Origin of the sequence: Kribbella sp. NPDC056951, assembly GCF_042674205.1 — a bacterium.
Classification (GTDB): Bacteria; Actinomycetota; Actinomycetes; order Propionibacteriales; family Kribbellaceae; genus Kribbella; species Kribbella yunnanensis.
This window is the reverse complement of record NZ_JBHUQZ010000002.1, coordinates 507,975-623,317: the sequence shown is the minus strand read 5'-3', so window position 1 is coordinate 623,317 and position 115,343 is coordinate 507,975. Positions and strand designations below refer to the sequence as shown.

General features: G+C 67.1%; 103 protein-coding genes and 2 pseudogenes (2 of these 105 cut by a window edge). 58 read left to right on the top strand and 47 right to left on the bottom strand.

The window, feature by feature from the left end; translation table 11 throughout:
- The 8 genes from uvrA to ACFTSF_RS10475 all read left to right on the top strand — a co-directional run.
- Nucleotides 1-1,590 carry the 3' portion of an excinuclease ABC subunit UvrA gene (gene uvrA, locus ACFTSF_RS10510; protein WP_380153575.1) on the top strand. It extends 1,539 nt beyond the left edge of the window, so the window shows 1,590 of its 3,129 coding nt (coding positions 1,540-3,129); its start codon lies off the left edge, out of view; it ends in the stop codon at nt 1,588-1,590.
- Between the two features lie 230 nt (nt 1,591-1,820).
- A complete protein-coding gene (locus ACFTSF_RS10505; RefSeq protein ID WP_380153574.1) occupies nt 1,821-2,159 on the top strand; it encodes a hypothetical protein in 339 nt (112 codons plus the stop codon).
- A gap of 13 nt (nt 2,160-2,172) precedes the next feature.
- Entirely contained in the window at nt 2,173-2,478 is a 306-nt protein-coding gene (locus tag ACFTSF_RS10500) for a hypothetical protein (RefSeq protein WP_380153573.1), read from the top strand.
- A 99-nt stretch (nt 2,479-2,577) separates the two neighbouring features.
- On the top strand, nt 2,578-2,940 hold the full coding sequence (locus ACFTSF_RS10495) for a DUF6507 family protein (protein ID WP_344164065.1): 363 nt from the start codon (nt 2,578-2,580) through the stop codon (nt 2,938-2,940).
- The gene (locus tag ACFTSF_RS10490; RefSeq protein ID WP_344164062.1) at nt 2,937-3,218 is read left to right on the top strand and encodes a hypothetical protein; all 282 of its coding nucleotides are present in this window, start codon (nt 2,937-2,939) and stop codon (nt 3,216-3,218) included. The genes ACFTSF_RS10495 and ACFTSF_RS10490 overlap by 4 nt, the downstream gene beginning before the upstream one ends.
- A gap of 70 nt (nt 3,219-3,288) precedes the next feature.
- Nucleotides 3,289-11,244, top strand: coding sequence for a toxin glutamine deamidase domain-containing protein (locus ACFTSF_RS10485; RefSeq protein WP_380153572.1), 7,956 nt, complete (start codon nt 3,289-3,291; stop codon nt 11,242-11,244).
- Entirely contained in the window at nt 11,238-11,765 is a 528-nt protein-coding gene (locus ACFTSF_RS10480; RefSeq protein ID WP_380153571.1) for a hypothetical protein, read from the top strand. The genes ACFTSF_RS10485 and ACFTSF_RS10480 overlap by 7 nt, the downstream gene beginning before the upstream one ends.
- Complete coding sequence (locus ACFTSF_RS10475) at nt 11,766-12,032, top strand: hypothetical protein (protein ID WP_344164053.1); 267 nt, start codon at nt 11,766-11,768, stop codon at nt 12,030-12,032.
- Here ACFTSF_RS10475 and ACFTSF_RS10470 read toward each other — a convergent pair whose 3' ends face one another.
- A complete protein-coding gene (locus ACFTSF_RS10470) occupies nt 12,033-12,914 on the bottom strand; it encodes a hypothetical protein (protein ID WP_344164050.1) in 882 nt (293 codons plus the stop codon).
- Nucleotides 12,915-13,083: 169 nt separating this feature from the next.
- On the opposite strand from ACFTSF_RS10470, the gene eccCa reads away from it, so the two are divergent.
- The 6 genes from eccCa to ACFTSF_RS10440 all read left to right on the top strand — a co-directional run bounded on the left by eccCa (nt 13,084) and on the right by ACFTSF_RS10440 (nt 22,047).
- A complete protein-coding gene (eccCa, locus tag ACFTSF_RS10465; RefSeq protein WP_380153570.1) occupies nt 13,084-17,052 on the top strand; it encodes a type VII secretion protein EccCa in 3,969 nt (1,322 codons plus the stop codon).
- Nucleotides 17,049-17,438 carry a hypothetical protein gene (locus tag ACFTSF_RS10460; protein WP_380153569.1) on the top strand — a complete coding sequence of 130 codons (390 nt, stop codon included), beginning with the start codon at nt 17,049-17,051 and terminating at the stop codon, nt 17,436-17,438. The genes eccCa and ACFTSF_RS10460 overlap by 4 nt, the downstream gene beginning before the upstream one ends.
- Nucleotide 17,439: 1 nt before the next feature.
- On the top strand, nt 17,440-18,504 hold the full coding sequence (locus ACFTSF_RS10455; RefSeq protein WP_344164041.1) for a DUF6177 family protein: 1,065 nt from the start codon (nt 17,440-17,442) through the stop codon (nt 18,502-18,504).
- The gene (locus tag ACFTSF_RS10450) at nt 18,501-19,823 is read left to right on the top strand and encodes an EsaB/YukD family protein (protein WP_380153568.1); all 1,323 of its coding nucleotides are present in this window, start codon (nt 18,501-18,503) and stop codon (nt 19,821-19,823) included. The genes ACFTSF_RS10455 and ACFTSF_RS10450 overlap by 4 nt, the downstream gene beginning before the upstream one ends.
- Nucleotides 19,824-19,835: 12 nt before the next feature.
- Nucleotides 19,836-21,407, top strand: a complete 1,572-nt coding sequence (locus ACFTSF_RS10445) for a hypothetical protein (RefSeq protein WP_380153567.1) — start codon at nt 19,836-19,838, stop codon at nt 21,405-21,407.
- 109 nt (nt 21,408-21,516) lie between these two features.
- Nucleotides 21,517-22,047 carry a Rieske (2Fe-2S) protein gene (locus ACFTSF_RS10440; protein WP_380153566.1) on the top strand — a complete coding sequence of 177 codons (531 nt, stop codon included), beginning with the start codon at nt 21,517-21,519 and terminating at the stop codon, nt 22,045-22,047.
- A 53-nt stretch (nt 22,048-22,100) separates the two neighbouring features.
- Here ACFTSF_RS10440 and ACFTSF_RS10435 read toward each other — a convergent pair whose 3' ends face one another.
- Nucleotides 22,101-23,333, bottom strand: a complete 1,233-nt coding sequence (locus ACFTSF_RS10435) for a S8 family serine peptidase (protein WP_380153565.1) — start codon at nt 23,331-23,333, stop codon at nt 22,101-22,103.
- Between the two features lie 150 nt (nt 23,334-23,483).
- On the bottom strand, nt 23,484-23,939 hold the full coding sequence (locus ACFTSF_RS10430) for a DUF6194 family protein (RefSeq protein WP_380153564.1): 456 nt from the start codon (nt 23,937-23,939) through the stop codon (nt 23,484-23,486).
- A gap of 82 nt (nt 23,940-24,021) precedes the next feature.
- Between ACFTSF_RS10430 and uvrC the strand changes: the two genes are divergently transcribed.
- From uvrC to yvcK, 3 genes are read left to right on the top strand one after another with little or no spacing between them, the layout of a single operon-like run.
- The gene (gene uvrC / locus ACFTSF_RS10425) at nt 24,022-26,052 is read left to right on the top strand and encodes an excinuclease ABC subunit UvrC (RefSeq protein ID WP_344164023.1); all 2,031 of its coding nucleotides are present in this window, start codon (nt 24,022-24,024) and stop codon (nt 26,050-26,052) included.
- Nucleotides 26,052-26,918 carry an RNase adapter RapZ gene (gene rapZ, locus ACFTSF_RS10420; RefSeq protein ID WP_344164020.1) on the top strand — a complete coding sequence of 289 codons (867 nt, stop codon included), beginning with the start codon at nt 26,052-26,054 and terminating at the stop codon, nt 26,916-26,918. Before uvrC ends, rapZ begins: the two co-directional genes overlap by 1 nt.
- On the top strand, nt 26,915-27,856 hold the full coding sequence (gene yvcK / locus ACFTSF_RS10415; protein ID WP_380153563.1) for a uridine diphosphate-N-acetylglucosamine-binding protein YvcK: 942 nt from the start codon (nt 26,915-26,917) through the stop codon (nt 27,854-27,856). The genes rapZ and yvcK overlap by 4 nt, the downstream gene beginning before the upstream one ends.
- Here yvcK and ACFTSF_RS10410 read toward each other — a convergent pair.
- Nucleotides 27,853-29,340, bottom strand: coding sequence for a hypothetical protein (locus ACFTSF_RS10410; RefSeq protein ID WP_380153562.1), 1,488 nt, complete (start codon nt 29,338-29,340; stop codon nt 27,853-27,855). The two genes, yvcK and ACFTSF_RS10410, sit on opposite strands and share 4 nt — an antisense overlap.
- The gene (locus ACFTSF_RS10405; RefSeq protein ID WP_380153561.1) at nt 29,337-29,843 is read right to left on the bottom strand and encodes a SigE family RNA polymerase sigma factor; all 507 of its coding nucleotides are present in this window, start codon (nt 29,841-29,843) and stop codon (nt 29,337-29,339) included. The genes ACFTSF_RS10410 and ACFTSF_RS10405 overlap by 4 nt, the downstream gene beginning before the upstream one ends.
- Before the next feature lie 137 nt (nt 29,844-29,980).
- On the opposite strand from ACFTSF_RS10405, the gene whiA reads away from it, so the two are divergent.
- From whiA to ACFTSF_RS10370, 7 genes are all read left to right on the top strand, one after another.
- Nucleotides 29,981-30,964 (top strand): DNA-binding protein WhiA, encoded by a 984-nt coding sequence (whiA, locus tag ACFTSF_RS10400; RefSeq protein ID WP_380153560.1) that lies wholly within the window; start codon nt 29,981-29,983, stop codon nt 30,962-30,964.
- A gap of 214 nt (nt 30,965-31,178) precedes the next feature.
- The gene (locus ACFTSF_RS10395) at nt 31,179-32,708 is read left to right on the top strand and encodes a M4 family metallopeptidase (RefSeq protein WP_380153559.1); all 1,530 of its coding nucleotides are present in this window, start codon (nt 31,179-31,181) and stop codon (nt 32,706-32,708) included.
- Between the two features lie 195 nt (nt 32,709-32,903).
- Entirely contained in the window at nt 32,904-33,908 is a 1,005-nt protein-coding gene (gene gap / locus ACFTSF_RS10390; protein WP_344164004.1) for a type I glyceraldehyde-3-phosphate dehydrogenase, read from the top strand.
- An 85-nt stretch (nt 33,909-33,993) separates the two neighbouring features.
- A complete protein-coding gene (locus tag ACFTSF_RS10385) occupies nt 33,994-35,187 on the top strand; it encodes a phosphoglycerate kinase (RefSeq protein WP_380153558.1) in 1,194 nt (397 codons plus the stop codon).
- Nucleotides 35,188-35,192: 5 nt separating this feature from the next.
- Nucleotides 35,193-35,999: a triose-phosphate isomerase gene (tpiA, locus tag ACFTSF_RS10380; RefSeq protein ID WP_380153557.1), complete on the top strand. Its 807-nt coding sequence runs from the start codon at nt 35,193-35,195 to the stop codon at nt 35,997-35,999.
- Nucleotides 35,996-36,229: a preprotein translocase subunit SecG gene (secG, locus tag ACFTSF_RS10375; RefSeq protein ID WP_132403979.1), complete on the top strand. Its 234-nt coding sequence runs from the start codon at nt 35,996-35,998 to the stop codon at nt 36,227-36,229. Before tpiA ends, secG begins: the two co-directional genes overlap by 4 nt.
- Before the next feature lie 15 nt (nt 36,230-36,244).
- A complete protein-coding gene (locus ACFTSF_RS10370) occupies nt 36,245-36,604 on the top strand; it encodes an RNA polymerase-binding protein RbpA (protein WP_344163993.1) in 360 nt (119 codons plus the stop codon).
- Here ACFTSF_RS10370 and ACFTSF_RS10365 read toward each other — a convergent pair.
- Nucleotides 36,594-37,193, bottom strand: coding sequence for a phosphatase PAP2 family protein (locus ACFTSF_RS10365; RefSeq protein ID WP_380153556.1), 600 nt, complete (start codon nt 37,191-37,193; stop codon nt 36,594-36,596). The two genes, ACFTSF_RS10370 and ACFTSF_RS10365, sit on opposite strands and share 11 nt — an antisense overlap.
- Nucleotides 37,194-37,272: 79 nt before the next feature.
- Here ACFTSF_RS10365 and ACFTSF_RS10360 point away from each other — a divergent pair, with 79 nt between their 5' ends.
- Complete coding sequence (locus ACFTSF_RS10360) at nt 37,273-38,253, top strand: SMP-30/gluconolactonase/LRE family protein (RefSeq protein ID WP_380153555.1); 981 nt, start codon at nt 37,273-37,275, stop codon at nt 38,251-38,253.
- A 118-nt stretch (nt 38,254-38,371) separates the two neighbouring features.
- Here ACFTSF_RS10360 and ACFTSF_RS10355 read toward each other — a convergent pair whose 3' ends face one another.
- A complete protein-coding gene (locus tag ACFTSF_RS10355; RefSeq protein WP_380153554.1) occupies nt 38,372-39,148 on the bottom strand; it encodes a dioxygenase in 777 nt (258 codons plus the stop codon).
- 56 nt (nt 39,149-39,204) lie between these two features.
- On the opposite strand from ACFTSF_RS10355, the gene ACFTSF_RS10350 reads away from it, so the two are divergent.
- A complete protein-coding gene (locus ACFTSF_RS10350) occupies nt 39,205-40,062 on the top strand; it encodes an LLM class flavin-dependent oxidoreductase (protein WP_380153553.1) in 858 nt (285 codons plus the stop codon).
- Here the strand turns inward: ACFTSF_RS10350 and ACFTSF_RS10345 are convergent.
- Nucleotides 40,043-40,537 carry a DUF6328 family protein gene (locus ACFTSF_RS10345; protein WP_380153552.1) on the bottom strand — a complete coding sequence of 165 codons (495 nt, stop codon included), beginning with the start codon at nt 40,535-40,537 and terminating at the stop codon, nt 40,043-40,045. The genes ACFTSF_RS10350 and ACFTSF_RS10345 overlap by 20 nt on opposite strands.
- A gap of 93 nt (nt 40,538-40,630) precedes the next feature.
- The gene (locus ACFTSF_RS10340; RefSeq protein WP_012921273.1) at nt 40,631-40,834 is read right to left on the bottom strand and encodes a cold-shock protein; all 204 of its coding nucleotides are present in this window, start codon (nt 40,832-40,834) and stop codon (nt 40,631-40,633) included.
- Nucleotides 40,835-41,294: 460 nt separating this feature from the next.
- Here ACFTSF_RS10340 and ACFTSF_RS10335 point away from each other — a divergent pair, with 460 nt between their 5' ends.
- Nucleotides 41,295-41,567: a protealysin inhibitor emfourin gene (locus tag ACFTSF_RS10335; protein ID WP_344163972.1), complete on the top strand. Its 273-nt coding sequence runs from the start codon at nt 41,295-41,297 to the stop codon at nt 41,565-41,567.
- Here ACFTSF_RS10335 and ACFTSF_RS10330 read toward each other — a convergent pair.
- Complete coding sequence (locus ACFTSF_RS10330; protein WP_380153551.1) at nt 41,564-43,147, bottom strand: beta-N-acetylhexosaminidase; 1,584 nt, start codon at nt 43,145-43,147, stop codon at nt 41,564-41,566. The genes ACFTSF_RS10335 and ACFTSF_RS10330 overlap by 4 nt on opposite strands.
- 207 nt (nt 43,148-43,354) lie before the next feature.
- Between ACFTSF_RS10330 and ACFTSF_RS10325 the strand changes: the two genes are divergently transcribed.
- The gene (locus ACFTSF_RS10325; protein WP_171673160.1) at nt 43,355-43,771 is read left to right on the top strand and encodes a VOC family protein; all 417 of its coding nucleotides are present in this window, start codon (nt 43,355-43,357) and stop codon (nt 43,769-43,771) included.
- Nucleotides 43,772-43,825: 54 nt separating this feature from the next.
- Here the strand turns inward: ACFTSF_RS10325 and ACFTSF_RS10320 are convergent, their stop codons facing one another.
- Nucleotides 43,826-44,572, bottom strand: coding sequence for a phytanoyl-CoA dioxygenase family protein (locus ACFTSF_RS10320; RefSeq protein ID WP_380153550.1), 747 nt, complete (start codon nt 44,570-44,572; stop codon nt 43,826-43,828).
- Between the two features lie 69 nt (nt 44,573-44,641).
- Here ACFTSF_RS10320 and ACFTSF_RS10315 point away from each other — a divergent pair, with 69 nt between their 5' ends.
- Nucleotides 44,642-45,442, top strand: a complete 801-nt coding sequence (locus ACFTSF_RS10315; protein WP_380153549.1) for a helix-turn-helix domain-containing protein — start codon at nt 44,642-44,644, stop codon at nt 45,440-45,442.
- Here the strand turns inward: ACFTSF_RS10315 and ACFTSF_RS10310 are convergent.
- Nucleotides 45,421-46,296, bottom strand: coding sequence for a DinB family protein (locus tag ACFTSF_RS10310; protein ID WP_380153548.1), 876 nt, complete (start codon nt 46,294-46,296; stop codon nt 45,421-45,423). The genes ACFTSF_RS10315 and ACFTSF_RS10310 overlap by 22 nt on opposite strands.
- 43 nt (nt 46,297-46,339) lie before the next feature.
- Here ACFTSF_RS10310 and ACFTSF_RS10305 point away from each other — a divergent pair, with 43 nt between their 5' ends.
- A complete protein-coding gene (locus ACFTSF_RS10305) occupies nt 46,340-47,302 on the top strand; it encodes a helix-turn-helix transcriptional regulator (RefSeq protein ID WP_380153547.1) in 963 nt (320 codons plus the stop codon).
- A 101-nt stretch (nt 47,303-47,403) separates the two neighbouring features.
- On the opposite strand, the gene hrpA is transcribed toward ACFTSF_RS10305, so the two are convergent.
- From hrpA to ACFTSF_RS10280, 5 genes are all read right to left on the bottom strand, one after another.
- Nucleotides 47,404-51,336: an ATP-dependent RNA helicase HrpA gene (hrpA, locus tag ACFTSF_RS10300; RefSeq protein ID WP_380153981.1), complete on the bottom strand. Its 3,933-nt coding sequence runs from the start codon at nt 51,334-51,336 to the stop codon at nt 47,404-47,406.
- Between the two features lie 352 nt (nt 51,337-51,688).
- Nucleotides 51,689-52,096, bottom strand: a complete 408-nt coding sequence (locus tag ACFTSF_RS10295) for a universal stress protein (RefSeq protein ID WP_344163957.1) — start codon at nt 52,094-52,096, stop codon at nt 51,689-51,691.
- 34 nt (nt 52,097-52,130) lie between these two features.
- Nucleotides 52,131-53,693 carry a tripartite tricarboxylate transporter permease gene (locus ACFTSF_RS10290; RefSeq protein WP_344163954.1) on the bottom strand — a complete coding sequence of 521 codons (1,563 nt, stop codon included), beginning with the start codon at nt 53,691-53,693 and terminating at the stop codon, nt 52,131-52,133.
- Complete coding sequence (locus ACFTSF_RS10285; protein WP_380153546.1) at nt 53,690-54,193, bottom strand: tripartite tricarboxylate transporter TctB family protein; 504 nt, start codon at nt 54,191-54,193, stop codon at nt 53,690-53,692. Before ACFTSF_RS10285 ends, ACFTSF_RS10290 begins: the two co-directional genes overlap by 4 nt.
- Nucleotides 54,190-55,203, bottom strand: a complete 1,014-nt coding sequence (locus ACFTSF_RS10280; protein ID WP_380153545.1) for a Bug family tripartite tricarboxylate transporter substrate binding protein — start codon at nt 55,201-55,203, stop codon at nt 54,190-54,192. Before ACFTSF_RS10280 ends, ACFTSF_RS10285 begins: the two co-directional genes overlap by 4 nt.
- Nucleotides 55,204-55,334: 131 nt before the next feature.
- Between ACFTSF_RS10280 and ACFTSF_RS10275 the strand changes: the two genes are divergently transcribed.
- The 3 genes from ACFTSF_RS10275 (at nt 55,335) to ACFTSF_RS10265 (ending at nt 58,373) form a co-directional block, all read left to right on the top strand.
- On the top strand, nt 55,335-56,105 hold the full coding sequence (locus tag ACFTSF_RS10275) for an IclR family transcriptional regulator (protein ID WP_380153544.1): 771 nt from the start codon (nt 55,335-55,337) through the stop codon (nt 56,103-56,105).
- Nucleotides 56,106-56,280: 175 nt separating this feature from the next.
- Nucleotides 56,281-57,486 (top strand): CaiB/BaiF CoA transferase family protein, encoded by a 1,206-nt coding sequence (locus tag ACFTSF_RS10270; RefSeq protein ID WP_380153543.1) that lies wholly within the window; start codon nt 56,281-56,283, stop codon nt 57,484-57,486.
- Entirely contained in the window at nt 57,483-58,373 is an 891-nt protein-coding gene (locus ACFTSF_RS10265) for a citryl-CoA lyase (protein ID WP_380153542.1), read from the top strand. The genes ACFTSF_RS10270 and ACFTSF_RS10265 overlap by 4 nt, the downstream gene beginning before the upstream one ends.
- On the opposite strand, the gene ACFTSF_RS10260 is transcribed toward ACFTSF_RS10265, so the two are convergent.
- From ACFTSF_RS10260 to ACFTSF_RS10245, 4 genes are all read right to left on the bottom strand, one after another.
- Nucleotides 58,347-58,631 (bottom strand): DUF6882 domain-containing protein, encoded by a 285-nt coding sequence (locus ACFTSF_RS10260; RefSeq protein ID WP_380153541.1) that lies wholly within the window; start codon nt 58,629-58,631, stop codon nt 58,347-58,349. The two genes, ACFTSF_RS10265 and ACFTSF_RS10260, sit on opposite strands and share 27 nt — an antisense overlap.
- A gap of 83 nt (nt 58,632-58,714) precedes the next feature.
- Entirely contained in the window at nt 58,715-59,035 is a 321-nt protein-coding gene (locus ACFTSF_RS10255) for a DUF6980 family protein (protein WP_380153540.1), read from the bottom strand.
- Nucleotides 59,032-60,237 carry an RNA polymerase sigma factor gene (locus ACFTSF_RS10250; protein ID WP_380153980.1) on the bottom strand — a complete coding sequence of 402 codons (1,206 nt, stop codon included), beginning with the start codon at nt 60,235-60,237 and terminating at the stop codon, nt 59,032-59,034. Before ACFTSF_RS10250 ends, ACFTSF_RS10255 begins: the two co-directional genes overlap by 4 nt.
- A gap of 32 nt (nt 60,238-60,269) precedes the next feature.
- Entirely contained in the window at nt 60,270-60,635 is a 366-nt protein-coding gene (locus tag ACFTSF_RS10245; RefSeq protein ID WP_344163938.1) for a YciI family protein, read from the bottom strand.
- Nucleotides 60,636-60,778: 143 nt separating this feature from the next.
- On the opposite strand from ACFTSF_RS10245, the gene ACFTSF_RS10240 reads away from it, so the two are divergent.
- On the top strand, nt 60,779-62,149 hold the full coding sequence (locus ACFTSF_RS10240; protein ID WP_380153539.1) for an alpha/beta hydrolase family protein: 1,371 nt from the start codon (nt 60,779-60,781) through the stop codon (nt 62,147-62,149).
- Between the two features lies 1 nt (nt 62,150).
- On the opposite strand, the gene ACFTSF_RS10235 is transcribed toward ACFTSF_RS10240, so the two are convergent.
- The 5 genes from ACFTSF_RS10235 to ACFTSF_RS10215 form a co-directional block, all read right to left on the bottom strand.
- Nucleotides 62,151-63,626 (bottom strand): AMP-binding protein, encoded by a 1,476-nt coding sequence (locus ACFTSF_RS10235; RefSeq protein ID WP_380153538.1) that lies wholly within the window; start codon nt 63,624-63,626, stop codon nt 62,151-62,153.
- 77 nt (nt 63,627-63,703) lie between these two features.
- Nucleotides 63,704-64,594: an SDR family NAD(P)-dependent oxidoreductase gene (locus tag ACFTSF_RS10230; protein ID WP_380153537.1), complete on the bottom strand. Its 891-nt coding sequence runs from the start codon at nt 64,592-64,594 to the stop codon at nt 63,704-63,706.
- A gap of 130 nt (nt 64,595-64,724) precedes the next feature.
- On the bottom strand, nt 64,725-65,252 hold the full coding sequence (locus ACFTSF_RS10225; RefSeq protein ID WP_380153536.1) for a ferritin: 528 nt from the start codon (nt 65,250-65,252) through the stop codon (nt 64,725-64,727).
- Nucleotides 65,253-65,303: 51 nt separating this feature from the next.
- Complete coding sequence (locus ACFTSF_RS10220; protein ID WP_380153535.1) at nt 65,304-67,196, bottom strand: DUF2264 domain-containing protein; 1,893 nt, start codon at nt 67,194-67,196, stop codon at nt 65,304-65,306.
- 157 nt (nt 67,197-67,353) lie between these two features.
- Nucleotides 67,354-68,370: a hydroxyacid dehydrogenase gene (locus ACFTSF_RS10215; protein ID WP_380153534.1), complete on the bottom strand. Its 1,017-nt coding sequence runs from the start codon at nt 68,368-68,370 to the stop codon at nt 67,354-67,356.
- A 169-nt stretch (nt 68,371-68,539) separates the two neighbouring features.
- Between ACFTSF_RS10215 and ACFTSF_RS10210 the strand changes: the two genes are divergently transcribed.
- On the top strand, nt 68,540-69,478 hold the full coding sequence (locus ACFTSF_RS10210) for a proteasome assembly chaperone family protein (protein WP_380153533.1): 939 nt from the start codon (nt 68,540-68,542) through the stop codon (nt 69,476-69,478).
- 248 nt (nt 69,479-69,726) lie between these two features.
- Here ACFTSF_RS10210 and ACFTSF_RS10205 read toward each other — a convergent pair whose 3' ends face one another.
- Nucleotides 69,727-70,161, bottom strand: coding sequence for a DoxX family protein (locus tag ACFTSF_RS10205; RefSeq protein WP_380153532.1), 435 nt, complete (start codon nt 70,159-70,161; stop codon nt 69,727-69,729).
- A 169-nt stretch (nt 70,162-70,330) separates the two neighbouring features.
- Here ACFTSF_RS10205 and ACFTSF_RS10200 point away from each other — a divergent pair, with 169 nt between their 5' ends.
- Together ACFTSF_RS10200 and thrS are read left to right on the top strand one after the other, a co-directional pair.
- Nucleotides 70,331-71,170 (top strand): acyl-CoA thioesterase, encoded by an 840-nt coding sequence (locus ACFTSF_RS10200; RefSeq protein ID WP_380153531.1) that lies wholly within the window; start codon nt 70,331-70,333, stop codon nt 71,168-71,170.
- A 167-nt stretch (nt 71,171-71,337) separates the two neighbouring features.
- Nucleotides 71,338-72,585, top strand: coding sequence for a threonine--tRNA ligase (gene thrS / locus ACFTSF_RS10195; RefSeq protein ID WP_380153530.1), 1,248 nt, complete (start codon nt 71,338-71,340; stop codon nt 72,583-72,585).
- Nucleotides 72,586-72,629: 44 nt separating this feature from the next.
- Here the strand turns inward: thrS and ACFTSF_RS10190 are convergent, their stop codons facing one another.
- From ACFTSF_RS10190 to ACFTSF_RS10175, 4 genes are read right to left on the bottom strand one after another with little or no spacing between them, the layout of a single operon-like run.
- Complete coding sequence (locus tag ACFTSF_RS10190; protein WP_380153529.1) at nt 72,630-73,484, bottom strand: MaoC/PaaZ C-terminal domain-containing protein; 855 nt, start codon at nt 73,482-73,484, stop codon at nt 72,630-72,632.
- Nucleotide 73,485: 1 nt separating this feature from the next.
- Nucleotides 73,486-74,832: a 3-oxoacyl-ACP reductase gene (locus ACFTSF_RS10185; RefSeq protein WP_380153528.1), complete on the bottom strand. Its 1,347-nt coding sequence runs from the start codon at nt 74,830-74,832 to the stop codon at nt 73,486-73,488.
- An 11-nt stretch (nt 74,833-74,843) separates the two neighbouring features.
- Complete coding sequence (locus ACFTSF_RS10180) at nt 74,844-76,121, bottom strand: acetyl-CoA C-acetyltransferase (protein WP_344163893.1); 1,278 nt, start codon at nt 76,119-76,121, stop codon at nt 74,844-74,846.
- Complete coding sequence (locus ACFTSF_RS10175) at nt 76,118-76,849, bottom strand: TetR/AcrR family transcriptional regulator (RefSeq protein WP_380153527.1); 732 nt, start codon at nt 76,847-76,849, stop codon at nt 76,118-76,120. Before ACFTSF_RS10175 ends, ACFTSF_RS10180 begins: the two co-directional genes overlap by 4 nt.
- Before the next feature lie 112 nt (nt 76,850-76,961).
- Between ACFTSF_RS10175 and ACFTSF_RS10170 the strand changes: the two genes are divergently transcribed.
- Nucleotides 76,962-78,296, top strand: coding sequence for an acyl-CoA dehydrogenase family protein (locus ACFTSF_RS10170; RefSeq protein WP_380153526.1), 1,335 nt, complete (start codon nt 76,962-76,964; stop codon nt 78,294-78,296).
- Between the two features lie 531 nt (nt 78,297-78,827).
- Here the strand turns inward: ACFTSF_RS10170 and ACFTSF_RS10165 are convergent.
- The 3 genes and pseudogenes from ACFTSF_RS10165 to ACFTSF_RS10155 all read right to left on the bottom strand — a co-directional run.
- The gene (locus ACFTSF_RS10165; protein ID WP_380153525.1) at nt 78,828-79,352 is read right to left on the bottom strand and encodes an NUDIX domain-containing protein; all 525 of its coding nucleotides are present in this window, start codon (nt 79,350-79,352) and stop codon (nt 78,828-78,830) included.
- Nucleotides 79,349-80,215, bottom strand: coding sequence for a hypothetical protein (locus ACFTSF_RS10160; protein WP_380153989.1), 867 nt, complete (start codon nt 80,213-80,215; stop codon nt 79,349-79,351). The genes ACFTSF_RS10165 and ACFTSF_RS10160 overlap by 4 nt, the downstream gene beginning before the upstream one ends.
- 258 nt (nt 80,216-80,473) lie before the next feature.
- A pseudogene (locus ACFTSF_RS10155) lies at nt 80,474-80,605 on the bottom strand (helix-turn-helix domain-containing protein); the annotation flags it as partial.
- Between the two features lie 162 nt (nt 80,606-80,767).
- Between ACFTSF_RS10155 and ACFTSF_RS10150 the strand changes: the two are divergent.
- A complete protein-coding gene (locus ACFTSF_RS10150) occupies nt 80,768-81,094 on the top strand; it encodes a hypothetical protein (RefSeq protein WP_380153524.1) in 327 nt (108 codons plus the stop codon).
- Nucleotides 81,095-82,008: 914 nt separating this feature from the next.
- On the opposite strand, the gene ACFTSF_RS10145 is transcribed toward ACFTSF_RS10150, so the two are convergent.
- The gene (locus tag ACFTSF_RS10145; RefSeq protein ID WP_380153523.1) at nt 82,009-82,248 is read right to left on the bottom strand and encodes a hypothetical protein; all 240 of its coding nucleotides are present in this window, start codon (nt 82,246-82,248) and stop codon (nt 82,009-82,011) included.
- A gap of 125 nt (nt 82,249-82,373) precedes the next feature.
- On the opposite strand from ACFTSF_RS10145, the gene ACFTSF_RS10140 reads away from it, so the two are divergent.
- The gene (locus ACFTSF_RS10140; protein ID WP_380153522.1) at nt 82,374-88,238 is read left to right on the top strand and encodes an NACHT domain-containing protein; all 5,865 of its coding nucleotides are present in this window, start codon (nt 82,374-82,376) and stop codon (nt 88,236-88,238) included.
- A gap of 1,052 nt (nt 88,239-89,290) precedes the next feature.
- Nucleotides 89,291-90,721 carry a hypothetical protein gene (locus ACFTSF_RS10135; RefSeq protein WP_380153521.1) on the top strand — a complete coding sequence of 477 codons (1,431 nt, stop codon included), beginning with the start codon at nt 89,291-89,293 and terminating at the stop codon, nt 90,719-90,721.
- A 154-nt stretch (nt 90,722-90,875) separates the two neighbouring features.
- Here ACFTSF_RS10135 and ACFTSF_RS10130 read toward each other — a convergent pair whose 3' ends face one another.
- The 3 genes and pseudogenes from ACFTSF_RS10130 to ACFTSF_RS10120 form a co-directional block, all read right to left on the bottom strand.
- A complete protein-coding gene (locus ACFTSF_RS10130) occupies nt 90,876-91,406 on the bottom strand; it encodes an NUDIX hydrolase (protein WP_380153520.1) in 531 nt (176 codons plus the stop codon).
- A 48-nt stretch (nt 91,407-91,454) separates the two neighbouring features.
- Entirely contained in the window at nt 91,455-92,300 is an 846-nt protein-coding gene (locus ACFTSF_RS10125) for a hypothetical protein (RefSeq protein WP_380153988.1), read from the bottom strand.
- 147 nt (nt 92,301-92,447) lie between these two features.
- A pseudogene (locus tag ACFTSF_RS10120) lies at nt 92,448-92,624 on the bottom strand (helix-turn-helix transcriptional regulator); the annotation flags it as partial.
- Between the two features lie 176 nt (nt 92,625-92,800).
- Here ACFTSF_RS10120 and ACFTSF_RS10115 point away from each other — a divergent pair.
- From ACFTSF_RS10115 to ACFTSF_RS10095, 5 genes are all read left to right on the top strand, one after another.
- Entirely contained in the window at nt 92,801-93,079 is a 279-nt protein-coding gene (locus ACFTSF_RS10115) for a hypothetical protein (protein ID WP_380153519.1), read from the top strand.
- Nucleotides 93,076-94,059 (top strand): ATP-grasp ribosomal peptide maturase, encoded by a 984-nt coding sequence (gene tgmB / locus ACFTSF_RS10110; RefSeq protein ID WP_380153518.1) that lies wholly within the window; start codon nt 93,076-93,078, stop codon nt 94,057-94,059. The genes ACFTSF_RS10115 and tgmB overlap by 4 nt, the downstream gene beginning before the upstream one ends.
- Nucleotides 94,056-95,153 (top strand): protein-L-isoaspartate(D-aspartate) O-methyltransferase, encoded by a 1,098-nt coding sequence (locus tag ACFTSF_RS10105; RefSeq protein ID WP_380153517.1) that lies wholly within the window; start codon nt 94,056-94,058, stop codon nt 95,151-95,153. Before tgmB ends, ACFTSF_RS10105 begins: the two co-directional genes overlap by 4 nt.
- Before the next feature lie 165 nt (nt 95,154-95,318).
- Nucleotides 95,319-96,119, top strand: a complete 801-nt coding sequence (locus ACFTSF_RS10100) for an alpha/beta fold hydrolase (protein ID WP_380153516.1) — start codon at nt 95,319-95,321, stop codon at nt 96,117-96,119.
- A complete protein-coding gene (locus ACFTSF_RS10095; RefSeq protein WP_380153515.1) occupies nt 96,116-96,628 on the top strand; it encodes a DUF6879 family protein in 513 nt (170 codons plus the stop codon). The genes ACFTSF_RS10100 and ACFTSF_RS10095 overlap by 4 nt, the downstream gene beginning before the upstream one ends.
- 62 nt (nt 96,629-96,690) lie before the next feature.
- On the opposite strand, the gene ACFTSF_RS10090 is transcribed toward ACFTSF_RS10095, so the two are convergent.
- The 6 genes from ACFTSF_RS10090 to ACFTSF_RS10065 form a co-directional block, all read right to left on the bottom strand.
- Nucleotides 96,691-97,170, bottom strand: coding sequence for a DUF6326 family protein (locus ACFTSF_RS10090; protein WP_380153514.1), 480 nt, complete (start codon nt 97,168-97,170; stop codon nt 96,691-96,693).
- Between the two features lie 212 nt (nt 97,171-97,382).
- Entirely contained in the window at nt 97,383-97,943 is a 561-nt protein-coding gene (locus ACFTSF_RS10085; protein WP_380153513.1) for a hypothetical protein, read from the bottom strand.
- 37 nt (nt 97,944-97,980) lie between these two features.
- Nucleotides 97,981-99,525, bottom strand: coding sequence for a glycoside hydrolase family 88 protein (locus ACFTSF_RS10080; protein ID WP_380153512.1), 1,545 nt, complete (start codon nt 99,523-99,525; stop codon nt 97,981-97,983).
- 557 nt (nt 99,526-100,082) lie between these two features.
- On the bottom strand, nt 100,083-101,363 hold the full coding sequence (locus ACFTSF_RS10075; protein ID WP_380153511.1) for a glycosyltransferase: 1,281 nt from the start codon (nt 101,361-101,363) through the stop codon (nt 100,083-100,085).
- On the bottom strand, nt 101,360-103,567 hold the full coding sequence (locus ACFTSF_RS10070; protein ID WP_380153510.1) for a glycoside hydrolase domain-containing protein: 2,208 nt from the start codon (nt 103,565-103,567) through the stop codon (nt 101,360-101,362). The genes ACFTSF_RS10075 and ACFTSF_RS10070 overlap by 4 nt, the downstream gene beginning before the upstream one ends.
- A 79-nt stretch (nt 103,568-103,646) precedes the next feature.
- Nucleotides 103,647-104,243: a TetR/AcrR family transcriptional regulator gene (locus tag ACFTSF_RS10065; protein ID WP_380153509.1), complete on the bottom strand. Its 597-nt coding sequence runs from the start codon at nt 104,241-104,243 to the stop codon at nt 103,647-103,649.
- A gap of 85 nt (nt 104,244-104,328) precedes the next feature.
- Between ACFTSF_RS10065 and ACFTSF_RS10060 the strand changes: the two genes are divergently transcribed.
- From ACFTSF_RS10060 to ACFTSF_RS10050, 3 genes are all read left to right on the top strand, one after another.
- A complete protein-coding gene (locus ACFTSF_RS10060; protein WP_380153508.1) occupies nt 104,329-105,741 on the top strand; it encodes an MFS transporter in 1,413 nt (470 codons plus the stop codon).
- Between the two features lie 14 nt (nt 105,742-105,755).
- On the top strand, nt 105,756-106,169 hold the full coding sequence (locus ACFTSF_RS10055) for a DUF6153 family protein (protein WP_380153507.1): 414 nt from the start codon (nt 105,756-105,758) through the stop codon (nt 106,167-106,169).
- Nucleotides 106,170-106,230: 61 nt separating this feature from the next.
- Nucleotides 106,231-106,836, top strand: a complete 606-nt coding sequence (locus ACFTSF_RS10050) for a DUF305 domain-containing protein (protein WP_380153506.1) — start codon at nt 106,231-106,233, stop codon at nt 106,834-106,836.
- Nucleotides 106,837-106,879: 43 nt separating this feature from the next.
- On the opposite strand, the gene ACFTSF_RS10045 is transcribed toward ACFTSF_RS10050, so the two are convergent.
- A complete protein-coding gene (locus ACFTSF_RS10045; protein WP_380153505.1) occupies nt 106,880-107,467 on the bottom strand; it encodes a TetR family transcriptional regulator in 588 nt (195 codons plus the stop codon).
- 53 nt (nt 107,468-107,520) lie between these two features.
- On the opposite strand from ACFTSF_RS10045, the gene ACFTSF_RS10040 reads away from it, so the two are divergent.
- From ACFTSF_RS10040 to ACFTSF_RS10025, 4 genes are read left to right on the top strand one after another with little or no spacing between them, the layout of a single operon-like run.
- Nucleotides 107,521-108,936 carry an MFS transporter gene (locus ACFTSF_RS10040; protein ID WP_380153504.1) on the top strand — a complete coding sequence of 472 codons (1,416 nt, stop codon included), beginning with the start codon at nt 107,521-107,523 and terminating at the stop codon, nt 108,934-108,936.
- 1 nt (nt 108,937) lies between these two features.
- Nucleotides 108,938-110,122 (top strand): MFS transporter, encoded by a 1,185-nt coding sequence (locus ACFTSF_RS10035; RefSeq protein ID WP_380153503.1) that lies wholly within the window; start codon nt 108,938-108,940, stop codon nt 110,120-110,122.
- A complete protein-coding gene (locus tag ACFTSF_RS10030) occupies nt 110,123-110,521 on the top strand; it encodes a nuclear transport factor 2 family protein (RefSeq protein WP_380153502.1) in 399 nt (132 codons plus the stop codon).
- A gap of 46 nt (nt 110,522-110,567) precedes the next feature.
- Complete coding sequence (locus ACFTSF_RS10025; protein WP_380153501.1) at nt 110,568-110,927, top strand: VOC family protein; 360 nt, start codon at nt 110,568-110,570, stop codon at nt 110,925-110,927.
- Here ACFTSF_RS10025 and ACFTSF_RS10020 read toward each other — a convergent pair.
- Nucleotides 110,920-111,048 (bottom strand): hypothetical protein, encoded by a 129-nt coding sequence (locus ACFTSF_RS10020; RefSeq protein WP_344163784.1) that lies wholly within the window; start codon nt 111,046-111,048, stop codon nt 110,920-110,922. The genes ACFTSF_RS10025 and ACFTSF_RS10020 overlap by 8 nt on opposite strands.
- A 128-nt stretch (nt 111,049-111,176) precedes the next feature.
- The gene (locus ACFTSF_RS10015) at nt 111,177-112,373 is read right to left on the bottom strand and encodes a helix-turn-helix domain-containing protein (RefSeq protein WP_380153500.1); all 1,197 of its coding nucleotides are present in this window, start codon (nt 112,371-112,373) and stop codon (nt 111,177-111,179) included.
- Nucleotides 112,374-112,445: 72 nt separating this feature from the next.
- On the opposite strand from ACFTSF_RS10015, the gene ACFTSF_RS10010 reads away from it, so the two are divergent.
- The 5 genes from ACFTSF_RS10010 to ACFTSF_RS09990 form a co-directional block, all read left to right on the top strand.
- The gene (locus ACFTSF_RS10010; RefSeq protein ID WP_344163778.1) at nt 112,446-112,628 is read left to right on the top strand and encodes a hypothetical protein; all 183 of its coding nucleotides are present in this window, start codon (nt 112,446-112,448) and stop codon (nt 112,626-112,628) included.
- Nucleotides 112,629-112,646: 18 nt separating this feature from the next.
- Nucleotides 112,647-112,955, top strand: a complete 309-nt coding sequence (locus ACFTSF_RS10005; RefSeq protein WP_380153499.1) for a hypothetical protein — start codon at nt 112,647-112,649, stop codon at nt 112,953-112,955.
- A 219-nt stretch (nt 112,956-113,174) separates the two neighbouring features.
- Nucleotides 113,175-114,167: a radical SAM protein gene (locus ACFTSF_RS10000; RefSeq protein WP_380153498.1), complete on the top strand. Its 993-nt coding sequence runs from the start codon at nt 113,175-113,177 to the stop codon at nt 114,165-114,167.
- Nucleotides 114,168-114,186: 19 nt separating this feature from the next.
- Nucleotides 114,187-115,044, top strand: a complete 858-nt coding sequence (locus ACFTSF_RS09995) for a hypothetical protein (protein ID WP_380153497.1) — start codon at nt 114,187-114,189, stop codon at nt 115,042-115,044.
- Nucleotides 115,041-115,343: the 5' portion of an AAA family ATPase gene (locus ACFTSF_RS09990; protein ID WP_380153496.1), read on the top strand. Its footprint extends 441 nt past the window's final position; 303 of the gene's 744 nt are visible here — the first part of the coding sequence; its start codon is at nt 115,041-115,043; its stop codon lies off the right edge, out of view. Before ACFTSF_RS09995 ends, ACFTSF_RS09990 begins: the two co-directional genes overlap by 4 nt.

Here is a 115,343-nt window from a genome sequence, read left to right as displayed (position 1 = left end):
GTGCTGTACGTGCTGGACGAGCCGTCGATCGGTCTGCACCAGCGCGACAACCGGCGGCTGATCGACACCCTGGTCCGGCTCAAGGACCTCGGCAACACGCTGATCGTGGTCGAGCACGACGAGGACACCATCGACCACGCCGACTGGGTGGTCGACATCGGCCCGGGCGCGGGGGAGCACGGCGGCCAGGTCGTCGTCTCCGGCACAGTCGAGGACCTGCGCAACCACCCGGACTCCATCACCGGCGCCTACGTCTCCGGCCGCAAGGAGATCCCGATCCCGGCGATCCGCCGGCCGCTCACCGAAGGCCGCGAGCTGACGGTGTACGGCGCTCGTCAGAACAACCTCCAGGACATCGACGTGACCATCCCGCTCGGGGTGTTCGTCGCGGTCACCGGGGTGTCGGGCTCGGGCAAGTCGACGCTGGTCAACGACATCCTCTACACGTCACTCGCGCGGCAGATCTACGGCGCCCGCGCGGTCCCCGGCCGGCACACCAAGATCTCCGGCATGGACCAGGTCGACAAGGTCATCCACGTCGACCAGTCACCGATCGGGCGGACCCCGCGGTCGAACCCGGCGACGTACACAGGGGTTTGGGACCACGTCCGCAAGCTGTTCGCGGAGACGCCCGAGGCGAAGGTCCGCGGATACCTGCAGGGCCGGTTCTCGTTCAACGTCAAGGGCGGCCGCTGCGAGGCGTGCTCCGGTGACGGCACGCTGAAGATCGAGATGAACTTCCTGCCGGATGTCTACGTCCCGTGCGAGGTCTGCCACGGCGCGCGGTACAACCGCGAGACGCTCGAGGTGCACTACAAGGGCAAGACGGTGGCCGACGTACTGGACATGCCGATCGAGGAGGCCGCGGAGTTCTTCGCCGCGATCCCGGCGATCTCGCGGCACCTGACCACCCTGGTCGAGGTCGGCCTCGGGTATGTCCGGCTCGGGCAGCCGGCCCCGACGCTGTCCGGTGGTGAGGCGCAGCGCGTCAAGCTGGCCTCCGAACTGCAGCGACGCTCGACCGGCCGCACGGTCTACGTGCTGGACGAGCCGACCACCGGTTTGCACTTCGAGGACATCCGCAAGTTGCTCGGGGTTCTCGGCGGGCTTGTCGACAAGGGCAACTCGGTGCTGGTCATCGAGCACAACCTCGACGTGATCAAGACCGCCGACTGGATCATCGACCTCGGCCCCGACGGCGGTCGTCGCGGTGGCACGCTCGTGGGGGAGGGGACACCGGAGGAGATCGCGGCGAACCCTGCGTCGTACACCGGTGAGTTCCTCCGCGAGATCCTGGCCGGCCGCGCCGCGAAGCCGAGCGCCAAGGTCCTCGCCGCCGAAGCCAAGTCGCTCCCCGCCAAGAAGACCGCCACCAAGAAGGCTCCGGCCAAGGCCGCCGCCAGCAAGACTGCCGGTGCTAAGACCGCCGGCGCCAAGACCGCCGCGACCAAGGCTGCGCCGGCCAAGAAGGCGGCTGCGACCAAGACGGCTGCGACCAGGACAACTGCCGCCAAGACCGCTGCGACCAAGGTCACCGCAAGTAAAGCGGTGGCCAAGAAGGCACCGGCGCGGAAGCGCGCGGCCGGCTGAGGCCTGCTGGGGTGGAAAGCGGTCGCCCGACAGGCGGCCGCTGCCCGAAACCGGGTGCCGGAGCGGGCGGCCAAGAACTTGTTGTGGGCAACCAGTTTCGGGAGTGCCGTCCGGGCGAAGGTTTGCGTCGGGATGGAAAGGTGCAGCTGAGCGCCTGGCGGTGCCGAGGTGACCCGTAGGTCGGACTAAGGTTGCGCTCGCGGAGCAACCAGAACTTCGGAGGAGACATCGTGGGACAGCGCTGGAATATGGGCCAGGACACCCTGAGCCAGTTGGCGAAGAAGACCGGGACCGGGACCCAGGACCTTGGTGGCCTGGTGAAGCAGCTGGTCGCTGCCGCGCAGCCGCTGGAGGGCAAGATGAGCGGCGCCGGTAAGCAGATGTTCGACGGGTTCAAGGCGCAGGTCGACGGTATCGCGGGCGACCTGAACGCCGGCCTCGCGGCGATCAACCAAGGCCAGTCCGGGATGGACGCCGCGTTCCGCGGTGGTGACAGCGAGATGGCCGACCAGGCGAAGAAGGCCCAGGGTTCGGCCGACTTCAATGCCGCCAAGTTCGGTAAGCGCTGAGAGAGGAACTGACATGGCAAACCGCAACGCCTACGACACCGCCGCCTCCGGTGAGGTGCAGTCGACGATCAACAACCTCGCTGGTCAGATCTCCGCGCTGATCGCCACCCACAAGCAGAACGTGACGGCCGCACTGTCCGACGCGTCCGCCAGTGGCGTGACCGAGAACTACCGTGGCGTCGAGGACCGCTTCAACAAGGCGGCCGACCAGACGCTCGCGATCATCAAGACGCTCAAGGACACGATGGCGCAGAACGACGCGACCGCCGCCGCGACCCTGAAGAAGGCGTCGTCCGCGGTCGACGGCATCGGCGGCTGACCGTACGCACAGCTTCCCCCGGCTCTGGGCACCTCGGCACGAGGTGTCCAGGCCTGTTGTCGCCCGGGCCAGGTCCCGGCAGACCTGAGGAGTGACTGAGTGGACTGGGATATCAATGTCGAGGCCGTGAGCAAGGTCCTCCAAGACACCAGCACCGCGGCGACGCCGTTCGATCAGCTGGCCAAGGACTACGGCACCAAGCTGCAGACCGTCGCGGACGGCCTGAACTACAGCACCTTCACGGTCGTCGCGGGTGCGCTCGGCGAGTACGCCACGCACTGGTCGCCGACCCTCGAGGCCGCGGCGAAGCAGATCGGTGCGTCCTTGACCGGCGCCCAGAACGCTGTGAAGGCGTACATGGAGGGCCAGAACGAGATGGCTCTCAACGCGCAGCGCGCAGCCGGACGCGGCGAGATGCCGCAGGTGCCCGGCGTGAACAGAGGGGCGAACAGAGCCGTATGAGCGAACAAGAATCCGCGCTGGCGCCGGACGACGTCGCGCAGGCCGGGCGGGTGCGGCTGGCCGAGTGGCTGACCGCCGAGGCGGGGAACCCCGAGCTCGCGACGGCCGTCGAAGACCTGGCGGCCTGGCCCGCGTACCAGGCCGAGGAGTTCCTGGTGTTCGTACCGCCCGGTTTCGCCAACCGGATCTACCTGCTCGCCGAGCACGGCATCACATCGTTCGCGCCGAGTGAGCAGACGCTGGACCAGGCGATGACGGCGGCCCGGCCGCAGTCCTGACGCTGCCCCGCACGACCGCCGTACCTGAACTTGATCGTCGACCCCCGTGTGACCCGAGGACTGAGCTGACATGATCCAACCCGAAGGCATCCCGATCGCGGACCTGGACAAGGTGGTCTCTGCCCTCGACCGCAACGTGTTCGGGCTGGGTCCGCTCGGGCAGGGGTTCACCGACGTCGGCAACAACGTCCACAACACGTTCCAGCGGCTGAACGACCACTACCACGCGCCTGAGCGCGAGATCCTGGTCAACTCGACGCGGAAGGTTCAGAAGAACCTCACCGAGTTCGGGCCCAGCCTGCCGAAGATGTCGGTGCACCTGGAGACCCTCGCCAACGAGGTCCGCGGCAAGCTCGGCACGCTGAAGAACATCCGGGACGAAGCGCACACCTGGCACAAGCGCAAGAACGGCAACCCGGAGTGGCAGAACGACCAGGACATGATCGACGACAACAACCGGATGGTTGCTGACGTCACCCGGATCGTCAACGAGGAACTGCCGAAGCTCTGCTTCGACACGGCCAACGCGATCGTCAGGCTGCACGGCGGCAAGCCCTGGGACCCGAAGACCGGTCTCAAGGAAGGCGAGAAGCCGAAGGAGCAGCCGAAGCAGGAGGGCGACCCGCCACCGCCGGCCTGGGGTACGCCGGAGGAGCGTGACCGCCCGCTCTGGCAGGACGTCCTGATGGCGCCGGTCGACTTCGTCGTCGGTGTCGCGACGGTGGTCGGCGAGACCATCGAGGGCATCCTGACCCTGATCCCGGTGCTGCCGCTGCTCGGCATGATCCCCGGGCTCAAGGACTGGGCCAAGGAGAACCTCGGCTACGACATTCCGACCTGGGAGGACGCCGGGGCCGCCTGGGTGGGGCTCGGCACGATGGTCGGGCAGATAGTCACAGCGCCGTACCAGCTCGCCTGGTGGGGCTTCGACAAGCTCACCGGCCAGGACACCCGGCCCGACTGGGTCAAGGAGTGGGGCGAGACCGGCCTCACCATGGGTGAAGGCATGCTGAAGGGCTTCGTCGCCTGGGACGAGTGGGCGAAGAACCCGGCCAAGGCTTTCGGTATGGCGCTCACCAACGTGGTCGCGACCGTGGCCAGTGGTGGTACGGCGGGTGCGGTGAAGACGGCTGCGATGGCCGGCAAGTTCGGTGCCGCGAGCATGGCAGTGACGAAGGTCGCCGGTATGGCGGAGAAGCTGCAGCTCGGCCGGATGGCGATGCACGACGGCGCACTCGGCCTGGTCAACAAGATCCCGAAGGTCGCCGACGTCACCGGCGGACTCTCGAAGATTCCGATCGTCGGCGACACGTTCAAGATGCAGGGCGTCCCGAAGGTCGACGTCCCGTCGGTAGACACCCCGAACGTCTCAACCCACACCCCGTCGGTCGACACCCCGTCCGTCAACACGCCGTCGGTGGACACCCCCTCGGTGAACACACCGTCGGTCGACACCCCGAACACCCCGGCAGCCCACACGGACACGAGCCCGTCGACTCCGGCAGCCCACACGGACACCGCTCCGTCCACCCCGGCCTCACACGCCGACCCCGTCACCTCAACCCCGGGCTCCCACGCCGACCCAGGCACAACCACGCCCCAGGCCCCCGCAGCCCACGCAAACACGCCGGGTACGACGAACACGCCGGGCTCCACAAACACGCCGGGCACGACGAACACCCCTGGCACAACGAACACGCCGGGCTCGACGAACACCCCGAGTTCGACGAACACGCCTTCGTCGCAGACGACGCCGAGTTCGACGAACACGCCGAGCTCCACGAACACCCCGAGCTCGACCAATACCCCGAGCTCCACGAACACGCCTTCGTCGCAGACGACGCCGAGTTCGACGAACACGCCGAGTTCGACGAACACGCCGAGCTCGACCAACACCCCCAGCTCCACCCACACGCCGACCTCGACGAACACGCCTTCGTCGCAGACGACACCGAAGCTGGACTCGCTCGAGCCCACCCCGGGCCCGACACACGCGCAGGGCACTCCGACCTCGACGCATACGCCGACGTCCACCAACACGCCGAGCTCGACACACACGCCGACGTCGACGAACACGCCGGCTTCGACCCACACGCCGACGTCCACGAACACGCCGAGCTCGACTCATACGCCGACGTCCACGCACACCCCGTCGTCCACGCACACGCCGGGGACGACGACGCCGGATGCGCCGTCGACACCCACGCACACACCCGACACCGTCTCGCCGCAGACGCATGCACCGGAGACACCGGCCGCGCGGGCAGGCGACCCCGCGGTCGCGCCGATGCCGATGCACGCCGGTACGCCGCCGCACGGCACCCCGAACACGGGTACGCCGAACGCGGGCACGCCGAACACCGGTACGCCGGACCCACGCCGTACGCCGGATGCGCCGCGGACGCCCGATGCACCGCGCACGCCGGACGCGGTTCGACCGGGCCGGACGCCGGATGCGGACACGCCGCGCACGCGTGGCGACTACGACGCGGACGCACCACGCCGTACCGACGCCGACGCGGATGCTCCCCGTCGTACGCCGGATGAGCCGCACGCGCCGAAGCAGACGATCGGCGAGCGCCTCGACGGCAAGGAGCCGACGATCGCACAGCGCCTCGAGCCGGACGGCCCCGTCCGCCCGACACCGCGCCAGTCGATCGCCGACCGCCTGGACGGCAAGGAGCCCACCATCCCCGAACGCCTCGAAGGCGTTCAGCCAGTAGGCTCCCGCACCCCCGACGCACCCCGCACGCCGGACGCCCCCCACAGCCCAGATGCCCCGCACACCCCCGACGGCACCCGCACCCCGGACGGGACGCGCACCCCGGACGGGACGCGCACCCCGCACGGGACGCGTACGCCGGATGGCACGCGCACTCCCGATGGGACGCGCACGCCGGATGGCACACGTACCCCGGATGGCACACGTACACCCGACGGCACTCGCACGCCGGATGGGACGCATGCGCCTGATGGGACGCGTACGCCGGATGGCACGCGCACTCCCGACGGCACCCGCACGCCTGATGGCACCCGCACGCCTGATGGCACGCGCACCCCGGAGGGGACTCGCACGCCCGATGGCACGCGTACCCCGGACGGGACTCGCACGCCCGATGGGCAGCCTGTGCGGGCTCGGGGGGAGGACCCGTTGCATCCGACGGGGGATCGGCGGCATGAGGGGTATGACTCGCCGGACTACCGCGACCCGTCGGGGCTGAACAACACGCCGGGCCGGCCGCACCAGCCGGACTTCCGGACGGACTTCGACCCGAACGACCCGAAGAACAAGCCGTTCGACTACGACCCGGACAACCCGACTCCGCAGCCGACGTTGTGGGATCGCCGCGACCCCGCGTACGACCCGGCAGCGGTACGCCGCACGCCGGATCACCCGGATGGCGGGAACGACCCGCACTGGGACAGCCCGTTGAACCGTCAGCGCGAGATCGACGCGATGAAGCCGGAGTACATGCAGCCGGCGCCGGGCAAGCCGCGGAACCAGGTCGACCCGAATGCGTTCGTGGACGCGCACCCGGCGGACCCCCGCCGCGGCGAGCTGCGCGACTCCGTCGGCGACCCGCCACACAGCAACCCCGAGGACTGGGCTGACAAGATCAACCCGGACCACCTGCGCAGCCCGCAGTACCAGATGAACTGCGCGGATGTGTCCCGACGGGTCGCGGACACGTTCAACGGCGACACTCCGGACCTCGCCTCCGGCCGCAAGATGGCGCGCGGTGAGGACGCCGAGGGCACGCTCGAGTGGATGGACCTGGAGAACTTCCCGGCCGAGAACCAGATGCGGGCCGATCCGTCGCGCCCGCCGTCGGAGTTCACCAACGCCGCCTACCAGCGGCTGCACGACGCGTTGGCCGGCCGCAAGCCGGGTACGCACGCGAACGTCTTCGTGGAGTGGGCGTCGCCGATGCCCGGCATCCCCGGTGGTGGGCACGTGCTGAACGCGTTCGTGGACGGTTCGGGGAACGTCAAGTTCCTGGACGCGCAGCCGAAGCCCGCGCGAATCATGGACGCGTACCCGCCAGGGCACAACGGTCCGCATCCGGCGAACCCGTACCCGGGTGACATCACGTCGATCCAGTTCGCGGTCCGCGAGCCGGGTGGTCGCTGGGAGGGCCCGCCGCGCCCGGCCAACATGCCGCCGGCCTCGCAGATGTCGCACCTCCGGTCGAACACGTTCCGCGGTACCGACCCGGTGGTGCCGGGCCACGCCAGCGTCAACACGCCGGACCTGAACCCGCCCGGTACGCACCGGCCGGACACCAGCCAGTTCGGAACAGACGGCACCGGCCAGTCGCCCATCTCAGCCCGCCTGGATGGCCTGGACCAGCCCTCCACCCCACGCCACACCGCCGACACCCCGAACGTGGACGCACGTACGCCGGACGTGGATGCGCCGGGTGCGCGCACGCCAGATGTCGACACACCCGAGGCACGCACGCCGGACACACACGCTCCGGACGGACGTACGCCGGACGTCGACTCACCGCACACCGAGCCGACCTCCCCGCGGAACGCGGACCAGCCGTCGATGGCCGACCGCCTGGACGGCCTCGACCACCCGGCCCCAGGCCGCCACACCCCGGACACCCACGCACCCGACGGCCGCACGCCGGACACGCATGCACCTGACGGCCGTACGCCGGACACGCACGTGCCGGATGGTCGTACGCCGGATACCCAGGCGCCTGACGGTCGTACGCCGGACACTCGCGTGCCGGATGGGCGCACCCCGGACACGCACGCGCCTGACGGTCGTACGCCGGACACTCGCGTCCGGGATGGGCGCACCCCGGACACGCACGCACCTGACGGGCGCACGCCCGACGCGCATGCACCGGATGGGCGCACGCCGGACACGCACGCACCTGACACGCATGCGCCCGACGGTCATACGCCGGACACGCGTGTGCCGGATGGTCGTACGCCGGATACGCATGCACCGGATGGGCGGGCGCCTGTGGGGCGGGATCAGTTTGGGTCGCATCCGACGGCGGATGACGGGCCGTTCCGGGGGTCTGAGCTGGCTCGGCCTGGGTATCGGGCTTCGGACGCGGATGTTGCCGCGTTGCGTGCTGAGGGTGAGATGCATCCGGGCAAGCTGGCGGAGATCCGCGAACGCGGACGGCAGCAGCTCGGTGACCAGATCGACGAGCTGTCGCCGGCCGAGATCACCTCGCTCGAGCGGATGCTGATCGGTCACGACCACCAGGACGTGAACGACGCTTACCGTGCGGGCGACCGCTCGGTCGAGCAGAAGCCGGTGGTTCGCGTCGCGGCGTCGGTGCTGAACAAGCTGCCTGACTTCCACGGCGAGATCCACCGCGGTATCAGCTTCCGTTCGGCGGATGACCTGGAGAAGTTCCTGAACCGGTACCGCCCGGGTCAGACCGCGACCGAGCCGGCGTTCACGCACTCTGCGAAGGCGCAGAACGGCGCGGACGACTTCAGTGGCGGACAGTACGACGCCGGTCGCGTCGTACTGCACATCGACGCCCAGCACGGCAAGGACCTGTCGTTCATGCGCGACCCCGCGGTCGGTATCGACGAGGTCATGCACGGACCGCACACGCCGTTCTACCCGACGAAGATGGAGCAGGACGCGGACGGCGTCTGGCACATCCACGTTCGTGACCACGGTGGTCCGGTCGAGATGCCGCCGGGTCACACGCCGGAGCCGATCGTCGTCGAGCGGCCGCAGCAGACGCCGAACTCGTACTGGGCCGACAAGATGGCCGGCCAGCAAACCCCGACCGGCCCGTTCGGCCCAGGCGGTCAGCCGCTGCACCAGACCCCAACCCAGGGCGACTTCGTGCCGGACTACGGCCCGCCGCCCGGCCACCCGGGCTACGGTCCGTCGCAGAGTCACCCGACCCCGGATTACGGTCCGCCGCAGACGCACCCGACCCCGGACTACGGTCCGCCGCAGGGGCACTCCACACCGGATTACGGTCCGCCGCAGGGGCACCCGACGCCGGACTATGGGCCGCCGCAGGGGGAGTTCGACCCCTCGCAGGGCTTCGGTCCGTCGGGGCACCACGCGGATCAGAACCCGCAGGGCCAGTTCGGTCCGGGCGGTAACCAGCAGGGCTGGGATCCGCAGCGGCCGGCTAACCCCGGACGCCCGGGCGAGCCCACCTACAACCCGCAGCAGCCGCACGACCCGCGGAACCCGCAGGCGGGCTATGACCCGAGGCAACAGCCGGGTTACGACCCGCGGCAGCAGCCTGGGTATGACCCGAGGCAGCCGAACCCGTACAACCAGCCGGGGCAGCCGCACAACCCGCAACAGCCTGGCTACGACCCGCGCCAGCAGCCCGGATATGACCCGAGGCAGCAGCCTGGTCACGATCCGCGTCAGCCGCAGCCGGGGTATGACCCGCGCCAGCAGCCGGGCCATGATCCGCGTCAGCCGCAGCCGGGGTATGACCCGCGTCAGCAGCCTGGTCACGATCCGCGGAACCCGCAGCCTGGTCACGATCCGCGGCAGCAGCCTGGGTATGACCCACGGCAGCCGAATCCGTACAACCAGCCGGGGCAGCCGCATAACCCGCAGCAGCCTGGCTACGATCCGCGGCAACCGCACGACCCGCGGAACCCGCAGCCGGGCCATGACCCGCGGCAGCAGCCGGGCTATGACCCGCGGCAGCCGAACCCATACAACCAGCCCGGGCAGCCGCATAACCCCCAGCAGCCTGGCTACGATCCGCGGCAACCGCACGACCCGCGGAACCCGCAGCCGGGTTACGACCCACGTCAGCAGCCTGGCTATGACCCACGTCAGCAGCCCGGTTACGACCCGAGGCAGCAGCCCGGTTACGACCCGAGGCAGCAGCCCGGGTATGACCCGCGGCAGCAGCCTGGTCACGATCCGCGGCAGCCGCAGCCTGGTCACGACCCGCAGCCGCAGCCTGGTTACGACCCGCGGCAGCAGCCGGGATATGACCCGCGGCAGCAGCCCGGGTATGACCCGCGGCAGCCGAACCCGTACAACCAGCCGGGGCAGCCGCATAACCCGCAGCCTGGGTTTGGGCCGGGGCAGCGGGATCCGTACAACCAGCCGGACTTCGGGCCGCAGGCGCGGAACACGCCGGACGAGCCTCAGTACGGCGGTCAGCCGCACGGTGGGCCGGATCCGCAGGGCGGGCAACCGTCGTACGGCGGTCAGCCGCCGACCTACGGTGGGCAGCCGCACGGTGGGCCGGATCCGCAAGGTGGACAACCGTCGTACGGCGGTCAGCCGCCGCATGGGGGACAGCCGTCGTACGGTGGTCAGCCGGGGGAGCGGCCGTACGGGCAGCCGGATCCGCTGGCCGAAGGGGCGCCGCCGAACACGGTGATCCGGGAGGCCACCGGGGCGAACGCCGGGTATCCGGTTCGGACTCCGGAGAAGGGTGAGTTCGTCGAGTTCGACGACGACCTGGACGACGGGTACCGCGCGATCCGGAACAACCCGCACGATGTGCCGAAGGTGGCTGAGGCGCTCGACCTGCACGACGAGGACCCGGCGAAGCTGGCCGAGATCACCGAGCTGGTGGACGTGGCGAAGCGGAACATGTTCGTGAACAAGCACGACGTGGCGATCGGACCGGGCGACGTGCGGCACGGTAACTTCCAGGCGATGCCGGGGATCGCGGAGCTGTGGAAGAAGGCGGAGGCCGGCGACCTGACGATCCGGGAGGAGAACGCCGTGCGTTCCCTGGTCGCTCACGAGTACGTCGAAGCCAAGTTGCTCGAGGCCGGAGCGCCGTACAAACTGGCCGATCCGGACATGTGGGAAGGGCCCGCCGACGACCCGACCTACCTGTACACGAAGAACCCGGGGCCGCACGAGCTGTCGCCGTTGTCGCTGAAGGGCGGTAACGACTCGGACCTGCTGGCATTGTGGAAGACGCGGTACGGACTGACCTCGCCGTTCGGGGAGACGCCGTTCACGCCGGGTGACTTGTCGAAGGCGAACCTGGATGCGATCGTCCAGGCGATTAAGGAGCAAAAGGGATGGTGACCGACACGGCCGCCGCGGAGCGAATGGCCGAGCGGCTGCTCGCGGTGAAGTGGGACGACAGCCTGATGGCCGCGCACCAGCGGTCGCGGGCCCGGCTCGCCCGTGAGTTCCTCCGGCGGACGGCTCAGTGGGCGCTGGCCCTCGGGGCCGAGCGGGGCTGGCCGGCGAGCGATCTGGCCGGTGCCCTGGATCCGGACGTCGACGTCGACCCTGCGCTGCTGGCGAAGCTGGAGCTGGACGAGTCGTCGAGTGATCTGTTCCCGGTTCCGGAGGAGATCGCCCCGTTGATGGTGCGTTGGGCGGCGCTGGGTGACCTTCCGCGGCAGCGGTTCCCGCAGTTGGACGACCCTTACGAGCCGTTGCTGGAGTTCTTTGCCCGGGGCGGCGGTTACACCCGCGGTCCGGGGGAGCTGGACCTTGGCTTCGCCTCCCTTCCACTCCGGAAGGTGGCTGATCGGGCTGCGCTTGAGCCGTTGCCGATTGATGTGGCGGCGTTGGACGCGTTGGATCAGGAGAGCTGAGTGTCGGGCACATATGGGACTCAGGTCATCGAGTCCGTTGCGGTACGGCGTCGCCGGTTGCGCGAGGCTTGGTTGTTCGGGGCTGAGCGGGCCAAGAACACGTTGAACGAGCAGACCGGCCGGGTGCTGGCCAGTGTGATGATCGGTGCGCTGGCTTGCGCCGGCTGTGCGGGTGTCGCTTACTTCAAATCGGCGCAGGCGAAGGAAAAACAGCCGACGCCGAGCTCGTCGACGACCGGCCCCGTGAACCCTTCGCCAACGAAGTAGCTACCGCCCGAAGAGGTGCCGCAGCCACGTGCGTCGTGGCTGCGGCTTAAGCGCAGCGGGCAGTACGGCGGCCGGGGGAGTGGCCAGCGTCACAGGCACCTGCACCATGTGGTCCCCCTGCAACCAGAACAGGTCGGGCGAGCACTGGTCGGGCGCACCACGGTAGCTGTCCGCAACCCAAGCAGCCAAGGCATCAGCGCGCGCCTGACCGGCATCGGCCGGGCAGTACGCAACCGTGCTCAGCCGCGGTACGCCGATCAGTACGCCGGCCCCGATCGATGCCTGGGGCAACAAGGTTTCGCGGTCGACGACCGCCATCGACACCAGCGGATCGCCGTCGCGCTGCAGGATCGAGATCCCGTTCTGCTCCACCGGCACGAGGTCCGCGATCTCGTGCAGACTCAGCTGCACAGGGGACGGTCCGCCGGGATCGCCGAGGCCGAGCATTGATCGCCGTACGACGGTCAATCGGCGCAACTCGCTGCCCGTGCGGACGAACACGACCACCTCGAAGTGGTCACCGAACGGAAGCAACGCGTCGGCGACCGGACCCGCCGTACGAGCCGACCAGCCGCGTTGGACGAGCAAGGCGCGTTGACGCTCGGCGACATCGCCGAAGCGGTGTTCGTCGGTGGCGAGCTCACCCTCTGCGACGACCGCGCGCAGCCAGGCCTCGATCTGTTCGGCCCAGCGAGCCTGTGGTAGCTGTAGGCAACGATCGACGATCTCGCCGACGCCTACCACGGCGGACATCTGCAGCGCGCCGCGTCCCCAGCCGACCTCGACGGTTCGCTCGGCGGGGTCGACGACGCAGCCCGGCAGCCAGATCGGCGCGAGCTCCGCAATCACGTCGACTATTGCGGAATCGTTAGTCCCTGTCATCGGTTGACCTCACCCACCACTACAGTGTCTCGCACGTCCGTCGGTAAGAAGTACGAAGTCTCCCCGCGCAACCGCGCGGCACGCCCAGCGGAGGAACACCTTAGTGGCAAGCCGGATCGTGCACCGCCCGGCGCGGCGCACACCTCCACCCGGGGTACAGCAGCAGCGCGTGATCGAACCCGCACCACACCTCGGCGGAGGTGGTGGCGGAGGCGGTGGTGGCGCGATGCAGATGCTGATGCCGCTGGTGGGCAGCGTCGGCTCGGTCGCGATGATGACGATGGGCCGCTCCGGTCCGATGGTGATGGTCGGTGTCGGCCTCCTCGGGCTCACGCTGGTCGGGTCGGTCGGCGGCATGCTGTCCTCGCGTGGCAAAGGCGGTAAGGACCGCAAGAGCCAGCGGACCCGCTACCTGGACTATCTCGAGCGGATGCGCGACGAGTTCGTCAAGGAGGAGCGCAAGTCGCGGGCCGAGGCGCTCGAGCTGAACCCGCCGCCGGACGCGCTGCTGGACTGTGTGGCGGACGTCTCGCGGCTGTGGGAGCGGCGCCGGACCGACAGTGACTTCCTGCAGCCCCGCTGCGGTAGCGGCCGGGTTCCGGTCGTGCCGGCCAGGGTGGGTCAGGGTGGTTCCGCGATGGAGCCGCCGGACCCGTTCATGACGGCCGAGGCGACCGCGCTGGTACGGCGTTTCACCGAGATGCCGGATATGCCGCTGACTGTCCCGCTGGACCACGTCGGCAACGTGAGCATCGTCGGCGACCGCGAAGGCGCCGTACGGGTTGCTCGTTCGTTGCTCGTGCAGACCGCGGTGTTCCACGCGCCGGAGGATGTCGCGATCGCGGCCAGTTTCCCGCAGCGCGCGCTGCCGGACTGGAGCTGGATGGCGTGGCTTCCGCATGTGCAGGATCCCGAGCGCAAGCAGGGCGCGATGCCGTTCCGCCGGATCGCCGAGACGCCGTACGAGCTGTCGCAGTTGCTGTCGGGCGATCTCGCCGAGCGTGTTCAGTGGGCGACCGAGTCGCGTCGTGGGTCGGTCGCCTTCGAGGACCGCAAGAAGCTGACCAAGCGGCTGCTGGTGTTGCACGACACGTACGGCGACGTCGCGGCCGAGGTCCGTCCGGGCGCCGACGACTCGATCCTGCCTGGTGAGCTCGGGGTAACCGTGCTGCACCTGGTCGCCGATCGGGTCCAGGAGCCGAGTTCGGTGACGATGCGGATCACCGTGTACGGCGACGAGGTCCGCATCGAGGATCTTCGGGGCGCGTACCCGATGGCGGCCAGTGGCCGGGTCGACCGGATGGAGGCCGCGGTCGCGGCCGGCATCACCCGTGAGCTGACCCCGCTGCGGTTGTCCGCGGAGTCGCTCGAGGAAGAAGGACACGTCGACGACGTCGACTTCATGGGCCTGATCGGCATCTCCGATGTGGGCCAGCTGGACTTCAAGCGCCTGTGGAAGGAGCGGTCCGACCGGGCGTTCCTGCGGGTCCCGCTCGGTGTCGACGACACCGGAGCCGTGGTGCAGGTCGACCTCAAGGAATCGGCCCAGCTCGGTATGGGCCCGCACGGCCTGTGCGTCGGTGCGACGGGTTCGGGTAAGTCCGAGGTGCTGCGGACGATGGTGATGGCGCTGATGGCCACCCACAGTCCTGAGGATCTCTCGTTCGTTCTGGTCGACTTCAAGGGTGGTGCGTCGTTCGCGCCGTTCGAGCGGGTGCCGCACGTGTCCGGCATCATCACCAACCTGCGGGACGACGCGAGCCTGATCGAGCGCGCGTACAAGAGCCTCGAGGGCGAGGTGCAGCGGCGTCAGCAGGTCCTGAAGGACGCGGGCAACATCGCGAACATCACCGACTACCGGCTGCACCGTAAGCAGAAGCCGGAGATGCCGCCGCTGCCGCACCTGTTCGTGATCATCGACGAGTTCGGTGAGCTGCTGAACGAGCGGCCGGACTTCATCGACCTGTTCCTGTCGATCGGCCGCATCGGCCGTTCGATCGGTATCCACCTGCTGCTGTCCAGCCAGCGGGTCGAGTCCGGCAAGCTGCGCGGTCTGGAGACCTACCTGTCGTACCGGTTCGGTCTGCGGACGTTCTCCGAGGAGGAGAGCCGCACGGTGCTGGACACCACCGACGCGTTCCACCTGCCGCCGCTTCCGGGTTTCGGGTTCCTCAAGGTAGACACCAGCGTCTACCAGCGGTTCCGCGCGGCCTACGTGTCCGGCGCGTACGTCCCGCCGACCGACGTGATCGTCGAGGACGAAGGCACCGAGGCGCGGCCGATGCTGCTCCCGACGTACCAGCAGACCGAGGCCGAGCTCGAGGCGGCGCGGGAGGCCGGGAAGCCGGAGCCGGGCAGCAAGGCGACGGAGCGTACGACGGGTCCGACCGAGCTGACCGTCTTCGTCGACCAGGTTCGCAAGGCCGCCGACCAGGTCCTGAAGATCTGGCTGCCGCCGCTGCCGACCGCCTGCACGCTGGACGCGCTCGGCGGCCGGACCGACTTCGTCGACGGACGCGGTCTGCAACTGGCTGTCCGGGTGCCGCCGATGCAGCCGCCGGTCGGTGTCGTCGACGACCCGACCAACCAGACCCAAGAGGTCTTCCGGCTGGACCTGACCCGCGCCGGTGGTCACGCGGCCATCGTGGGTGGTCCGGCCTCCGGCAAGACGACCGCACTGCGGACCATCGTCACCTCGCTGGCTCACACGCACACCCCGCTCGAGGTCGCGATCTACGCGCTCGACCTGGCCGGCGGCGGTATGCAGGCGCTGTCCGAGCTGCCGCATGTCGGTGGGGTCGCGCTGCGGACCGACCGCGAGCGGATCCGGCGGACGGTCGAAGAGATCCGCGGGATGATCGACCACCGCGAGCGGGTGTTCCGCAACCACGCGATCGACACCATGGAGGGCCTGCGCCAGGAGCACGCGGCGGGCCGGATCCCCGAGCTGCCGTCGGCCGACGTCGTACTGATCATCGACAACTACGGCGCGATCCGGACCACGTTCGACGAGCTGGACGAGCCGATCACCGACATCCTGCAGCGCGGCAGCAGCTACGGCATCCACGTGGTGACGTCGATGATGCGCTGGAACGACGTCCGGATGCAGAACCAGGCGATGTTCGGCACGATGCTCGAACTGCGGCTGAACGACCCGACCGAGTCCAACATCGACCGGCGGCTGCAGGAGGTCCTGCGCAAGGCCGGTCCGGGCCGGATGCTGGTTCCGGGCGGCAAGCTGTACGGGCAGTTCGCGCTGCCCCGGATCGACGGTGTCGCCGACGACGAGAACCTGTCCGGCATCCTCGAGGCGCAGGCGGTCACGGTTCGCTCCACCTGGCAGGGACCGCGGGCCCCGCAGGTCCGGATCCTGCCGCTGCAGCTGCCGCGGCACCAGGTGGGCGACGACATCCGCCAGCCCGCCGTGGTGCCGATCGGCGTGGACGAGCGCGGACTGGCGCCGGTCTACCTGGACCTCGCCGGTCGCGACACCAACCTGGTCGTGTTCGGTGACAGCGGTTCCGGCAAGACGAACATCGTGCGGCTCATCGTGCAGCAGCTGATCGAGCGGCACACGTCCGAGCAGCTGGTCTTCGCCGTACTCGACCCGCGGCGCGGTCTGCGCGAGGTCGTCCCGCAGGAGTACGTCGGTGGTTACGCACCGACCGGCCGGGTCGCGGCAGGTCTCGCGGCCGGGGTGTCGCAGGAGCTGGCCAAGCGGATGCCGGACGACAGCGGCGCGATCCCGGAGACCGGTCAGGGCGGCCCGCGAATCGTCGTACTGGCTGACGACTACGACCTGCTGACGTCCGGCGGTCAGTCGCCGATGGACCCGTTCCTGCCGTATGTCGCGGCCGGCCGCGACATCAAGCTGCACTTCATCGTGACCCGGCGCGCCTCGGGTGCGTCGCGGCAGATGTACGAGCCGTTCCTGTCCGCGGTGATGGAGTCCGGAGCAGCCGGCCTGGTGCTGTCCGGCGACCGCGCTGAGGGACAGCTCTTCACCGGCGCGTACCCGGGCGACTACCCGCCCGGCCGCGGATTGTTCGTACGACGAGGCGATGGACCGGAGCTGGTCCAGACGGCACTGGCCGACCCGGTCCAGGCTGCCGCCCAGAGCAGTGGAGGAACGACATGACCTACGACCTGGTGGCGCTCGTCGACGGGCGCCCGTCGAGTGACGACGTCATGGCCGGCCTCGCCGCCGCGGGTAACGAGCTCGGTGTGCGCGCGGTCAGCGGCGGTGCCGTCGTCCAGCTGTGCGACGACGACAACCTGCCGCTGGTGTCGGTCGAGCTGCCGCTGCTGATCCAGGTGCCCGGTGAGGTCGAGCGGATGCTCGGCGCGACCGTCGGCGTGGTGGACACCCCGGCCTGGTGGGTGGAGATCCGCGCGACCGCCCAGGACGGCGCGCGCGAAGTCGCCGAGAAGTACGCCTACACCCTGATCGATCGGCTCGGCGGCAAGGTCTGGACGGCCGGGGGAATCCGGACGTCCGAGGCCGCGAACGAGGAGACCCACTGAGATGCCGAACGACCTGATCTTCAGCCCCGGCGTCGACCTGATCACCGAGAAGGTCGCCGTCGTCATGCAGGACCGCCCGGTGATCGGGATGTCGGCCTGGCTGGGCGACGCGCTCGCCTCGGCCAAGATGGCCGGCCGCGACCTGCAACTGGTCACCCCGAAGAGTTCCGCACTGACCTACCCGGTCCGGGCGAGCATCTTCAAGGGCGCGTACTCCAAGTGGGTCGTCACCGACGACGACGGCGAGTACTTCGACGGCCTGAACGGCGTCCGGCTGAAGTGGAACGGCGAGATGTTCGTCGCCCGCGCGGCCGCCACGAAGGGTGAGCCGACCTCGGACCTGCACCCGGACTACGTGGTCAAGGACGAGATGTTCGGCCAGCTCCAGTTCACCGTGCGGGTCCGGCACCGTGCGGTCGACAGCCTGCTGATCGGCAAGATGACCGAGCGGCTGTTCACCGCGGCGACCGGGAGCGGCCCGGCCGGCTGGTCGACGTCCGAGCCGGTCACCCAGCCGTGGAGCCCGCAGGCACTGACCGAGTACTGCCGCGACCGGGCGCCGCAGCCGACCTGGTTGGTACTGTCCGGTCAGCCGGGCAAGGAGTTCCCGCCGTCGGTCGGCACCCTCGAGGTCCGTCGGACCATGTCGGGTGTCGACGAGACCGTGACGCTGGCCGTCACCCAGCCGGGGATGGACTTCCCGGACGTGAACAAGGTCGGTGAGTGGATCGACGAGATCGCCGACAACTACGAGCTGATCTCCGCGATGGTGATGGGCGCGTACGGCGAGGCGGACGGCAGCTACCGGCCGCGTTTCGTCGGCATGGCCTGCCCGATCGGTGTCGGCGCCGGCAACGAGGCGGTCCGCTCGTCCAGCGTTGCCGAGATGGTGAAGGTCCCCGGCATCAGCCGCGCGCTGGCGATCGGCCCGGCCCACGCGCCCGCGATCTGGTACCCGATCGGCAACGGCCGCGAGCCGCGCGACTGGGAGGCCTACGCGCAGCTGATGAAGAAACTGATCCCGGCCGAGGCTTTGGCAGGTAAGCAAGGGAGCTTTGGAGTATGAGCACGTACAGCCGGGTGACGGTGATCGGTCAGCGGCGACGGATGGACGCCGTCCTGCCCGCCGATGAGCCGCTCGGTGTCCTGCTGCCGGATCTGCTGCGGATGCTCGACGAGCCGCTGCAGCAGACGCCGCAGCGTCGGTTCCTGACCACGGCGAGCGGTGTCCTGGTGCCGCCGGAGGGCACGCTGTCGTCCGCGCAGATCATCGACGGCGCGGTGCTGCGTCTCGCGGCCGAGGGTGAACTGCCGCCGCCCCCGACCGTGTACGACGTCACCGAAGAGGCCGTCGAGGACCTCAAACGGCGCGGTACGACGTTCAAGCCCGCCCACCGCCGTGTCCTGGCCGGGACCGGGCTGGTGTTCTCGCTGATCGCCGGCGGGATCTCGCTACTCGTCGCCGCGCCGAACGCGATCGCCGCCGCCGCACTGCTGGTGCTCGCCGCGATCTGCGCGTTCGTCGGGATCGCCCTCGGGCGGTCGGGCAACAAGGTGATCGCGGTCCCGCTGGTCCTCGTCGCGACCGTGCTGCTCGCATTGTCGATCGGCTTCTGGGTGTTGAATGCCGGCTCGAGTATCGGTCTGACCGTCACGGTCGGCGCGCTGTGTCTGGCGTTCGGTCCGTTCTTCTTTGCGGCGGCCGGACTGGCCGGTGGCGGTCTGGTCGCCGGTGCGACCTCCGTGCTCTTCGTGCTGGTCTGGATGGTCGGTGTCGGTACCGGTCTGGCTGTGGACCACGTCGGTGCGCTCGCTGCGCTGCTGGCCGTGCTCCTGCTGGGTCTGCTGCCGCGGATGGCGCTCGCACTGTCCGGGCTGTCCGGTCTGGACGACAAGCGGGCTTCCGGCCAGGAGATCATGCGCGGCGACGTGCAGGCCGCGCTGAACGCTGCGCACCTGGGTCTGGCGCTGGCGACTGTGCCGATCGCGGTGTCGTCGGGTGTGGCGGGCATCATGCTGCTGAAGGCCGGTGGCCCCTGGGCTGTCGCGTTGGCGCTGGTGCTGGCGTTCCTGCTGGCTTCGCGGTCCCGGCTGTACCCGCTGGTGCAGGAGGTCGCGGTGCTGTTCGCGGCCGCGTTCACGGTGGTTTCCGGGTGCGTTCTGATCGCCGCAGTGAACGGTCAGGGCGGTGCGTTCATCGCGCTCGGGCTGCTGGTACTGGTGGCGATGTTCTGCGCCTTCGGTCTCGGTTTCGCACCAGCGGAGCATGTCCGTGCGCGGCTGACGCAACTGCTCGACTATGTTGAGGTTGGCGCGATCATCGTGACGGTCCCGCTGGCGCTGGGAGTCTTCGGCGTCTACACCAACCTGCTGAACGCATTCTGACGACCGGATGGAATGACTGAATCTGACTGGCAGGGTGACATGCTGCGCCGGATGGCGGCGGAGCAGTCACCGGCCGAAGAGCCGTCCAACACCGACACACCGCCCCCGGCCGACCAGCCGGTAGCGGAGGTGCCGCCCGCTCCGCCTGCGCCCGAGCAGCCTGCCCCCGGGCCTGGGCAGCAGCCGTACCAACAGCAGCCGCCCCCGCCTGCACAGCAGCCCTACCCGCAGCAAGGGCCGCCGCAGCAGGGCCCGCCGCCGCAGTACCAGCAGGCGCCGCAGTATCCGCCGCCAGGGCAGCCGGGCTACGAGCAGTACCCGCCTCAGCAATACCCGCCGCAGCAGCCGCCCTACCCGCCGGCGCCTCAGCAATACCCACAGCAGCAGTACCCGGAGCAGCAGCAGTACCCACCCGCGCAGCAGCCGTATCCGCCGCAGCAGGGCTACCCGCCGCCTCCGCCACCGCAGCAGTACCAGCAGCCGCCGCAGTACGGGCAGACGCCGCCGGTGGAGCCACCGCCGTACGCGGTACCGCAGTACCCGCCGGCGGAGCAGTACCCGCAGCAGCCGCCGTACCCGCCTGCGCCCCAGCAGCAGTACCCGCCGCAGCAGTACCCGGAGCAGCAGCAGTACCAGCAGCCCTATGCGGATCCGCAGTACCAGCAGCAGCCCCCGCCGTACCACCAGCAGCACCCGGGGCAGCAGCAGTACCAGCAGGGCCCGCCGCCGGCGCCGCACACCGGTTGGGGACCGCCGCCGACGCCACAGTCCGACCAGCTCGGTACGCCGATGGCCGAAAGCGACTCGGTCTTCCGGCGCTTCCGTCGGTTCGCCTCCGAAGCTGCCTACCTGGTCGGTGCCTCCGGGCGGATCCAGCGCGACGTCGACAACATCGCGATGATCCGCCGCCCGATCGCGATCATGCGCCGGGTCGGTGTCCTCAGCCCGGTCACCAACGGCGGTACGTCGACCGTGAGCGCTCTGCTCGCGATGATGCTCGCCACCCAGCGGTCGGACCGGGTCGTCGCCATCGACGCGGATCCAGGTGGTGCCGAGCTGTCGCGCCGCCTGGAACTCACCATCGGCGCGGGCCCGATCGAACGCGTCAGCCTGGTCCGCAGCGAAGGCAACGCCGAGGCAGTACGCCGATCACTCGCCGAGGCCCAGAGCCAGGGCGCGCGTGATGTCGGGCTCGCCGTGGTCGACTGCCCGGGCAGCATGTACGACGAGATCAGCATGGAGATGGCGTCGTCGGCGCACTGCGTCGTGCTGGTCGTCCCGTCCGTGCAGCATGTCGCGAACTACTGCCTGCAGCAGCTCGACCAGCTCACACCGGACGGCCAGAACGTGCTTCTGACCCGTGGCGTCGTGGTGATCACGATGGTGCAGCGTGCGGAGCCGAGCACGGTCGACTGGCTGCTGGAGGAGTTCCGGCAGCGCGGTCTCGAGCCGCTGGTGCTTCCGTACGACGCCCACATCGCGCAGTCCTGGCCGGTGCACGCCGAACAGGTTCAGGACGAGACCCGCCGGGCTGTGCTCGATCTGTCCGCCCGAGTGGTTCAGACAGTGACCGGGGCGACCTAAAGTCTCAAATCGCGGTTCAATCCTGCAGAGGATTGAACCGTTCGGGCCGCCCGGCCGTTTGTCAGAGCGTTCAACTATTTTGCCGGCAAGCTCCTGGAGGTCCAGATTCATGAGCGATGACACATTGGCACCAACTGACGGCCAGATGCGGGACCGGAGGTCGCTGCTCCGCTGTGCGGCGATCGCCGCGATGGTGGGTGCCAGCGCCCCGATCCTCGCCGCCTGCGGTGGCGGTGAGAGCACAGGTTCAGCCCCGACGACGACCGGATCCAGCTCCGGCCCGACCAGTGCCCCGACCACGGGCGGCAGCACCGGTCCCACCTCCGCGCCGACCACCGGAGGCGCGACCGGCAAGGTGCTCGGCCCGGTCTCCGACATCCCGGTCGGCGGCGGCAAGGTGTTCACCGACGCCAAGGTCGTCGTGACCCAGCCGACCGCCGGTCAGTTCAAGGGGTTCTCCGCGGTGTGCACGCACCAGGGCAACCCGATCGGCTCGGTCGAGGACGGCCAGATCATCTGCCCGTTCCACCAGAGTCACTTCAGCATCGCCGACGGCTCCCCGGTCAGCGGCCCGGCCCAGACCGCGCTGCCGGCCGTCGACGTCGCGGTCAGCGGCACGAACGTCGTACAGTCCGCCTGACCTTTGGCATAAGGAAGGGCCCGGCCAGGCGGCCGGGCCCTCCAAAATGAGTGCTACTGCTGTGCCGGGTCCGCCTTGCCGGCGAACAGCAGCTTGTTCGGTGAACCGGTGCCGGGCTCGCCGACCTTGTCCGGTGTGGCCGCCCCGACCAGCGCGGTGGCGACATCAGCGGGCTTGGCGTCCGGGTGGTCGGCCAGATAGAGCGCGATCGCGCCCGCGACATGCGGGGTGGCCATCGACGTACCGCTCATCTTCGCGGTCGAGTCCGGTGCGGTGATCCCGACCGACACGACGTCGACGCCCGGCCCGAAGATGTCGACACACTTGCCCCAGTTCGAGAACGACGCCTTCTGGTCCTGATCGTCGGTCGCACCGACGGTGATCGCGGACGCCTCCCGGGCCGGGGAGACCGTGCATGCGTCCGAGCCTTCGTTGCCAGCGGCAACCGCATAGGTGATACCGGCGCCGACCGAGGCCTTCACGGCCGCGTCGAGCGCGTCGTCGGACGGACCGCCGAGACTCATGTTCGCGACCGCCGGCTTCTTGGCGTTCTTGGTCACCCACTCGATCCCGGCCACCACGGTCTCGGTCGTACCCGAGCCCTTGCAGTCGAGCACCCGGACCCCGAAGATCTTCGCGCTCTTCGCGACACCGAACGTCGTACCGGCGATGGTGCCGGAGACGTGGCTGCCGTGACCCATGCAGTCGACGCCGTTCTGGCCGTCGCCGACAGTGTCGGTGCCGACCGACGCGCGGTCACCGAAGTCCTTGTGGGCCGCGTAGATACCGGTGTCGATCACATACACGTTGACCTTGTCCGCGGGCGACGACGGCGTGTACTTCTTGTCCAGCGGCAGGTCCCGCTGGTCGATCCGGTCCAGGCCCCACGGCGGGTCGTCCTGTTTCACCGTGAACTTCTGGTTCTGCTGGACGAACGCGACCCGCGAGTCACCGGCGACCTTCTTCGCCTGCTCCTCGCTCATGTTCGCCGAGAAACCCTTGATCGACGCGTCGTACTGGTCGCGGACCTTGACGTCGTACTGGCTCGAGAGACTCTGGTTCGTGGCGCGCGTCTCGCCCTGGGTGCGCTGGCCGGCCAGCACCACGATGTAGCTACCCGGTACGGCGTTCGCGCTGCCGGCACCGCGGATCGCAACACCGGTCTGCTCCGGCTGCGCCGCCGTACTGGTCGCTGCGATACCGGTGACGGCGAGTCCTGCTGCGGCAAGCGCGCCGAGTGCGGCGCGCGGTCTGATGAACTTCGGGGCTGTGTTTCTCAGGGACATGGGCGGAAACTCCCTCGAGTCGACGCAAGGCCTGGTTGCCTCACGCAAAGGACCTGCGCATCTACCCTGGGTGACAGGTTACGGACCGCGCTCATCCCAATCGGGGGTCAACTCCGCCTTATGACCCAACCCGCAACACGACCGCAAGGTTCAGCCTGTGTGCCGGGCCGCCTGGTTGGCGTACTTACGGGCGGCGAAGTCGTGCGCCTCGGTGATCAGGGGGAGAAGTGGCGCGAGGGTGCTGGGGGAGACGATCGCGACCCAGTACTGGGAGGCGTAGAACGGGTGCGGCATCAGGACGTCGCGGGCGGCGTAGTCGTGGCCAGAGGCGAGCACCCAGTCGGCGTCGCGCTCGGTCGGGGGCGCGCCGAACAGACTCGTGTACGTCGCCTTGGTCAGGCCGAGGTTGAGTCGCCAGGCGCCGGGTTCGTCGAGCCGGGAGACCTGCTCGTAGTGGTCGCCGGTGACGATGGTGGCGAAGGGTTGCTGCCGTTCCGGCGGGAGGTCGGCGGCCGGGTCGTACAGATAGAAGAGGTCGTCCTGGGCCTCGAGGACCCGGACGCCCGGTTGCTCGCGGATCAATCGATCCAGTTCGTCAGCTGTCATGCCTTCAAGTCTGTCATTGAACAAGCAGTGGAGACTTCGGCGGAATTCCGGTTTTGTCGGCGGCCCGAACTAGGGTTGTCGAGTGGCTGATCCATCGTCCTACCGACCCGCCCCAGGGTCGATCCCTGACTCACCCGGTGTCTATCGCTTCAGCGACTCCGCCGGGCGGGTGATCTACGTCGGCAAGGCGAAGAACCTGCGGGCGCGGCTCTCGTCGTACTTCCAGGACCTGGTCAACCTGCACCCTCGCACGCAGGCGATGGTGACGACCGCGGCGAAGGTCGAGTGGACCGTCGTCGGCACCGAGGTCGAATCGCTGCAGCTGGAGTACTCCTGGATCAAGGAGTACGACCCGCGCTTCAACGTGAAGTACCGCGACGACAAGTCGTACCCCTGGCTCGCGATCACGCTTGATGAAGACTTTCCACGAGTGATGGTCGGCCGCGGCCAGAAGAAGAAGGGCGTACGGTACTTCGGTCCCTACAGTCATGCCTGGGCGATTCGCGAGACGGTCGACCTGCTGCTCCGGGTTTTCCCGATGCGTTCCTGCAGCAAGGGTGTGTTCAACCGGCACCGCCAGATCGGCCGGCCCTGTCTGCTCGGTTACATCGGCAAGTGCGCGGCGCCCTGCACCGGTCAGGTCACCCAGGACGAGCACCGCAAGATCGTCGACGATTTCGCCGCCTTCCTCTCCGGTCAGACCGCGACCTACGTGCGTCGGCTGCAGCAGGAGATGAAGGCTGCGGCGGCCGAGCTGGAGTACGAGCGGGCAGCCAAGATCCGCGACGACCTCGCCGCCCTCGACAAGGCCCTGGCGAAGAACGCGGTTGTCCTCGGCGACGGTACCGACACCGACGTGATCGCGCTCAGCGAGGATCCGCTTGAGGTTGCGGTCCAGATCTTCTACGTCCGCGGCGGCCGGATCCGCGGTGAGCGCGGCTGGATCGCCGACAAAGCCGACGGTACGGCGACCACCGGCGACCTGGTCTCGCAATTCATCACGCAGACGTACGCCGGTGATTCGGGCGACGCGATTCCGCGCGAGATCCTGGTGCCGGTCATCCCGGACGATGTCGACGCGCTGACTGAGTGGCTGGAGCGGACCCGTGGCACCCGGGTGGCGATCCGGGTTCCGCAGCGCGGTGACAAGAAGGCGTTGATGGAGACCGTCGAGCGCAACGCGCTGCAGACGCTCACCATGCACAAGACCAAGCGGGCCAGCGATCTGACCACTCGCAACCAGGCGCTGGAGGAGATCCAGGCCGGTCTCGATCTGCCCGAGGCGCCGCTGCGGATGGAGTGCTACGACGTCTCGAACCTGCAAGGCACCGAGGTGGTCGCCTCGATGGTCGTCTTCGAGGACGGACTGCCGCGCAAGAGCGAATACCGCCGGTTCGTGATCAAGGGCGTCGAAGGGCAGAACGATGTCGCCTCGATCGCCGAGGTGCTGACCCGGCGGTTCAAGCGGATGATCGAGGACCGCGCGGATATCCCGGAGGGGGAGGACCCGACGGCATACCTGGTCGATCCGGAGACCGGCCGGGCGAAGAAGTTCGCCTACACCCCGGGCCTGGTCGTGGTCGACGGCGGTCCGCCGCAGGTCGCGGCCGCCCGGCAGGCGCTCGACGAGCTGGGGCTGGGCGACATCCCGATCTGCGGTCTGGCCAAGCGGCTGGAGGAGGTCTGGATCCCCGACGACGAGGATCCGGTGATCTTCTCCCGGACGTCCGAAGGCCTGTACCTGCTGCAGCGGTTGCGCGACGAGGCGCACCGGTTCGCCATCACCCACCACCGCAACCGGCGCTCCAAGAGCATGGTCGAGAGCGTGCTGGACGACGTACCGGGGTTGGGGGAGGTGCGGCGCAAGACGCTGCTGCGGCACTTCGGGTCGCTGAAGAAGTTGCGGCAGGCCACGATCGACGAGGTGGCCGAGCTGCCCGGATTCGGGCGCCGGACGGCGGAGTCCGTCGTACTGGCGGTGAACGCTGCCGCAACGACGGCCGAATCCGGCCGGGCGCCGTCGGTGAACACCGCAACAGGCGAGATACTGGGAGAAGACGTCCCGGTGGCCGGGACGGCGCCACACGGGGACCCAGGGAGAACTGAGAACTGATGGACGACACGAACGGCAACCTGATCATCGTGACCGGGATGTCCGGCGCGGGGCGGAGTTCGGTCGCGGACGTGCTGGAGGACCTCGGCTGGTTCGTGGTCGACAACCTGCCGCCGATGTTCCTGACCACGATGGTCGAGCAGACGATCGGCACCGGGACGCAGCCCCGGCTCGCGGTCGTCGTCGATGTCCGGACCGGGATGTTCTTCGACGAGCTGAGCTCCGCGCTGCACGACCTGCGGATCAAGGGCTACCGGCCGCTGACCCTGTTCCTGGAAGCCTCCGACGACGTCATCGTGCGCCGGCAGGAGGGCGTCCGCCGGCCGCACCCGTTGCAGGGCGAGGGCCGGCTGCTGACCGGGATCCAGCGCGAGCGCGAGCTGCTCGGCGACATCCGGGCCGGTGCCGACCTGGTCATCGACACCTCGAACATGAACGTCCACCAGCTCGCCGCGAAGATCGTGAACGCCTTCGGCGAGGAGGAGAACGCCGAGCTCCGGGCGACCGTGGTGTCGTTCGGTTTCAAGTACGGCATCCCGGTCGACGCCGACGTGGTCGCGGACATGCGCTTCATCCCGAACCCGTACTGGCAGCCCGACCTGCGCCCGATGACCGGGCAGGACAAGCCTGTGTCAGACTTCGTGCTCGGCCATCCGCTGGCCCAGCAGTTCCTGCAGAACTACGTGGACGTGCTGGACACCTTGCGGACCGGCTACCTGAACGAGGGCAAGCGCTTCGTCACCGTCGCGATCGGCTGCACCGGGGGTAAGCACCGCAGCGTCGCGATGTCCGAGGAGATCGCCCGCCGACTGCGCGAGAAGGGGTCACCCACCTTGGTCGTCCACAGAGATCTCGGGCGCGAGTGACGAGGTCCCCCTCGGTCGTCGCACTAGGCGGAGGACACGGCCTGGCCGCTTCTCTCTCCGCACTCCGTCACGTCACCGATCACTTGACCGCGATCGTCACCGTCGCCGACAACGGCGGCTCCTCCGGTCGGCTGCGCCGAGAGCTGGGCGTGCTTCCGCCGGGCGACCTGCGGATGGCGCTGGCCGCGCTGTGCCGCGACGACGAGTGGGGCCGCACCTGGGCCGACGTACTGCAGCATCGCTTCCGCAGCAACGGCGAGCTGCACGACCACGCGGTCGGCAACTTGCTGATCGTGGCGCTCTGGGAGCTGCTGGGTGAAGCGGTCGACGGCCTCGACTGGGTCGGCCGTCTGCTCGGCGCTCAAGGCCGCGTGCTGCCGATGTCCGCCGTACCGCTGGACATCACCGCCCGTGTGATCGGTCTCGATCCGGAGCACCCGGAGGCGATGACCGAGATCCGTGGTCAGGCCGAGGTCGCGACCACCGAAGGTCATGTCGTCGACGTGGCTCTCGACCCGGCTGACCCGCCGGCTTGTCCCGAGGCTCTGGTGGCCGTCGCGGAGGCCGACTGGGTCGTGGTCGGTCCGGGCTCGTGGTTCACGTCGGTGATTCCGAACCTGCTGGTTCCCGCCTTGTGTCGCGGTCTCGAGCAGACCAGCGCTCGCCGCCTGCTGACGCTGAACCTGGGGGAGCAGAAGGGCGAAACCGACGGCTTCTCACCCGAGACCCACCTCGAGGTGCTCGCCGCTCACGCGCCCGATCTGCGGATCGACGTCGTACTCGCCGACGAAGGCCACGTGCCGGACCCCGAGTCCCTGCGCCGTACGGCGGAGTCACTCGGGGCCGAGGTGGTCATCGCCGACATCGCCGACGACGACCAGCACCTCCATCACGCTCCCGACAAACTCACGAAGGTCTATCGGGAGCTCCTCGTCTAGCTGGCGTCGACCGTGATCTTCTTGTCGTAGACCAGCTTGGCGTCCGCGTCGTACCCGCGGACTCGCACCTTCTTGAAGTTCTCGCTGCCGTCGGTGGTGCCCCACAGATAGTAGCCGTTCGAGATCGCCGCACGCACCGGGCCGGTCGGTAGGTCCACGATGATCTGTGCGACCCCGTCCGGAACCGTGGCCCACATGTTGAACTCGTCCTTCACGGGATCACCGAACGTCCCGTCGGCGCCGACGCCGGTGCGCGTGTAGTCGTAGGCGCCCTGCTCCGCGCGGTAGCACCAGGCGAGAACGTTCTGGCCGGGGGAGACCAGCAGCGCAGTGAACCGCTTGTCGCCGCCGACCTTCAGTGCGACCTTCCAGTCGGGGCTGATCCGGCCGGCGTCGTACGGCCGCTCGTCCCCGGAGCCCTTCCCGCCGTCGATGTAAGCGTCGTCCGGCTTCTTGCACTCCGTGCGGACCTGCTCGTCGCTCAACGGGCTGAACGGTACGACGGCCAGCGGCTTCCCGTTCTCCGGATCCTTGGTCAGCACGGTCCGCGGCTCGATCGGATCGGCCGTCTTGATCTTCACGTCGGCCGGGATCTGCTTCGGCTTCGGCGGCTCGACCTTCACGTACTTCCAGTCGTAGACCCGCTTCCCGCTCGCGTCGTAGGCCCGGATCCGCTGGATGGTGGGCTCGTAGTTGTCCCACTCCTTGGAGTTCGGGTCGATCTTGTGCATCTGCTCCCACTCGGGGTAGCCGAGCGTGAAGTACCCCTCAGGCCCGACCAGCGCCTGCCGGGGAGCGGACTCACCGGCCAGGTTGACCAGCACCTGGGTGACACCGGCCGTCGGCACCTTAATGCCGTTCTCGACGACCTGTGGCCGCGGGTCCGGGTTCCCTTCGATGCCCTTCGGGTACGGAATGATGCTGGTGCTGTAGCGCCCGTGCATCGTGGGTCGCTCCGGGCCCTCCATCGTGCAGTTGGCGACGATCGACCGGTCCGGTGCGAGGAAGAGCGCCTGGAGCCGCTTGGTGTCCCCGCTCTTCACGAGAACCTTCCAGCGGGCGTCGATCGGGCCGGCCTTGTCGTAGCTGTTCGAGCCACGCTCCTTGTTGGACTGCACGTACTGGCTGTCGAACTTCCGGCAGCGGCTGAGCACGTCGGCATCGGACAGCGGACTCACCAGCGGCGGCAGCGCGGCCTGGATCCCGGACTCGTTGTCGGTGATCCGGCCGGTCTTCGCGTCGATCGTGATGGTCTCGTTCTTCGGCGTCTTGGCCGGTGCCTCGCTCTGATGCAGGGTGCCCTGCCAGACGGTGACACCACCCGCGATGGCGAGCGTGGTCAGGACTGCGGTCGAGGCGACCGCGATCCGAGTCCGGCGGACCGAGCGGCGTCCTCGGGCGAGGATGTCGTCGATGTCGGTGTGCAGTGGCTGGTCGGTGTCATCGGCCGCGGTGGCCAGCAGCCGTTCGATGTCGTTGCTCACGAGGCGCTCCTTTCGGTGTGGCCGAGTAGTTCGCGGAGCCGGTCGAGTCCGCGGGAGGTCTGGCTCTTCACGCCGCCCTGGCTGACGCCGAGGATCTCGGCGGTCTCTTCGACACTGAGGTCGTTGTAGTAGCGCAGTACGACGCACGCGCGCTGGCTCGGGGCCAGTTGCGCGAGGGCCTTGATCACGAGCAGCCGGTTGTCGACCGGTCCGCCGATGTCGGGCATCACCAACGCGGCCTCGTCGGTCTCGTCGGGGCGTTCGCGCCGCCATGGCTTGCGGGACTGGTCCATCACCGAAGTCACCACGGCCCGGTGCGCATAACTCTTCACGCCCTCCCGCCGCTCGATCCGGTTCCACCGGCGGTACACCTTCACCAGGGCGTCCTGGGCCGCGTCCTCCGCGCGATGCCAGTCACCGCACATCAAGTACGCCGTACGGCGTAGTGGGCGGATCATCATCGCGGCGAACTCGGTGAACTCGGCGTCGTCTCGTGCTCTCATGCCCCTCCTCTCGTGCTGTCGCGGAAGGAACGCAGCCGACCGGGTGTTGGGTTGCAGTGGTGCGTAACGCAGTTCGCCCGGGCGGAGTTGGAGGTTCGGGTGCGAGGGTCTTTGACAACGGTGGGAGGATGCACTCTATGGCGATGACAGCACAGGTGAAGTCCGAGTTGACCAGCATCCAGGTCACGAAACCCTGTTGCCGCAAGGCCGAGGTGTCGTCCGTGCTGCGCTTCGCGGGCGGGCTGCACCTGGTCTCCGGCCGGATCGTCGTCGAGGCCGAGCTGGACAGTGGTGCCGCCGCCCGCCGGCTGCGCAAGGACATCGCGGAGATCTTCGGGCACCCGTCGGACGTCGTGGTGATCTCCCCGTCCGGAATCCGGAAGCAAACGAAGTACGTCGTCCGGGTCGTCCGCGACGGTGATGCGCTGGCCCGTCAGACCGGGCTGGTCGACAACCGCGGCCGTCCGGTCCGCGGCCTGCCGCCGGCCGTGGTGTCGGGTGCGTCCTGCGACGCGGTGGCCGCTTGGCGTGGTGCGTTCCTGGCTCACGGCTCGCTGACCGAGCCGGGCCGCTCGTCGTCACTCGAGGTGACGTGCCCCGGTCCGGAGGCTGCGCTGGCACTGGTGGGGGCAGCCCGCCGGCTGGGCATCGGCTCCAAGGCCCGTGAGGTGCGCAACGTCGACCGCGTGGTCATCCGCGACGGTGACGCGATCGGCGCGCTGCTGACCCGCCTCGGCGCCCACGAGTCGGTCCTGGCCTGGGAAGAGCGCCGCATGCGCCGCGAGGTCCGCGCCACCGCGAACCGCCTGGCCAACTTCGACGACGCGAACCTTCGCCGTTCCGCCCGCGCCGCGGTCGCCGCGGGCGCACGGGTCGAGCGTGCACTCGAGATCCTGGGCGACGACGTACCGGATCACCTGCAGGTGGCCGGCAAGCTTCGCCTCGAGCACAAGCAGGCCAGCCTCGAAGAGCTCGGCCAGCTGCACGAGCCCGCCCTCACCAAGGACGCCGTAGCCGGCCGCATCCGCCGACTGCTGGCGATGGCCGACAAGCGCGCCAGCGACCTCAGCATCCCGAACACCGAGGCGAATCTCACTCCGGAGATGCTCGACCCCGCCTGATCCTTCGCAGCTGACGTTCAACGGCCCTCGGTCTCGACCGGGGGCCGTCGCCGTTGCGCGGGGCGCCGGCCCAGGACTGAAGGTTTTCCCGGGACTTCCGGCCTTTTCCGGGCCGATCGATTCCCTTTGACCAAGGTGTCGCCGAGGGTGTGCGTGCCCAATCGCGCACGACATGTCCCGGTTCGTGCGCGTCTTCCCGCCCAAGGGAGTACGCATGAAGCGCATCCATCGCGCCGGTCTCGCCGCGACGGCGATCGCCGGCCTGACCGTCCTCGCTGTGACGGTCCCCGTCCAGGCCGCCCAGCCGAGCAGTGGCCCCGCGGCCTCGCCGGTCGCCGCCGCTCGAGCCAACGCCGCCGGCCTCGGCCTCGGTGACGGCGGAGACCTCGTCGTCCGCGACGTGGTCCTCGACGGTGACGGCAGCAGCCACGTCCGGTTCGACCGCACCTACCAAGGCCTGCCGGTCGTCGGCGGTGACGTTGTCGTCCACCAGGACAAGGCCGGCAAGGCCCGCTCGTCCAGTGGCGGCATCGGCAAGCTCGGCCTGTCGATCAAGCCGACCGTCTCCGCGGCAGTCGCCGGCGCGGCCGCCAAGCAGAAGTCCGCCCGGCAGCAGCTGGTCGTGTTCGTCACGAACGCCGGCCAGTCCAAGCTCGCCTACAAGGTCGTCTCCGAGGGTCGCAACGCCAAGGGCGAGCCGACCGGCACCGAGACGTACGTCGACGCTCAGACCGGCAAGGTCCTCGACAGCTGGAGCACGGTTGCCGACGACCTTGGCAGCGGTTCGGGCCTGTACGTCGGCACGGTCGGCCTCGACACCACGAAGTCCGGCACCAGCTGGACGATGGTCGACCCGGTCCGCGGCGGCAACTCGACGTACAACGCCGGAACGCTGTTCTCCGACGCCGACAACGTGTGGGGGACCGGCAACAACTCCAACCCGCAGTCGGCCGGTGTCGACGCCCACTACGGCATCGCCAAGACATGGGACTACTACAAGAACGTCCACGGCCGCAACGGCATCGCCAACGACGGCAAGGGTGCGAAGTCCTACGTCCACGACGGCGCGTACGTGAACGCCTCGTGGAGCGACTCGTGCTTCTGCATGCGGTACGGCGACGGCGACCCGAGCCAGGGGATCGGCCCGCTCGTCGAGCTGGACATCGCGGGTCACGAGATGAGCCACGGTGTCACCAGCCGCTCGGCCGGTCTGCGCTACAGCGGTGAGTCCGGCGGCCTGAACGAGTCGACATCGGACATCTTCGGTACGGCGGTCGAGTGGTACGCCGCCAACGGTTCGGACACTCCGGACTACGTGCTCGGTGAGGAGATCTTCACCGACTACAACCCGGCCACCAACTACATCCGGCGGCTCGACAAGCCGTCGATGGACGGTGCCAGCGCCGACTCGTGGTCGAAGGGTGTCGGCCGGCTGAACGTGCACTACTCGTCCGGTGTCGGCAACCACTTCTTCTACCTGCTGTCCGAGGGCAGTGGCGCGAAGACGATCAACGGCGTCGCCTACAACAGCCCGACGGTCAACGGCATCACGGTGACCGGCATCGGGATCAGCAAGGCCGAGAAGATCTGGTACCGCGCACTGACGACGTACATGACGTCGCGCACCGACTACAAGGGCGCCCGCACGGCCACCCTGAACGCCGCCACCGACCTGTACGGCGCGAGCAGCCCCGAGCGGGCCGCGGTCGACAAGGCGTGGGCCGCGGTGAACGTCGTCGGTTGATCCGGTGAACCGGCGGTTTCCGCAGGAACATTGCGGAAACCGCCAGGTTCCAGACCAGCAAGTGGTCTGGTCTGAAACCTCGTCGCGAGAGGCGGTGGTCTGCTGTGGATAGCACCAGTTGGCCGAGTGGGCGGTTGGGCTAATGTTCGGGGTGAAGAGCAGTGCTGGAACGCTAGTTCGAGGAGACGTAGTCCCGTGACCGTACGCGTAGGTATCAACGGCTTCGGCCGGATCGGCCGTAACTTCTTCCGCGCCGTCCAGGCGTCCGGTGCCGACATCGAGGTCGTCGCCGTCAACGACCTGACCGACAACCAGACCCTCGCCCACCTGCTCAAGTACGACTCGATCCTGGGCCGCTTTCCTGGTGACGTGTCCGCGACCGACACCGACATCTCGGTCGGCGACCACAGCTTCAAGGCCTTCGCCGAGCGCGACCCGGCCAACCTGAAGTGGTCGGACGTCGGCGCCGACATCGTGATCGAGTCGACCGGTTTCTTCACCGACGCCACCAAGGCCAAGACGCACGCCGACAACGGCGCCAAGAAGGTCATCATCTCCGCCCCGGCGAAGAACGAGGACCTCACCGTCGTCATGGGTGTGAACCACGAGCTGTACGACGCCGAGAAGCACACCGTGATCTCGAACGCGTCCTGCACCACCAACTGCCTCGCCCCGATGGCCAAGGCCATCCACGACGAGTTCGTCATCCAGCAGGGCCTGATGACGACGGTGCACGCCTACACCCAGGACCAGAACCTGCAGGACGGCCCGCACAGCGACCTGCGTCGCGCCCGCGCCGCCGCGCTGAACGTGGTCCCGACCTCGACCGGTGCCGCCAAGGCGATCGGCCTGGTGCTGCCGGAGCTCAAGGGCAAGCTGGACGGCTACGCGCTGCGCGTCCCGGTCCCGACCGGCTCGGCCACCGACCTGACCGTGAACGTCGGCCGCGAGACCTCGGTCGAAGAGGTCAACGCCGCCGTCAAGGCCGCTGCCGAGGGTGCGCTCAAGGGCTACCTGCGGTACACCGAGGACCCGATCGTGTCGAGCGACATCGTCACCGACCCGGCCTCCTGCATCTTCGACGCCGGCCTGACCAAGGTCCTGGGCAACCAGGTCAAGGTCGTCGGCTGGTACGACAACGAGTGGGGCTACTCCAACCGCCTCGTCGACCTCGTGAACTACGTCGGCGCCTCGCTCTGACGTAACTCGTTGATCCCGTGACGTCCGGGGAACCGCGGTCCTGCACCCCGGTTCCCCGGACGTTGTCTTGATAGGAAGCAGAACTGTGAAGACCATCGAAGATCTCGGCGACCTGGCCGGCCAGCGGGTACTCGTCCGCTCCGACCTGAACGTGCCGATCAAGAACGACGTGATCGGCGACGACGGCCGCATCCGCGCCTCGCTGCCGACGCTGGTGAAGCTGGCCAAGGCCGGCGCCAAGGTGATCGTGACCGCGCACCTCGGCCGCCCGAAGGGCACCCCGAACCCGGAGTTCACTCTCGCCCCGGTCGCCAAGCGGCTCGGCGAGCTGCTGGCCGCCGAGGGCATCACCGTGCACTTCGCGACCGACGTGACCGGCGATTCCGCCCAGTCCGCCGTACAGGAGCTGGACGAGGGCGAGGTCCTGCTGCTCGAGAACGTGCGCTACGACCCGCGCGAGGAGAGCAAGGACGAGGCGCAGCGTGACCAGCTGGCCGACGAGCTCGCCGCGCTGGCGGATGTCTTCGTCAGCGACGGCTTCGGTGTCGTGCACCGCAAGCAGGCCAGCGTGTACGACGTCGCCCGCAAACTGCCGCATGCGGCCGGCGGCCTCGTGCTGGCGGAGGTCGACGTACTGAAGAAGCTGACCGAGGAGCCGGCCCGCCCGTACGTCGTCGTGCTCGGCGGCGCCAAGGTGTCGGACAAGCTCGCGGTGATCGACAACCTGCTGGCCAAGGCCGACAAGCTGCTGATCGGCGGCGGCATGGTCTTCACCTTCCTGAAGGCGCAGGGACACGAGGTCGGCAAGAGCCTGCTCGAGGAGGACCAGCTCGACGTCGTCCGCGGCTACCTGAAGGAGGCCGGCGACAAGATCGTGCTGCCGACCGACATCGTGGTGGCGCCGGAGTTCAACGCCGACGCGCCCGCGACCGTGGTCGCCGCCGACGCGATCCCGGCCGACCAGCTCGGCCTGGACATCGGTCCCGACTCGGGCAAGGCGTTCGCCACCGAGGTCGCGGCCGCCAAGACCGTGTTCTGGAACGGCCCGATGGGCGTCTTCGAGATGGCGGCGTTCGCGGCCGGAACCAAGGCTGTGGCGCAGGCGTTGACGGAGGTAGATGGCCTGAGTGTCGTCGGTGGCGGTGACTCCGCGGCCGCCGTCCGGCAGCTAGGCTTCGCCGACGATGCGTTCGGCCACATCTCCACCGGTGGTGGCGCATCCCTCGAGTACCTGGAGGGCAAGGAGCTCCCGGGACTCGCCGTACTGGAAGAGGACTGACTCACATGGCAGAAGCTGCCCGTACGCCGCTGATGGCGGGCAACTGGAAGATGAACCTCAACCATGTTGAGGCCGTGCACCTGCTGCAGAAGCTGTCGTGGACGCTGCAGGACAAGAAGCACGACTTCGAGCGCGTCGAGGTGGCGGTGCTGCCGCCGTTCACCGACATCCGCAGCGTGCAGACGCTGGTCGACGGTGACCGGATGAAGATCAAGTACGGCGGCCAGGACGTGTCGACCAAGGACTCCGGCGCCTACACCGGTGAGATCTCGGCCGCGATGCTGAGCAAGCTCGGCTGCACCTACGTGCTGACCGGGCACTCGGAGCGCCGGCAGTACCACGGTGAGGACGACGCGCTGGTCAACGCCAAGACCGCCAAGGCACTTGAGGCGGGCCTGATCCCGATCATGTGCGTCGGTGAGGGTCTCGAGGTCCGCAAGGAGAACGGCCAGGTCGAGCACGTGCTGGCCCAGGTCGACGCCGGGCTGGCCGGCCTGAAGCAGGACGACGTCCGCAAGGTCGTCATCGCCTACGAGCCCGTCTGGGCGATCGGGACCGGCGAGGTCGCGACCCCGGAGGACGCCCAGGAGGTCAACTCGGCGATCCGGGCGCGGATCGAGGAGACGATTTCACCCTCGGTGGCCGACTCGGTACGGATTCTTTACGGCGGATCGGTGAAGATGGCCAGCGCAGGTGGCATCATGGCCCAACCGGATGTCGACGGCTGTCTCGTCGGGGGTGCGAGCCTCCAGGTGGACGAGTTCGCCGGCATCTGCCGTTACCTGGACCTTCAGTTAGGCTACTCCTCGTGATCCTCGCTTTCTCTATCGTCGTGCTCATCTGCAGCCTCATCCTCACGCTGCTCGTGCTGCTGCACAAAGGCCGTGGTGGTGGCCTGTCCGACCTGTTCGGTGGTGGAGTGTCGTCCAGCCTGGGCGGTTCCTCGGTCGCCGAGCGGAACCTGGACCGCATCACGATCGGTGTCGGCCTGATCTGGTTCGCCTCCATCGTCGCGCTCGGCCTGCTCTACAAAATCGGCTGAGGGAGGTAGGTTCCCGTGGCTGGTGGTGGTAGTGCTATTCGTGGCAGCCGGGTCGGTGCCGGCCCGATGGGCGAGGCGGAGCGCGGCGACACCGCGCCCCGCCAGCGTGTCGTGTTCTTCTGTGCCAACGGGCACGAGACGGCGACCGTCTTCGCGGTCGAGGCAGCTGTCCCGGAGGCGTGGGACTGTCCGCGGTGCGGTCTGCCGACCAGCACCGATGTGAACAACCCCCCGCCGCCGACGAAGATCGAGCCCTACAAGACCCACCTGGCCTACGTGAAGGAGCGGCGCTCCGAGACGGAGGCGGCCGAGATCCTCGAAGAGGCCCTGGAGAAGCTCCGCGCGCGGCGAGCCCGCGGCGAAGTCATCTTCTGACCGTTTGCGGTCGTGGCCGGTGCAGCACTGCGTAGGACAGCAGCGCGACACCGGCCACTCCGGCGATCCCGCCGGCCACGTCGAGCAGCCAGTGCTCGGCCAGCGCGATCCGGCTGGCGCTGACCAGCAGGATCGCCGTACTGCCGAGCGCTGCTATGCGGCGGCGCCAGGTCGTTCCGATCAGCAGGGTCACTGCGACCGCTGTGGTCACGACTGTCACGTGGCCACTCGGATAGGTGCCGGCCTCGGGTTGCTGTGGTGGTCCTTCACGGTTCAGAAGTCCCTGTAATGCCAGCAGGGAAAGGCATACCGGCACCACCGCGAGCGGCAGCAGGCCTTCGCGTGTGCCTCGTCGTCGCCAGGTGAGTGCGGCCACGACCAGCAGGGCGACGACTGCGATGAGCGTGCCGATCCCGCTGACTGTGGTGGCGACCGCTGCCGGTGTCGAACCGGGTGCGGCATACGCATGCGTGACCAGCCAGTGGTCGGCAGGCGGGATGGTTGTCCGCAGCAGGTAGCCGGCGGCGACCACCGCCACGAGCGAACCGGCGCCGACGAGGATCAGGCGAGATCTCGACCAAGGTTCCATCTCGACAGCGTCCGGCGACGCCACCCCGAGCCGCATCGGTGATCAACCCTGGAACGTCCCCGGACGCTAGGGTCGGTTCATGAAGTCGTCGATCGCTCCTGTGCGCTGGAACCCGCCCCCGGCCGACCCCGTTCGGCACCCGACGAGCCTGCAGGTCAGCACGGTCGCCGTACCGGGTCACGGGCCCGAGGACACGTTGATCGATGAGGACGGCAGTGTCCTCACAGGTCTCGTGGATGGCCGCATCCTGCGGGTCAGTCCCGACGGTACGACGATCAGCGTGCTCGGCGACACCGGCGGCCGGCCGCTCGGGCTGGAGTGGCTTCCGGACGGCAAGGTGCTGGTCTGCGACGCCAACCGCGGTCTGCTCACCCTCGACAAGGACGGCCGGGTGACCACCCTGCTGGCCGAGATCGACGGCCGCCCGATGCGCTTCTGCAACAACGCCGCCGTCGACCCCGACGGCACCATCTACTTCTCGGACTCGTCCACCCGCTTCGGCTTCGAGAACTGGAAGGGCGACCTGCTCGAGCACTCCGCCACCGGCAGCGTCTACCGCCTCACCCCCGACGGCACAGTCACCCGCCTCGCCGCCAACCGTGCCTTCCCCAACGGCGTGGCCCTGAGCGCCGACCACCAAACCCTGTACTGGGCCGAGACCGCGACGTACGCCGTCTACAAACTCGACCTCAGTACGCCGGACGCGGAGCCCGCCGTACTAGCCCGTGTCCCCGGCCTGCCCGACAACATCGCGCGCGGCTCCGACGGCCTCATCTGGGTCACCATCGGCTCACCCCGCAACGCCCTCCTCGACCTCCTGCTCCCCAAGCCGCCCATCCTCCGCAAACTCGTCTGGGCCCTCCCCGACGCCCTCCAGCCCGGCCCCGCCGACATCATCGAGGTCCAGGCCTACGACGAGTCCGGCACCCTCATCCACGACCTCCGCGGCAAACACCCCGACTTCCGCATGCCCACCGGCGTCCGCGAACACAACGGCAAAGTCTGGCTAGCCAGCATCGGCACCACCACCCTCGCCACCTTCCCCACCCCCAAGCGCTGACCATCCACGACAGTTCTCGGGGGTGCGCACCCGGCGCGGTGGGCTTGAACAAGCTATGACCTGTTCACGCCCACCATTTCTTGTTCACGGCCCCGGTTCGCGGCTCGGCGTGTGTCGGTCAGCCGATCTGCCAGGAGCGTTTCGACAAGCCGTACCAGAAGCCATCGATGATGGTTTCGGCGGTGGGGAGTTGGTTGGCGGCGGCGCCCAGGGTGACGAACAGTGGGGCGAAGTGTTCGGTGCGGGGGTGGGCGACGGTGGCGGCTGGGGCCTTGTGGAGGAAGTCGATCAGGGCGTCGACGTCTTGGGACTGCAGGGCGCGGCGGGTCCAGTCGTCGAACTCGATCGACCAGTTCGGGGCGGGGGCGTCGACGCCGGCGGCGAAGTTCATTTCGCGCAGGTTGTGCGTGGTGAAGCCGCTGCCGATGATCAGGACGCCCTGGTCGCGTAGGGGTGCGAGCTTCTGGCCGATGCGGAACAGCTCGGTCGGGTCGAGGGTCGGCATCGAGACCTGGAGGACCGGGATGTCGGCTTCCGGGTACATCTCCTTCAGCGGGACGTAAGCCCCGTGGTCGAGACCGCGGGTCGGGTCGTCATAGACCGGCGTACCAGGGGAGTGGAGCAGTTTGCGGACCTGGTCGGCGAGCTGCGGGGCGCCAGGGGCGGCGTACTGGACCTGGTAGTAGCGCTCCGGGAAGCCGCCGAAGTCGTAGAGCAGCGGCACGGTCTCGGTCGCCGCGAGGGTGAGCGGGGCGGCCTCCCAGTGGGCGGAGACGATCAGGATCGCGGTCGGGCGCTCGAGCGCGGCCGAGACACCGGCCAGCTCGGCGGTCCAGCGGCGGTCGTCGGCCAGCGGGGGCGCGCCGTGGCTCAGGTACAGCACCGGGGTAGTCATGCTGGCGACAACATGGTTGAGCATTCAATCTATTCCCGGGTCGATAAGGTGCACCCATGCGATTCGGGATCACGATCCTGCCGGAATACCGGTGGAAGGAAGCAGAGCGGCGCTGGCGGCGGGCGGAGGAGCTCGGGTTCGACCATGCCTGGACCTACGACCATCTGACCTGGGGCGGCCTGCAGGACTCACCCTGGTACGGGACGACACCGACCCTGACCGCGGCCGCGCTGGCGACCTCGACGATCAAGCTCGGCACGTTCGTCACCTCACCGAACTTCCGGCACCCGCTCGCGCTGACCCGCGAGATCCTTGCTCTGGATGACATCTCCGACGGCCGCTTCCTCTGCGGCCTCGGCGCCGGCGGTGGCATCGACACCACGATCCAGGGTGGCTCCGACCTGTCTCCGAAGCAGAAGGTCGACCGGCTCACCGAGTTCGTCGAGCTGCTGGACACGCTGCTGACAACCGACGGCGTCGACTACAAGGGCGAGTACTTCGAGGTCCGCAACGGCCGCACGCTTCCGGGCTGCATCCAGCAACCGCGCGTGCCGTTCGTGATGGCCGCCAACGGTCCGCGTTCGCTCCGCCTGGCCGCCAAGTACGGCGCGGGCTGGGTCACCACCGGCGGTCGCGCCGACGACCTCGACAGCTGGTTCGCCACGGTCACTGAGCTGTCCCACCGCCTCGACGACGTGCTCACTGCCACCGGCCCTTTCGACCGCTACCTCTCGATCGACAACAGCGTTTACGCGCTGTCCAGCATCGCTGCGTTCGAGGACATCGTCGGCCGGGCCGCAGCCCTCGGCTTCACCGACGTCATCACGCACTGGCCGCGTGCGGAAGGTATCTACGCCGGCAGCGAGGACGTGCTCGAGCAGATCGCCGCAGAGGTCATTCCGCGCTTCCGGTAGGCGTGCTACGCCGTACCCACTCGGGGATGGCGTACCAGAAGACGATGAACCAGAGCAGGACGATCGCGGCGACGACGATCGCGATCGGGCGGGACACCACGACATCGACCGCGAGCAGGACACCGCCGGTCATGGCGAGCACCAGGAAGGCCAGGCCGGCGACGGCCATCCGGCTGGCGATCGGGAGCATCCGGTCGCGCAGTTTGTGCCGGTAGACGATGCGGTGGAACGACACCGGCGCGAGGAACAGTCCGACCGCGAGAGCGGAGGCGATCAGCGTTCCGGCGTACACATGATGGGTGAACGCGTCCGCACTCTGGAACGCATTCTGGAATGCGATGCTGAGCAGGAACGCGAACAGGATCTGGGTGCCGGTCTGCGCCAGCCGCAGCTCCTGAAGCAGTTCACCCCATTGCCGGTCCAGACGCTCACCGGCGTCTTCCCCGGGGCGGCTGTATCGCTCGTTCTCGGTCATCGCGACCATTGTCACCCCGGACAAGCGAAGGGGCCGCGCACCCGAAGGTGCGCGGCCCCGACATTTCAGTTTCGAGAAGAGCTGATCCGGGGATCAGATCGGGCGGATGTTCTCCGCCTGAAGGCCCTTCTGGCCCTGGGTGATCTCGAACTCGACGCGCTGGTTCTCGTCCAGCGAGCGGAAGCCCGAGGTCTGGATGGCCGAGTAGTGCGCGAACACGTCCGCGCCACCGTCATCCGGGGTGATGAAGCCGAAGCCCTTGTCAGCGTTGAACCACTTGACAGTACCGACAGCCATTTGTGTCTATCTCCTTGATGGCTTGTAACAAGACGCGATCCACACCTCATGAACCGCGTGTCGCCGAAAGGCCCCAGACGACGAAACCGGCCGTACAGCACAGCGAAAGTCAGTGGGAGTCCAAAACTGCAACGCGATAACTGTAGCCGATCTGAGGCCGCGTGGAAGGGGTGATCGAGAACACGTGTCGCTGATTGTCGCCGGGTGCCACGCTCCGTGGTCGGGTGAATTCGCCGGTCACCCACCCGCCGGGGCCCTGGTGTGGAGTGCCGAATCCCGCGCCGACCTGCTGATTCGTCCCTTTGCGGCGGGCTGCGCGGATGGCAACGTGAGACAAAGGGGCCGGTACGCCGGGTAATGGGCGCGCGTTGGTGATCGAATTTTCCGGCGTGTCGCGCGGCTCTGGACATTCGTTGCACGGCGCGCAATCGTGGTGCCCCGACCGACGGAGGAGCAGCTGTTGATCGTCACCGTGACCCGTAGTGGAGGGTTCGCCGGCCTTGTCGCCGAGGGCTCGTTGGACACCAGCACCGAGCCGGACGCCGAGCGCCTGGAGGCGGCTGTCCTCGCGCTGTACGGCGCTGAACTCGGTACCGGCCGTCCGGAGCCGGATCGGTACGTCTACCGGCTGGAGGTGCGCGCGACCCCGGACGGAGCCGCGACGCACCACACAGTCGCCGAGCAGGACCTGAATGAGTCCACGGCCTGGCTGCTCGACCGCGTCCTGGGCTAGCGCCAGGCGATCTCCGGCGCCCGGTAGAAGTTGACGCTCAGCACGTCCCAGCGCGAGCCCTGACCGGCCAGGCGGTCCTTGTACGCCGTCCAGTTGAGGGCGGAGGCCGGTGACCATCCGAGCTCGGCGATCCCGGGCAGCCGCGGGAACGCCATGAACTCGACCTTGTCGATGTTGTCCAGCGTCTCGGACCACAGCGGCGCCTCGACGCCCGCGACAGCGCTCTCCGGCAGGTTCGGGATCAGGGTCGTCGGGTTCCAGCTGTAGGCCTTCTCAACGCTCACCAGGCCGGCCCAGTCCAGGCCGTACGGGGTGTTCTTGTTGTACTTCATGTCGAGGTAGGCCCGGTTGGCCGGCGACATGACCACCTTGGCGCCCTTGGTCGCGGCCAGGCGGGCGAGATCCCGGGACTTGGTGTCGTCGGTACCCCAGTACTGCACGATGCTCCCGGCCGGGAGAGCGGTATCTCCGATCTCGTGCCAGCCCATCACCCGCTTGCCGTGGCCGGCGACGATCGTGCTGGCCTTGTTGAGGAACGTGACGTAGTCCGCGTGGGGTGTCGAGTGCGCCTCGTCGCCGCCCAGGTGGACGATGTCGCCCGGCGTCTGCGCTGCGACCTCACCGAACACGTCGTCCAGGAACGAGTACGTCAGCTCCTTGCCGACACAGAGCGAGCTGAAACCGACGTTCGTCCCGGTGTAGAGCGGCGGGGCGACCCCGTTGCAGTTCAGATCCGCGTACGACGCCAATGCGGCGTTCGTGTGACCGGGGGTGTCGATCTCCGGGATCACGGTGAGATACCGCTCTCCGGCGTACCGCACGATCTCGGCGAAGTCGGCCTTCGTGTAGTAACCACCCGGCGTACCGCCGACCTCGAGGCTGCCGCCGTACGTCGTCAATCGCGGCCAGCTGTCGACCTGGATCCGCCAGCCCTGGTCGTCGGCCAGGTGCAGGTGCAGCTTGTTGAGCTTGTAGAGCGACGCGAGGTCGATGTACCGCTTGACCTCCGCGACCGAGAAGAAGTGCCGCGAGACGTCGAGCATGGTGCCGCGATAGGCGAACCGGGGAGAGTCGGAGATCGCGATCCCGGCGATCTTCCACGGGCCGGCCTGCGGGGTGGCCGCGTCCGCCTTGGCGGGCAGCAGCTGCCGCAGCGTGGTGACGCCGCGGAACAACCCTTCCGGCGTCGCAGCCGTGATCGTGACGGCCGTGTGGTCGACGCGCAGCTGGTAGCCCTCGGCGCCGAGGGAGCTGGCGCCGTTGGTCGAGAGCCGGATCGTGCCGGCGTCGGGGACGACCGGGACGGTGAATCCGGTCGAGCGCCGCAGCTGAGCGGCCAGTTGCTCGGCCACTTTGGTGGCCGCAGCGCGCTTGCTTGCGCTGGCGATGACGCCGATGGCAGTCGACGCCTGCAGCGTGAACGTCTCGCCAGAGAGCGGTTGCTGAGACACGGGCTTGGGGATCAGCGCGGGGGCCGGAGTGGCTGCCGCGGCAGTCGGAACTGCGAACAGGGGAGCTGCCAGGAAGGCGGCGGTCAGGAGACCGATCAGAGGACGACGGGGGCGGAGTAGTCGCTTCATGACCGTAAGTGTTCGGGCAGGCGCTGTCCCCGTCAACACGATGCAACTACCTGGCGTGAGCTGCTTGACCGGTCAGGAAGGCGTGTCGAAAGGTGCGAACTGTCCCATCGACCTGTCATCGTAGGCGGCCGGGCCTTCCGACCAGATGGGCCCGTAGGTCCTGCTCCGACAGGGGCAGGCTGTCGAAGTGACGAAGCTGGAGGACAGATGACGCAGGTGGCAGAGCAGCCGGGCAGTACTGCCGGGCGGCTCGGCTCGGTGGTTCTGGATTGCCCGGACCCGCTGGAGCTCGCCCAGTTCTACTCGGCGCTGCTGGGGCTGGATGTCGACGAGAACGGTGACGAGGATTGGCGGAGCCTGACCGGCCCCGGGTCGTCGCTCGGATTCTCGACACTGGCCTTCCGGCGCTCGGAGGAGTACTTGCCGGCCACGTGGCCCGGCACCGATGCGCAGGATCTCCACCTCGACCTCATCGTCGAGGACCTTTCCAGTGGCCACGCCACCGTGGTCGCGCTCGGAGCGGAACCGCTGGACCCGCTCGACCCACCTCCGGCCGACAATGCGCGCGGCTGGCGGATCTACGCCGATCCGGCCGGACACCCGTTCCGGATCTGCCTGGAGTAGCAGTTCCCTGATGACAACTCGCCCGTCCCGGGCTGTGTGGCCGGGGCGGGCCTTTTACGTCCACTCCGGACTGGCCGAGAACGCGAAGTGCCGGGCGGCGTCGTACCGGGGGAGCGGTTGGTACTCGTTCACTCCGGCTGCTCCGCGCAGGTGGAACGCGCTCGGGTACGGCGTCTCCGGGTCCGTGATCCTGGTCGACGTGGGGATGTAGCGGATCGTCAGTCCGCAGCGCCGATGCGGTGAGGTGTTGGCGTTGCTGCCGTGCACGATGTTGGGGTGGTGCACCTCGACATCACCGGGCGCGAGCACCATGTCGACGGCGGCGGACTCGTCGACCTCGACCGCGATCTCCTTCCCGAGAACGCTCTCCACGCTCGTGTTCTCGCGCATCCCGGCGACTCCGGAGTGATGGCTGCCCGGTACGACGCGGACGCATCCGTTCTCCGGGGTCGAGTGATCGACCGCGAGCCACAGCGTCACGACCTCCATCGGGTCGAGCGGCCAGAACGCCGCGTCCTGGTGCCACAGCACCGGCTGACCCGAGTACGGCGGTTTGGAGATGTAGTGCGATGCGAACAGCGCGAGGTCCGGTCCGACGAACTGTTCCGCGATGTCGAGCAGTCGATCATCACTCACCAGCCGCAACCAGAACGGGTCGTCTCGCAGATAGATGTGGCCGAGTTGTTCGGGTCGGACATCGGGATGACGTGCCTGCAACCACTCGACATGATCATTCACTTCCTTGATCAGGTCGGAGTCGATGACATTGCGGTAGATGACGTAGCCGTCTGTTTCGTACATGCCTCAATGCTCGGGGTGCTCGCCGCGACGGACTAGCAACGAGCTGCCGAGAATTTGTACTGTGTTGATGTGATTCCGGTACTGCGTTTCGAGCCGCACGCACTCGGTCGTCCGTTCCACGCGGCCCGGGTGCGGATCCCGGCCAGGTCGCGCGACACCGAGTTGCACACGCACGCGGACTTCCACGAGTTCATGGGCGTGGTCTCGGGCCATGGCGAGCACCTACTGATCACGGGTGCCGAACCGCTCGCGCCGGGCGACGTCGTACTGGTTCGTTCGCAGGATCAGCACGCGATCCGTGGTGCTGCGCCGGATGGTCTGGAGTTCATCAACATCGCGTTCCCGAGTTCGGCCTGGCAGGGGTTTCTGGATCTCACGCGCACAAGTTGCCCGACCAGGTTCCACAGTCAGAGAGCGCTCTCCGCGTTCTCACTGGCGCTGGAACGCTTTCAGGACGAACCGACGTCGTACGATCTGCTCCGGTTCTGGATCGATGTCTTGGAGCAGGTGGTGCCCGAAGCTCCGGAGCGCGGGGTTCCCGACTGGCTCGGGAAGGCCTGCACGGCAATGCGTTCCGAAGCCAACCTCCGGGCCGGCCTGCCGCGACTCCTTGAGTTGGCAGCGGTCAGCCCCGCGCACCTGTCCCGCTCGATGCGCAGCAGCTACGGTCTGACCCCGACGGAATTCGTCACCGACCTCCGTCTGGAACACGCCGCCTCGTTGCTAGCAGCAACCAACCTCGCGATCGCCGCCATCGCCGACCGCTGCGGCTACACCAGCCAGTCGTACTTCACCCGATGCTTCACCACCGCCCACGAGATCTCACCCAGAGACTTCAGAAACCGCTCTCAGCGGGCGTTCGTGCCCTGACCCTCGAGATACGCGATCGCATCAGCCTGGTGGAACCACTTCGCCCACCCCAGCACGTCGGCGTTGAAGCGCGCGTCGGTGATCGACAGATCGGCCCCACGCTCAACCAGGAACCGCAGCGTCTCGAGAGCGCCGTTCCCCGCCGCTAGATGGGCAGCCGTGAAACCGTTGGCCGTCTTCTCGTCGAGCCCGAAACCCAGCTCAGCCAGCATCGGAACCAGTTCCCACCGCTGAGCCGCCGCAGACTCAGCCACCAGCGTCGGACGCTCGGCCGGCGTGATCTCGCCAGAGAGCGCTCCCTCGAACGGATCTTCGGGGTGCAGCCCGCGGTAGAAGTCGCGCAGTGTCCCGACCTCGGCCCCGTGATGGATGAGCTCATCCAGGATGTGCAACGCGAACGCCGTCCCGTCATCATCGGCATGCTGACTCGCGATCGCACCCATCGGCCGATCCAAGTCCTCCTGGCTCAACGAAGCCAGTCGCCGCCGCCACACGTCGTACGAGTGATCCAGCGCAGTCAACGCCTCAGCCGCCGACCCCGGTACCGGCGGCTGCCCGTCCGCAGGATCCACCTCGTGCCCGAACCAGGTCGCCGTCCGATCCTCCTGCAGGATGTCGACGATATGCGTGATTCGCCAAGCAAGCGTCGTGAACGGCGGCGGCTCCGGCGCGATCACCAGCCCGTCCTCCGCGAACCCATCCATCGCGAGGCCGTCGGCCGTCTGGCGCACGCTCCACGTCACGTCGAACGGCTCCCAGAAGTACTCCGCGTCAGTCAGCCCCTGGACCCGGTCCCGCAGTCGTCCCCACGCGAAGTCGGACAGGCTCAGCAAGTTCTCCAATGTCGTGGTCATGAATTCACCGTAGAACGACCTGCGGACAGGATCGGTCCGCAGAATGCGGCAAACTGAAGAAACCATGGACACCGCGACCAGATTGCTCCGCCTGCTGTCGCTGCTCCAGTCGCGCCCGCAATGGGACGGCGCCGAGCTCGCCACCAGGCTCGACATCACGCCCCGCACAGTACGGCGCGACGTCACCAGACTGCGCTCTCTCGGCTACCCGATCGACGCCGAAGCCGGCATCGGCGGCGGCTACCGCCTAGGCCCCGGCGGCCGCCTACCACCCCTGCTCCTCGAAGACGAGGAAGCAGTCGCAGTCGCCATCGGTCTCCGCTCCACAACCACCACAACCGTCTCCGGCGTAGAAGAAGCAGCCATCTCCGCCCTGGCCAAGCTGAACCAGGTCCTCCCCGTCCGCCTCCGCGAACAGGTCGGCGCCATCAGCGCCCAAGTAGCCCAGCTACCCCAGGGCGACCTCCCCACCATCGACCCCGACGTCCTCACCACCCTCGCCGCCGCCTGCCGCGACACCGAAGGCCTCCGCTTCGCCTACCGCACCCACGACGGCACCGACTCGAACCGCAGCGTCGAACCCCTCCGCATAGTCCACACCGGCCGCCGCTGGTACCTAGTAGCCCGAGACCGCGACCGCGACGCCTGGCGCACCTTCCGCGTAGACCGCATCACCCGCCCCCAACCAACCGGCCTCCGCTACCACTTCGACAACCCACCCGACCCCCTCGCCTTCATCACCGAAAGCACCGGCATAGCCCCCTGGAACCTGGTAGCCCGAGTCCGAGTCCAGGTAAACGCCGAAACCGCCCGCCAACAACTCCCACCCACGGAAGTAGTAGTCGACCCCGTCGACGCCACCTCTTGCGAGCTCCGCTACGCCGCCAACGACCTAGGGCCCCTCGTTTTCCAAACCACCCGCATCCCGTGGCCGTTCGAAATCCTCGAACCACCCGAGCTCCGAGCCGCCGTCCACGCCATCGGCCGCCGGCTGCTCGACTCCTAACCCCACTGCGGACCCAGATGCCATCACAACTGCGCGTGGACCGTGCGGCCCCCGCTCAACAAGCGGCGGAGTCGCCAATTGTGATGGCCTGCAGGTCCGGGTCAGGCCTGGGCGAGCGCCTTGCGGATGCGTTTCTCGGACACCGGGTACGGCGTGCCGATGGTTTGGGCGAAGAGGCTGATGCGGAGTTCTTCGAGCATCCAGCGGACTTCGAGGAGTTCGGGGGAGGGGTACTTGCCGGTCGGTACGGCGCGCAGGCGGTTCTGGTACTCGTCGGTGAGCGTCTGCACGATCGCCATCCCCGACCGGTCTCGCATCGCGTTCGCGCCGATCTTGTCGAGCCGCTGTTCCATCCCACGCAGGTACCGCACCAAGTCCGGCAGCCGCGCAGCTCCAGTCCGAGTGATGAAGCCCGGATTGATGAGCGCCTCCAGTTGCCCCCGCACATCCGACAGCGCCGCCAGCAACGCCGGAGACGACGCTCGCGAGATCGCCTTGTCCACCGTCCGCGCATGCCCGAGCACCTGCTCCACCTGGCGCAGAATCCCGACCACCGTGTCAGCGAGATCAGACCGTACGGCGTCTCGCAGTACCGAGAAGGCGGTCAGGTTCCAAGCCGGTCCGTGGGCCGCGGTCATGAGCTGATCGACTGCCGCAGAGATCGCGTCGTCGAGTAGCTCACCAACGTTGCGATGCGGACCCGCCAACAGCGTGAGCTTCTGGGCGCTCGTCAACTGACGTTGTACGACGTCGATCACCGACGGCATCGTGAGTAGCAGCAACCGGCGGGTGCCGTTCCACATGGCGGCGGTCTGGTCGCGTTCGGTCTCGTGCAACCGGATCGCAACCGTCTTACCCTCGTCGACCAGCGCTGGATATCCAGCCACCGTCAACCCATTGCGGTGTTCGGAGAAGCTCCGTGGCAGGTCGCCGAACGTCCAGTCCGTCAGCCCCGAACGCTCGAGCCCGCTGACCGCCTTCGACGCGACCTTGGAGATCGCAGCCGTCGTCTTCGGCTTCAGCCGTTCCTTCAGCTTGGCGAGATCCTTGCCCTCGGCCACTGTCTTGCCCTGGTCGTCGACCACCCGGAACGTCATCCGCAGATGCTCCGGAACCCGGCTCCAGTCCCAGTCCGCGTCCTCGATGATCACTTCGCGCAGGTTCCGCAGCTCATTCGCCATCGCGACCGTCAACGGCCCCGAGGCCGGATCCAGGAACGGCAAGATCTGCCGCGCATGATCCGGCGCCGGCACGATGTTCCGTCTAATGGCCTTCGGCAACGACTTGATCAGCGTGGTCACCAGCTCCTCACGGAACCCGGGCACACTCCACTCGAACCCATCCGCCGTCACCTGGTTCAAGACCAACAACGGCAGATGCACCGTCACACCATCAGCGTCCGTACCAGGCTCGAATGCATACGTGAGATCGAAGGTCATCCCGTTCTGCGACCAGTGCAGCGGGAACTCCTCCTCGCGAACCTCCGCACCCTCGCGCACCACGAGCGACCGCTCGAAGTCGAGCAGGTCGGCATCGCGTTGCCGGGCCGTCTTCCACCAGGTGTCGAAGTGCCGTCCGGTGACGACCTCCGCGCCGATCCGCTCGTCGTAGAAGGCGTACAGCGTCTCGTCGTCGACCAGCAGATCGCGTCGCCGAGTGCGCTCCTCGAGCTCCTCGACTTCCTCGATCAGCTTGCGGTTCTCGTGGAAGAACTTGTGGTGCGTGTCCCAGTCGCCCTCGACCAGCGCGTGCCGGATGAACAGTTCCCGCGACGCCACCGGATCGACCTTGCCATAGTTGACCTTGCGTCGGGCAACGATCGGTACGCCGTACAAGGTGACCTTCTCGTAGGCCATCACCGCACCGGCTTTGCGTTCCCAATGCGGTTCGGAATACGACCGCTTGATCAGATGCGGAGCGAGGTCCTCGGCCCACTCGGGCTCGATCTTCGCGTTCACCCGCGCCCACAGCCGGGACGTCTCGACCAGCTCGGCGGCCATCACGAACTGCGGCGGCTTCTTGAACAGCCCCGACCCCGGGAAGATCGCAAACCGCGTTCCCCGCGCGCCGAGGTACTGATGCTGGTTCGCCGGATCCTTCATCCCAAGATGCGACAGCAGCCCGGACATCAGCGCGATGTGCACGCTCTGCGGATCGGCCGGCCCACCACTGTTCAGCGTGACGCCGATCTGCGCAGCGACCTGACGCAGCTGCGCGAAGATGTCCTGCCACTCGCGCACTCGCAGATAGTTCAGGTACTCACCGCGACACATCCGGCGGAACTGGTTCCCCGAAAGATCCTTCTGCTGCTTCTTCAGATAGGCCCACAGGTTCAGATACCCGAGGAAGTCGCTGTTCGGGTCGCGGAACCGCGAGTGCGCCTGCTGAGCCTGAGCCTGCGCCTCGGTCGGCCGCTCCCGCGGATCCTGGATCGACAGCGCCGCCGCGATCACCATCACCTCGCGGACACACGCGTGCTTGTCCGCCTCGACGATCATCCGCGCCAGCCGCGGGTCGAGCGGAATCTGCGCAAGCTGCCGACCGATCGGCGTGAGCCGCCGATGCCGCTCGCCGCTCTTAGCCGGCTCGATCGCACCGAGCTCAGTGAGCAACTGCAGACCGTCGGTGATGCTCCGCTTGTCCGGCTCATCGATGAACGGGAACGCCGCAATGTCACCGAGCCCGATCGCAGTCATCTGCAGGATGACCGATGCAAGGTTGGTCCGCAGGATCTCCGGGTCGGTGAACTCGTCCCGGCTCTCGAAATGCTCCTCGGAGTACAACCGGATGCAGATGCCGTCACTCGTCCGCCCGCAACGGCCCTTCCGCTGGTTCGCGCTCGCCTGCGAGACCCCCTCGATCGGAAGGTGCTGCACCTTGGTCCGATGGCTGTACCGCGAAATCCGCGCCGTACCGGGGTCGATCACGTACTTGATCCCGGGCACCGTCAGCGAGGTCTCGGCCACGTTCGTCGCCAGCACGATCCGACGGTTCCCGCTCGGCTGGAAGACCCGATGCTGCTCCGCATTCGACAACCGCGCATACAACGGCAGCACCTCGACTGCTCCGGGCCGGCCGCGCTGCGCGGCGTACTTGTCGTTCAAAGCGTCCGCGGTGTCCCGGATCTCCCGCTCACCGCTCAGGAACACCAGTACGTCGCCCGCCGCCTCGTACTCGAGTTCGTCGACCGCATCCAGGATCGCCTGCGTCTGGTCACGATCAATCGTGCTCGGATCGTCGGGGTCGTTGATCGGCCGGTACCGCACCTCGACCGGATACGTCCGCCCCGACACCTCGACGATCGGCGCCGGCGTCCCGTTGCCATCGGCAAAGTGTTCCGCGAACCGCTCCGGGTCGATCGTCGCCGAGGTGATGATCACCTTGAGATCCGGCCGTCGGGGGAGCAGCTGCTTCAAATACCCGAGAATGAAGTCGATGTTGAGACTGCGCTCATGCGCCTCGTCGATGATCAGCGTGTCGTACCGGCTGAGATCGCGATCCCGCTGCAGCTCGTTCAGCAAAATGCCGTCGGTCATCAACTTCACCAACGACCGCTCACTCACCTTGTCGGTGAACCGCACCGCGAACCCGATCGTCTCCCCGAGCTCGGTATCAAGCTCGGAAGCAATCCGCTCCGCCACCGTCCGCGCAGCCAACCGCCGCGGCTGCGTGTGCCCGACCATGCCCCGGATCCCACGCCCCAGCTCCAAACAAATCTTCGGCAGCTGCGTAGTCTTCCCCGACCCGGTCTCACCCGCCACGATCACGACCTGGTGAGCCTCGATCGCCGCCGCGATCTCGTCCTTCAACTGACTGACCGGCAACTCCGCCGGATACGAAATCTCCGGTACGGCGCTCCGCCGCACCTCGACCCGCCGCTCAGCCTGCTCAATCGCCCCGATCACGCCCTGCAGCGCGTCAGCCCGCTTCCGAGCCTCCTTGGTCCCCCGAACCCGCTCCAGCCGCCGCCCCAACTGCTCCCGGTCATAAGCCGTCAGTTCGTTCAACCGCGCAACCACCTCGCCGAGGTTCACCTCAGCCAAGCCGCCCGCATCGTCCTGCTCCCGGCTACCCCCGGCATCGCTCCGACGCGCCGGCTCGCTCTCACGCCCTGCACCCCCGTCGCGCGGCGCACCGCCTTTGCCGGCGGGCCTCCGTCGGCGACGCGGCCGAGAGCCGCCACCACCTTGGGCAGGCGTGGGGGAGTCCTTGGCGGGACCGGGGGCTGGGGAAGGACTCGACGACTCGGTCCGGGCATCAGGCATGGCAAGAGCAAGTTTAGGCGGCCCAGCCCAGGCGCTCACGTGGTTTACCCATCCGGCGCCCGCAACCGGTCCGGAATCAGCGCCGGTACGACGCGAACCCGTCGTACCGGAGTCCCACCCGTCAGTCGTCGTGGGCGGACGGAGCCTTGACCGCGAGAACCGGGACCGGCGACTCGAGCAGGACGCGCTGGGCGGTGCTGCCGAGGATGAGTTTGCCGACGGGGGAGCGGCGGCGCAGGCCGAGGACGATCAGTCCGACGTCCTCGGCGGCGGCCGCCTTCAGGAGTTCGCCGGCGACGTCGCCGTTCGAGAGGGCTTGCTGGATGGTGACCTCGACGCCGTGTTCGCGGAGTTTCGCCGAGGCGGTCTCCAGTTCCGCCTCGTTGGCGTAGCGGGCGTCGATGTAGGCGTCGCCGCGGCTGGTGTTCAGGAGCAGGACCGAGGCGCCGCGCAGGGCGGCCTCGGTACCGGCTGCTGCCAGGGCGGCCTCACCCTCGGGGGTTGGCACGTAACCGACCAGAATCTTCACGAAGCCCAGCCCTTCTCTGACAAAGTGATCAGCATCAGTCGTCCTCACCGAAGGTCAGCCGCTGGTGGGCGGGCTGGGTGCCGCGGAGGCGCGCGACGATTCTCGGCAGATACGGCACGAACAGCGCGAGCACGGTCAGCACGATGATGACCAGGCTCAGCGGTCGGGTGAAGAATACGCTGCCGTCTCCGTTGGAGATGACCAGTGCCCGCCGGAACTGCTCTTCCATCGTCGGACCGAGGATGACGCCGAGGATGACCGGTGCGATCGGGAAGTCGAGTTTGCGCATGAAGAAGCCGACGACACCGATCAGGAGCGCCATCAGCACCTCGTAGCCCGAGCCCGACAGCGAGTACACGCCAAGGCACGCGAAGACGAGGATTCCGGCGTACAGGAGTGGTCGCGGGACCTTGAGCACCTGCACCCAGAGGCCGATCAGCGGCAGGTTCATGATCAGCAGGATCAGGTTGCCGATGTACAGCGAGGCGATCAGTGTCCAGACCAGCGTGCTGTTGTTCTCGAACAGTTGCGGGCCGGGCTGCACGTTGAAGATCTGGAATGCCGCGAGCATCACGGCCGCGGTCGCCGAGGTCGGCAGACCGAGGGTGAGCAGCGGCACCAGTACGCCGGAGAACGACGCGTTGTTCGCGGCCTCCGGACCGGCGACGCCCTCGATCGCGCCGTCGCCGAACTCGTCGCGACCCTTCTTCCGCGCTTGCCGCCGCTCGATCGAGTAGGACAGGAACGTCGGTACTTCGGCCCCGCCGGACGGGATCGCGCCGAACGGGAAACCGAGCGCCGTACCGCGCAACCACGGTGCCCACGACCGCTTCCAGTCGGACTTGGTCAGGTACCCGGTTCGCAGCCTGCCCTTCTCCAGTACGGCGGGCCGGTCCGGAGTCGACCGCAGTTTCGATGCCACGTGCAACGTCTCGCCGATCGCGAACAATCCGACGATCACGATCACCACGTCGATTCCGTCGAGCAGTCGCAGCGAACCGAACGTGTACCGCGGTGCGCCCGAGAGACTGTCGAGTCCGATCAACCCAATGAACAGACCGACCGTCAGTGACAGCAACCCGCGGACCATCGAGTGACCGACCAGCGCGGTCACCGCGACCATCGCGAGCAGCGTGACGGCGAAGTAGTCGGTCGCCTGGAAGTGACTCGCCAGGCTGCCGATCGGCTTGGCGACGAACGTCAGCAGCACTGTCGAGATCGTGCCGGCCACGAACGACCCGATCGCCGCCGTCGCCAGCGCCGCTCGGGCTCGACCTTTCAAGGCCATCTTGTGACCCTCGATCGCGGTCGCGACCGAGGCCGATTCGCCTGGTGTGTTGATCAGGATCGAGGTGGTCGATCCGCCGTACATCGCGCCGTAGTAGATCCCGGCGAACATGATGAACGCGCCGATCGGGTCGGAGAAGTTGAAGGTGATCGGCAGTAGCAGCGCGATCGTCAGCGCCGGTCCGATACCGGGCAGAATGCCGACGAGCATGCCGAGGGTGACGCCGAGGACGGCCCACAGCAGGTTCATCGGGTCGAGGACGGTACCGAATCCGTGCAGCAGATCGCCGCCGACACTCAAGGTGATCACAGGCCCAGCACCCCTTCCGGCAGCGAGATGTCGAGGAAGCGGGTGAAGGCGACGTACACGACGATCGCGAGCACGAGCGCGACCACGATGTCCCTGACGAGTTGCCGGCTACCGAGAACTCGGGCGGCGGCGAAGAACAGCAGTGCGGTCGCGATCAGATACCCCAGCGGTACGACGAGGAGGGCGTACAGCACGAGTAGCGCGGACAGGGCCACTGGTTCGAACCAGGCCCGGTCGCCTTTTGTTTTGGCGGTCTTCGCCGACCGGAGGCCCTCGACCAGGTAGCCGACCGAGAAGACCAGCCAGGCCGTTGTCACAAGCAACGGAAAGAACCGTGGGCCGGCCGGGTCGAATCCCTTGGGACTGCGGATGTCGAAGACGCCCACCAGGAACGTCGCACTCAGGACGATCAGCACGATCGCCGCGATGATCCGGACCAGCCTGGACGCCTCGACCTCGACGTCTGCTGGTTTCACTTCAGAAGTTTCCAGGTCGCTCATACGATCCCCAGCTCCTTCAGCAGGGCCTGCACCCGGGTGGTCTCATCGGCGATGAACTTGCTCGCGTCGTCACCGGTCTTGAAGAACTCGGTCCAGCCCTGCTTCTTCCGGATCTCGGCCCACTCCGGCGAACTGTTCACCTTCGTCACGAACTCGACCAGCCGCTTCCGATCCGCGTCCGGGATGTCGGGCGGAGCCACGATCGCCCGCCAGTTCTGGACCTCGGCGTCGTACCCCTCGGACTTCATCGTCGGCAGTTGCTTGCCGGCGACGGTGACCGGCTCGGTGCCGGTGGTCGCGAGCACCCGCATCTTGCCGGCGGTGATCTGCTCCTCGAACTCGCTCACCCCCGAGATGCCGACGGTGACGTCACCGGACAGGATCGCGGCGGTCGCCTCGCCACCACCGGAGTAGCTGATGTACTTCACCTTCGCCGGATCCAGCCCGGCGGCCTTCACCAGCGTGCCCGCCGTGATGTGGTCGGTACCGCCGATCGTGCCGCCGCCCCAGCTGACCTTGGCGGGGTCGGACTTGTAGAGGTCGACCAGATCCTTGAGGGTCTTCAGCGGAGAGTCCGCCTTGACCACGATCACCTCTTGCTCGGCGGTGACCGTCGCGATCGGGGTGGTGTCGGAGACCTTGATCTGTGACTGGTTCAGGGTGAGCGCGCCGACCATCACCAGCCCGGTGATCATCAGCGTGTGCGGGTCCTTGCGGTTCTTGGTGACCAGCTTGGAGATCCCGACCGCACCACCGGCACCGGTTACGTTCACAACCGAGACGGAACGGTCGGCCAGCAGTTTGTCCTCCTGGATCACGTGCTGGAACTGCCGCGCGGTCAGGTCCCAGCCGCCACCAGGGGCAGCGGGCACCATGATCTCGACATTGCGGCTCGGGAAGTCACCGGCGACGCTGCCGCCGTCGAGTGTCTTCGCCAGCGCCGAACAGCCGCTGAGCAACAAGCTGACGGCCAGGCCCGCGGCGACCAGCGCCGTTCTGGTTCGCGCCATGGGATGCCTCCGGAGGCGTCGGGATGAATTGGCGAAAACGTAGCAGCATTCCATCAGGAGGTACAGAGATTCCGTTCTGCGGTACGTCGGGTTATGGTCGAAGCGTCGATCCGGAGAGATGAGGGAGTGGCATGGCTGACGGTGACGGGGTCCGCAGTGTGCACCGGGCGCTGGACCTACTCGAACGCTTCGACGACGAGCACCCGAGCTGGACCCTGGCCGCGCTCACCACAGCCAGCGGCCTGCCGAAGACGACCGTCCTGCGACTCGTGACCACACTCGAGCAGCGCGGTCTGGTCGCGGCGATCGGCCCCGGCAAGTACGCGATCGGTCCGGGCTTCCTTCGCTGGTCCCGCTTGAGCAGCGCAACCATGGAGATCCCGCCGGCCGTCCGGGCTGCGATGGCGCGGTTGGCGTCGGATACCGGGGAGACCGCCAACCTCTACATCCGCGTCGGCCGCACCCGAGTCTGCCTCGCCCAAGCCCTTGGTACGTTGAGCATCCGGCACTCGATCGCAGTCGGCTCCTCCATGCCGCTGTGGAGCGGCGCCGCCTCGAAGGTGCTCCTCACCGATCCGCCGGTGCTCGAGGCCGATCCATCCGTGATCGAAGAGATCGCTCTCGAGGCTCCCCGCCCACCCGGCTTCGCCAAACGCCTTCGGGCTGCGGCCGCCGACGCCGCGACCCGCGGGTTCGCGATCAGCCATGGAGAGCGCGAACTCGGCGCGTCCGGCGTAGCCGCCTCCATCCGTCGCCCCGACGGGCGCGTGGTGGCCGCCATCGCCATCGGCGGCCCCACCACCCGCTTCAGCGACGACCGGCTCCCCGCCTACATCAACGCCGTACGCCGGTGCGCAGCCACCATCAACACCACCAACTGGAGCGGCTTCAGTGCAACCTGACCCCAACGCCAGGGAAGCAGCACCCAACCGCCGCGGCGCACCCCCGCCCGTGCCCAGCCACCGCGGCGCAGCTCCGACCGTGCCCAACCAACCAACTGCCGATCCGATAGCGCCCGACCAACCGGTTGCTGATCCAGTGGCGGATGATCGGCCGGCTGCTGAGCAAGGGGCGGGGGTGGGTGCGGACCTGTTGGCCGGGGTTCGGGTGCTCGACCTCACCAACGTGCTGGCCGGCCCCTTCGCCGGATACCAGCTCGGGTTGATGGGCGCCGAGGTGATCAAAGTCGAGGTCCCGGGAACGGGTGATCTCGCCCGCAACCTCGGCGGCGATCCGGAACTCTCCGCCGACGGCCTCGGTATCTCGTTCCTCGCCCAGAACGCCGGGAAGCGCTCTCTCACCCTGGATCTCAAGAACCCGGCCGGCCGCGAGATCTTCGAGCGCTTGGTCCGCAAAGCCGATGTCCTGCTGGAGAATTTCCGCCCAGGCGTCCTGGCCCGCCTCGGTTTCCCGGTCGAAACCCTGCACGAACTCAACCCGAGTCTCGTGTACTGCGCGGTTTCCGGCTTCGGCCAAACCGGCCCGATGCGCGGACGCCCGGCGTACGACCAGATCATCCAGGGTCTCTCCGGCATCATGAGCGTGACGGGAACACCAGAGAGCGCTCCAACGCGGACCGGCTTCCCGATCGCCGACACCCTCGGCGGGTACGCCGCCGCCTTCGCAATCTCGGCCGCCCTCGTGAAACGCTCCCGCACCGGCATCGGCAGCTTCCTCGACGTATCCATGCTGGAAACCGCGGTCGCAGCCATGGGCTGGGTCGTCTCCGACTACCTGATCGGCGGCCGCGTCCCACAAGCCATGGGCAACGAGAACGCGACCTCCGCCCCCTCCGGCACCTTCCGCACCGCCGACGGCGCACTCAACATCGCCGCCAACAAACAGGAGCAGTACGTCGAACTCTGCCGCGTCCTGGACCGCCCAGACCTCCTTACCGACGACCGCTTCGCCACCCGCGAATCCCGCAAAGCCCACCGCGCCGAACTCAAAACCGAACTCGAAAAAACCCTGGAACAAGCCTCAGCCGCCCACTGGGACAACCTGCTGGCGAACACCGGCGTACCAGTCGCCCCCGTGCTCACCGTCGAGGAAGCGCTCTCTCTGGATCAGCTCGCCGAGCGCAACCTCTTCCACGAGCTCCCCATGCCCGACGGCAGAGAGCGCTCTCTCCGCGTCCTAGGCAGCAGCGTCCACCTCAACGGCCAACCCGTAGGCCCGTCAACCCGCCCACCCCTCCTAGGCGAACACACCACCCAGATCCTCACCGAACTCGGCTACACCGAAGCCGAGATCGAAGCTTTAGCAATCAATGGAGCAACATGACCTCCCCACCACCCTCCGGACCCCGCCCGGCACACCCAGCCCGCTCGGGCCCTGGCACCGCGGACTCGGCTAGCTCCTCCACCACCGATACCACGGCTGTGGGGGACTGGTGGGCTACTGGGATCTCGGACATCGGTCCCGGGAGTGTTCGGTTCCACGGGTATGCGATCGAAGAGCTGATCGGCGCGGTCACGTTCCCGCAGATGATCTGGTTGATGGTCCGCGGCGATCTCCCGTCCCCAGGCCAAGCCCACCTGCTGGAGCAAACCCTCGTCGCCGCCGTCGACCACGGCCCCCAGGCCCCGTCCATCGCAGCCGCCCGCATGGCCGCCTCCTGCGGACTCCCGCTCAACAACGCGATCGCCACCGGCGTCAACCTCCTCGGCGACGTCCACGGCGGCGCTGGCCAACAATGCCTGGAACTGCTCTACAACCTCGCCGACTCCAACCAGAACCCCGACAACGCCGCCCGCGACCTCGTCGCGTCGTACAAGTCCCGCAAGGCCTACATCCCCGGCTTCGGCCACCGCTTCCACCCACGCGACCCCCGCCGCGACCCTCTCATCACTGCAGCCGAACAAGCCGTTGCCGAAGGCACCATCGACGGCAAGTACCTGAAGCATGCCCTAGCCCTCGAGACCGCCCTAGCCCCCATCCCCATGAACGTAGACGGCGCCACCGCCACCATCTACGCCGAACTAGGCTTCGACCCCCCACTGGCCCGCGGCCTCTTCGTCCTCTCCCGTTCAGTAGGCCTCCTGGCCCACGCCCACGAACAATCCCAAGACCCCACCCGCATCAAAGGCCCCCTCCCCAAATCCATCCTCCCCACCTACACCGGCCCCGCCCCCAGACCGCTTCTACTGCAGGTCGATGGCGAAGGTTGAGGTAGTACCGTCGGCCGCGGTCAGCGTGACCGGCCCGAACGTCATCACGGTGTAGCCGCTTCCGCTCGGCCCGCGATAGAAGCCGGTCGCCCGGGTCACCCGCATCGCGATCGCCACCAACGTCGCGGCCACCGACTCGTCAGCCTTCTGGCTCGCTTCGGTCAGGCCGTGGTGGCCGTTGGCCTCGGCCCACTCCCGCACGGCCAGGGAGTCGCGGCTCAGCTCCGGCAAGATGCTCTGGTTCGCCCAGGGCCACATCGCTCGCCGAACGACAGGAGGTGTCGGCCGAATCGGCGCCGGGCGCACTCACCTCAGGCGTGCGACCCGATATACGCAGACGCCTATGTCCTGTCCTTCGGGTGATTCCCGAGCCAGCGGTCGTCCTCGAACTCGGCGGGTACCTCGTCCGACCACGGGTCGATTCCGAGGCGTTCGAGGGAGTCGAACCACCGGTCTCGTTGCGATTCGGGGAGGCGCTGTCCGCACCAGGGGCAGAAGCTGATCCCGAGGACCGACGAACCGCCGTCGTGGATGATCAGGCCGTACTCCTGAAACTTCGCGCTGAACGTCACCACCGCGTCCGCGCACTCGAACGGGTCGTCGTGCTGGTCGCAGGTGACGCTGACCTGCCGGTCCATCGTCTCGCAGCAATGACTGGTCACGTGCCGAGCCTATTGCCGAAGGTGCGGAGGCGGGCGGCTCGGGTGTTGAGGTAGCGCTGCTCGGGGAGGCTGGTGGTTCGGCGGGCAGCGATCAGGTACGCCTCCAGGGCCTGGGGCAGGTCGCCGGCCAGTTCGAGCAGGTGCGCGCGGGCGACGGCTACTCGGTGGTGGTTCGTCAGCCGCGGGTCGTCAGCAACTGAGTCGATGAGCGTCAGGCCGGCTCGCGGACCTTGAACCATCGCCACGGCGACGGCTCTGTTGAGCAGGGCAACCGGGGTGTCGTCGAAGCGGATCAGTAGGTCATAGAGGGCGACGATCTGCGGCCAGTCCGTGGTCTCGGCAGTGACGGCTTCGTCATGCAACGCAGCGATCGCTGCTTGGACCTGATACGGACCGAGCGCCGTACGGCTCATCGCGTCGGTGACCAGGGCGGTGCCTTCGGCGATCGCGTCCGCGTCCCACCGGGTGCGGTCCTGCTCATCCAGCCGGATCAGGTCGCCGGAGGCCGTCGTACGGGCTGCCCGGCGGGCATGGGTGAGGAGCATGAGCGCCAAGAGACCGGCGACCTCGCCGTTGTCGGGGAGCAGGCGGTAGGTCAGTCGGCTGAGCCGAATGGCTTCCTCGGCGAGGTCGACGCGGTCGATGCTCGTGTAGCCCTCGTTGAAGATCAGGTAGAGAACCTGCAGTACGGCGGCCAGTCGTGCCGGTAGTTCCGCGGCCGGCGGCGGACGAAACAGTGCACCCGAAGCGCGCACCGCCTGCTTCGCACGGGTGATCCGCTTCCGCATGGTCTCCTCGGGTACCAGCAGCGCGCGGGCGATCTCATCTGTCGTCAGACCGCCGACCGCGCGCAAGGTCAAGGCGATCTGCGCTGCCCGGTTGAGCGATGGATGACAGCACAGGAAGAGCAGCAGCAGGCTGTCATCAGCATCCTGCGGTGTCCCGGAATCCCCGTCGGTCATGGGGACTTCAAGGGCGACGGTCTCTTCACGTCGTCGCCGAGCCTCTTCACTCCGCAGGTGATCGGTCAACCGCCGCGAGGCAACGGTGATCAGCCAAGCCCGCGGCTGATCCGGTACGCCGTCGCGCGGCCACTGCTGGGACGCCGCGAGCAGCGCCTCCTGTACGGCGTCCTCACACGCGTCGAAATGTCCGTACCGGCGGACGAGCGCGCCGAGCACCTGAGGCGCGAGCTCACGCATCAGGTGCTCGAAACCCGCGGTCGTGCTCACGATCAGGAGTCCGCCGTACCGTCCATCAACGGGCGGACCTCGACGATGTCGCCGACCGCGTCGACGATGCGCTGGGCGATCTCGTAGGCGCGATCCGCGCTCACCACGTCGACGATGCCGAAACTGGCGAGCACTTCCTTCACCTCGGCGTACGGGCCGTCCGCGGCGACGGTCCCGCTCGGTGTCTCGCGGATCGTCCTGGTCAGCGAAGGGTCACCGAGGCCAGCCGTGTAGACCGCCTCACCGCTGGCGGTGAGATCTTTGCCGAGCTGCTCGTAGAAGTCGCACGCCTTCTGGAACTCCTCCGGATCCCAGGTGCCTTCGACCCACGTCTGCGCGTTCGTGTAGGCCAGCATGATGAATTTCATCGGTCGCTCCTTGCCGCTGCGGTGCCCGGGACGGGCCCATTCACCCAGTAGTCGGAGCCTAAAGGCCGGGAGGGACAGAATGTCCCGCGCGTCCGGACGGCTCCGACCTCAGGGTGTATGTCCCCTCTGGAAGGAGCAAGGCAATGAAGCGATTCATCAAGGTCGTGGCAGCAGTGGCGGCCCTTTCGATGCTGCTGACACCGGCCGCAGCCGAGACGTCCGGCCGGCAGACCTATACCGGCGAGATCGACGGAGCGGCGTTCAAGGTCGAGATGCCGGAGCGGTGGAACGGCACGCTGCTGATCTTCAGTCACCCGTACTACCCCGACGGTATGCCGGCGTTCCCGCCTGGCTACGGCAATCGGGTCGACAGCGAGCGGTTCTTCCTGGAACAGGGGTACGCGTTGGCGGCCTCGGACTTCCGAGGGCGGACCGGGTTCGTGGTCAAGGAGGCGGTGCGGGATCAAATCGGCCTGCTGGACTGGTTCGAACAGCATGTCGGCCGACCTCGCCGTACGGTCGCGACCGGGTCGTCAGGCGGCGGGACGATCTCGTTGCTGCTGGCGGAGCAGTACCCGCGGCGGATCGACGGCGTACTGGCCATGTGTACGCCCATTGATCTCTACGGGCAGCTGAACATGTCTTTGGACATCAACTTCGCCTTGAAGACGTTGCTCGCGCCGCAGGATCCCGCCATCGAGCTGGTGAATGCTCGCGATCCGAAGACGAGCGTCAGCCGCCTGCAGGCCGTCATCGCAGCCGGGGTCGAGACGCCTCAAGGGAGAGCCCGGATCGCGCTGGCCAGCGCCTTCGGCAACGTGACCGGATGGAACTCTGCCCTCGATCCGAAGCCGACCTCGATCGAAGGCCAGATCAGGGCGCTCGCGGCCATCACGTCAGGAGGGTCCGTCGGCGTCTTCGGAGCAGTCGGCCAGGCGGATCTGGCGTCGCACGCGGGCGGCAACCCGTCGTACAACGTCGGCATGGACTACGCGCGGCAACTGCTGAAGTCGGACCAGGCGGCGTTCGTCCGTTCTGCGTACCGCGAAGCCGGGCTGGACGTTGGCAAGGACCTCGCCCGACTCGCGGCAGCGCCTCGGATCAGCCCCGAACCTGCTGCCAGGCAATGGATGCTCCGGTACGCCGTACCGCGTGGCACCGCGCCGTCGCCGGTGGTCACGCTGCACAACACCGTCGATCTCGCCGTCGCCGATCACGAGCGCTGGTACGCCGGACAAGTCCGCGCGGAGGGCAGACTCCGCCAACTGTTCGTGGACCGCGCAACGCACTGCGCCTTCACGGTCGCCGAAGAGTCCGTCGCCCTGGACACCCTGCTGACCCGCATCGACCGCGGACGCTGGCCGACCACCGACCCGCGCCGGCTGAACGCCTCGGCCGACACCCTGGGCGAGGACTGGAGCCAGGTCTACGACTTCGCCACGAACACCGATGCCGTACGGCCACCAGCCTTCGCCACCTATCGCCCGAGTCCATTACTCCGGCCGTCCCGCTGACCTAGCCGAACTTGTTGCGAAGGACTTTGCCAGTGGCGTTGCGGGGGAACTCGTCGACGACGATCACCTCGCGGGGTGTCTTGTAGCGGGCGAGGTTGGCGCGGACGTGGGCGATCAGCTCGTCCGGCGTCGCCTCGCCCCGCAGTACGACGTACGCCACCAGCCGCTGACCGAAGTCGTCGTCTGCCACACCAATCACCGCGGCCTCGGCAACCGCGGGGTGTCGAGCGAGGCAGTCCTCGACCTCGGCCGGGTACACGTTCTCCCCGCCGGACACGATCATGTCGTCCTCGCGACCGTCGATGAACAACCGCCCGGCCCGGTCCAGATGCCCCATGTCCCCGGTACTCATCCGCCGCCCGACAACCGTCTTGTTCGAACCATCGGAGTACCCGCCGAACACCAACCCGCTACTCACAAAGATCCGCCCGGTTTCGCCCACCGGCACCGGCTCCCCGCTGTCGTCAAGGATCCGCACCGAGCTGCCCAGACACGCCCGCCCGACCGTCCCCGGTGCCGCGAGCAGATCCGCCGACGAAGCGATCGTCGCGATCCCGACCTCGCTCGACCCATACGCATCGCACAACACCGGCCCGAACTGCCCAATGAACTCCGCAGCCAACGGCGCACCCAATGCCGACGCCCCCGACAACACCACCCGCAACGACCGCAGGTCATGCTCAGTGGGACCAAGATCAAGCATCCGCCGCAACATCACCGGTACGGCGACAATCACGCCCACCCGATGATCCTCGACCTGACGAAGCACGGCCGCAGCGTCGAACTTCCGCGCCAGCACCAACGGCGACCCCAGAAACAACGCCAGCATCGATGTCAGCAACCCCAGCCCATGGAACAGCGGCGGCCCAATCACCACCGGCTCCCCGGACCGCAGCCCGCACCGCTGCAACGCACTAGCCGTCAACCCCGCCAGCCCGAGCGCGGTTGGCACCCGCGGCGCGGCCTTCGGCGTACCGGTCGTCCCTGAAGTAAGGATCGTGATATGCCCCGGGCTTGATGGCGTCGGCGCCTCCGATGCATCCGACGCGGCCAACTCCGAGAGATCGGACAGTACGGCGGGAATCCCAGCCGGTACGTCGAATTCCGCATCATGCACGAGCAGATCCGGCCGATGCCGTTCGAGTACGGCGGCCAGTTGCGGGGGAGCGAACTCTGTGTTCACAAACAGCACATCCGCGCCAACCCGCGAAGCCGCCAATGTCGCCTCGAGAAACCCCCGGTGGTTCCGGCACAACACCGCAACCTTGCTCCCGGCAACAATCTTGTGATCCGCGTAAAGCCCAGCCGCGATCCGCGAACACCGCCGATCCAGCTCCCCGTATGTCGTCGTACCGTCCTCATCAATCACCGCCGCGCGATCGGGATAACGCACCGCGGCCACCGCCCCGAGCGCAGCCATCGACTGCCCCCAATGCCGCAACGCCCGCTCAATCCCGACGACATGCGAGGGATGCATCGGTCGCCAAATCCCCGACTTCGCCACTGCCACCGGCACCCCGCCAATCTCGGCGGCATGGCGTAACAACGAAGCGATCACTCCGAACCTCGCGGTTTCCGCGCCCGATCCGACCGCTGGAAATATGCCTCCAGCAACCGATCCGTCGGTACCCGGAACAGATTCCCCAGTACGTCGGCCGGCCGCACCATCGGCGGAGTGATGTTGTTCGGCCGCCGCGCGATCGCCGTACAGACCTGGTCCGCAGCCTGCTCCGGACTCAGCCCAGGCATCTTGTTCAGCAGCGGAGTCGGCTCGCTCATCCGCGTATGCACCAGCCCCATGTAGACGGTCGAAGTCGTCACTCCGTCGCCGCGGATCTCCTGTGCCACGCACCGCAACCACACGTCGAATGCCGATTTCGACGCCAGGTACGCCGACCAGCGCGCCGCCGGGGGAGTCCGCACTCCGGCCGTAGACACGTTGACGATGTGCCCGGACCGCGCCGCGCGCATCGACGGCAACAGCTCAAGCACAAGCTTGGCCGGCCCGAGGTAGTTGACCGCATTCGTCCGCTCGATGTCGTGGAACCGCTGATACGAATCCGCCACCGACCGCCGGATCGACTTCCCGGCGTTGCTGACGAGCACATCAACCCGCCCATGCTCATCCAGAATCGTCCGAACCAGCCCCTCAACAGCTGCCGGCTCAGCCAGATTCGTGGGATAGGCGAACGCCTGACCACCCTCAGCACGGATCTCCGCAGCGACCGCGGCCAGCTGATCAGCCGTCCGTGCCACCAGCAGCACCGTCGCGCCGGCCCGCGCGAGCCGGCGGGCGGTCGCCTCACCGATCCCGTACGACGAACCTGTCACCAGCACGACGCGGTCGCGCACCGCGGCCGCGAGCTGGTCATCCGGGATCCGGGACCGGCCGTTCGTCAGAGCGACGAGTAACGACCATCCGGGCGGGCGCTTCGCGGTCACCATGTGACCGACATTACCCGCAAGTAAGCGTCAGCGACAGGGGAAAGCGTAAACCGGGTTTACAGCGCGGAGCTGCCGGGGTCAACGGCCACCAGACCCCGGCGTTCCGCACGAGTATTACCGCAACGAAGGCTCAGACAGTCCCGCCGGCCGCGGTCGGCGCGGTCGGGTCGTCGCCGCCGTCGCCGACGGTCTCGCGGGCCATGAAGTCCTCGAGGTGGAACAGGTTGTCACCGGCCCGCTTGGCGACGTTGACCAGCGTGTTCATCGCGGCGACCTCCTCGACCTGCTCCTTGAGGAACCACTGCATGAACTGCTCGCCGACGTAGTCGCTCTCGTCGCGCGCGGTCCGGGCCAGCGTCTCGATCTGCTTGGTGACGGTGATCTCCTGCTGCAGCGCGAGCTCCAGCGGCTCGAGCGCGGACTTGAAGTCCGACGCCACCTCGCCGACGCCCGGGATGTGCGGCCGGATGTCCTTGTCCAGCAGGTACTGGACCATCATCATCGCGTGGTTGCGCTCTTCCAGGGCCTGCTTGTAGAAGTGCGCGGCCAGCTGCGGAAGGTCCTGGTCGTCGAACCAGACGGCGACCGCCACATACTGCTGTGAGGCCGTGAATTCGTTGCGGATCTGCTCCTGCAATAGCTTCTCGTACGTGCTCATGCAGCCAATGTAGTAGTCCCGCGCAGATTTCTCACCGTTGGTTTGGCTCTCCTAACCACCCAGCGTGACGACCTCGGAACCACCGCCGGGCAGGCTGATCCGCACCGTCCGCCCGTCCACCGCAATATCGATGCCTTCGGCAAGCGCTTCCGGCCGGAGCGCGTCCCGGGTCAGGACCACGGCGCTCACCAGCACGAGCGGCTCGCCCCGATGCGGAGCCGTCAGGTACGGCGTCGCCGAGTGCGGCCCGAACGCATTGGCGCCGAGACCCCGGTGCACGCCGGCGCCGTCGTACCCGTGCAGGCCGACGATCGCGGACAGTAACCCCTCGTCGTTCCGCGCAGACGCTGCCCGCGCGGGAGCTGTTGCCTCAGGCAAGGAGTTGCCGGCGACCGCGAACCCGCCACTCCGGACGAGTGCACCGGCCGGTCCGTCGACGAGTGCGCAGCGGATCTCCCAACCGCCGTGCACCACGGACGTCGTCTCGATCCGCCACGGTCCCTCGGTTCCGAGCCAGGCGTTGTGCCACGACGACGCCGTACGGGCGGTGATCCCCAACCGACGGATCCGCCCGCGCGCACTCGACTTCCCGTCGCTGACCAGCGTGATCAGGTTGTCGATCTGCGGCGCCTGATCGCTCAACTCAGGCCCGGCGTGGTTCGCATAGGCGAACCGGTTGTAGTGCGGATCGCCTGCAGGCTCAGCACCTGAAGGCTCGGCCACCGGCTGTTTGTCCGACCCGTGGTTGATCAGCTGCACGACCTGGTCGTGCCGACTCGCGTGCACGAGCCACCCCGGTGCCGGCATCGCCCGCACCTGGTCGGCCTCGTCCAGCGGAATCGTCCCCTCGCCGTCCGCCCAGACCGGGTGCTCCGGCGGCAGGATCAGCCCGACGAAACCCTTCGAGGCCCAGTACGGCGAGCCAGGTCCGGAGTACGACTGTGTCGTCGGCAGGAACGTGTCGTACCAGCCGAGTGTCAGCAACCCACGCTCATCCGGTACGCCGTGCTCCACGAAATGCCGCGCGATTCCGGAGCACAGCCGCCGCGTCTGACCGGGCGACAGGGGAGTGGCGTCCAGGAGCGCACCCATCCAGTACGGCGCCGCCGCGGCCATCCGATAAGTCAGCGAACGCCCCTGGTAGATCGGCGCCCCGTCGTTCCCGACCAGGTGGACCGCGTCTTCCAAGAAGAGCGAGAGCCGCTCCTTGTAGACCTTCAACCGATCCTCGTATGCCGCTCCCGGGGTCGCCGCCGCCATCCGGGCCCACAGCCCGGGATAGAGGTGCATCGCCCACCCGATGTAGTTGTCGAACGCCTGCCCGTCGCCATCGGAGTACCAGCCGTCGCCGACGTACCAGTCCTCGATGCGGTCGAGTCCGCCGTCGATGTCCTCCTGCGAGTACGGCGCGCCGACCGACGCCAGGAACTGCTCACTGACGACCTGGAACAACCGCCAGTTGTTGTCATGCGTGGTCGACCCGATGAACCCACCGAGCCACTCGGCCACGTGCTGCTGCGCCCGATCGTCGAGCCGCTCCCAGATCCACTCGCGCGACTCGTGCAGCGCCACCGCGATCGCCGCGGCCTCCACCATCTGCTGAGAACGCGGTGTCAGTCGCAGCCACGACTCCGGGTGCTCGGGGTTGGCGCCGTTCGCGACACCCCGCGCGTACCGCTCGATCAGCGCCTCGCACCCCTTGCCCCGCACCCCGGCGATCCGGAACGCGGCCAGCATGAACGACCGCGCAAACCCCTCGAGCTGATCGGACGCCGTACCGGACCGGCTCCCTCGCCCCGGCGGCGCGACCAACGCCGAACCAGGGGAGAAGTACGGCACCAACGAGTCGAGCAAATGATCCGCCAACGCCTCCCAATGCCCGCGCGTCCACCCGGTCTGCCGGGAGAGAACACGATCAGTCCCTGGGAGGATGAGGCGGCTCATGAGACCTTCCGATCTGGGATCACGGCAGCTGGACTCTCGGTCATGGGGCCCCCGATCTGGACTGAGGAGCGGAGGGAGCGAAGCGACTGGAGCGACGAGGGAAGAGCGGGAATCAAGGCCCCATGACCCGCCGCGCGGAGCGTGGCAAATTGCAGAGTCATGCGAGCCTTCCGATCTCAGATGGGCTGATGGCGTGTTGCAAAGGACGGCCTGCCGCCAGGTGCTCGAGCTCGCTGACGGCCAGTTCGCCGAGGCGGGCGATCTCGTTGCCGACGGCACCGGCGACGTGCGGCGTGATGAACACGTTCGGGAGGTCGAGCAGGCGGGAATCCGCAGGCAGCGGCTCGGGATCGGTCACATCCAGTACGGCGTCAATCCGGCCGGAGACGCATTCGGCCTCGAGCGCGGCGGCGTCGATGATCTTCCCGCGGGCCGTGTTGATCAGCACCGAACCGTCCTTCAGCAGGCCGAGCAAGTGTGCGTCGACCAGACCGGTCGTCTCCGGCAACAGCGGTGCATGCACGCTCAGGATGTCGCTGCGCCGGAACAGGTCGTCGTTCGAGACCAGTTCGGCGCCGAGTCCGGCGGCCTCGTCCGCGTTCAGGTACGGGTCGCTGATCAGGACCTCGAGCTCGTAGGTCTTCAGCCGCTCGGCGACCAGGCGCGCGATTCGCGACGCGCCGAGCAGGCCGACCGTCGTACCGTAACTGCCCGGCATGCCGTGCGGGTCCGCCTTGTGGCGCTCGATCCGGTACTGCGCTGCCAGGCGGAAGGCTCGTTTCCCGGCCAGCACGATTGCGGCGACCGTGAACTCGGCCACCGGCAGCGCGTTGGCGAAGGCCGCCGACGAAACCTGGATCCCGCGATCGAAGGCGGCCGGGTCGACGATCGACTTCACCGAACCGGCCGCGTGCAGGATCGCCTGCAGCTTCGGCGCCAGTTCCAGCACCTCGGGACCGATCCGCGGGCAGCCCCAGCCGGTGAGCAGGACGTCCACCTCCGGCAGCGCGGCGACGATCGCGGGGTCGTCGAGGAACGACGCCCCCGGCCCGACGGGCAGCACGGTCGCGACCGCGTCCAGGCGGGCCCGGACGCGCGGAATCAGGACGCGATCGCGGCTGGCGTCGTTCATGGCCAGCATCACGGTCAGGGCAGAGGTGGGTTCGGTGCGCACGAGAGCAACTTAGCAAGCGCTTTCCCAGCCTGTCTCCCGGTGGACCGCATGCCGGGCGTGGCGAGCCTGGAATTTTGTTCAGGTTTTTCGCGCGGACCGGAATGTCCGGCCGGAGTCCGGACGTTGTCACCAGACAGGGCAGGATTGGTGCGAGCGCCAGACCGCCCGGATGGCGACGATGAAGGAGACGACGATGCTGCGACCGGACGACCTCTACGAGATCGTCGACGAGTCGGTGGCGACCGGCCCGGCGGCGACCCCCAAGGTGCTGGTGCACTCCCTGGACGGTTTCATGGACGCCGGCCAGGCTGGCCGCGTGACCGCGGATCACCTGCTGGAGACGCTGGAGAGCAGCCTGCTGGCGCGCTTCGACGTGGACCTCCTGCACGACTACCGCGCCCGCCGGCCCGAGGTGACGTTCTCCGAGGACCACTTCACCGACTACTCGCCGCCACAGCTCAACCTCTGGCTGCTCACCGACGACGCAGGCGTCGACTTCCTGCTGCTGGAAGGTCCGGAGCCGGACAACCACTGGAACCGGTTCGCCGGTGCCGTGCGGCAGCTGATCGAGCTCTACAACGTGAACCTGACGATCGGCGTACACGGCGTCCCGATGGGCGTTCCGCACACGCGGCCGCTGGGCCTGACCGCCCACGCAACCCGTCCGGAGCTGGTGACCCGCTCGAACATCTGGGACGGCGAGATGCGCCTCCCCGCCAGCGCAGGCACGATGCTGCAGGTCCGCCTCGGCGAGGCCGGCAAGGACGCGATGGGCTTCGCGGTCCACGTCCCGCACTACCTCGCGGAGAACCGCTTCCCGGGCGCGGCCCTGGCCCTGGTGCACGCCATCTCGGCCGCGACGGGCCTGCTGCTCCCTAGCAAGGCCCTGCTCGACGAGGCCGCCGTCACCGGACGGATGGTCGACGAGCAGGTCGAGGCCTCCGAGGATGCTTCCGCAGTCGTCAACGCGCTCGAAACCCAGTACGACGCCGCCGCCGGCTCGGTGAGCCGCAAGAGCCTGCTGGCCGACTCCACGCCGTCGGCGGAGGAGCTGGGTGCCGAGGTCGAGCAGTTCCTGGCCGAGCTGAACCGCGAAGAAGACAAGTAGTCCCAAAGCAAGCGTCGGCCCACCCCGGGGCGGGGGTGGGCCGACGCTTTCGTTGGCCCACCCCCACTCCCACCTCCACTCCGTGCCCAAAGAGCAGCCCTCCGCTCTTTGTGCACGCATCGCGTCTTTGTGCATCCACCAACCACGCAGAGCGCTTGGAAATGGTTGGTGGGTTCACAAAGCTGGTGTTCGCGCCCAAAGAGCAGCGGACCCACCTTTGGGTGCTTCGGGGGAAGCGGCGCGGGTGGTTAGGCGGGGACGGATTCCCGAGCAGGGGTGCGGATGATCGCCCGGTCCAGGCTGAAGCGACCCGCACCCACGGCGCCGATGATGATGGCGGTGAGACCGAGGGTGACGACCAGCTCCCAACCGCCGTCGCTGGCGAAGACGCCGTTCGACATGTGCACGAACAGGAACGCGCCGGCCATGTCGAGCGCGAGCAGCACGGCGGCGATCGGAGTCAGGACGCCGAGGATCAGCGCAGCGCCTGCGATCAGCTCGGCGAAGGTCGCGAAGTACGCCGAGATGGTCGGCGACGGCACGCCCATTCCCTGGAACGCCTGGGCGGTCGCGTCGAGCCCGTTGGTCTGGAACTTCTGCCAGCCGTGCGCGACGAACACGATGCCGACACCGACGCGGGCGATCAGCAGGGCCACGTCCTGGGCAATGGGGGGCAGCTTCACAACAGGTCTCCTCAAGCAAGTGTTTAGTGGTTGAGCTCTCAATCACAAGTCTACCGAAGGCGAGCGAAAGCTCACCGAAAGCGTCCGCGGGACGGAACGCGTGACGGAAGGCACAGGCCGCCGGAGCGGGCTGATCGGGGGAGGGGCGGGCGACCTGTCAGGATGAGACATGCCTGAGTCGCTGGAGGATCTGGTCGAGCTGCTCGACCTCGAGATGATCGACGTCGACCTGTACCGCGGGCAGCAACCGCAGACGTCGTTGCAGCGGGTGTTCGGCGGGCAGGTTCTCGGTCAGGCGCTGGCCGCGGCCGGGCGGACGGTCGACGGCGGGCGGATCGTGCACTCGCTGCACGGCTACTTCCTGCGTGGCGGCGATACCGCCGTACCGATCATCTACCGGGTCGAGGGGACGCGGGACGGCGGCAGCTTCTCGAGCCGGCGGGTAGTTGCGTCGCAGCACGGCAAGCCGATCTTCTACACATCGGTGTCGTTCCAGAAGCCCGAGCCGGGGCTGGATCACCAGGAGCCGATCCCGGCGGATGTCGTACCGCCGGACGAGGCGCCGACGCTGGCGAGCGTGCTGGAGGCGCAGTCGGGTCGGGCGGCGGCTGATTGGGATCGGGAGTGGGCGGCGCTGGATGTGCGGCTGGCCGGGGTGACGGGGCGGCAGTTCTGGATCCGTGCCTCGGGCAAGCTTCCGGATGATCCCGCTTTGCATGCCTGTGTTCTTGCCTATGCGAGTGATCTGACGTTGCTCGGGGCAAGCTTGCTGCCGCACGGCATCGTGATCGGGGACCGGCGGATCCAGCCGGCGTCGCTGGATCACGCGTTGTGGTTCCATCGCGAGTTCCGCGCTGACGAGTGGTTGCTGTACGACCAGACGTCGCCGTCGGCCTCTGGTGCGCGCGGGTTTGCGATGGGTCGGCTCTTCACCGAGGACGGCCGGCTGGTCGCTTCGGTGGCGCAGGAGGGCCTGATCCGGCCGATCGGATTGGACTTGAGCAAGTGAAGGGTTCTGCTAACGTAGAGGACATGTTGCAGCGCGCAGTAGTGACGACGACGCCGGAGTCTGTCCCGGCGCGCTGACACCTGACTGTCAAACCCCGGGGCGATCGCCCCGGGGTTTTTTCATGTCTGCCTCGAGGTGCCGCCCCATCTCAACGAGGAGACCCCACCATGTACGACCACCGCAAGCTCGGCCGCGAACTCGGCCTGTTCGACTCCGACCCGCTGATCGGCGCAGGTCTGCCGTACTGGCTTCCGGCGGGCGCCGCCGTACGGCATGCCTTGGAGAGCTACATCGCCGAAGTCGAACGACGAGCCGGGTATCAGCAGGTGTATTCGCCCGTTCTCGCCAAGAGAGCGCTCTATGAGATCTCCGGTCACTGGGAGAAGTACAGCGACGACATGTATCCGCCGATGGACATGGGCGGTGAGGAACTGGTCTTGCGACCGAGCATCTGCCCGCACCACGCGCTGATCTACCGTTCCCGGGCGCACAGCTACCGCGAGCTGCCGCTGCGGTTCTCCGAGCTCGGCGGTCAGTACCGCTCCGAGCTGTCCGGCGTGATCGGTGGACTGAGCCGGGTCCGCGCGATGCAGCTGAACGACGCGCACATCTTCTGCCGCCCCGACCAGGTCGCCGAGGAAGCCCAGAAAGCGCTCTCTCTGATCAACCAGGCGTATCTCGACCTCGGGATCAGCGCGGCCCGCTATGTCCTCGCGCTACCCGCCGAGGACGCCGACTTCGGCAGCCCGTCCAGCAAGTACGTCGGGGACGCGGCCGGCTGGGCGCACGCGGCATCCCTCCTGCGCGATGTCCTCGACAACGCCGGCGTCGAGTACGTCGAATCGCCGGGTGACGCGGCGTTCTACGGTCCGAAGATCGATGTTCAGGTGATCGATTCGGCCGACAGGGAGTACAGCCTGTCCACCATCCAGATCGACTTCAACCAGCCAGAGCGGTTCGGCCTCGAGTACATCGGTGCCGACGGCAACAAACACCGGCCGGTGATGGTGCACCGGGCGATCGTCGGGAGCATCGAGAGAGCGGTTGCTCAGGTGATCGAGGTGCACGGCGGCGCGTTCCCGGCCTGGCTCGCGCCCGTCCAGCTCGTGGTGCTCCCGATCTCCGACGACGAGGAGAAGCTCGCCGCCGAGGTCGCCCGCCGCGCCTCGTCACGCGGACTGCGGGTCGAGATCGCTCATGCGGACGAGGGCAACCTCGGAGCGCGGATTCGCGAGAACCGGCTGGCGCCGTACCAGGCGATCCTCGGCGCCCGCGAGGCCGCCGCCGGCCAGGTAGCGATCCGCGAACGCGACGGCAGCCGCCGCGACGCCGCACCGATCGGCGAGGTCCTGGATCGAATCGCGAGAGAGGTGATCCCAGGGGCCATCGCAAGTGCAGGTGACGACCTCGGCTGAGCGCAGACGCGACCTCCCCAGGCCAGTTGTGATGGCCTGGGGGTTCAGTCCTCCTGAAGTTGCCCGATCAGATGAGTCACCTCGTGCGACTCGTCGTACAGCACGAAGTCGGTGGTCTTGCCACCAACGGAGTACCCGAACTGGACGCGAGAGGGGAGCAGCAGCGGTTTGCGGAAGTCGACCCGGACGGTGAACGCGTCCGGGAGCTTCCCAGCCCGCTCCAGTGAGGCGAGCGCGGCAGCCTTAGCCCACATCCCGTGCGCAATCTGGCGCGGGAAGCCAAAGGCCTGCGCAGTCACCTTGAACAGGTGGATCGGATTCCGGTCGCCCGACGCCGCGGCGTACCGGCGGCCGAGATTCCCGCGCAGATCCCACCACGCCTGCGGCGGCAGCTCCGGATCCGGCAGCAGATCGACATGCCCCTCCGAACCCTTCGACCGGCTCAGCAGAGTCGTCAGATCGGTCCACACCACGTCACCCTCGACGAGCACCTCGCTCACGATGTCGAAGACAGTCCCCTTCGGGTGCGGACGCTCCGGCGTACTGTGCACGCGGATCGCCGGCTCCGCATGAATCGGCAGCGGCCGCTTCTGCGTGATCGTGTTGGACAGGTGCACGATCCCCATCGGCTTATAGGGGAACGACGGATCCGACATCAGATCGAGGTGCAGCGGAAACGCCAGCACGTGCGGGTACGTCGCCGGCAACGCCGGCCCGGCCGGGAAACCGGTCACATCCCGGTACGCCGCAAGGTGGTCCTGGTCGATCGCCGAATGTGGCAGCTCGAGCGTCAGACCGTCCGCATCCGGCGAGTAGTCGGCACGCCGGAGAGTCGCCTTCACCGTCTTCGCGTAAAGACCGCTCAGGCTCGGGGAGTCGTCGTACCGACGGGTCGGCATGTCAGGCGCCCAGCATGCTCTGGCCGCAGACCCGGATCACGTTGCCGGTGACGCCGGCCGAGGCCGGGTCCGCGAACCACGCGATCGTCTCGGCCACATCGATCGGCAGCCCGCCCTGTTGCAGCGAGTTGATCCGGCGGCCGACCTCGCGAATCGTGAACGGCACCTTCGCCGTCATCTCGGTCTCGATGAACCCAGGCGCGACCGCGTTGATCCGGATCTGCTTCTCAGCCAGCTTCGGCGCCAACGCCTGCACGAGCCCGATCACGCCGGCCTTCGACGTCGCGTAGTTCGTCTGACCGTTGTTGCCCGCGATCCCGGCGATACTCGCGACCCCGATGATCGAGCCGCCGGCCCGGATCGTCCCGCTCTCGACGAGGTGCTCGGTGATCCGCTCAGGAGCCCGCAGGTTCACATCCAGTACGGCGTCCCACGTGTCGGTGCGCATGTTCGCCAGCCGCTTGTCCCGCGTGATCCCGGCGTTGTGCACCACGATGTCGAGACCGGCGTACTGCTCGTGGGCGTGTGCGGCGATCCGCTGCGCGGCGTCGACCGAGGTCACGTCGAGCAGCAGTTCGGATCCGCCGAGCCGAGTCATCACCTTGCGCAGCGGGTCCGCGTTCTGCGCGACGTCGACCCCGAGGATGGTTGCGCCGTCCCGGGCGAGCGTGTCGGCGATCGCGGCTCCGATGCCACGGGCCGCTCCGGTCACCAGCGCGACCTTGCCGGCGAGCGGGCGATCCGGGTCGTTGCCGACCAGGGGACCGGTTCCGACCCGGGCAACCTGGCCGTCGACGTACGCGGACTTGGGGGAGAGGAAGAAGCGGAGCGTCGAATCCAGCTGCTCGTGCGCATCAGGAGCGACGTACACAAGGTTGACCGTCGCGCCGCGCTTGACCTCCTTGCCGAGCGAGCGGGTGAAGCCCTCGAGTGCGCGCTGCGCGATGTGCTGCTCGGTGGATGTCGCCAGCTCGGGCGTCCGGCCGACCACGATCACGCGGCCCGCCGGTGCGAGCTGGCGGATGACGGGGGAGAAGAAGCGCTGGAGGCTCGTCAGGTCGGCCGTCGAGACAGCGCCGGTCGCGTCGAAGACCAGTGCCTTCGGGCGGATCTGACTCGAAGCCACGCCTTCGGTCGCCGTACTGAACGAAGCGCCGATGTCGCGCAGCAATGCCTGGATCGCCTTGCCGGCCTCGGTTTCACCGATCGCGCCGAACACCACCGAACCGTCGATGACGCGCGAACCCTCGGTCCAGCGCTGCAGCGGCACCGGGTCGGGCAGCCCGAGGTTCTTCACCAGGGTCTGGCCGAGCGGGGTCCGGGTGAAGGTCTGGTAGCGGTCCGTCATGGGTTGCTCTCCTACTTCTCGAGGATGGCGACGACACCCTGGCCGCCCGCGGCGCAGATCGAGATCAGGCCACGGCCACCGCCGTTCTCGTCGAGTTGCTTGGCCAGTGCGGCGACGATCCGCCCACCGGTCGCCGCGAACGGGTGGCCCGCGGCGAGTGAGCTGCCGTTCACGTTCAGCTTGGCGCGGTCGATCTCGCCCAGCGGGGCGTCGAGGCCGAGCCGCTCCTTGCAGAAGATCGGATCCTCCCACGCCTTCAGCGTCGACAGCACCTGGGAGGCGAACGCCTCGTGGATCTCGTAGTAGTCGAAGTCCTGCAACGTGAGCCCGGCCCGGGCGAGCATCCGCGGCACGGCGTACGCGGGAGCCATCAGCAACCCCTCGGCGCCCTTCACGTAATCGACAGCCGCGGTCTGCGAGTGCGTCAGGTACGCGAGCGGACGCAGACCGTGCTCCTCAGCCCACTCGTCCGTGCTCAGCAGTACGGCGGACGCCCCGTCGGTCAGCGGTGTCGAGTTGCCGGCCGTCATGGTCGCGGTCTCGCCCTTGCCGAACACAGGCTTGAGCCTGGCCAGCTTCTCGATCGTGGTGTCCGGGCGCAGGTTCTGGTCCTTCTCCAGCCCGAGGTACGGCGTGATCAGGTCCTGCTGGAATCCGCGGTCGTACGACGCCGCCAGGTTCACGTGGGACCGATATGCGAGCTCGTCCTGCGCCTCACGGGTGATGCCCCACTCCAGCGCGGTCAGCGCGGCATGGTCACCCATCGACTTGCGGGTGCGCGGCTCCGCGTTCCGCGGGATCTCCGGGACGACGTCCTTCGGCCGCACGCGCGCCAGCACCTTCAGCCGGTCCTGGAAGCTCTTGGCCCGGTTCAGATCGAGCAGGATGTTGCGCAGCTTGTCGTTGACCGCGATCGGCGCGTCGGACGCGGTGTCGACCCCACCCGCGATCCCGGCGTCGATCTGCCCGAGCGCGATCTTGTTGCCGACCAGGATCGCGGCCTCGAGCCCGGTGCCACACGCCTGCTGGATGTCGTACGCCGGCGTGGTCGCGGCGAGCTTCGACCCGAGCACGACCTCGCGCACCATGTTCCAGTCGCGGGCGTGCTTGAGCACCGCACCGGCGACCACCTCGCCGACTTCCTGCCCACCGAGCCCGGTACGGTCGACCAGTCCGTTGATCGCGGCGGTCAGCATGTCGGAGTTCGACGAGTGCCGGTACGTCTTGTCCTGGCGCGCGAACGGGATCCGGTTGCCGGCGACGACAGCCACTCTGCGGGGCTCGGTCATGATCTGTCTCCTGCTCTCCGTGCTTTCTTCGGACCTTCGTAGGCGAAGCGCCCCACTGCCGTCGCCAATGTCGCGGTGATCGCGGTCGCCCGCACCGTCGCCACCTCGGCATGATGCACCACCGGATGCCCCGGCTTCCCACTCGACACGATCAGCCCGACCCTTGCCATGTGCAACGACCCGAGCGTCTGCGTGTACAGATGATTGGCCAGGTAAGCGGTGTCCGCCTTCGCGAAGGCGCCGGACCGCTGGCCGGCCTCCAGTACCACGGCTATCCGGCCAAGGGCCGCGGCCATCGCCGTACCGAGGGTGATCATCACCGGCTCGGTGATCTCGCCGAACAACTCCTCACCGGTCCTGCGCAGCAGGCTCATCGCGCAGTCCGTGAAGGCCGGGAACTCGAGACAGAAGTCGACGAACACCTCACTGAGCGCCTTCAGCCGGTTGAGCGGCGCGCGCCGTGGATTGTCGACCTCTTGCAGCCGCGCGTCCAGCTCGGCCAGGTAGTCGACCAGGGTGAGCGCGAACAGCTCCTCCTTACCAGCGAAGTGCCGGTAGATCAGCGCCTTGTTGATCCCGACCCGCTTGGCGATATCGTCGATCTGAGCGTCGATCGTGCCCCGCTCGTCGAACAACTCCCGGGTCGCCCGGATGATGTCCCGCTCCCGGTCGCGCCGACGCTCCGCCGTGGTCCGGCGGCGTCCGATCGCGAGCAACGCGGAGCTCATGCCACGATCTTAGCCATACCGGTACCCCTTGGTGCAAACGACGGTTACACTCATCGGTAACATATACTTTTCGGTACCCCTGCCGCTGTTCTGTCGTTGCCGGAGGATGTTGATGACGATGACCGACCCCAAGCCCGCCGTCTCCACCGACGTGATGAGTCTGGCCGGCGAGCTAGGCGCCGAGCGGTCCAAGCCGGGCTGGAGCCCCTTCTCGTTCGCCCTGAACGACGAACAGCGCGAGATCCGCGACTGGACCCACGCCTTCGCCGCCGACGTGATGCGCCCCGCCGCCGCCGAATGGGACGAGCGCGAAACCACCCCCTGGCCGGTCATCCAGGAAGCCGCCAAGATCGGCCTCTACGGCCTCGACATGAACATCAACCTCTTCGTAGACCCGTCCGGCCTCCTGATGCCGCTCGTCCACGAGGAACTCTTCTGGGGCGACGCCGGCATCGGCATGTCGTTGAAGGGCACCGGCCTGGCCTCCTCCGCGATCTTCTCCAACGGCACCCCCGAACAATGGTCCCAATGGATGGCCCGCTGCTACGGCACGCCTGACGACGTGCGAGTCGCCGCCTTCTGCTCCTCCGAACCAGGCGCCGGCTCCGACGTCTCCGCGATCCGCACCAGAGCGACGTACGACGAGAAAACATCCGAGTGGGTCATCAACGGCCAGAAGGCCTGGGCCACGAACGGCGGTATCGCCGACATCCACGTCGTCGTAGCCACCGTCGACCCCGCCCTGGGCACCAAGGGCCAGGCCGCGTTCGTCGTACCCAAGTCCGAAGTAACCGGCCTAGAGCAAGGCACCAAGCTGAGGAAGCACGGCCTCCGCGCCTCCCACACCGCCGACGTCTTCTTCGACAACGTCCGCATCCCCGCCGCCAACGTCCTAGGCGGCAAGGAAAAGCTAGACGAACGCCTGGCGCGCGCCCGCGCCGCTGCCTCGGATCCCAGTTCGGCGAAGGTCCGCAACGCCTCCATGGCCACCTTCGAAATGACCCGCCACATCGTCGGCGCCCAAGCAGTAGGCATCGCCCGCGCCGCCTACGAGTTCGCCCTCGACTACGCCAAAGGCCGCGAACAGTTCGGCCGCCCCATCATCGACAACCAAGGCATAGCCTTCAAACTCGCCGACATGGCCATGGAAATCGACGCAGCAAGATTGCTGGTCTGGCGAGCCGCCAACATGTCAGCAGCCCTGATGCGAGGCGAAACCCCCGACTACCGCCACGGCGAAGGCTCCATGGCCAAGTTGAAGGCCGGCGAAGTAGCCGTCAAGGTCACCGAAGAAGCCATCCAAATCCTCGGCGGCAACGGCTACACCCGCGAATACCCAGTAGAACGCATGCACCGAGACGCCAAGATCTACACGATTTTTGAGGGTACGTCGGAAATCCAGCGCCTCGTAATCGCGAGAGCCATCTCCGGCATGCGCATCAGGTAGGTAACTACAGCCCCGCACGCGGACCGGACGCTACGTTCGTCGCGACGCTCCTCACCGCGCCCGCTCCGCGTGCACCCACCCACCCCCGGCTACCGCCGGAGCATCCCGCGCCGCCTACCGCCGACCAACCACGCGGCTACCGCCGCGTCCTGCGCGCTACCGCGCGCGACCGACTACCCGTGGCCGGCGTGGCCACGCATCCGAGCTGCGACCTCCTCAAACCGGACCTTCCCAACCTCCGGATCGATGTATCCCCGCGCTCGCGATCCGTCTCCATCGCATTCGCATGTCGCTCAGCCGACCCCTTGGGAGCGAACGCCTTCGTCCGCTTCCGCCCCTCAGGATCGACCCATCCAGCAGGCCATGGCTTCCCGCGTCCCCAACGTGCATTCCGGACCGCTCTTAGTCGTCCCATCGGCAAGCTTCACCGGCCGGGTCCACTGATCCCTCACAAACGCTATCGCCCCGAATCTCTCGTCAGCCACTGGTTGGCGAGACTCAACGGCTAACGACTCCAGCTTTTCGGACCGACTAGCTCCGGCCGTCGTGCAAATAGGCGACGGTCCGGGACTCGGCGGCCGTCAGAGCGGCTTCGAGGCGAAGCCAGACATACGGGCGGAGCCGATGGCGCGCCTCGTCGGGAGAGAGGAAGGAGTAGCGGCGTAGCTCGCGGAGGTCAGGTTCGAGGTGCGCAACCTGATCAGGAGAGAGGCGGCCAGCGTCAAAGATGAACATCAACGAGTCATCCCATGGGCCATGCGGCGAAACCCAGTCGACGCAAGCGAGCGTCAGATCGGAGGCATCGAGCTGCAGGCTCAGCTCCTCATTCAGTTCGCGTAGAAGCCCGATGAGTGGCGGCTCGTTTGCCTCGATCATCCCGCCGGGGAGGTCCCAGTCGGGCTTGTAGTCGGGGTCGACGAGCAGGATTCGACCGTCCGCATCTCTGAGGAGTGCGTCGGCACCCACACGCTTGCGCGCCTGCTTGGCGTTGCCCTCGGCCAGGTGCTGCCGCCACGCCTCAGGGTCGCGTTTGTACAGCGGTTCCTCTGCCGTCATCGTGGCTCAGCCTGCGCGTCGCTGGTGCCGGAAATGATCCACTGCTGTAGCCAAGCCCGCTGCCGCAGGGTCTCGGCGAGCATCTGCCTGGTTTCGCTGACGGTGTTGATTCCTGTGTACGGCGTAAGGCGTTCGTAGATCTCCCGGAGCTGCTGAACCACGAGGTACGAACCCAGGCTCTGCGTCGGTTCCACCACGTCCTGTAGGACCCGACAGGCATGTTCCGGCTCGCCCTGATCAATGAGCGCAGTCGTCAGGAAGAGCTGCCCAAAGGCATGACTGCGAGTCCGGTTCGACGGCCGCAACCGAATGATCGCCTCGGCCTGGCCTTGCGTCTCCGCGGGGCGCCCAAGCTGTCGCATGCAACGCGCAGCCTCGCTCGCCAGACTCCCGCTGTCGAAGTGGCTTACCCACTCCGATGGTGCGGCTGACGACGACCCTCCGAGTGCGGATTCGGCCTTGCCGAGCAGCGTCCGAGTCTCGTGATCGTCACCTAGCGCCGCTCGCCCACGCGCCTGCATGGCCAGTAGTCGCGCCCGGAGTTCGGGATTTGCGGGTCCTTCAGCAAGTGCCGATTCGCCCGCTTGGGCGAACCGAATCGCACCGGTTGGGTCGGCCCGATGATGCGCCAAATGACTGAGACTGGCGAGCACATGCACCCCGAGTTGACGATCCTGGCCGGCCTTGGACAGGTGAAATGCGCGGAGGAAGTGGCTATAGGCGCGGTCGTCTCGTCCCGCGTCGTGCGCCATCCAGCCGGCCATCTCCGTCAGCCCGGCAGCGGCCGTGAAGACGCCGGGATCGGCGACAGGATCGTCACCGCCGAACAAGCGCGGACCCACCTCCGTACGCAGGTATTTCACGACCGATCCATACAGATGCCCGCCCCCGACCTGGAGATCGGCGGATCGAAACGAGCGCATGGCGAGCACGTCCGGATCTTCAGCCCGCCTTCGCGCGAGTGCCGCAACTGGTCGACGCTTCAGAGTGGCCGAAGCGGTCGGCAGGGGAACTGGCTGCTCTGCGGTCTCCAAACGCGCTGCGAACCTCGTCCGTGCCTCATCACTCGCACTGGCCAGAAGCGAATCCAGACCCTCCTGGTTGATCGGCCTGGGGCGGATCCGTTCACCACCGGCCTCCCACCGGGAAACCATCCTCTCGCTCACGCCGATCCGCGCCGCGAACTCGCGAATGCTGAGCCGCTGGCTTTCGCGCAGAGCTCGCACCTCGCGACCCGACCAGACCTGCACCATCACAGGCTCAGTCTGGCACCCCACACCGCAGCTCTCCAGCCGGACAGCGGGTGTCGGTTCAGGAGAAGTTCAGTGCTGCGCCAGCACCGAACCATGTCTCCGTCAAAGCCCGCTACCCGACGCTGATCACACATCACCAGCTCACCACCAACGGGGACAGACATGCGGTTCGCCTTCGGCTACTTCAAGAAGCACTTCCTCATGACAGACGCCGAAGTAGCCACACGCCGCAAGCGAATCGTCGACTGCGCAGTGGCCCACCAGCGCGAGCTAGTTGCCCTCTACATCGACGAGATCGCCACGGCCCCGAACGAACTCCACAACGCCCTCACCGCCGTCATGAACCTCCCTGATTGCGCCTTGATCGTCCCCAACCTCTTCCACTTCGCGAGCATTGGCAACCCCCTCGAACTCCGCCAAGTGCTTCGCACCAACCAAGTAGAACTTCTCCTCTCGGAGCCCCCTCAGTCAGCGGGGCGGGCGTGCTGACCTCACCTCCGCGCCCGTCCCGCTCTCCATCCGAGGAATCACCCGTGCCCTCCCCAAACACGAGCCTTCGGGCGGCAAGACTCCGCACACCATCCCCGTCCGATGCCACCCGCTCCATGTCCCGAGCCGAGCTAGCCGAGGCCGTCTGTACCTGGCTCTGGCACACCAAAGGCGAGACCCGTCCCTTCGACGCCCACTACCTAGCCAAACTCGAGCGCGGAGCTGTCCGCCGCCCCGGAGCCTCGTACCGCGAAGCTCTCTGTACAGTCCTGGGAGTCGCGACAGACGCCGATCTCGGCCTGGCGCCCGTACCTCTACCGACTCCCTGAACCCAGCCCCCACCGTGGCCAAGGCTGCGCCATAACCAGCTGCCGTTGTGCCCGGGAAAGAGCCTCCCGAAGCTCTGCGTTGGCAGCCCGAAGCGCCTCCACCTGCTCCTCCAACCGCGCCACTTCCTCGATCAGCCCTTGCGCCCGATCGTCCTCGCCCGGCATCCCCGCAGCCGCCCGTTTGCTACTCCGCCACCGCCGAAGCCGGCACCGATCCGAGCAGAACCGCTGATCAGATCGCCCGGCGGTGTACTGAGCGGCGCACCACTCACACACCCGCTGACGAGCACTCAAATCGTTCCCAAACGGCGGCGGAAGATCATCCATAACCACTCAACGGCCGAGGCAGGGCAGGCCTTCTTTACCCGTTTCATTGACGTGCAACACCTCGGATGCCAGAAGTGTGCCGGTGATGCCCGCATCGGTTCGGCGGGGTCGGGCGCCCTGCGACGCACGGAGGATCCAGCAAGTCGTTGAGTCTTCACTTACGGTGCGGACGCCTGCGCTGGCCGGTGGGCGGCAGATGTCTTGCGGGGGCGTGGGGGAATATCTGGTGTTTGTTGCCGGATTTGGTGGAGTCAGGTGTTAGTCGTTGCGGATGCGTTCGGAATCGGTGAGAGTCGCTGCCTGGCATGAGGGGTCGAAGAATCCATTGCGGCGCTCGACGACGCACGTGGACTCCGGATCGCGCGGCCGCAGCCGCACCAGGGTCGTGGCCAACGTTCCGGTGGACGCCGCGACCCCCTCGACCTGCCGTTTGCCGAGAACAGAACGCTGTCCACGTGCGATGAAGCTGCCTGTGACAACCGGTGCAGCGATCGTCATTCCGCCCAGAAGGACGCTGTCTGCCTGCGCCGCCCAGTCAGGAAGTTCTGAGCCTGAAGCATCCCGACGGACGAGGAGGCCCGAGTCTGCCGCGCGTTGTCCGTGCCGTCGGGGAGGATTAATACATGACCAGCGCCGAGGAAGTTGCCGCCGGAACTGCGAGCGGGCAAGCGCACGGCGTGCCTAGCCGCGAGGTGGCCGTTACTGCCGGTGAGACTGCTGCGGGGTGGCTGTGGACGCCGCCCGAGCTGCAGTTACCACATCCCCCCGTGTTGACCAGGCTCACGGGGCTCCCGGTGCACGAGCTTGCTTGGGAGAACGCCGAGCGACTCTTTCTGCGCCTGCTCGAACGGGTGGCGTCAGTGCAGTGGGCCAAGCTTTACGGCACGCGCGGACAGGACCAGCAAGGCATCGATGCCTACGCACGACTGCGCCCAGCGACTCCGGCAGCGGGCAACTTGGGTACGGGTACCTCTGGCGCCACTGGCCGCCACTACGCGGTCCTGCAATCGCGCCGGGTCCAGCGGCTCTCGCCGTCGGACATAGATGGTGCTATTGCGGACTTCCTAGCCGGTGACTGGCCCGCGGAGACAGGTACCTATTTCTTCGCCACCAGCTTCGACCTGACGGACACAAGGCTCGACGAAGCGCTGCGCCGAGCCGCCGAGTCACTCGGCGAGGTCGGGATCGAGTTCGTGCCGTGGGGAGCCGCCGAGGTCAGCGAGTTGCTGCGGACCCATGCGGAACTCGTCGACGACTTCTTCGGCAGGGGGTGGGTCGAGCCGTTCTGCGGGCCCGAGGGTCTGGCGCGTGTGCGAGACCGACTCGCTTTCGAGGATGTCCAGACGCTGCGTCAGCGGTTGGGGGTGCTCTATGGTGCGGTGTTCGAGGCGCAGAACGCCGTGCCCCGACCGGCGGTGTGGGCTAGGGCAGTTACTCGGGCGAGTACCGATGCCCCTACTGAGACTCAGACTGAGAACGACTTCATCATCGTCGACGTAGGGCCGCGCTCAGCCGAGGCGGTCAACCGGGATGGTGGCCCGGCGACAGGGTTCGAGCCGGGAACTCACGGTGGGACCGGCTTGGCCGAGCCTGGGAGCCGGGGGCGGGTTTTGGGGGGACCGAATTTTGTGGGACCGGATTTCGTGAGGCTGGGTTCAGTGTCCGGTCCGGAGGTCTCTGTGGCGGGTGCGGGTTCGGACCGCTTCGTCGCCTCGACGACCCTCGGTCGTCAGCGGCGTTCGCTGCGTGCGGTCGAACAACTCCTTGGTGAGCAGACCGCTACGGAGATTGACAATAGGTTCCGCGAGTCTGCTGACGAGTGGTTGGCCAGGGGGCGCCGCAACCTGTTGGTGGGGGCCCCTGGATCGGGTAAGTCGAGCCTGCTGCGCTTCGTTGCTCGCGACCTTCTCAGTGCGAACCCGCAGTCAGGCGTGCTGCACCAGGTACATGGGGGCCGGCTCCCCGTTTGGTTGCCGTTTGGGTTCTTGTGTCGCCATCTCGACGACTCGGAATCCAACTCGCTCAACTCCGCGATCAGGGCGTGGCTCCAGGGGCGCGGCATGGTGGAGTTGTGGCCTCTTGTGCGGCGCGCCTTGGATGACGACCGATTGATGCTTCTGGTCGATGGCATCGACGAGTGGAAGAGCCAGGGCTCGGCCAACCACGCTCTGGGAGTTGTGGAGACGTTCCTGGGCCAGCACACCGAGGCGGCGGCCTTGATGTCGTCCCGGCCCTACGCAGTGGACCGGCTCGCGTTCGCGTTGGCCTGGCAGCGAGCGGATGTGACCGAGCTCGATGATGAGCAGCGATATGCGATGGCGGCGCAGTATCTGGCGCCACCCGGTGACGGGACCGGGGCTGAGCCGGGTGGCGCGGCGAGCGAGGTGGTCTCTGCGTGGCACCGTGCACACGTCGAGCCGTTCCTCGATGAGCTCGATAGCGTCCCGGAACTCTTGGCCCTGGCGAGAACGCCGCTGTTCTTAGCGCTGTTGGCGACCACATGGCGCGGTGAGCCGCTACCGCCCAAGCGCTACCAGCTCTACGACGAGGTAGTGGACCTGATGGTCCGTCGGCATCCACAGATGCGGCGCCGCTTCTCGACGGTCGTAGAACATCCGCTCGACGAGCGCGAGTTCAAGGTGTTGATGGAGGCGGTTGCCTACCTGCTGGTCCTCGACGGTCGCACGGACGTCGTCCCGGTTCAGCAAATGCAGCGACTGGTGCAGCAGGCTTTGTGCGACGACGATGTGTTGGGCTACCCCGCGTCGGCCGCGCGGGACATGGCCACAGCCGCGATGAGGATGGCCGAGGACGAGTTCGGGCTTCTGGTTCCACAAGGGGCCGACAGCGTCGGATTCATCCACCGGGTGCTGCTCGACCACTTGGCTGGTCGGCGATTGGCCCGGTTGTCCAGCGGTGAGCAGGTTCGCGTCTTTGACGAGCGGCTCGCGGATCCGGCGTGGCTTGACGTGCTGCTCTCGTGCCTAACGGCTCAATCTAACCCGCCGGCGGTGGGCGAGCTGATTGATGGGCTGCTCAGGGGTTTAGTCGGGAGCCGCCAAGATGGCGGCGCTCCCCGCGCTTGGCCCGACGACATTCGTCAGCACCAGGCCACCCTTGAGCTGCTGGCACACGCGATCGCTGCCGAGGTCGACTTCGCTCCGCGCAAGGCTGCCGAGTACCTGGATCGCCTCGTCAGGGAGGTCGAGACATCACCTGCGCTGGAGCACCGAGCCGAGGTTGTCAGCGCTCTGGTGAGGGCGTGTGCGAACGCCGGTCACCGTCGCAGGCTTTTGCCGACCTTCAAGCGGTGGCTAGATGCGACGCGCCCGTTCCCTGGGGCTGCGATTTACACACTGCGTGACCTGGCGGTGTCCGACAAACGGGCGGAAGCCATCTTGGTCCGAGCGATGAGGGACGACGCGGGCGAGGTGAGGGGGAATGCAGCCCAGGCGTATGCGCAGCGATTCGGCGCACGGCGGCCAGCAACCGAGGAAGCGGCAGGTCAGGCGGCGGAGCAGCCAGATGCTACGCGGCTCGACCGGCTTGTTCAGTTGGTTCGTGAAGGGCCAACGGTCGGCGCTCAGGCTGCGGGGCTGCTGGCGATGGCGACCGGCTGGCCTGATGAGCCGGCAACGCAGGAGCACCTGGAGTGGGGCCGCCGGGAGAGCCGGGTGACGCTGCGGACGACTGCGCTGTACCTTACGGTGCAGGCCGAGCCGCAGATCGCGGTGGAGGCGCTGCTCAGCAAGGACGAGATCGAGTGGGTCCTGGGTCACTTGTATGAGGAGCGGTGGTTCCCCGAGCACGACTGGACCGCGATGACCAACGGGCTCGTCATCAAGGTTGTCGCTGAGGCGTCGGATGAAGTGCGCGCTGAGCTGGCCGACCTGGCGCTGGAGACGTTGCGCACCAATGGCAGGAGCGGAGGAAATCGCGACCTGTGCTGGCGTTTGGCGTGCGGACCGCTCGCCGACGACCACCGCCTGCGCGACTGGGTGGCGTCCGAGCTCAGCGGCGCGGAGGAGCGTCCGCTGATCCTTTTCAACCTGAACCTGATTCCGCAGGCCTGGCGAGCTGACCCCGCAATGGCGCGAGCACTGGCTTCCTACGTCGACAAGGGGATCACCGACATCACCGGCTCCGCGGTTGAGATCTCCGAAAGCCTCCCGCGCGAGCAGGCGCGCGACGCGCTGCTCAGGGGGCTAGAGGGGTTCCGGCCACAGCGCGTGGCCCGGCGTTTGATCACGGAGCACGGCCACGACGAAGAGGTGCTCTCGGTGTTGCGCGATTGTCTGTCCGAGGATGCTGGCGCAAGCAGGTTCTCGTCGGTGGCCGTGGAGGTACTTGGAATCGAAGCAGGCTTCGAGCGGATTTATGGCCTGCTACGAGCCTCACTGGAAGCTGACAGCGAGCTGCGCGGCGAGGGGCAGATGCTGCTGGCGGAGGCTGTGGCGACCCAATGGCGGCTGATGCGAGAGGCGGTTGCGGCAGCGGATGGAGCGGAGAACCAAGATCGAGCAGGGGACCTCAGCACTCCAGATCTGCCAGGTCCCGCTGGCTCCGCGGCCAACGAACGCCTCGCCGAGGCTCGACGGGTGCTCGAAGCTCACGAGGAGTCTGAAGTCTGTGCGGCCTGTACCAAGGTGGAGGCGCATCTGGGCTGGCACATCGCCGATGTGATCTACACCTGGCCGGAGCTGACCGCTGATTACGCCATCGCCGCGCTACGCAGCGACCGGCACGTCACCGAAGGCGTCGTCGACACGATTCATTCGGCGACACTGCGGGCTCACTCCGAGCGTCCAGGTCCCGATTCGCCTCGGGTGGTCGAGCTAGCGCTGGACCTGATGTTGTTCCTGGAGCCGCAGATGCGCGAGGTGCTGGCCCACGAGCTGTGTCGTAGCAGCGTGCCTGCCCCTGAGTTGCTTGACGTGCTAGGTGCCTGGAAGAACGACAAGGACGACGGAGTCCGCAGGACGGTGGCCGTCGGGGTGACCCAGGCGCTGCTGCGCCACCAGTCACGCTCAGGGCGTGACGGGACCGGGCCGGTGATTCCGGAGATGGCGGTCTGGCGGGAGTCGGTGCGGCAAGACCTGTGCTCCTACGGGCCAGCGATGGACCAGAACCGGCGCAATGCCTGGGTGAGCATGTTGATGCTCGCAGATCTGAGCCTCATCGACGGCCTACGCGAGACGATCGGGGAGCCGAGCGAGCCTGGGGTGGATCTCGGCGACATCTATGGAGTTCCGGATGCTTTGCTGGTGGCGCTCGTAGCTGACAGGTGGGAAGACCTGCGCTCGCACTTCGGCGACGATTTGTTGACTCGGCTGAGTGCCAGCCGCCTCAAGTCACAGGGGCGCTCACGGGAAGTGGAGGCGGTCGAGGCGCTGGCGTCGGCCACCGACCGCAGCGAGGGCATGTCTGAGCTGGTGCGCAAGCATGTAAGGCAGCAGGAGGCGGCGAAGCAAGCCGGCAGCGGTGCCGGTGACGGTGGGCTCGCTGGTGGGGGCGGTGGCGAGCGCCGGGACCTGCGGCTGGCGACATCGGTGATCGATGCGCGCAAGCGCGAGACCGGCGGTGACCGGGTGAGCCTGGACCTGGTCCTCGAGGCAGCGGACACCGCGCGGCGACGCGGGGTGGACCGTCACGATGAGGTGACCAGATGGGCGCTGGGACACCTGCTGGACGTGGAGTCCTGGCAGGTGAGTTCCGAGGAGGTCGGCCAGGCCTTGGCCTCGGGACCCGCGCAGAGTCCGGTGCATCCAGGGCGCCAGGCACTGCTGGCGGGGCTGGAATCTGGGGAGGAATGGTTAGGCACGGACTCGGCTGCTGGTCTGAATGCTTGGCATTTCGAGAGGGCCTGGCTTGACGAGGAGTTCTCCCTTCGTAGAACCGCCTGGACGCTGTTGTTCCCCGACGACCCGCTGACGCAGCGGTGGCTCGGCGCGTTTGGTGCCTGGTTCTCACAAGGATCCGAGCGTGTTGGCGAACCGGCTTCGTGGCTCGAGGTATCGGCGCTGTGCCTGGGCGCAGCGCCGGCCGCGGACTTGCCGGTGATAGTGGAGCGCCTGTTTCACCCGATGCGTTTGGAGTACCTGCACGACTCTCTGTGGGAGCTCACGGTGCCTCTCATGCACAGACTGCGGCACGACTCCGACGCGGTCGCGTCGCTGCGTAGGGGATTGGCCGACGATGCGGTGGCGGACGGATCGCCGCTGTTTGCGCCGGGATCGACCCCAGACCGCGCGCTGCGGGCAGCGACGGGGGCAGCGGCGCGCGAACGGGAGGCGAGTGAGGCCTCTGCACGTCGTGCGTTCGTGAGCGCGACGGCGCTGAGGAGAGCAGGGCACCTAGGGGCTGATGACGTCGTTGCGTGTATGCACACGCTGCGACGGGCCGACCCGCGGACTGTGGTCGTCAATCCGTTCACGAACGTGGCTGGACCGTTGTGGTCGGCTGGTGTGGGCTTGATCGGCGCTGTGTGAGGAGTGCGTGTGCGTGCGGGGCTCTCGCGGCAACGACCCGCTCCGTCACAGCTCCGTGGGACGTCGACAGGTGTTGATCATCGTCGGACACCGATGAGCAACAAACTCGCAGGTCAGAGGGCGATTCAAACCTTCAACGAAGGTGGGCAGCCTGAGCTGAAGCAGATCTACACGATTTTCGAGGGTACGTCGGAAATCCAGCGCCTCGTAATAGCCCGAGCCATCTCCGGCATGCGCATCAGGTAGGTAGTGACTTTCATCGCCCGCCAGCGCTACGCCCGCTCCTACGTCGCGTGCTACGCACTGGCCCCACCCACCCCTCATCGCCCTTGCGGGCTACCGCCCGCGCCTCGGGTGCAACCGCACCCGACTGACCACCCGTGGCCGTCCGTGTCCCGCGATTCAACTGTCGTCGCATCCACCGGTAGTTGTCGCGCCAGGCTGTGCCGTGGGAGCAGAGTTAGGTTCATCAGCGCAGATGACGGTGGTCGCACGGCGTTGCCGCGAGGTCCTACAGAACGAATCGGTCTTACCGCCGAAGGGCTTGTCGAACGAAGGACAGTTGGCGGCCAGATGCAGTGTCCCGGTAGGGCTGCCCTCGACGGACCAATCGGGTTGGCCCTCGACAAGAGTGTCGCCAGAATTGTGAGCGTCCGAGGCCTTGAGAGGCGACGGCGAAGGAGCGGCGGCCCGATGCAGCACGCCTCCTGCCGATTCGGGACTCGAGCCCGCAGGCGCGCGTGGCAGATGGGTGCACACTCACGGCCGCCGTTCTCTTGCTTCACCACGGCCTGGGGACCCAAGATCGAGTCGTGCCAATTAATACCAGCGAACGCCCGAAGTGGGAAACCCGCCTGCTCGCCGACCTCAGTGGGGCCAATCACATCGTATCTGCTGTTACAGCTGACATTCCTGAGAGTTTTGACAGCGCTTTCGTGCTGACTATCGGCGCGCACACATATCTGGACCTATCCAGCTTCCCGACGGACTCTCGCACTCAGATAACCGTCATCTCCAAGAGTCGATATACATTCCCCCTAAGCATACGGAACTTGACATCGAAGGCGATGGTCAGTGTAATCCGGCAAGACATCGGCACCAGTGCGACGCAGGCGGATGTCCACATGGACGTCGGATCACAGGGCAACGTGACGCTGGCATCTGCCGACATGAACAATCCGCTGACGCTCGGTGCGCACAGCGAGTATCAGGGGAACGTGGAGATCACGGCTGGGGGCTTAGCGCTTGCGAAGGACTGCCCGACGGACATCCACATCACAGTGAACAGCGCGACGCTGTACCTCGCTACCGAAGTCGACTTCGTCGATCTCCGCGGCAAGTGTGCGATCAATCTGCCCACATCACAGGCGCCGACGATCAAACTGCTCAACGTGGTCGGAGACGCTGAACTGCGTTTCCCGACAGGGTACACACCCGTGGTCAAGAGCCTTTCGGGCCAGGATAGCGCCCACCTGACGATCGATGGATCTGGCAACAGCCGGGTTACTTGGGTCGTTGAGGACATCACATCTCTGAAGATCACGGCCCCGGCACGCACTCGGATTCAATGCCAGTTCCTTTCGACTTGCGAGGTCGTTGGCCCCGCCACGATCGAGCTAGCTCCGCTCTCGACAGTCAGCAATCTAACTCTCTCTGCTGACCGCAATAGCCATCACCCGGTTTTGCAGGCAGGAAACGGCACGGTACTCGATGCGCTGGAAGGAATCGTAACCCTCGGGGTTGTCGGCGAATGTCATCTCATCGGCTCCGAGCGAGGCTTTCTGATCGCCGACATTAGAACTAGCAACAACCTGTCTCGAGCGGACTACTTCCGTGGGGCAGTGGTAAGTGGATTCAAGACCCCGGAGGGCCTAACAGGTCGTCGAGTCCTGGCTGCAATGACTGATGCGTACCACCTCGATCCGAACACGACTGCCCTACCCGGATCGGAACGTGACTGGTGGCGTCAGGCCAAGCGATGGTGGCACTACAGTCGAGCGGACGCATCCGCTCGGCGTGAGATCATGCGTGACCTCCGTCAGAATGCCGAACTGATACGGGAGCTCCAACGCTTGGTCGTCGAGAAGGGCGCGCCGGGGTCAACCAGGACCAAGGTTGCCTGGACCGCCTATCGGCTGCGCCACATCGGCACGACGAGCCGTGTCGAGTACCTCGTTCTCGCGGGATACCGTCTACTGGGATACGGCGAGCGACCCGTGCCCGCATTCGCTACGTGGCTCGCCGCTTCCGTGTTCGTTGCTGCCGCCAAACTCGGCTTCACGCCTGATTGGACCTGGCATGGGCTCGTGATGCTGCTTGGTGAGGCCATACGCCAGGCATTGGGACCGCTGACCGGTCTGCTCCATGCTGGCAGCACCTCCTTCACATCCCTGTGGGACTACGTGGCTCGCGCCACCGTCGCCGTTCCGTTGGTTACTGGCCTGTTCGCCTTCCGGAACTACGTCAAGAGTCGCCAGGGATGAACGTCGCGGTTGCTCGCGGCTTCGAGAAGCTCGTCGAGACATACCGCTGCGCGCACTGGATGCGAAGCCGGAGTTGATCGTCCGAGGCTTCTCTGCGAGTCGTTCACCTTCTTCGAGATCGCCAAGCCTCGGCGGTCGACGACTCCGGGCGGCGTCAGTTGTCGCGCATGTGGTGAAGGAGAAGCAGAGCAGCGACGGTGTTGGCAGACTTGATTTCGCCGCGGCGTACAAGGTCTGGCACCACCTTGAGGGGGACCCATTCGCGGCGGTCTGACTCGAAGTCATCTTCTGGGTGGCTGACGTACTCTGCGCCGTCCGCCCAGTAGATGTGGTGTAGCGCGTCGGATAGCCCGTTGGCCGGCTCAACTGTCAGAAGGGGCTCAAGTGGGCCTGCGCGCCAACCAGTCTCCTCCAGCATCTCTCGGGCGGCTGCTTCCTCGATGGTCTCACCATCGTCGACGACACCGGCCGGAAGCTCCCAGCCCCATGTGTCGGTGATGAACCGGTGGCGCCAGAGCAGTAGTACCTCATTCTTTTCGTTGACGGCCGCGGTCAGCGCGACTGGTCGCTGGCGAATGAGGAAATGAGCGAGATGCCGCCCATTAGGAAGCTCGACGTCGGCGAGGTTTACGCGGAACCAGGGGTTCTCATAAACCGTTTCCTCGCCGAGGTTTTTCCATTCCATCGAACTTCCTTCAGTTGGGATCGTGGAACAAGATATGTGCATGCAACCCTACCATGTGAAGAGATTCAGAACGCGGTCGAGTCGGTCGACGGCGTCTGAGGCTGCGGAGGCTCCACTGTTATTAAGGCCGATCCGGAGTTCACGGAAGCGAGAATGCAGGCGACGTGATTCCATTCCTTCGGCTCGCTGCACCATTTCAATGCTGATCGCTGAAGCGTGCTCAATTTCGCGCGACTTCAACTCGAGTGTGGCCATTGAAGCGAGTCGGTTGACGCGGCCGCGCGGGTGGTCCTCGGACTCCAGCGCTTTCTGGGTATATGCGAACGCTGGCCGGAGATCACCGAGGCTGATAAGGGCCTCGCCGAGCTTCGCCTCGATGAGGCCGGGCTGGACGTAGCCTGCCTCGGGTGGCTCTTCGCTGGTGCGGATGCGCCCTGCAGCCGCTTCCGACTGGGTGATGGCTGCGTATGTAAGTTCGCGCTCTCCCATGGCGGCGTAGGCGTTGGCCTGCATGGCTCGTAGGTCTGCTTCCAGGGCAGGCGAAATGTGCCTTGCTGCATAGCTGACAGCTTCCTCGACATGGTCACCTGCCCGGCGGAAGTCTTTGAGTGCGAGAGCCTGATTCACCATCAGTGCATAGATGTATGCGCCGAACCTGAGATCACCGGCGTCATCTGCGAAGTGGAGGGCTCGGTCGAAGTGTCGTTGAGCCGCTCCGTATTGCTCGCAGTCATAGGAGCAGATACCGGCCAGAGCGACCAGGGAACCCATCGCGCGGAGGACATCTTGGCTTCCGCTGCCGCTCGGACTTGTGGAAAGGAGCGGCGCGGCGTACTCGGTCAGGAAACGCTCGAGCTGCACCTTCGCCGGCAGTCCACCGGAATTGCGGTACATGCGCTCGTAGTGCCTGCGGGCATCGAGGAGTACCTGTGTTTCAGGGGCGCCAGGTCTTGGCGCGGCTCTGCCGGACGGGCGGGTGATTGCAGGCTGGTGTGGTGCGAGTGCTGGTCCGCGGCCGTCGAGGACGACTCGAAGCTCGTCCATGCTGAGCCCGAGGGCCGCGGCAACTTTGGGACGCAGCCACGGCTGCGGCTCAGTGTCGCCCGCCTCCCAGCGGCCGATGGTTGAGCGATCGACGCCGAGTACCTCGGCTAGGCGCTCCTGACTGAGCCCAGCAGCCTTCCGCAGCTGAGCCAGTCTTGTGCGCTTAGGTGCCATCGCCACTTCCCGCCGCCAGAGCCGCCTCGTTGTCGCGTCAACAGTGCAGCGCAGGTGCGGCATTTGTGCGCTGGCAACTACGCAGAGTAGACGGTTTGCTTGTTTCAGTGAAGCGAGCGGCCAACACCGCCGGATTCGGCGCCGACGCGGCAGCGTCAAAGGAAAGGACGAGGATGATGACAACGACGATCGATCTGGATACCGAGCGCTTCCCCATGGGGCGGGTGCTCCGTTCGGAGTCCGGTGAGGCGACTAGCCCCTTCGGTGTTTCTGTGGCTCGATGGCAGCCAGATTTCAAGCACGAGCGAGAGGCCATGACCCTCGATCCCGATTCACAGATTGGGTACTTCAGAGACCGGCCGCTTCGCGATCTGGTCATGTCCGGCACGACGTGCTCGGTTGAGAGTGACGGCAAGGACGTGATCAGCCTCGACTGGATGACGGACGACAAATGAAACCTCGCAGCGGTCCGAGCCCTCACGTTCTGGTGTTGACAGAGGTCTGCGATCCAACTGCGGACTTCGTTCTGGATCACCTGAATGAGCGAGGCGTCAGGTTTTGGCGCCTGGACCCCGGCGACTTCCCCGATTCCCTAGAGCTGTCAGCAGGCTTCGATGGGGCTTGGTTCGGAGAGGTTCTCGGGCCGCTGCGCCTCGCCGAGCTCAGCGAGATACGAGCTGTGTACTACCGCCGACCCTCCGGCTTCAAGACACGTGCGGGTCTGTCCCACGCCGACGCAGCCTTCGTGAGATCTCAGGCGAGGCATGCTTTGTACGGCGTACTGGCTGCCCTGCCGCAGGTCATCTGGCTGAACAATCCCGGCAACATGGCGGATGCCCGCGTCAAGCCGTACCAGCTTGCGGTAGCCGCGTCCGCTGGCCTGACAACCCCGCGAACGCTGCTCACGAACCGTCCCAACGATGTCGTTGCGTTCGGACGCAGGATGGGGCGGATCGTGACGAAGTCGCTGTCCACGGTGGTGTATGAAGATTCGGAGGCTGGGACGGGGCTGCTCTACACCGCCGAGGTTGTGGAAGCGGACTGGGCAGATCCCGGCATCGCAGCGACCGCACACCTCTTTCAGGAGGTCGTCGATCGCGATTACGAGGTCCGGCTGACCTACGTTGACGGACAGTGCTTCGCAGCTGCGATCGAGCCGGATGATCCGGATGGCGACCTGGATATCCGGGCGCATGGTCGCGCAGTGAGGTACGCGCAAGTGCGCGTTCCTGTCGAGATCACGACCGCCGTTCGGGCGATGATGGATCGGCTCGGTCTGCTGTTCGGTGCCTTTGACTTCATCGTTCGGCCGGACGGGCAATGGGTCTTCGTCGAGGTCAATCCCAATGGTCAGTGGGCTTGGATCGAGCAAGCAACCGGGTTGCCGATCAGCGCAGCGTTGGCAGACATTCTGGAGAAGGGCGCAGTTGAGTGAACGCAGTACCTGTCGAGGACAAGGCTGAGAATCTGCGGCGTCAACTGGTCAAGGAGCTGGTAGCTGATGGGGCGTTGACGTCGGACGGGTGGCGTGCTGCCTTTGCTGAGGTGCCGCGGCATGTCTTTGTGCCTGTCTTCTATCGCCAGGCTCCTGGCGATCAGTCGGCTGTTGACGCGAACACACCTGACGAGTGGCTTGAAGGTGTTTACAGGGACCAGTTGCTGGTCGTATCGCCAGATGTGAAGTCGTCGAGCACAGTCCCTAGCCTCATGGCCGTCATGCTGGAGGCGCTCGACCCGGCAGATGGTCATCGAACTCTGGAGATCGGTACCGGCACCGGCTACAACGCCGCGCTGTTGTGCCACCGGCTCGGCGATAGCCACGTTGCGAGCGTCGATATTGCGGCGGACCTGGTCCAGGCGGCCGGTGAGAATCTGGCTGGGCTCGGCTACCGGCCAATGCTCGGCATAGGCGACGGAGCAGATGGGTGGGTCGGCGGCGCTCTGTATGACCGCATCATTGCGACCTGCGCCCCGAACCGGGTTCCGCAAGCTTGGATCGACCAGACCCGAGCCGGCGGGCGCATCGTGACACCGATTGCCACTGGAATCGCGGTGATCGACTTCGACGCTGATCATCGCGGAACCGGGCGCTTCCTCCCTGGCCCCGCGTTCTTCATGCCGTTGCGGCCAGCCCCGACGCCAGCCGACCTGGGTAGCCAGATCACCGAGATCTTGTCGGCCGTTGCAACGGCGCGATCAACCGAGTTGGACGAATCGTTCTGGTTCGACAGTGACTTCCGGTTCGTCCAAGCTCTCGCCGTACCGGGTCTCCGCTTCCTGACGAAGCTGGCCGACAGTGGTATCGCGATCTTCACGCTTCCGGATGGGTCGTGGGCACGGATTGATCAGGGAACTGTGTCGCAAGGCGGCCCGCAGAAGGTTTGGGATCTGTTGGAGATCGCCCATCAACAGTGGGTTGAGCTGGGACGGCCCTCGCGCGAGCGATTCAGCTTGGCCATCAGACCTGAAGCCCAGGAGGTGCGTCTTGGTGGAACGGACGCGTCCTGGCAATTGCCGGAACTTGCGTAACGACTCGCCAGCCAACTGGACGGCCGACCGCGGGCTCGGATGCTGCATAGGCTTGGAAATCTGGTTCGCAGACATGATTTGGGGTGGACGTGAGCAAGGCCAGTAGCTGCGTGATTGATGGTGTTGAGCTTGCCTATGCGTACCCGGGCTGGTGATGGACCCTGTGTGGTGTTCACCTCGGGGCTGGGGGAGTCGGGCTCGACGTGGGATGGCGTTATCAGTCGGCTGCCTGCGGGCACGGCGACCTTCACTTATGACCGCGCGGGCTGTGGTGCATCGGGCGCATTGTCTGCCGAAATTGCCGCTGGGGAGCGGTCGATTGTGTGGGGTGCGGAGCAGTTGCTGAAGCTGCTGGAGGCGGCGGAGGTGCAGGGGCCGTGGGTGCTGGTCGGCCACTCCATCGGTGGCTTGATTACAGATGCCCTCGCGCGCCGGTCGGAGGCTGTCGTCGGCATGGTGTTGATCGATGCCAGCGATCCTGCGTTTAACGCTGGGCTCGATGAGCCAGAGGAGGTCTACGTCGACGGGCGCGACGGGGAGGGATGGCGAATCTCCATGCCGGCGACTCTGCAGGACTTCGAGCCCGGCCCGGATCGCCCGGTCGAGACCGTGGTGATCGGCAGTGCGATCTGGCGCTGGCTGGATCTGGACGACCCGGCGCCGTACCGGCCGTTGAGTCTTGCCGAGCTCGATGCGCGTTGGCATCGCTACCAACTCAGTCTTGCGGAGCGGTGGGGCGGCCATCTGGTTGTTCCGCACTTCGCGGGCCATGGGGTGCCGCGAGAGGCTCCCGACCTGGTCGCTGTCACGACGCGGACAGTCGTTGCGGCCGCTGCCGCGGGGAAACCTGTTCAGCTGGAGCAAGACGCGCTGATGAGGTGTGGGGGAGCGGTGCGCGTGAGCGTGAACGACGGCAGGTTCGTCGTCTGGGATTCGGTCGGTGAACGCCAAACTGGTGAGTCATGAAGCCGGAGCCGTCGTTCGGTGAGTTGCTCGCCGGGTGCCGTCGTACTGCGCTGAAGTTGGAGTTTCGGGATCAGTACATGGTTGATGATCCCGGGTTTGTGGCGTGGCGGGCGGGAGATCTGGATCGGGCCGTGCGCGAGTATGCGGGGTGGACCGAGACCGCCCGGAGTGCCGTGGAGCGCGGGGTGGAGATGAAACGGGCTCGGGTTGTTAGTGAGCCGGTGTCGGAGTACATCGCGTTCGAGTATGCCGTTGCTGCGAGGGTCAACGTCCTGGCTGGGGAGGTTGTTCGCTGGGTGCCTCGGTCGCGAGTGTCTGGTGTTGCCTTGCCTGGCAATGATGTCTGGATCTTTGATGAGAGTGTTCTTCAGTTCATCTTCTTTGCCGGTGACGGTCGGTTCGTCGGCAACGAGGTGAGCACAGATCCGGAAGTGGTTCGGCTTTGCTTGTCGGCGTTCGAGGCTGTCTGGGAGCGTGGGGTCGATCATGAGCACGCGAGGTTGAGCTGACATGGCGGTAGGGGCCTTGGAAGGCCCCTACGCGACGTCCCAGGACGGGGCCTGCTCTTGGGTCAGGCTTGCTGTTGGGCTCGAACGGTTTCGCGGTTCTGGCTGGTTGCCGATGGTGTGGTGCGGGGCCAGGTCCAGGCGTAGCGGAGGATGAGGGCGAGGAGGGTGAGTTCGAGTGCGATGCCGAGGCCGTAGAAGAACAGCCAGGACTCGCCTAGCGCGTTGAATGCGGTGACGGGGAGATAGAGAGTGGCCACGATGAGGTTCGTGGTGCGGTTGGCTCGGGCGGGGAGCGTCATCGACAGGACGATCATCAGGATCGGGATGGATACGAGGGTCAGTGCCGTGGTGGAGAAGGTTTGGGAGAGGTTGAACTCGAAGACCTTGCCGTTGAGGAGGTCTTTGATGACGCCGGGTGTGAAGAAGTTGAGGATGTCCACGTAGGCGTACAGGAACATGAAGCTTGTCCAGGCTGCGGCGAGCTTGGCTCTCACCGGGACCGGCTGGTCTTCCAGCGTTGTGGTGGGTTGACGTGTTGGCATCCTGGGCTCCGTGTGTGGTGGGGATCGGTACGTCCACGATCGCGGAGACCCTGCGGTCGGCACCTCGGTCAGGAGGCCGGACGTTGCCTGGCCGATGGAATGGTTTCTTTCTCGTACTTTCGGCCAGCTGTTGGCGGACGACCCAATGGGAGGACTCATCGTGGTAGTCACATCACGGTCGATGCGTGCTGCAGTCGCCTCGATCGCTGCACTCAGGAAGGTAGGCGGCGCTGGGCCGTGAAGTACCGGTTGGACGGCCTCAGGAAGACCAGCGGGATGAATGCAGTCATCGCGAGGAGAACCAGGGCGCTTCGCGCGTAGTCCAGTACGAGGTATGAGCTCGGGAGCTCGAAGAATGGGGGTATGTCCGCGGTCATGAAGCCCTGGGTGTCGCCTCCGATCAGCGCGACGAGGCTGGACAAGGCCCACAGGGAGGCGAACGCGGTCAGCGTGATCCGCGCCCAGTGTCGGCCGCTGCGCATCTTGAGTCCGAGGAGGATCCAGAGACCGCTCACGAGCATGTAGACGACCGTGGACAAGATGAACAAGCCGAGCAGGGGCCCGTTCACCTTGTCACGGAGATCGACCAGTGACGCCTGAGCATCCCCGCCCGTCGTGCCGAACACATCGTCCACAGCCATCTTCACGACCACGAAGGCCGCCACGTTGAGCGCGGTCGCCAGCGGCGGCACCACGACCGCGATCCAGAACGCGATCTCGACCGCGGCCGGTCGCCTGCCGGTGAAACCGGACGAGCGCGGCGGCAAAGTCATGCGACAGAACTATAGGCCTCCGCGCACCGGCTCGGCGCTAGCTGCGGAGTTGTTCGTTCATGATGAGGAAGGCGCCGAGGCCGTGGAAGTCGTTGGTGGCTCGGGCTCGGTCGATGTAGTACTGATAGGTGCCGACGTTGGTGCCGACGCTGATGTCGTTGAGGTAGGTGCGGGCGTCGTTGCCTAGGGAGATGGTGGCCAGGACTCCTTGGTAGCCGCGGGTGGCGGTCGTTTTGTAGGACGGGTCGATGTAGCCGCGTTGTACGGCGCGGGAGATGGTGAAGGTGTACATCGAGGAGCAGGAGGTCTCGGTCCAGTTGTCGGTCCGGCCGCCCTTGTCGACGACCTGGAACCAGCGACCGGTCTTGGGGTCCTGATACCGCGCATAGCCGGCGACAAGCTTCCGCAGTACGTCGATCAGTTCGGCCCGCCGCGGCTGGTTCGCCGGAACCACCTCGAGCACGTCGATGACCGCCATCCCGTACCAGCCCTCGGCGCGGCACCAGACCTCCGGCGCGAGCCCGGTGGTCGGATCGGCCCAGGTTTGGGTGCGAGCCTCGTCGTACGCGTGGCGTAGGAGTCCGTTGGACTGCTGGAGGTGTTTCGCGTACGTCAACAGCTGGTCGATGGTCTCCTTGCCGGTATAGGTCGCGTCGCCGAACTCGCGGCCGTATTCGGCGAGGAAGGGGTCGACCATGAAGACGCCGTCGCCCCAGAGTTGGTGCTGGCGGTAGGTGGCGGCGTGCCAGAAGCCGCCGTCGGTGGTGCGGGGGTAGGTGTTGAGGCGGGTGCGAATCTTGCCTGCGGCAACCTTGTAGCGGTTGTCGCCGGTTTCGTGGTGGAGCAGGACGAGGAGGCGGCCGGAGAGCATGCTGTCCAGGTCGTTGAAGCTGTTGTTGATGTTCCCGGACGAATCGACGAACCTGTCGACCCAGGACTTGATGTACGTGAGGTACTTCGCCTCATGGGTGCGCTGGTAGACCAGGTACTGCCCGTAAAGGTAGAGGCCGACGGGATACGACCAACCGCCAAGTGATGTCGGCGTGTACCGCGCCATGGTCGAGTCGACCATGGCCTTCGACCAGTCCGTCGCGGCCGCAGTGACGTCTAGGTAGTCCAGGTTCGCGGTGCCGTCGGCGGTGGTTGCTGTGACGCGGATGGTGTTCGCGCCGGCGTTGAGGTTCGCCGTGGTCACGCGTGTCTTCCACAGCGCCCAACCGCCGGTTGACGGGTAGGGGACGCCCTTGGCGACGACGGTGCCGTTGACGGTGATGTCTACGGCGCGAATGGCGCCGGTGCCGTTGGCATGGCCGAAGGCGAGGGTGGCGGGGCCGACCTGCGGGCGGTTGACCGTCCACTGCACGTAGCTGCCGACTGCGTTGCCGGTGTTGACGAAGCCGGTGCCGGAGAAGCCGGAGTGGTTGGTGTCGACCGAGCTACCGGCCGAGTACGTCGCCAACTCCGCTTCGTACCGCGTCGTCGCAGCAGCCGGCGAGGCGTCAGCCGGGGGGAGCGAAGGAGTGATCAGGAAGGAGAGGGACAAGAGCGTCGCCAGGGCACGGCGCAGTGTTTGTGCAGGCATCTCGAGCTCCAAAACCGGGGGCGGTCAGAGTTGGACGTCTCGACTGTGACTGGCGCGCTACATCGCGTCAAGGTACTAATACGTATTAGTCAAGCCCTTCGCGTAGATGTACTTCCGGCCAACCGACGCCAGGTCCTCGAGACATGCGACAGCCCATTGCCTAGTGCAACTAAGTGATCAGCATCGTCGGGCGACCCTCCTGCCGAAGGACAGGAGGTGTACGGCCGTGACGTCGCTTGTCCGGCAACTCCCCGCTGGCGTCGCGACCTACGTATACGACTACCTCCTGTTCTTCGGAGGATCGGGTCGGGCGCGGCTGGCCGGCGCGGGAGCCGCCGACCGGTCTGACTCGCTGTCGGTGGAGTGCATGTCCCTGGGGGGTGAACAGGAAGTGGTGGCCGTGAACAGGGCATAACTAGTTCACGGCCACCGTGCGGTGTGCTCACCCCCCGGGAAGCGGTTGATCAAAGCATGACGGTGCAGCACCGGTACGGCGAGGGACCGGCGCCGCGGCTACGTGTCTCCGGAACCTGAATGGCGCGGTCAGCGGGCCCGGGTCAGGCGACGGGGACGGCGGGTGGGGTGGTGAGGGCGAAGAGGCGGTCGAAGACTTGGGTTCGGTCGAACTGTAGGGCGTGGGCTCGGGCTCGGTCTTCGGCTGCTGTTCGTTGTTCGGGGGTCCAGTCGCAGACGATCTCGTCGAGGACGTTGCGTAGGGCAACTGGGTCTCGGGGTGGGACTAGTTGGGCGGTGTCGCCGACAGCTTCGGGTACGCCGCCGGTCGCGCAGGTGATGATGGGGCCGCCGCCGGCTAGGGCTTTTTCGACCAGGGCGATGCCGAAGGTTTCGACGAACTCGGGTTGTTCGCGGGTTGGTAGGACGAAGGCTGCGCTGCCGGCCATCAGGGCCGGTTTTTCGGCGTCGTCGACGTCGGTGAGGATGTGGACGCGGTCGTCCAGGCCGGCGGCGGTTACGCGGGCGCGGACGGCGGCTTCGTGGGGGCCGCGGCCGGCTAGGACGAGTTGGATGCGCGCGGCTGAGCGGGAGCCGGCGTAGGCGTCGATCAGGTCGTCGACGCCTTTGGCGGAGGCGATTCGGGAGAGGAAGAGGATGTAGCCGTCGCGCGAAAGGCCGCGGCTGGTAAGGGTTTCCGCGATCAGGTCGTCGGTGAGCGACAGGTAGGGCCAGGAATCGACCGCGGGGTAGGAGATGGCAATCCGCTCGCGGCAGCGCTGGGCGAACGTCGTACCGTGCATGGCGTCGAGGGTCGCGGCCGAGGCCACGATGAGGTCGCGGGTGTACTCCGAAACAGCCACGCAGTGGTCGGCTGCTAGGTAGACCGACAGGATGTGTGCGGCGGCGCCGAAGCGGCCGGTGTTGACGCACTCGCGCACGACGTTGGTGATGTCGGAGCCGACGGCCTCGGCGATGGTGGTGACCTGGGCGGGGCCGATGCTGCGGGCAACTTGCACGGCTTCCTGTACGGCGATCGCGTGCGGGCTCAGGTAGAGCGACATCGCCACCGTGGGGACGCCGTCGGTGAAGAGTTCGACGAGGCGGCCGATGAGGCCGGACAGGTAGCGGCCGTCGGGGACGCGGTAGTCGCCGACGGGATCGGGGCGCTCGACGGTGATGCCGGGGCTGTAGGGGAGGACGCCGTCGAGTGGTTTCAGCGGGAGGCCGGCTGCCTCGAGCGCATCGAGGGGCCAGGTGACGATCCGTACGTCGTCGAAGCCCCGGGTGAGCGCGACTTCCGCGAGGCATCGGGCCTCACCGGAGTGCCCGCAGATCACGGGGTCTGCTCGGACGACAATGACCAAGCGGCGGGTGGACTTCATGCCTCACCTCCAGCGGTGTCGGATGTGGATGGTGGCCTGACCCGGGTGCCCCAGCCAGATGGCTTGGGGCCGAGTTCGATGTGCAGGTTGCGGATATGTCGCAGTTCGCGGCCGGAGATCCAGGGTCGTTCGAGGGTCTTGCCGTTCACCGCAATCGACTGGACGTAGGAGACCGGCCCGCCGGCCTCGACCGGTTCGAATCCTGCGGTGGTGATCGACAGGTCGCCGGACGGTAGGTGGACCATGGACTCGGCCACGGCCGGTGCGCTCACCAGGAACAGGTTCTGCCCAGCCACCGGGAACAGCCCGAGCGTCGCCCACACGTACCACGCAGACAGCCCGCCCGAGTCGTCGTTGCCCGGCAACCCACCGCGGCCGGTGCCGAACTGGTTGGCGACAGCGGCATGCACGACCTCGGCGGTTCGGTCGGGCCGTCCGGCGTAGTGGTAGGCCCACGGTGCCTCGTAGTCCGGTTCGTTGTTCAGTCCCTCGAACCGGGACAACTCGTACCCGGCGTTCATCTCGGCCACGCTCGGCGCGACCCCGGGCTGTGTGACCGGTACGGCGTCGTATCCGAAGAACCGGTCGAGTAGGCTCACGAATGCCTCGTCGCCGCCGGCGAGTGCGATCCGGGCCCGCATGTCGTGCAGCAGCCGGAAGGAGTAGTTCCACCGACCGCCCTCATAGAAGGTCGAGTCGCGCAGCAGACCGGTGCTCGAGTCGTACGCCGCCCGCCAGCCCTGCGCGTGGTTGCGCATCTGCTGCGCCAACGGCCGGTCGCGCACCTTCCGGGCGATGGCCGCAGTGCAGTGGTAGGCGTACGCCAGGTCGAGGGTGTGGCTGATTGGATGCGCCACACCATGCACCAGGTAGTCCTCGCCGTACGTCCGGCGCAGGTCCATCTCGAGGTGCACCATGGCCCAGTCCCAGTCGATACCAGGCAGGTCGAGTTGGCAGAGGTCGGCGAAGAAGGTGTGCGCGAGGGCGCTGCCTTGCCGGGAGAAGCGGTCGGCACCCTTGGCCATTCGGTAGCCGATCGGCAGGTTGCCCTCCTGCTCGGCAATCGACAGGAAGGCGCTGGCGAGCGCGACCGAACGATCCGGAAACAGCGTCGTCATCAGCGGCAGTTGGGTGCGATAGATGTCCCACATGGTGCAGATGTCGAACGCGTACGGACCGTCGGTTGTCCACGACGGGCTCTCGTCCGGGGCGAAGCACGGCTTGATGAGCGAGTGGTAGAGCGCGGTCCCGAAAATCGTTGCCTGGTCATCGGACTCGGCCTTGATCTCCACCTTGCCGAGGTGGTCGCGCCAGCTGACTGCCGTGCTCTCGCGCCTCCCGCCGAAACTCGTGACGTCCGCATGAAGGTTGGCGCGGGCCGCCTCACACCCACGCAAGGAGAACCCCAGCCGCACCTCGACTGTCTGCTCGGCGCGCGAAGGCCCCATGAACATCAGCCCGAACGGCCGCAAGGTGGTCGGCCGGATGTAGTCGAAGTCAAGGCGAGTGCCGCCCGGCATCAGCCGCCGGTCGTACCACAGCAGCTGCCGCCAACCCGGGGCGTCGACCTCCAGGTGGACGGCCAGTGGCACGCCTTCGACATGGATCTCGCCCTGAGCTACCCCCGGCTCCAGCAGCGCCAGGTGAGCCTTCAGCGGCACAGTCTGGCTGCGCGGAATCGCCAGGCCGCCGGTCGACGCGTCGATGACAATCCGAGCAGCGTCATTCGCCGGGAACGTATACCTGTGTACGGCGGACTTCGGGCCGACCGTCACCTCGCAGCGGATCCCCGAGCCTAGTGTCGCCGCGTAGTACCCGGGCTCGGCGACCTCGTCGTACAGGTCCCACGTGGTGCCCAGGTCATCGAGCGGGCCGAGCATCGGCGTGACCCGGAAGTAGTTGTAGTACTTGCGAATCGCACCAGTGCCCGACTGCTGGAAATGGGTGAAGCCGGACGCGACCGGGCGGTCGTACAAGAGGTTGGGCACGCCCTCGGTGTTGAAGTCGTACAACCCGTAGCCGGTCGGGTAGGCCCCGGAATACGGGCAGGCCGACACCATCCCAAACGGGTGCGTCGCACCCGGGTGCGTATTGCCGACCTGCGGCTTCGGCCACCACCAAGTCCCTGCCAGGCCTTTGGGCGTAGGCAGGTCGGTGGCGCCGGTCCCGATGAACGGGTCAACGTGCTCGTACAGGGGACTCACCGCCTCACGCGCGGCCGATGTGGACTCTCAAAGTAAGAAGCACACATTTCCGCTGCGTTGACCGCAGGAGACGCAGAGGTTACGGCCGCAGCGCTCCGGGGGAGAAGGCGGCCAGTACGGTCGCGGTGATGTAGCCGGCGGCCTCGTCGGGTGTCAGGCGGCCGGCGTTGATCTCGTCGGCGGCGCTGTGCATGATGCTGTGCAGTACGCCGACCAGCCAGGTGGTCGGTAAGTCTGTGCGGAAGGCGCCTTCGTCGCGGCCGCGCTCGATCAGGCGCTCGACCCGATTGGCCGGTCCGGCGTGCAGTTCGCGGATCTTGCCCGGCGGCAGGACGTCTTGGGCGGCGATCAGCAGCGAGCGTGATTGGTTCACCAACTGCCAGCTGGAGTCGACCAGCCGGGCGAGTGCGTCACGCGGGTCGCCGGACAGGTCGACCGCCTCCAGGCCGGCGTGGCCGTCGTCGATCGCGCGTGTCAGGGCGGCTTCGACGAGGTCGGCGCGGTTGGGGAAGTGGCCGTAGACGGTGACGCGGCCGACGCCTGCGGTCTTGGCGATCTCGCTGACACTCGCCTCCGGATTCCGGCTCAGGCAGCGGATCGCGCCGTCGAGGATCGCCTCGATGCTGCGCTGTGCGTCGGCTCGTTTCGCGGGGGACTTCTCCCGGATCGCGGCCACTCGGCCTCCTCTTGTCGAACACGTGTGTACGAGTTACTGTAGCTCAAATAACTCGTACACTGCTGTTCGAATTGGAGGTGTCGTCGTGTCTGATCAGACCGTCGGCGAGACCGGAATCGTGAGTGCGGATCCGCGGCGCTGGCGCCTGCTGGCCTTGCTGGGCGTCGCGCAGTTCATGCTGATCCTCGATGTGACCGTGGTCGCGATCGCACTGCCGCATATCGGCACCGATCTCGGTCTGGCGCGCGACACCCTGACCTGGGTGGTCAGTGCCTACACCTTGATGTTCGGCGGCTTGATGCTGCTGGGCGGTCGGGCGGCCGACCTGATCGGCGCCCGCAAGGTGGTCCTGACCGGCTTGCTCGTGTTCACCGTGGCGTCGCTGGTGACCGGGCTGGCTGACAACGCAACGATGGTGATTGGCGGCCGGATCGCCCAGGGAATCGGCGCGGCGATGCTGTCACCTGCCGCGTTGTCGGTGGTCACCAAGACGTTCCACGGCGATGAGCGCAACAAGGCGCTCGGGATCTGGTCTGCCCTCGGGGGCGGCGGTTCGGCGATCGGCGTCCTGCTCGGTGGGCTGCTGACTGCAGGCCCGGGCTGGCAGTGGGTGTTCTACATCAACGTGCCGATCGGCATCGTGGTGTTCACGCTGCTGAGCCGGACACTACCGCGCGATCTGCCAACGGGGCCGCGCGCGCGGCTCGACGTACCGGGTGCGTTGCTGGTCACCGCAGGGACCGGTACGGCGATCTATGCGCTGATCAACGCGGGGGACTGGGGCTGGCTCAGCGCCAAGACGCTCGGACTTCTGGCCGGTGCGGTGGTGCTGTACGCGGTGTTCGCCGTGGTGCAGCGGACCGTGAAGTCACCGCTGATGGACCTGCGGATCCTGGTACGCCGACCGGTGGCTGCGGGCACGTTCCTGATTCTCGTGGCGACGGCGTTGATGATCGCGGTGTTCTTCCTCGGCTCGTTCTACCTGCAACACCACCAGGGGTACGGCGCGCTGCGCACCGGCCTGCTGTTCTTGCCGGTGGCCGTGGCGACGATCGTCGGGGCGCAGGTGGCAGGCCAGAGGATCGGCAGCGCGGGTGCTCGCAAGGTCGCCGTGACGGGCCTGCTGATCGCCGCGGCCGGTGCCGCGATCGCCGCGATCTGGGCCGGCCCGGTGATGGTTGTCATCGGCATCAGCATCGGCGCAGCCGGTATCGGCGCCGCCTTCGTCGCGTCGTCAGCGACCGCGCTTGCCCAGGTGGCTCACCACGAGGCCGGTACGGCGTCGGGCCTGCTGAGCACCTTCCACGAGTTCGGCGCAGCACTCGGTGTCGCGGTCGTTTCCAGCATCGCGGCGGCGAGTATCGCCGGGACGACCGGAGCAGGATTCACCGGCGGCTTCACCTTCGCCGCCATCACGGGAGCGGTCGCCGCGGTGCTCGCACTCCTCGTCGTACCGACGCACAAAGCACCGGCCGGGTCTGTACCTCGGGCCCACTAGCTAGTCTTGGGGCGATGAACAGCCAGCACACCCGCGTACGGCGAGGGTCCGCCAGGGCCCTGGTCGCGCTGGTGCTGCTGGCTGGCGTGTTCGTGATGCACGGCCTGACCGGCAATCACGACGTCACGACGGCCATGACCCACCAGCCGTCCGTGACCGCGATGACCGACCACCCCGCGCCTGTGTCGGATCACGATGTGCGTGTGGCATCAGCCGATGAGCACGGGCACGAGCACTCGATGGCTGACATGTGTCTGGCGATGCTGGCCGCGCTCCTGCTGGCGCTCATCGTCGCGCTCGCGCGGCGCAGTCTGACCGCCGCGCATCCCGTCCAACTGATCGGCGCCACGATCCCCGTGGCGTCCGACTGGCCGTCGCCACTGTGGTGCCGGCCGACCTTGTCGAAGCTCTGCATCCTGCGGACCTAGGCCGACCCCTGCCCAGAGAGTCCGCAGTACCCGGCTTCGAAACGACAAGGATTTCAAAACCATGCGACACCACCTGTGGAAGACCCCTGCCCTGACGGCTCTGATCGTCGTCGGCAGTCTCACCCTGGCAGCCTGCAGCGACGGCATGAACCACGGAACACCATCGGCGAGCACCTCGACGACAACGGCCGCAACCTTCAACGACGCCGACGTCACCTTCGCGACCCAGATGATCCCGCACCACCAGCAGGCCGTGCAGATGTCCGAAATGGCCGGCTACACCGCGACCACGCCCGAGGTGAAGAAGCTCGCCACCGAGATCAAGGCCGCGCAGGACCCCGAGATCAAGACGCTGTCAGGTTGGCTGACCAGCTGGGGCAAGCCGGTGCCGACACCCTCGCACGGCGGTCACGACATGACGGACATGCCCGGGATGATGACCGAGGAAGAGATGTCCGACCTCGGTAACACCGACGGTGCCCTGTTCGATCGGATGTGGATCGAGCTGATGATCAAGCACCACAAGGGCGCAATCACCATGGCCAAGACCGAGCAGACCTCGGGCAAGGACGCCGCCGCGATCGCACTCGCCAAGAAGATCGAGACCGACCAGACCCGCGAGATCGCCACCCTGCAACGCCTCCTCGGCCGCCTCCCGATCGGCTGACCCCGCTGACGGCAGGCGCCAACCGGCGCCTGCCGTCCCCGGCTCAGCTACCGGGTTCGCCGGCGACGATGCTTTGCAAGGCAGGCTGAAGGATCCGCTCGACGTCGGCCCGATCGGCTCCGGCCAGGACTGGATCTTGCAGCAGGTACCGGGCGATCGTCACGCCCAGCGTGCACGCGTTCAGGACCGCGGCTCGCAGCTCACCGTCGGCACCGCCGATGGTCGAGGCAACCGCCGCCTGAGCCGGGCTCATCACCTGATCGCGCAGGGCAGCTCCGGCGGCAGGATGAGTCAGGGAGCTCCTCAGCAGCGCCGCCGCGCCTTCCCGGCGGTCGGGATCTTCGAAGTCGGCGAACAGGTGGGCGGCCGCCGCGGCTGCCAGGCCGCCGGTCGCAGCACCGGTCAGCGTTTGCAAGTCGACTCCGGAAGACGCTGCCTCCGAGAAGAGACGTTCCTTGGTGCCGAACAGTTGCATGACCAGCGCGGGATCGATCCCTGCCTCTGCGGCGATCGCACGAATGCTCGTCCGCTCATAGCCGAGCTCGCCGAACTGCCGACGCGCGGCCGCGAGAATCGCCTCTTCGGTACGGCGGCGCCGCTCGGCGCGGGAGATCGGTTGTTCGTCCACCACGGGTTCACTCTACACGCGTTGACCGAATTCGCATTTCGCTCTACGGTCGTTGAGTGAACAATCGAAGAGTGGTGCAGACCGATGGGCGCGCAGCGGTGGCGCTGGCGGTGCTGTCGGGCAGCCAGCTGCTGATCGTCGTGGACGCGACGATCGTCAATGTCGCGTTGGGCCCGATCCGCGCAGGCCTGGGCTTCACCGATGCGCAACTGCAGTGGGTGATCACCGCCTACACACTGGCGTTCGGAGGGCTGTTGCTGGTCGGTGGCAAGGTCGCGGACCGGTTCGGTCACCGCCGGATGTTCTTGCTGGGGACCGCCGCCTTTGGCGTCGCGTCGCTGATCGGCGGTGCGGCGGGGGAGCAGTTGGTGCTGGTCGGCGCGCGCGCACTTCAAGGCGTCGGCGCCGCCATGATGGCTCCCGCGGCGATGGCGCTGGTCATGGATGTGTTCGCGCCGGGCCGCGGGAGAGCGCTCGCGTTCGGGATCTGGGCCGGCGTGACGGCCGGCGGCACAGCCCTCGGATCCGTGCTCGGCGGTGTGCTGACCGAGGCGATCTCGTGGCGCTGGGTACTGTGGATCAACGTTCCGATCGTCGCCGTCGTGGTACTTCTCGGCCTTCTGGTACTGCCCCGATCCAGCGGAGTCCGCACGTCAAGGATCGACGTGGCCGGCGCGACGACGGCAACCGGCGGCCTGATCCTGCTGGTCTACGGCCTGAGCAGAGCTGCCGACCACGGATGGACCAGTGGAACCTTGCTGGCTCTGTTCGGCGCGCTCGCACTCCTGGTGACTCTCGTGTTCCTGCAGGCGACCCGGCGGGCTTCGCTCGTTCCGGTCAGCCTCCTGCGCAACCGGACTGTCGTTGCCGCCGACATCGTCGGACTGATCTTGGGCGTTGCGATCTACGCGCTCTTCTTCTTCGTCAGCCTGTTCCTGTCCACGATTCAGGGCAAGGACCCGATCTACGTCGGCCTGGCCTTCGTGCCGATGACGGTCGCGATCGCTGTCACGGCACGGATCTCCGGGGCGCTGGCCGACCGGACCAGTCCAGGTCGGCTGTCCGCTGCCGGTGCGCTGTTGGTGGCGCTCGGACTGCTGTTGCTGGTCAGGATCGAACCGGCGTCGAGCTACGCTGCGACGCTGTTGCCTGGCCTGGTGGTCGCCGGCTTGGGCTTGGGCTTGACGTTCGTGCCGCTCACTACGGCCGCGATGTCCAGTGCCGGACCCACCGATTCCGGGATCGCGTCCGCGCTGTTCAACGCTGCCCAGCAGATTGGCGGAGCACTTGGTCTCGCGGTGCTGACCACCATCAGCACCGCAGCAGCCGGTACGGCGGCTGTCGCAACCGCGGAGTCGACGACCGACGGCTGGAGTTTGGCCTTGGTGATCGCTGCCGCGTTGACCGGTGTCGCCGGATTGCTCGCGGTCACGTTGATCAGGCCTGGCACGCACCAAGCCGACGGGCGATGACGTGGTCGCCGGCTACCGCGCAGCCCTCGCGATTCCTGGCGTCGCCCGCGTGGTGGCCGCCGTACTGGTGTGTTATCTGCTGGCCGGGATGGTCAACCTTTCCCTGCTGACCAGCGCAACCCAAGCCACCGCCAGCTACACCATCGCCGGGGCCGTTGTCGCTGCCTACTCGGCAGCCGTCGCCGTCAGCGCCCCGATCTGGGGCCGGGTCGTCGACCGCCGCGGGCCGCTGTGGACTCTCGCCGCCGCCAGCACTGCCCAGGCCACAGCGTTCGTCGGCTACATCACTGTCCTGGTGGTCGACGCCCCTGCACCGAGCCTCATCGCAACGGCTGCAGCCGCTGGATCCTGTACGCCGCCGGCATCGGCGATCGCCAAGCGAATCTTCGCCAAGTACGACGACCCCGGCAGCCGCAGAGCCCTGTTCGCGATCTCCGGCCTGTTCTCCGAGTTGGTCTTCGTCGTCGGCCCACTGATTGTCGGCGGCATCGTCGCCATCGCGCATCCAACGCTCGCCGTGGCGGTCACGGCTGCCGTGTCGCTGGCAGGCGTCTGGTGGCTACGCGGAGCCCCCGCCGTACGGGAACTTGCCGCTGCCCAAGCCGGCGATCCGTCGGCCGAGCCAAGACGCCGTACTGGGTTGGACGCCGCGCAGTTGCACGTCTTGGCGGTCGTGACCCTCGGCGCGGTCGCCATCGGCGCCCTGCAGGTCAGTGTCGTCGCCCATGCCGCACACCTCGGCCTCAACCCGGGCCTGTTCGTCGCGGGCTTGGCCTGCGGCGGTGTCCTGGCCAGCTTCACCTATGGCGCTCGATCGCTCCCCGGATCACTGCCGACTCAACTCGCTGTCGCGCTGGGCCTGTACGGCGTCCTGATCGTTGCCTTCGGCACCGGCCCCGGCATCGTCATCTCCGTCGTACTGGTGTTGCTGGCCGGTGCGGCCACCGGGCCGGCCGACGCCATCGAGGCGCTCCTCATCGCCGACCACACTCCCGGCCACGCCCAATCCGAAGCATTCGCCGCCCTGACAACAGCCAACTGGCTCGGCTTCGCCGCCGGGAGCGCACTGGCCGGTACGGCGATCGATCGCGCTCCACTGTGGGCGGCGACCACTATCGCCGGCGCGGCCGCGCTGGCAGCCGCTTTGTCGCTGGTCATGCGTCTGGGGCCGGAGCATGCTGGGTAGATGGACGATCGCGACGAATTTCTCGCTTGGGTCAAGGGCGAGCTGTACGACGCGGAGTTCGCGCTTCACAACGGCGACTCCGCCCCACGACGCGCGCTCTGGTCCCGTAACGAACCGGTGAGCGTCCTTGGTGCGTGGCGCAACGCCTACGGACAGCAGGAGATCGACGAGCTCTTCGAGAGGTTGGGTCGGATGTTCTCCGACTGCACGTCGTACGCCTTCGAGTTGCAGGCGTACGACGTGATCGGTGATGCGGCGTACACGGCCGGTCTCGAGCACTCGTCAGCTTCCGTCGACGGTGAGCCCCGCACCTACACCCTCCGTGCCACCCAGATCTACCGCCGCGAAGACGGCAAATGGAAGGTGTTCCACCGCCACGGCGACACGGTCATCGAGTAACACAACCGGACGCAGAACGTCCGGAACCGTGGGTACCGTGCTGGGTATGGCTATCGCGATGTATCCCAGTTTTGTGATGGATTGTCCGGACCCGGCTGTGCTGGCAAGGTTCTACGGCGAGCTGCTCGGCTGGACGGTGAAGGCTGACGAAACCTGGGGCGAGATCCGCTCCGAGGACGGCAGCAGCTGTATCTGCTTCCAGCCGGTCCAGGACTTCAAGGCACCCGCTTGGCCGGGTCAGGACGTGCCGCAACAGATGCACCTCGACGTGATGGTCCAGGACCTCGATGCCGCCGAGCCCGAGGTGCTGAAGCTCGGCGCCACGAAGCCCGAACACCAGCCCGGTACGACGTTCCGCGTGTTCCTGGATCCCGCCGGCCACCCGTTCTGCCTCTGCGTCAGCTGACCTCAGCGGTGACTCCGCGCACCAGTTCGCTCAGCTGGGCCAGTTCGACTCGCGTGGGCGGCAGCACTTCGTCGAGGCGGGTGATCGGCTGGTCGACGTCCGGCGGGCGCGATACATCCATGGCGAGGACGTAGACGTTGCTGGTGCACCTGTCGGTCCGTCGAAGCGACCGGGGGCATCTGCATTTCTGGCTACCCACCCGCCATTCCTCACGGAGTTCGACCGGCACATGCCTGATTGGTCGCTTCATCAGAGCGTGGCGAGTAAGCCCATGCGGTCAGCCAGGCCGCGCAGCTCCCGGCCACCCGCATCTCGGCGGGCACGGAGAACCATCTCGCTGACGATCTCGCGCGCCCAGACGTTGTGCCGAGTCCGGGTCGCACCCAACTTCTCGGCCTTGGCCAGCAGATGTGTGACCTCGTCGTCTCGCCCCCGGAGTCCGTGCAGCGCGCGAGCATGGTCGACCAGGAACCGTAGGCGGCGGGTCTTGCTCGGGATGTCGCCCAACGGGACCTCGGCAGCTACCTCGGCAGCCCTGACGTGGTCGCCGGCTTCGAGCGCGATCCCGAGCCGCCACAGGTTGACGTTCGCGCGGGAGAAGTTCAGCCAGAAGGCGTTCTCGGGCTCGATTCGCTCGGCGGATTCCTCCGCCTCTCGTAGGGCCGCTTCTGGGTCTTCGCCTGCCATCTCCGAGCAGAAGGCCGTGACCAGCACGTTCATGCCGTAGACCTCGATCGCGGTCACGTTGTCCGGTCTGAGCAGCGAGGCCGCGTTTCGGGCGATGCCGTCAGCACGGTCGTACGCACCGAGGCCGATGAGGGCCTGTGCTCGCGCATAGTCGGCCGCCGCGATGTAGACCGGGTCTTCGAGGATCTGGGCAGCCTGGTGGCCACGCTCGGCCGCGACCCAGGCGAGATCCACGGCACCGAGGTTCTTCAAGAAATGTGCCGTCGAGTTGGTGGCCTGGACGAGTGACTGAAGTGCCGGCAGACGGTCGTTGTTGTCGCTGGTCGCGGCTGCATGGAGGTCGGTCAGGAGCGGGGGCAGAGCGTGGCCCACGAGGGCGTCCTGACAGTTGATCCGCGCCTCTGCCAGGCGCTGAGTCTCACGGCTCAGTTCCTGGACGGAGCGGCTGGGTTTGCCGGTCGGTAGTTCGAGCGTCGTCGATATCAGCGCGATGCGGATATCGGGGATTGCGGCATGGGCCTCGCTGTTGGCGCGGTCCGCGATGAAGTGATCGCCAGTCAGGTCGGCCACGCTTACCCGGAGCGCATCTGCGAGGGCCTTGATCGTCTTGCGGCGTTCCAGGTTGGCATTGCCGTTCTCGATCTTCGACAGGTAGCCCTTGGTGATGCCGGCCTGACCCGCGAGGGCATCGAGAGTCATATTGCGCCACTTGCGCAGACGGCGGATCTCTTGCCCGAGGTTCGCCAGGTCGTTGTCCATGACGGCAACGCTACCTGGTCGGGTTTCCGCCCGGGAAACTTTCTCGCTCCGTGGTCGCTTAGCGTTCCATCTATGATGCAAAGAGCGACGAGGGATCACGTCCTCCGGACCCAGCTTGCGCTGTCCGAGGACGAGATCGCGGACTACCTGGAGCGCTGTCCCACCGAGCATCGCTGGGCATTCGGCCCCTACCTGCGGGGCGAACGGGACCTGGCCGGTGATGCCATCGGCGAGGGAGTGGACTCCTGTGCCTGAGTTGGTAGGTGTTGGCTGATGCGTCGCGGCGAACTCTTCCGATACCGCGACCCGTCCGGCGTCCGTGGGACTGGCGTTGTCGGCCTGGTGGTGGAGTTCCCTCCGAACGAGGACGGCCTGCAGTGGATCGCCCTCAAGTGGCTCGGGAAATTCCCAAGCCTGACGTTCTGGCCGAGCATCGAGGGCCTGCTCGAGGTGCATGGTCACCTGGGCGCATCCGAGGTGCGCTGGCTCGATCCAGACCCGTTCGACCCAGAGGACGGGGATATCGAGCCTGGCGCCGAGCGCGCGGAGCCGCTGGTCGACGTTGGCATGCACCCCATCTAGTCAGGCGAGGCCGGCGTGCCGATATGCCCCTGAATCCGCGCCGGTCGCGCCCTCCAAACCTCGCGCTCGCAGGCCCTTCTCCTGCGAGGGGGATCGGGGCCCGTCCGTCTCTGCACGAAGGAAGTGACATGTCAATCCCATACCGCACGGGGGTTCGCTCAGGGGACGGCCCTTTCACTGTCCATCAAGACATCAGCCCACGGCTTTAGGAGTCTTGCGATGAACAACGTCTCGGTAGACCAGCAAGCAGCGCCAGCCGACGGTCTGATCGACTTTGCGTGGTGGGAAATCACTGGCAAGTGCCAGTTGAGCTGCAATCACTGCTATGCCTCGTCTGGTCCGGACGGCACGCATGGCGTCATGTCCACGACCGACTGGCGACGTGTCATCACGCAGACGCGTGAAGCAGGTGCATCGATGGGACAGTTCATCGGTGGCGAGCCGACACTCCACCCGGACCTGTCCGTCTTGGTCCGGCACGCTCTCAACGCCGGCATGGAGGTCGAGATCTACACCAACCTGGTCCACGTCACGCCTGCCATGTGGGAGACGTTCCGGCTGCCCGGCGTACGGCTGGCGACCTCCTACTACTCCGACGATCCCGCCGAACATCAAGCGGTCACCAACCGGCCGACTCATCGCCTTACAACGCAGAACATTGCCCGAGCGCGAGAACTCGGCATTCCGTTGCGTGCTGGGGTGGTCGGGGTCCTGGGCCAGCAACGCACCCAGCAAGGAACCGCGGTACTCGAAGGACTCGGCGTACTGGATATCGGCTACGACAATCTGCGAGAGGTCGGCCGAGGAACCCGCGACGCGAACCCAGGAACTGAACAACTGTGCGGCAACTGCGGCGATCGGCAAGTAGCGATCTCGCCTTCTGGCGAGGTGTGGCCTTGCGTGTTCTCACGCTGGCTTCCGGTCGGCAATGTCAGAGTGGACCCACTGACAGAAGTCCTCGGTAGCCCGCAGTTCAGCGCGGTCGTGGAGGAACTGGAGGAGTCGTTTGCACCGGCCACCAACTGCGCTCCCAATATGTGTAATCCCAAATGCGGTCCGTCGTGCAGCCCAGCGTGCCGTCCGCAGGGCACGCGGAATCCCTGCGGACCGCGCAGTGGTTGCAGCCCCAACTATGGGTCCTGCAACCCGGACAAGACCCTGTGCAATCCTGCTAGGAACTGTGCACCTAACAAGTGCCGCCCCACGAGATGAGCAGGACTGAGAGCGAAGCGTGACTGACGACCAGCCCGAGACCAATGGGTCAACTGGGCAGCGTGCCTTTCTTCGCCGTGTCCTCGGGCAGGCGGCCGGCGGGCTGGGTGTCGAACTGGACGGCGATGTCATCTTTGGCTGGTGGGATCGCACGATCGGATCGGCGGCAATCGGTGGTGACGGCACTCGGCTGTGGCTGCGCGCAACAGCCGAACATAGCGACTGGGCGCGCGGCGAGGTCTGGACCGGCAACGTCGACGCTGCCGCCATCACCGGTGTACCGAAGCCTGAACTCGTTGAACGAGTGGAGTGGACCGAAGAACCGGTAGTCATCTACGCCGAACTGTTCAGCTACATACCCGACCAGCCATGCTCACCCACGCCAGAACTGACGACACAGTTGGACCTGTCGGACGCCTGGTGGTCGGAGCTACGAACGGCAGTCGACGAGTTGGCCACCCAGTCCACCTCCCGAGGCGAGCACGACCCTCAGACCTATCTTCGCGAACTCGAAGACCTGTACGAGCGACCACTCGGCGTACCGGCTCCGGAACTACGGACCGAACACACCGATCTGCACTGGGCCAACCTGACTCAACCCCGGCTCTGGCTGCTCGATTGGGAGTACTGGGGCAGCGCCCCAGCCGGGTACGGCCCAGCTCTTCTGTATTGCCACAGCCTGCTCGTTCCGGCCACGGCCGCACGCGTCCACGATGTGTTCGCCGACGTCCTGGACACCCCGACCGGCCAGCTTGCCCAACTCGCCGCCGCTGCCCACATCCTCAACCGGGCCCACCGAATGGACGACTACCCTGCTCTTCGAGATCCGGTCGGGCAGCTCACCCAGCGGATACTCACCACGCTGGAGAAACGATGAACTCGTTGCTCATGACACGGCTCACCTTCGTCAGCCCTCCCGGCGATGCATGGCCGTTCACACTCCCCGCCGTACAAGCGCTCGACGGCGGGCTTGACTTCACGGCGCCAGTCACCTTCCTGGTGGGTGAGAACGGCTCCGGCAAGTCCACCATCGTCGAGGCCATCGCCGACGTCTGCGGGATCAACTCCGAAGGTGGGAAAGCCGGAACCAAGTACTCCAGCACCGGCGCTCTCACCCCACTTGGCGAGGTGCTGGAGGCCGATCTGACCGGCGCCGGGCTGCGGCTGATCCACGGC

Bases quoted from the DNA above. Each gene is read 5' to 3' on its own strand.
- ACFTSF_RS10360 (WP_380153555.1), top strand. From the start codon at position 37,273: ATGAAGTCGTCGATCGCTCCTGTGCGCTGGAACCCGCCCCCGGCCGAC.
- thrS (WP_380153530.1), top strand. From the start codon at position 71,338: ATGTACGACCACCGCAAGCTCGGCCGCGAACTCGGCCTGTTCGACTCC.
- ACFTSF_RS10395 (WP_380153559.1), top strand. From the start codon at position 31,179: ATGAAGCGCATCCATCGCGCCGGTCTCGCCGCGACGGCGATCGCCGGC.
- ACFTSF_RS10470 (WP_344164050.1), bottom strand. From the start codon at position 12,914: ATGACAGGGACTAACGATTCCGCAATAGTCGACGTGATTGCGGAGCTC.
- ACFTSF_RS10115 (WP_380153519.1), top strand. From the start codon at position 92,801: ATGACAACGACGATCGATCTGGATACCGAGCGCTTCCCCATGGGGCGG.
- ACFTSF_RS10450 (WP_380153568.1), top strand. From the start codon at position 18,501: ATGAGCACGTACAGCCGGGTGACGGTGATCGGTCAGCGGCGACGGATG.
- ACFTSF_RS10000 (WP_380153498.1), top strand. From the start codon at position 113,175: ATGAACAACGTCTCGGTAGACCAGCAAGCAGCGCCAGCCGACGGTCTG.
- ACFTSF_RS10330 (WP_380153551.1), bottom strand. From the start codon at position 43,147: ATGAAGCGACTACTCCGCCCCCGTCGTCCTCTGATCGGTCTCCTGACC.
- ACFTSF_RS10020 (WP_344163784.1), bottom strand. From the start codon at position 111,048: ATGGATGTATCGCGCCCGCCGGACGTCGACCAGCCGATCACCCGCCTC.
- ACFTSF_RS10305 (WP_380153547.1), top strand. From the start codon at position 46,340: ATGCGGCAAACTGAAGAAACCATGGACACCGCGACCAGATTGCTCCGC.
- ACFTSF_RS10280 (WP_380153545.1), bottom strand. From the start codon at position 55,203: ATGGCGCGAACCAGAACGGCGCTGGTCGCCGCGGGCCTGGCCGTCAGC.
- ACFTSF_RS10460 (WP_380153569.1), top strand. From the start codon at position 17,049: ATGACCTACGACCTGGTGGCGCTCGTCGACGGGCGCCCGTCGAGTGAC.
- ACFTSF_RS10015 (WP_380153500.1), bottom strand. From the start codon at position 112,373: ATGGACAACGACCTGGCGAACCTCGGGCAAGAGATCCGCCGTCTGCGC.
- ACFTSF_RS10140 (WP_380153522.1), top strand. From the start codon at position 82,374: ATGACCAGCGCCGAGGAAGTTGCCGCCGGAACTGCGAGCGGGCAAGCG.
- ACFTSF_RS10050 (WP_380153506.1), top strand. From the start codon at position 106,231: ATGCGACACCACCTGTGGAAGACCCCTGCCCTGACGGCTCTGATCGTC.
- ACFTSF_RS10150 (WP_380153524.1), top strand. From the start codon at position 80,768: ATGCGGTTCGCCTTCGGCTACTTCAAGAAGCACTTCCTCATGACAGAC.
- ACFTSF_RS10210 (WP_380153533.1), top strand. From the start codon at position 68,540: ATGGCGACGATGAAGGAGACGACGATGCTGCGACCGGACGACCTCTAC.
- ACFTSF_RS10085 (WP_380153513.1), bottom strand. From the start codon at position 97,943: ATGACTTTGCCGCCGCGCTCGTCCGGTTTCACCGGCAGGCGACCGGCC.
- ACFTSF_RS10250 (WP_380153980.1), bottom strand. From the start codon at position 60,237: ATGCGTGAGCTCGCGCCTCAGGTGCTCGGCGCGCTCGTCCGCCGGTAC.
- ACFTSF_RS10190 (WP_380153529.1), bottom strand. From the start codon at position 73,484: ATGCCGACCCGTCGGTACGACGACTCCCCGAGCCTGAGCGGTCTTTAC.
- ACFTSF_RS10165 (WP_380153525.1), bottom strand. From the start codon at position 79,352: ATGACGGCAGAGGAACCGCTGTACAAACGCGACCCTGAGGCGTGGCGG.
- ACFTSF_RS10075 (WP_380153511.1), bottom strand. From the start codon at position 101,363: ATGAAGTCCACCCGCCGCTTGGTCATTGTCGTCCGAGCAGACCCCGTG.
- ACFTSF_RS10405 (WP_380153561.1), bottom strand. From the start codon at position 29,843: ATGAGAGCACGAGACGACGCCGAGTTCACCGAGTTCGCCGCGATGATG.
- ACFTSF_RS10440 (WP_380153566.1), top strand. From the start codon at position 21,517: ATGAGCGATGACACATTGGCACCAACTGACGGCCAGATGCGGGACCGG.
- ACFTSF_RS10485 (WP_380153572.1), top strand. From the start codon at position 3,289: ATGATCCAACCCGAAGGCATCCCGATCGCGGACCTGGACAAGGTGGTC.
- ACFTSF_RS10240 (WP_380153539.1), top strand. From the start codon at position 60,779: ATGAAGCGATTCATCAAGGTCGTGGCAGCAGTGGCGGCCCTTTCGATG.
- tgmB (WP_380153518.1), top strand. From the start codon at position 93,076: ATGAAACCTCGCAGCGGTCCGAGCCCTCACGTTCTGGTGTTGACAGAG.
- ACFTSF_RS10245 (WP_344163938.1), bottom strand. From the start codon at position 60,635: ATGAAATTCATCATGCTGGCCTACACGAACGCGCAGACGTGGGTCGAA.
- ACFTSF_RS10200 (WP_380153531.1), top strand. From the start codon at position 70,331: ATGCCTGAGTCGCTGGAGGATCTGGTCGAGCTGCTCGACCTCGAGATG.
- ACFTSF_RS10365 (WP_380153556.1), bottom strand. From the start codon at position 37,193: ATGGAACCTTGGTCGAGATCTCGCCTGATCCTCGTCGGCGCCGGTTCG.
- ACFTSF_RS10170 (WP_380153526.1), top strand. From the start codon at position 76,962: ATGACGATGACCGACCCCAAGCCCGCCGTCTCCACCGACGTGATGAGT.
- ACFTSF_RS10310 (WP_380153548.1), bottom strand. From the start codon at position 46,296: ATGACCACGACATTGGAGAACTTGCTGAGCCTGTCCGACTTCGCGTGG.
- ACFTSF_RS10055 (WP_380153507.1), top strand. From the start codon at position 105,756: ATGAACAGCCAGCACACCCGCGTACGGCGAGGGTCCGCCAGGGCCCTG.
- ACFTSF_RS10345 (WP_380153552.1), bottom strand. From the start codon at position 40,537: ATGACCGAGAACGAGCGATACAGCCGCCCCGGGGAAGACGCCGGTGAG.
- ACFTSF_RS10220 (WP_380153535.1), bottom strand. From the start codon at position 67,196: ATGAGCCGCCTCATCCTCCCAGGGACTGATCGTGTTCTCTCCCGGCAG.
- ACFTSF_RS10185 (WP_380153528.1), bottom strand. From the start codon at position 74,832: ATGACGGACCGCTACCAGACCTTCACCCGGACCCCGCTCGGCCAGACC.
- ACFTSF_RS10030 (WP_380153502.1), top strand. From the start codon at position 110,123: ATGGACGATCGCGACGAATTTCTCGCTTGGGTCAAGGGCGAGCTGTAC.
- ACFTSF_RS10125 (WP_380153988.1), bottom strand. From the start codon at position 92,300: ATGTACCGCAATTCCGGTGGACTGCCGGCGAAGGTGCAGCTCGAGCGT.
- ACFTSF_RS10500 (WP_380153573.1), top strand. From the start codon at position 2,173: ATGGCAAACCGCAACGCCTACGACACCGCCGCCTCCGGTGAGGTGCAG.
- ACFTSF_RS10080 (WP_380153512.1), bottom strand. From the start codon at position 99,525: ATGCCTGCACAAACACTGCGCCGTGCCCTGGCGACGCTCTTGTCCCTC.
- ACFTSF_RS10275 (WP_380153544.1), top strand. From the start codon at position 55,335: ATGGCTGACGGTGACGGGGTCCGCAGTGTGCACCGGGCGCTGGACCTA.
- ACFTSF_RS10490 (WP_344164062.1), top strand. From the start codon at position 2,937: ATGAGCGAACAAGAATCCGCGCTGGCGCCGGACGACGTCGCGCAGGCC.
- ACFTSF_RS10435 (WP_380153565.1), bottom strand. From the start codon at position 23,333: ATGTCCCTGAGAAACACAGCCCCGAAGTTCATCAGACCGCGCGCCGCA.
- ACFTSF_RS10445 (WP_380153567.1), top strand. From the start codon at position 19,836: ATGACTGAATCTGACTGGCAGGGTGACATGCTGCGCCGGATGGCGGCG.
- tpiA (WP_380153557.1), top strand. From the start codon at position 35,193: ATGGCAGAAGCTGCCCGTACGCCGCTGATGGCGGGCAACTGGAAGATG.
- rapZ (WP_344164020.1), top strand. From the start codon at position 26,052: ATGGACGACACGAACGGCAACCTGATCATCGTGACCGGGATGTCCGGC.
- ACFTSF_RS10180 (WP_344163893.1), bottom strand. From the start codon at position 76,121: ATGACCGAGCCCCGCAGAGTGGCTGTCGTCGCCGGCAACCGGATCCCG.
- ACFTSF_RS10145 (WP_380153523.1), bottom strand. From the start codon at position 82,248: ATGACGATCGCTGCACCGGTTGTCACAGGCAGCTTCATCGCACGTGGA.
- ACFTSF_RS10355 (WP_380153554.1), bottom strand. From the start codon at position 39,148: ATGACTACCCCGGTGCTGTACCTGAGCCACGGCGCGCCCCCGCTGGCC.
- ACFTSF_RS10325 (WP_171673160.1), top strand. From the start codon at position 43,355: ATGACGCAGGTGGCAGAGCAGCCGGGCAGTACTGCCGGGCGGCTCGGC.
- ACFTSF_RS10430 (WP_380153564.1), bottom strand. From the start codon at position 23,939: ATGACAGCTGACGAACTGGATCGATTGATCCGCGAGCAACCGGGCGTC.
- ACFTSF_RS10480 (WP_380153571.1), top strand. From the start codon at position 11,238: ATGGTGACCGACACGGCCGCCGCGGAGCGAATGGCCGAGCGGCTGCTC.
- ACFTSF_RS10005 (WP_380153499.1), top strand. From the start codon at position 112,647: ATGCGTCGCGGCGAACTCTTCCGATACCGCGACCCGTCCGGCGTCCGT.
- ACFTSF_RS10025 (WP_380153501.1), top strand. From the start codon at position 110,568: ATGGCTATCGCGATGTATCCCAGTTTTGTGATGGATTGTCCGGACCCG.
- ACFTSF_RS10090 (WP_380153514.1), bottom strand. From the start codon at position 97,170: ATGCCAACACGTCAACCCACCACAACGCTGGAAGACCAGCCGGTCCCG.
- ACFTSF_RS10265 (WP_380153542.1), top strand. From the start codon at position 57,483: ATGACCTCCCCACCACCCTCCGGACCCCGCCCGGCACACCCAGCCCGC.
- ACFTSF_RS10455 (WP_344164041.1), top strand. From the start codon at position 17,440: ATGCCGAACGACCTGATCTTCAGCCCCGGCGTCGACCTGATCACCGAG.
- ACFTSF_RS10010 (WP_344163778.1), top strand. From the start codon at position 112,446: ATGATGCAAAGAGCGACGAGGGATCACGTCCTCCGGACCCAGCTTGCG.
- ACFTSF_RS10260 (WP_380153541.1), bottom strand. From the start codon at position 58,631: ATGTGGCCCTGGGCGAACCAGAGCATCTTGCCGGAGCTGAGCCGCGAC.
- ACFTSF_RS10350 (WP_380153553.1), top strand. From the start codon at position 39,205: ATGCGATTCGGGATCACGATCCTGCCGGAATACCGGTGGAAGGAAGCA.
- ACFTSF_RS10095 (WP_380153515.1), top strand. From the start codon at position 96,116: ATGAAGCCGGAGCCGTCGTTCGGTGAGTTGCTCGCCGGGTGCCGTCGT.
- ACFTSF_RS10320 (WP_380153550.1), bottom strand. From the start codon at position 44,572: ATGTACGAAACAGACGGCTACGTCATCTACCGCAATGTCATCGACTCC.
- ACFTSF_RS10340 (WP_012921273.1), bottom strand. From the start codon at position 40,834: ATGGCTGTCGGTACTGTCAAGTGGTTCAACGCTGACAAGGGCTTCGGC.
- ACFTSF_RS10285 (WP_380153546.1), bottom strand. From the start codon at position 54,193: ATGAGCGACCTGGAAACTTCTGAAGTGAAACCAGCAGACGTCGAGGTC.
- whiA (WP_380153560.1), top strand. From the start codon at position 29,981: ATGGCGATGACAGCACAGGTGAAGTCCGAGTTGACCAGCATCCAGGTC.
- ACFTSF_RS10130 (WP_380153520.1), bottom strand. From the start codon at position 91,406: ATGGAATGGAAAAACCTCGGCGAGGAAACGGTTTATGAGAACCCCTGG.
- ACFTSF_RS10225 (WP_380153536.1), bottom strand. From the start codon at position 65,252: ATGAGCACGTACGAGAAGCTATTGCAGGAGCAGATCCGCAACGAATTC.
- ACFTSF_RS10230 (WP_380153537.1), bottom strand. From the start codon at position 64,594: ATGGTGACCGCGAAGCGCCCGCCCGGATGGTCGTTACTCGTCGCTCTG.
- ACFTSF_RS10235 (WP_380153538.1), bottom strand. From the start codon at position 63,626: ATGCATCCCTCGCATGTCGTCGGGATTGAGCGGGCGTTGCGGCATTGG.
- ACFTSF_RS10175 (WP_380153527.1), bottom strand. From the start codon at position 76,849: ATGAGCTCCGCGTTGCTCGCGATCGGACGCCGCCGGACCACGGCGGAG.